The 111,947-nt window shown below is 64.9% G+C and carries 107 protein-coding genes and 1 tRNA gene (1 of these 108 running past the window's edge); 56 read left to right on the top strand and 52 right to left on the bottom strand.

Going from position 1 to position 111,947, the window contains the following annotated elements:
* Positions 1-455 precede the first annotated feature (455 nt).
* Both msrQ and msrP read right to left on the bottom strand, forming a co-directional pair.
* On the bottom strand, positions 456-1,097 hold the full coding sequence (msrQ, locus tag H7F16_RS10565) for a protein-methionine-sulfoxide reductase heme-binding subunit MsrQ (RefSeq protein WP_185797576.1): 642 nt from the start codon (positions 1,095-1,097) through the stop codon (positions 456-458).
* On the bottom strand, positions 1,066-1,974 hold the full coding sequence (gene msrP / locus H7F16_RS10570; RefSeq protein ID WP_185797577.1) for a protein-methionine-sulfoxide reductase catalytic subunit MsrP: 909 nt from the start codon (positions 1,972-1,974) through the stop codon (positions 1,066-1,068). Before msrP ends, msrQ begins: the two co-directional genes overlap by 32 nt.
* 283 nt (positions 1,975-2,257) lie before the next feature.
* On the opposite strand from msrP, the gene H7F16_RS10575 reads away from it, so the two are divergent.
* A complete protein-coding gene (locus tag H7F16_RS10575; protein ID WP_185797578.1) occupies positions 2,258-2,746 on the top strand; it encodes a fasciclin domain-containing protein in 489 nt (162 codons plus the stop codon).
* Between the two features lie 67 nt (positions 2,747-2,813).
* Here H7F16_RS10575 and clpB read toward each other — a convergent pair whose 3' ends face one another.
* The 5 genes from clpB to H7F16_RS10600 form a co-directional block, all read right to left on the bottom strand.
* Positions 2,814-5,426, bottom strand: coding sequence for an ATP-dependent chaperone ClpB (gene clpB, locus H7F16_RS10580; RefSeq protein ID WP_185797579.1), 2,613 nt, complete (start codon positions 5,424-5,426; stop codon positions 2,814-2,816).
* Between the two features lie 174 nt (positions 5,427-5,600).
* Positions 5,601-6,419, bottom strand: a complete 819-nt coding sequence (locus H7F16_RS10585) for a TolB-like translocation protein (RefSeq protein WP_185797580.1) — start codon at positions 6,417-6,419, stop codon at positions 5,601-5,603.
* Entirely contained in the window at positions 6,416-7,189 is a 774-nt protein-coding gene (locus tag H7F16_RS10590) for a hypothetical protein (RefSeq protein WP_185797581.1), read from the bottom strand. Before H7F16_RS10590 ends, H7F16_RS10585 begins: the two co-directional genes overlap by 4 nt.
* A 2-nt stretch (positions 7,190-7,191) precedes the next feature.
* Entirely contained in the window at positions 7,192-7,905 is a 714-nt protein-coding gene (locus tag H7F16_RS10595) for a copper homeostasis protein CutC (RefSeq protein ID WP_185797582.1), read from the bottom strand.
* Positions 7,898-8,788, bottom strand: coding sequence for an ROK family protein (locus H7F16_RS10600; RefSeq protein ID WP_185797583.1), 891 nt, complete (start codon positions 8,786-8,788; stop codon positions 7,898-7,900). Before H7F16_RS10600 ends, H7F16_RS10595 begins: the two co-directional genes overlap by 8 nt.
* A 99-nt stretch (positions 8,789-8,887) precedes the next feature.
* Here H7F16_RS10600 and pyrF point away from each other — a divergent pair, with 99 nt between their 5' ends.
* Complete coding sequence (gene pyrF / locus H7F16_RS10605) at positions 8,888-9,577, top strand: orotidine-5'-phosphate decarboxylase (protein WP_185797584.1); 690 nt, start codon at positions 8,888-8,890, stop codon at positions 9,575-9,577.
* A gap of 28 nt (positions 9,578-9,605) precedes the next feature.
* Here pyrF and H7F16_RS10610 read toward each other — a convergent pair whose 3' ends face one another.
* On the bottom strand, positions 9,606-10,835 hold the full coding sequence (locus H7F16_RS10610) for a UbiH/UbiF/VisC/COQ6 family ubiquinone biosynthesis hydroxylase (RefSeq protein ID WP_185797585.1): 1,230 nt from the start codon (positions 10,833-10,835) through the stop codon (positions 9,606-9,608).
* Positions 10,836-10,915: 80 nt separating this feature from the next.
* Between H7F16_RS10610 and H7F16_RS10615 the strand changes: the two genes are divergently transcribed.
* The 4 genes from H7F16_RS10615 (at position 10,916) to H7F16_RS10630 (ending at position 17,662) form a co-directional block, all read left to right on the top strand.
* Positions 10,916-12,247, top strand: coding sequence for an amidase (locus H7F16_RS10615; RefSeq protein ID WP_185797586.1), 1,332 nt, complete (start codon positions 10,916-10,918; stop codon positions 12,245-12,247).
* A 125-nt stretch (positions 12,248-12,372) separates the two neighbouring features.
* A complete protein-coding gene (locus H7F16_RS10620) occupies positions 12,373-13,551 on the top strand; it encodes an aminotransferase class I/II-fold pyridoxal phosphate-dependent enzyme (protein ID WP_185797587.1) in 1,179 nt (392 codons plus the stop codon).
* A gap of 12 nt (positions 13,552-13,563) precedes the next feature.
* Entirely contained in the window at positions 13,564-16,542 is a 2,979-nt protein-coding gene (locus tag H7F16_RS10625; RefSeq protein ID WP_185797588.1) for a DNA translocase FtsK, read from the top strand.
* Positions 16,543-16,630: 88 nt separating this feature from the next.
* The gene (locus H7F16_RS10630; protein ID WP_185797589.1) at positions 16,631-17,662 is read left to right on the top strand and encodes a lysine-2,3-aminomutase-like protein; all 1,032 of its coding nucleotides are present in this window, start codon (positions 16,631-16,633) and stop codon (positions 17,660-17,662) included.
* 61 nt (positions 17,663-17,723) lie between these two features.
* Here the strand turns inward: H7F16_RS10630 and H7F16_RS10635 are convergent, their stop codons facing one another.
* The 7 genes from H7F16_RS10635 to H7F16_RS10665 all read right to left on the bottom strand — a co-directional run bounded on the left by H7F16_RS10635 (position 17,724) and on the right by H7F16_RS10665 (position 25,095).
* Positions 17,724-17,954 carry a formate dehydrogenase subunit delta gene (locus H7F16_RS10635; RefSeq protein ID WP_185797590.1) on the bottom strand — a complete coding sequence of 77 codons (231 nt, stop codon included), beginning with the start codon at positions 17,952-17,954 and terminating at the stop codon, positions 17,724-17,726.
* The gene (gene fdhD, locus H7F16_RS10640) at positions 17,944-18,747 is read right to left on the bottom strand and encodes a formate dehydrogenase accessory sulfurtransferase FdhD (RefSeq protein ID WP_422121119.1); all 804 of its coding nucleotides are present in this window, start codon (positions 18,745-18,747) and stop codon (positions 17,944-17,946) included. The genes H7F16_RS10635 and fdhD overlap by 11 nt, the downstream gene beginning before the upstream one ends.
* Positions 18,744-21,620 carry a formate dehydrogenase subunit alpha gene (fdhF, locus tag H7F16_RS10645; protein WP_185797592.1) on the bottom strand — a complete coding sequence of 959 codons (2,877 nt, stop codon included), beginning with the start codon at positions 21,618-21,620 and terminating at the stop codon, positions 18,744-18,746. The genes fdhD and fdhF overlap by 4 nt, the downstream gene beginning before the upstream one ends.
* Before the next feature lies 1 nt (position 21,621).
* On the bottom strand, positions 21,622-21,834 hold the full coding sequence (locus H7F16_RS10650; RefSeq protein ID WP_185797593.1) for a DUF4287 domain-containing protein: 213 nt from the start codon (positions 21,832-21,834) through the stop codon (positions 21,622-21,624).
* Positions 21,831-23,348 carry a formate dehydrogenase beta subunit gene (locus tag H7F16_RS10655; RefSeq protein ID WP_185797594.1) on the bottom strand — a complete coding sequence of 506 codons (1,518 nt, stop codon included), beginning with the start codon at positions 23,346-23,348 and terminating at the stop codon, positions 21,831-21,833. The genes H7F16_RS10650 and H7F16_RS10655 overlap by 4 nt, the downstream gene beginning before the upstream one ends.
* Positions 23,345-23,818, bottom strand: a complete 474-nt coding sequence (locus tag H7F16_RS10660; RefSeq protein WP_185797595.1) for a formate dehydrogenase subunit gamma — start codon at positions 23,816-23,818, stop codon at positions 23,345-23,347. Before H7F16_RS10660 ends, H7F16_RS10655 begins: the two co-directional genes overlap by 4 nt.
* Positions 23,819-24,201: 383 nt before the next feature.
* Complete coding sequence (locus H7F16_RS10665) at positions 24,202-25,095, bottom strand: LysR family transcriptional regulator (protein WP_185797596.1); 894 nt, start codon at positions 25,093-25,095, stop codon at positions 24,202-24,204.
* A 61-nt stretch (positions 25,096-25,156) separates the two neighbouring features.
* Here H7F16_RS10665 and H7F16_RS10670 point away from each other — a divergent pair, with 61 nt between their 5' ends.
* The 4 genes from H7F16_RS10670 (at position 25,157) to uvrC (ending at position 29,148) form a co-directional block, all read left to right on the top strand.
* On the top strand, positions 25,157-25,951 hold the full coding sequence (locus H7F16_RS10670; RefSeq protein WP_185797597.1) for a S49 family peptidase: 795 nt from the start codon (positions 25,157-25,159) through the stop codon (positions 25,949-25,951).
* A complete protein-coding gene (locus H7F16_RS10675) occupies positions 25,948-26,130 on the top strand; it encodes a hypothetical protein (RefSeq protein WP_185797598.1) in 183 nt (60 codons plus the stop codon). The genes H7F16_RS10670 and H7F16_RS10675 overlap by 4 nt, the downstream gene beginning before the upstream one ends.
* Positions 26,130-26,906 carry an SDR family oxidoreductase gene (locus H7F16_RS10680; protein WP_185797599.1) on the top strand — a complete coding sequence of 259 codons (777 nt, stop codon included), beginning with the start codon at positions 26,130-26,132 and terminating at the stop codon, positions 26,904-26,906. Before H7F16_RS10675 ends, H7F16_RS10680 begins: the two co-directional genes overlap by 1 nt.
* 397 nt (positions 26,907-27,303) lie before the next feature.
* Positions 27,304-29,148, top strand: a complete 1,845-nt coding sequence (gene uvrC, locus H7F16_RS10685) for an excinuclease ABC subunit UvrC (protein ID WP_185798112.1) — start codon at positions 27,304-27,306, stop codon at positions 29,146-29,148.
* A gap of 149 nt (positions 29,149-29,297) precedes the next feature.
* On the opposite strand, the gene rbfA is transcribed toward uvrC, so the two are convergent.
* Positions 29,298-29,729, bottom strand: a complete 432-nt coding sequence (gene rbfA / locus H7F16_RS10690; RefSeq protein ID WP_185797600.1) for a 30S ribosome-binding factor RbfA — start codon at positions 29,727-29,729, stop codon at positions 29,298-29,300.
* A 94-nt stretch (positions 29,730-29,823) separates the two neighbouring features.
* Between rbfA and dapB the strand changes: the two genes are divergently transcribed.
* Both dapB and H7F16_RS10700 read left to right on the top strand, forming a co-directional pair.
* Positions 29,824-30,630 carry a 4-hydroxy-tetrahydrodipicolinate reductase gene (gene dapB, locus H7F16_RS10695; RefSeq protein WP_185797601.1) on the top strand — a complete coding sequence of 269 codons (807 nt, stop codon included), beginning with the start codon at positions 29,824-29,826 and terminating at the stop codon, positions 30,628-30,630.
* A 75-nt stretch (positions 30,631-30,705) separates the two neighbouring features.
* Entirely contained in the window at positions 30,706-31,062 is a 357-nt protein-coding gene (locus tag H7F16_RS10700) for a dihydrodipicolinate reductase (protein WP_185797602.1), read from the top strand.
* On the opposite strand, the gene H7F16_RS10705 is transcribed toward H7F16_RS10700, so the two are convergent.
* The gene (locus H7F16_RS10705; protein ID WP_185797603.1) at positions 31,059-31,247 is read right to left on the bottom strand and encodes a DUF1674 domain-containing protein; all 189 of its coding nucleotides are present in this window, start codon (positions 31,245-31,247) and stop codon (positions 31,059-31,061) included. The genes H7F16_RS10700 and H7F16_RS10705 overlap by 4 nt on opposite strands.
* 64 nt (positions 31,248-31,311) lie before the next feature.
* Here H7F16_RS10705 and H7F16_RS10710 point away from each other — a divergent pair, with 64 nt between their 5' ends.
* Positions 31,312-32,565, top strand: coding sequence for an RsmB/NOP family class I SAM-dependent RNA methyltransferase (locus H7F16_RS10710; RefSeq protein WP_185797604.1), 1,254 nt, complete (start codon positions 31,312-31,314; stop codon positions 32,563-32,565).
* On the opposite strand, the gene H7F16_RS10715 is transcribed toward H7F16_RS10710, so the two are convergent.
* Together H7F16_RS10715 and H7F16_RS10720 are read right to left on the bottom strand one after the other, a co-directional pair.
* The gene (locus H7F16_RS10715) at positions 32,562-33,512 is read right to left on the bottom strand and encodes a magnesium transporter CorA family protein (protein WP_185797605.1); all 951 of its coding nucleotides are present in this window, start codon (positions 33,510-33,512) and stop codon (positions 32,562-32,564) included. The genes H7F16_RS10710 and H7F16_RS10715 overlap by 4 nt on opposite strands.
* A 56-nt stretch (positions 33,513-33,568) precedes the next feature.
* Positions 33,569-34,183, bottom strand: coding sequence for a TetR/AcrR family transcriptional regulator (locus H7F16_RS10720; RefSeq protein ID WP_185797606.1), 615 nt, complete (start codon positions 34,181-34,183; stop codon positions 33,569-33,571).
* Between the two features lie 112 nt (positions 34,184-34,295).
* On the opposite strand from H7F16_RS10720, the gene H7F16_RS10725 reads away from it, so the two are divergent.
* The 7 genes from H7F16_RS10725 (at position 34,296) to speB (ending at position 39,651) form a co-directional block, all read left to right on the top strand.
* Positions 34,296-35,348 (top strand): polyamine ABC transporter substrate-binding protein, encoded by a 1,053-nt coding sequence (locus tag H7F16_RS10725; protein WP_185797607.1) that lies wholly within the window; start codon positions 34,296-34,298, stop codon positions 35,346-35,348.
* Complete coding sequence (locus H7F16_RS10730; RefSeq protein WP_338401996.1) at positions 35,345-36,199, top strand: ABC transporter permease; 855 nt, start codon at positions 35,345-35,347, stop codon at positions 36,197-36,199. Before H7F16_RS10725 ends, H7F16_RS10730 begins: the two co-directional genes overlap by 4 nt.
* Positions 36,196-36,963: an ABC transporter permease gene (locus tag H7F16_RS10735; protein ID WP_185797608.1), complete on the top strand. Its 768-nt coding sequence runs from the start codon at positions 36,196-36,198 to the stop codon at positions 36,961-36,963. Before H7F16_RS10730 ends, H7F16_RS10735 begins: the two co-directional genes overlap by 4 nt.
* Entirely contained in the window at positions 36,960-37,952 is a 993-nt protein-coding gene (locus H7F16_RS20045) for an ABC transporter ATP-binding protein (RefSeq protein WP_185797609.1), read from the top strand. Before H7F16_RS10735 ends, H7F16_RS20045 begins: the two co-directional genes overlap by 4 nt.
* Positions 37,953-38,120: 168 nt before the next feature.
* Positions 38,121-38,226, top strand: a tRNA-Gln gene (locus tag H7F16_RS10745).
* A 16-nt stretch (positions 38,227-38,242) separates the two neighbouring features.
* Positions 38,243-38,680, top strand: coding sequence for an MBL fold metallo-hydrolase (locus H7F16_RS10750; RefSeq protein WP_185797610.1), 438 nt, complete (start codon positions 38,243-38,245; stop codon positions 38,678-38,680).
* The gene (gene speB / locus H7F16_RS10755; protein ID WP_185797611.1) at positions 38,677-39,651 is read left to right on the top strand and encodes an agmatinase; all 975 of its coding nucleotides are present in this window, start codon (positions 38,677-38,679) and stop codon (positions 39,649-39,651) included. The genes H7F16_RS10750 and speB overlap by 4 nt, the downstream gene beginning before the upstream one ends.
* A 117-nt stretch (positions 39,652-39,768) precedes the next feature.
* On the opposite strand, the gene H7F16_RS10760 is transcribed toward speB, so the two are convergent.
* From H7F16_RS10760 to H7F16_RS10770, 3 genes are read right to left on the bottom strand one after another with little or no spacing between them, the layout of a single operon-like run.
* Complete coding sequence (locus tag H7F16_RS10760; RefSeq protein ID WP_185797612.1) at positions 39,769-43,032, bottom strand: efflux RND transporter permease subunit; 3,264 nt, start codon at positions 43,030-43,032, stop codon at positions 39,769-39,771.
* A 12-nt stretch (positions 43,033-43,044) separates the two neighbouring features.
* Positions 43,045-44,211 (bottom strand): efflux RND transporter periplasmic adaptor subunit, encoded by a 1,167-nt coding sequence (locus tag H7F16_RS10765; RefSeq protein ID WP_185797613.1) that lies wholly within the window; start codon positions 44,209-44,211, stop codon positions 43,045-43,047.
* Between the two features lie 6 nt (positions 44,212-44,217).
* The gene (locus tag H7F16_RS10770) at positions 44,218-44,880 is read right to left on the bottom strand and encodes a TetR/AcrR family transcriptional regulator (RefSeq protein WP_185797614.1); all 663 of its coding nucleotides are present in this window, start codon (positions 44,878-44,880) and stop codon (positions 44,218-44,220) included.
* A gap of 517 nt (positions 44,881-45,397) precedes the next feature.
* Here H7F16_RS10770 and H7F16_RS10775 point away from each other — a divergent pair.
* Positions 45,398-46,012, top strand: a complete 615-nt coding sequence (locus H7F16_RS10775; protein WP_185797615.1) for a hypothetical protein — start codon at positions 45,398-45,400, stop codon at positions 46,010-46,012.
* Between the two features lie 418 nt (positions 46,013-46,430).
* Here H7F16_RS10775 and H7F16_RS10780 read toward each other — a convergent pair whose 3' ends face one another.
* The 3 genes from H7F16_RS10780 to H7F16_RS10790 all read right to left on the bottom strand — a co-directional run bounded on the left by H7F16_RS10780 (position 46,431) and on the right by H7F16_RS10790 (position 49,068).
* Positions 46,431-47,051, bottom strand: a complete 621-nt coding sequence (locus tag H7F16_RS10780) for a transglutaminase-like cysteine peptidase (protein ID WP_241741418.1) — start codon at positions 47,049-47,051, stop codon at positions 46,431-46,433.
* Positions 47,052-47,239: 188 nt separating this feature from the next.
* Positions 47,240-48,601 (bottom strand): phospholipid carrier-dependent glycosyltransferase, encoded by a 1,362-nt coding sequence (locus H7F16_RS10785; RefSeq protein ID WP_185797616.1) that lies wholly within the window; start codon positions 48,599-48,601, stop codon positions 47,240-47,242.
* Positions 48,601-49,068 (bottom strand): GtrA family protein, encoded by a 468-nt coding sequence (locus H7F16_RS10790; RefSeq protein WP_185797617.1) that lies wholly within the window; start codon positions 49,066-49,068, stop codon positions 48,601-48,603. The genes H7F16_RS10785 and H7F16_RS10790 overlap by 1 nt, the downstream gene beginning before the upstream one ends.
* A 90-nt stretch (positions 49,069-49,158) precedes the next feature.
* Here H7F16_RS10790 and H7F16_RS10795 point away from each other — a divergent pair, with 90 nt between their 5' ends.
* A complete protein-coding gene (locus H7F16_RS10795) occupies positions 49,159-50,148 on the top strand; it encodes a glycosyltransferase family 2 protein (protein WP_185797618.1) in 990 nt (329 codons plus the stop codon).
* Here H7F16_RS10795 and H7F16_RS10800 read toward each other — a convergent pair.
* Positions 50,105-51,985 carry a heavy metal translocating P-type ATPase gene (locus H7F16_RS10800; protein WP_185798115.1) on the bottom strand — a complete coding sequence of 627 codons (1,881 nt, stop codon included), beginning with the start codon at positions 51,983-51,985 and terminating at the stop codon, positions 50,105-50,107. The genes H7F16_RS10795 and H7F16_RS10800 overlap by 44 nt on opposite strands.
* 213 nt (positions 51,986-52,198) lie before the next feature.
* On the opposite strand from H7F16_RS10800, the gene H7F16_RS10805 reads away from it, so the two are divergent.
* The 3 genes from H7F16_RS10805 (at position 52,199) to H7F16_RS10815 (ending at position 58,419) form a co-directional block, all read left to right on the top strand.
* Positions 52,199-55,867: a PAS domain S-box protein gene (locus tag H7F16_RS10805; RefSeq protein WP_185797619.1), complete on the top strand. Its 3,669-nt coding sequence runs from the start codon at positions 52,199-52,201 to the stop codon at positions 55,865-55,867.
* A 130-nt stretch (positions 55,868-55,997) separates the two neighbouring features.
* Positions 55,998-56,393 (top strand): response regulator, encoded by a 396-nt coding sequence (locus H7F16_RS10810; RefSeq protein ID WP_185797620.1) that lies wholly within the window; start codon positions 55,998-56,000, stop codon positions 56,391-56,393.
* A gap of 4 nt (positions 56,394-56,397) precedes the next feature.
* Positions 56,398-58,419, top strand: a complete 2,022-nt coding sequence (locus H7F16_RS10815; protein WP_185797621.1) for a PAS domain-containing hybrid sensor histidine kinase/response regulator — start codon at positions 56,398-56,400, stop codon at positions 58,417-58,419.
* Here H7F16_RS10815 and H7F16_RS10820 read toward each other — a convergent pair.
* From H7F16_RS10820 to H7F16_RS10830, 3 genes are all read right to left on the bottom strand, one after another.
* Entirely contained in the window at positions 58,416-58,733 is a 318-nt protein-coding gene (locus tag H7F16_RS10820) for an Hpt domain-containing protein (RefSeq protein WP_185797622.1), read from the bottom strand. The two genes, H7F16_RS10815 and H7F16_RS10820, sit on opposite strands and share 4 nt — an antisense overlap.
* Positions 58,733-59,683 carry a response regulator gene (locus H7F16_RS10825; RefSeq protein ID WP_185797623.1) on the bottom strand — a complete coding sequence of 317 codons (951 nt, stop codon included), beginning with the start codon at positions 59,681-59,683 and terminating at the stop codon, positions 58,733-58,735. The genes H7F16_RS10820 and H7F16_RS10825 overlap by 1 nt, the downstream gene beginning before the upstream one ends.
* 179 nt (positions 59,684-59,862) lie before the next feature.
* Positions 59,863-60,981, bottom strand: coding sequence for a HupE/UreJ family protein (locus H7F16_RS10830; protein WP_185797624.1), 1,119 nt, complete (start codon positions 60,979-60,981; stop codon positions 59,863-59,865).
* A gap of 94 nt (positions 60,982-61,075) precedes the next feature.
* On the opposite strand from H7F16_RS10830, the gene H7F16_RS10835 reads away from it, so the two are divergent.
* Positions 61,076-61,888, top strand: a complete 813-nt coding sequence (locus H7F16_RS10835) for a DUF4198 domain-containing protein (protein WP_185797625.1) — start codon at positions 61,076-61,078, stop codon at positions 61,886-61,888.
* A gap of 38 nt (positions 61,889-61,926) precedes the next feature.
* On the opposite strand, the gene H7F16_RS10840 is transcribed toward H7F16_RS10835, so the two are convergent.
* Positions 61,927-62,175, bottom strand: a complete 249-nt coding sequence (locus H7F16_RS10840; protein WP_185797626.1) for a hypothetical protein — start codon at positions 62,173-62,175, stop codon at positions 61,927-61,929.
* Positions 62,176-62,361: 186 nt separating this feature from the next.
* Here H7F16_RS10840 and H7F16_RS10845 point away from each other — a divergent pair, with 186 nt between their 5' ends.
* On the top strand, positions 62,362-62,946 hold the full coding sequence (locus H7F16_RS10845; RefSeq protein ID WP_185797627.1) for a TRAP transporter small permease subunit: 585 nt from the start codon (positions 62,362-62,364) through the stop codon (positions 62,944-62,946).
* Positions 62,946-64,637: a TRAP transporter large permease gene (locus H7F16_RS10850; RefSeq protein ID WP_185798116.1), complete on the top strand. Its 1,692-nt coding sequence runs from the start codon at positions 62,946-62,948 to the stop codon at positions 64,635-64,637. The genes H7F16_RS10845 and H7F16_RS10850 overlap by 1 nt, the downstream gene beginning before the upstream one ends.
* 207 nt (positions 64,638-64,844) lie before the next feature.
* Here H7F16_RS10850 and H7F16_RS10855 read toward each other — a convergent pair whose 3' ends face one another.
* The 4 genes from H7F16_RS10855 to H7F16_RS10870 form a co-directional block, all read right to left on the bottom strand.
* The gene (locus H7F16_RS10855; protein WP_185797628.1) at positions 64,845-65,942 is read right to left on the bottom strand and encodes a TRAP transporter substrate-binding protein; all 1,098 of its coding nucleotides are present in this window, start codon (positions 65,940-65,942) and stop codon (positions 64,845-64,847) included.
* Between the two features lie 102 nt (positions 65,943-66,044).
* Positions 66,045-67,502 carry a heme biosynthesis protein HemY gene (locus H7F16_RS10860; RefSeq protein ID WP_185798117.1) on the bottom strand — a complete coding sequence of 486 codons (1,458 nt, stop codon included), beginning with the start codon at positions 67,500-67,502 and terminating at the stop codon, positions 66,045-66,047.
* Positions 67,502-68,584, bottom strand: coding sequence for a COG4223 family protein (locus tag H7F16_RS19895; protein ID WP_185797629.1), 1,083 nt, complete (start codon positions 68,582-68,584; stop codon positions 67,502-67,504). Before H7F16_RS19895 ends, H7F16_RS10860 begins: the two co-directional genes overlap by 1 nt.
* A gap of 69 nt (positions 68,585-68,653) precedes the next feature.
* Entirely contained in the window at positions 68,654-69,370 is a 717-nt protein-coding gene (locus tag H7F16_RS10870; protein ID WP_185797630.1) for a uroporphyrinogen-III synthase, read from the bottom strand.
* 42 nt (positions 69,371-69,412) lie between these two features.
* Between H7F16_RS10870 and tsaD the strand changes: the two genes are divergently transcribed.
* The 4 genes from tsaD to H7F16_RS10890 are packed head-to-tail and all read left to right on the top strand — an operon-like array spanning position 69,413 to position 72,131.
* The gene (tsaD, locus tag H7F16_RS10875; protein ID WP_185798118.1) at positions 69,413-70,504 is read left to right on the top strand and encodes a tRNA (adenosine(37)-N6)-threonylcarbamoyltransferase complex transferase subunit TsaD; all 1,092 of its coding nucleotides are present in this window, start codon (positions 69,413-69,415) and stop codon (positions 70,502-70,504) included.
* Complete coding sequence (locus H7F16_RS10880) at positions 70,501-71,445, top strand: NAD(P)H-dependent glycerol-3-phosphate dehydrogenase (RefSeq protein ID WP_185797631.1); 945 nt, start codon at positions 70,501-70,503, stop codon at positions 71,443-71,445. The genes tsaD and H7F16_RS10880 overlap by 4 nt, the downstream gene beginning before the upstream one ends.
* A 3-nt stretch (positions 71,446-71,448) precedes the next feature.
* Positions 71,449-71,718 (top strand): YciI family protein, encoded by a 270-nt coding sequence (locus H7F16_RS10885; RefSeq protein ID WP_185797632.1) that lies wholly within the window; start codon positions 71,449-71,451, stop codon positions 71,716-71,718.
* A complete protein-coding gene (locus H7F16_RS10890; RefSeq protein ID WP_185797633.1) occupies positions 71,718-72,131 on the top strand; it encodes an EVE domain-containing protein in 414 nt (137 codons plus the stop codon). The genes H7F16_RS10885 and H7F16_RS10890 overlap by 1 nt, the downstream gene beginning before the upstream one ends.
* 177 nt (positions 72,132-72,308) lie before the next feature.
* Here H7F16_RS10890 and H7F16_RS10895 read toward each other — a convergent pair whose 3' ends face one another.
* Both H7F16_RS10895 and ahcY read right to left on the bottom strand, forming a co-directional pair.
* On the bottom strand, positions 72,309-72,650 hold the full coding sequence (locus H7F16_RS10895) for a DUF2853 family protein (protein ID WP_185797634.1): 342 nt from the start codon (positions 72,648-72,650) through the stop codon (positions 72,309-72,311).
* Positions 72,651-72,799: 149 nt separating this feature from the next.
* Complete coding sequence (gene ahcY, locus H7F16_RS10900) at positions 72,800-74,188, bottom strand: adenosylhomocysteinase (protein ID WP_185797635.1); 1,389 nt, start codon at positions 74,186-74,188, stop codon at positions 72,800-72,802.
* A gap of 108 nt (positions 74,189-74,296) precedes the next feature.
* Here ahcY and H7F16_RS10905 point away from each other — a divergent pair, with 108 nt between their 5' ends.
* Entirely contained in the window at positions 74,297-74,893 is a 597-nt protein-coding gene (locus tag H7F16_RS10905; RefSeq protein WP_185797636.1) for an HD domain-containing protein, read from the top strand.
* Here the strand turns inward: H7F16_RS10905 and H7F16_RS10910 are convergent.
* From H7F16_RS10910 to H7F16_RS10920, 3 genes are all read right to left on the bottom strand, one after another.
* Positions 74,890-75,207, bottom strand: coding sequence for an H-NS histone family protein (locus H7F16_RS10910; RefSeq protein WP_185797637.1), 318 nt, complete (start codon positions 75,205-75,207; stop codon positions 74,890-74,892). The two genes, H7F16_RS10905 and H7F16_RS10910, sit on opposite strands and share 4 nt — an antisense overlap.
* A gap of 70 nt (positions 75,208-75,277) precedes the next feature.
* Complete coding sequence (locus H7F16_RS10915; RefSeq protein WP_185797638.1) at positions 75,278-75,832, bottom strand: ActR/PrrA/RegA family redox response regulator transcription factor; 555 nt, start codon at positions 75,830-75,832, stop codon at positions 75,278-75,280.
* A 60-nt stretch (positions 75,833-75,892) separates the two neighbouring features.
* Positions 75,893-76,507: an SCO family protein gene (locus tag H7F16_RS10920; RefSeq protein ID WP_185797639.1), complete on the bottom strand. Its 615-nt coding sequence runs from the start codon at positions 76,505-76,507 to the stop codon at positions 75,893-75,895.
* A gap of 90 nt (positions 76,508-76,597) precedes the next feature.
* Here H7F16_RS10920 and regB point away from each other — a divergent pair, with 90 nt between their 5' ends.
* The 9 genes from regB (at position 76,598) to hslV (ending at position 88,623) form a co-directional block, all read left to right on the top strand.
* Positions 76,598-77,986: a sensor histidine kinase RegB gene (gene regB, locus H7F16_RS10925; RefSeq protein ID WP_185797640.1), complete on the top strand. Its 1,389-nt coding sequence runs from the start codon at positions 76,598-76,600 to the stop codon at positions 77,984-77,986.
* Positions 77,987-78,099: 113 nt separating this feature from the next.
* A complete protein-coding gene (locus H7F16_RS10930) occupies positions 78,100-79,233 on the top strand; it encodes a PAS domain-containing protein (RefSeq protein WP_185797641.1) in 1,134 nt (377 codons plus the stop codon).
* A 39-nt stretch (positions 79,234-79,272) separates the two neighbouring features.
* Complete coding sequence (gene tsaE, locus H7F16_RS10935) at positions 79,273-79,725, top strand: tRNA (adenosine(37)-N6)-threonylcarbamoyltransferase complex ATPase subunit type 1 TsaE (protein ID WP_185797642.1); 453 nt, start codon at positions 79,273-79,275, stop codon at positions 79,723-79,725.
* On the top strand, positions 79,725-80,717 hold the full coding sequence (locus tag H7F16_RS10940) for an aminoglycoside phosphotransferase family protein (RefSeq protein ID WP_185797643.1): 993 nt from the start codon (positions 79,725-79,727) through the stop codon (positions 80,715-80,717). The genes tsaE and H7F16_RS10940 overlap by 1 nt, the downstream gene beginning before the upstream one ends.
* Positions 80,696-81,373 (top strand): nucleotidyltransferase family protein, encoded by a 678-nt coding sequence (locus tag H7F16_RS10945; protein ID WP_185797644.1) that lies wholly within the window; start codon positions 80,696-80,698, stop codon positions 81,371-81,373. Before H7F16_RS10940 ends, H7F16_RS10945 begins: the two co-directional genes overlap by 22 nt.
* Entirely contained in the window at positions 81,370-84,264 is a 2,895-nt protein-coding gene (locus H7F16_RS10950) for a PD-(D/E)XK nuclease family protein (RefSeq protein WP_185797645.1), read from the top strand. The genes H7F16_RS10945 and H7F16_RS10950 overlap by 4 nt, the downstream gene beginning before the upstream one ends.
* Positions 84,261-87,569 carry a double-strand break repair helicase AddA gene (gene addA, locus H7F16_RS10955; RefSeq protein ID WP_185797646.1) on the top strand — a complete coding sequence of 1,103 codons (3,309 nt, stop codon included), beginning with the start codon at positions 84,261-84,263 and terminating at the stop codon, positions 87,567-87,569. The genes H7F16_RS10950 and addA overlap by 4 nt, the downstream gene beginning before the upstream one ends.
* Before the next feature lie 58 nt (positions 87,570-87,627).
* On the top strand, positions 87,628-87,954 hold the full coding sequence (gene trxA, locus H7F16_RS10960; RefSeq protein ID WP_185797647.1) for a thioredoxin: 327 nt from the start codon (positions 87,628-87,630) through the stop codon (positions 87,952-87,954).
* 111 nt (positions 87,955-88,065) lie between these two features.
* On the top strand, positions 88,066-88,623 hold the full coding sequence (gene hslV / locus H7F16_RS10965; RefSeq protein WP_185797648.1) for an ATP-dependent protease subunit HslV: 558 nt from the start codon (positions 88,066-88,068) through the stop codon (positions 88,621-88,623).
* 4 nt (positions 88,624-88,627) lie between these two features.
* On the opposite strand, the gene H7F16_RS10970 is transcribed toward hslV, so the two are convergent.
* Positions 88,628-89,230 carry a WYL domain-containing protein gene (locus H7F16_RS10970; RefSeq protein ID WP_185797649.1) on the bottom strand — a complete coding sequence of 201 codons (603 nt, stop codon included), beginning with the start codon at positions 89,228-89,230 and terminating at the stop codon, positions 88,628-88,630.
* Between the two features lie 131 nt (positions 89,231-89,361).
* Here H7F16_RS10970 and hslU point away from each other — a divergent pair, with 131 nt between their 5' ends.
* Genes hslU through H7F16_RS10985 form a run of 3 tightly spaced genes read left to right on the top strand, consistent with a single transcriptional unit; the run spans position 89,362 to position 93,050 of the window.
* The gene (hslU, locus tag H7F16_RS10975) at positions 89,362-90,660 is read left to right on the top strand and encodes an ATP-dependent protease ATPase subunit HslU (protein ID WP_185797650.1); all 1,299 of its coding nucleotides are present in this window, start codon (positions 89,362-89,364) and stop codon (positions 90,658-90,660) included.
* Positions 90,661-90,697: 37 nt separating this feature from the next.
* Complete coding sequence (locus H7F16_RS10980) at positions 90,698-91,795, top strand: alpha/beta hydrolase (protein ID WP_185797651.1); 1,098 nt, start codon at positions 90,698-90,700, stop codon at positions 91,793-91,795.
* Between the two features lie 43 nt (positions 91,796-91,838).
* Positions 91,839-93,050 (top strand): MFS transporter, encoded by a 1,212-nt coding sequence (locus tag H7F16_RS10985; protein WP_185797652.1) that lies wholly within the window; start codon positions 91,839-91,841, stop codon positions 93,048-93,050.
* Here the strand turns inward: H7F16_RS10985 and H7F16_RS10990 are convergent.
* The 3 genes from H7F16_RS10990 to H7F16_RS11000 are packed head-to-tail and all read right to left on the bottom strand — an operon-like array spanning position 93,032 to position 95,290.
* Entirely contained in the window at positions 93,032-93,622 is a 591-nt protein-coding gene (locus H7F16_RS10990; RefSeq protein ID WP_185797653.1) for a Smr/MutS family protein, read from the bottom strand. The two genes, H7F16_RS10985 and H7F16_RS10990, sit on opposite strands and share 19 nt — an antisense overlap.
* A gap of 1 nt (position 93,623) precedes the next feature.
* The gene (gene mltA / locus H7F16_RS10995) at positions 93,624-94,634 is read right to left on the bottom strand and encodes a murein transglycosylase A (RefSeq protein WP_185797654.1); all 1,011 of its coding nucleotides are present in this window, start codon (positions 94,632-94,634) and stop codon (positions 93,624-93,626) included.
* Complete coding sequence (locus H7F16_RS11000; RefSeq protein ID WP_185797655.1) at positions 94,634-95,290, bottom strand: Tim44/TimA family putative adaptor protein; 657 nt, start codon at positions 95,288-95,290, stop codon at positions 94,634-94,636. The genes mltA and H7F16_RS11000 overlap by 1 nt, the downstream gene beginning before the upstream one ends.
* Positions 95,291-95,426: 136 nt before the next feature.
* Between H7F16_RS11000 and H7F16_RS11005 the strand changes: the two genes are divergently transcribed.
* Positions 95,427-95,903 carry an FxsA family protein gene (locus tag H7F16_RS11005; protein WP_185797656.1) on the top strand — a complete coding sequence of 159 codons (477 nt, stop codon included), beginning with the start codon at positions 95,427-95,429 and terminating at the stop codon, positions 95,901-95,903.
* 60 nt (positions 95,904-95,963) lie between these two features.
* Positions 95,964-96,461, top strand: coding sequence for a protein-export chaperone SecB (secB, locus tag H7F16_RS11010; RefSeq protein WP_185797657.1), 498 nt, complete (start codon positions 95,964-95,966; stop codon positions 96,459-96,461).
* Between the two features lie 46 nt (positions 96,462-96,507).
* Here the strand turns inward: secB and dnaQ are convergent, their stop codons facing one another.
* The 4 genes from dnaQ to H7F16_RS11030 are packed head-to-tail and all read right to left on the bottom strand — an operon-like array spanning position 96,508 to position 99,224.
* A complete protein-coding gene (dnaQ, locus tag H7F16_RS11015) occupies positions 96,508-97,206 on the bottom strand; it encodes a DNA polymerase III subunit epsilon (protein WP_185797658.1) in 699 nt (232 codons plus the stop codon).
* Positions 97,199-97,789: a dephospho-CoA kinase gene (gene coaE / locus H7F16_RS11020; RefSeq protein ID WP_185797659.1), complete on the bottom strand. Its 591-nt coding sequence runs from the start codon at positions 97,787-97,789 to the stop codon at positions 97,199-97,201. Before coaE ends, dnaQ begins: the two co-directional genes overlap by 8 nt.
* Entirely contained in the window at positions 97,786-98,625 is an 840-nt protein-coding gene (locus tag H7F16_RS11025) for a shikimate dehydrogenase (RefSeq protein WP_185797660.1), read from the bottom strand. The genes coaE and H7F16_RS11025 overlap by 4 nt, the downstream gene beginning before the upstream one ends.
* Positions 98,622-99,224, bottom strand: coding sequence for a Maf family protein (locus H7F16_RS11030; protein ID WP_185797661.1), 603 nt, complete (start codon positions 99,222-99,224; stop codon positions 98,622-98,624). The genes H7F16_RS11025 and H7F16_RS11030 overlap by 4 nt, the downstream gene beginning before the upstream one ends.
* 439 nt (positions 99,225-99,663) lie before the next feature.
* Between H7F16_RS11030 and H7F16_RS11035 the strand changes: the two genes are divergently transcribed.
* The 7 genes from H7F16_RS11035 (at position 99,664) to H7F16_RS11065 (ending at position 107,026) form a co-directional block, all read left to right on the top strand.
* A complete protein-coding gene (locus H7F16_RS11035; protein ID WP_185797662.1) occupies positions 99,664-100,116 on the top strand; it encodes a CopD family protein in 453 nt (150 codons plus the stop codon).
* A 134-nt stretch (positions 100,117-100,250) separates the two neighbouring features.
* A complete protein-coding gene (gene rho / locus H7F16_RS11040; RefSeq protein WP_185797663.1) occupies positions 100,251-101,528 on the top strand; it encodes a transcription termination factor Rho in 1,278 nt (425 codons plus the stop codon).
* A gap of 22 nt (positions 101,529-101,550) precedes the next feature.
* Positions 101,551-102,825 carry a tRNA uridine-5-carboxymethylaminomethyl(34) synthesis GTPase MnmE gene (gene mnmE / locus H7F16_RS11045; RefSeq protein ID WP_185797664.1) on the top strand — a complete coding sequence of 425 codons (1,275 nt, stop codon included), beginning with the start codon at positions 101,551-101,553 and terminating at the stop codon, positions 102,823-102,825.
* Positions 102,791-104,701 (top strand): tRNA uridine-5-carboxymethylaminomethyl(34) synthesis enzyme MnmG, encoded by a 1,911-nt coding sequence (gene mnmG / locus H7F16_RS11050; protein ID WP_185797665.1) that lies wholly within the window; start codon positions 102,791-102,793, stop codon positions 104,699-104,701. The genes mnmE and mnmG overlap by 35 nt, the downstream gene beginning before the upstream one ends.
* Positions 104,698-105,306, top strand: coding sequence for a 16S rRNA (guanine(527)-N(7))-methyltransferase RsmG (gene rsmG / locus H7F16_RS11055; protein ID WP_185797666.1), 609 nt, complete (start codon positions 104,698-104,700; stop codon positions 105,304-105,306). Before mnmG ends, rsmG begins: the two co-directional genes overlap by 4 nt.
* Positions 105,299-106,117, top strand: a complete 819-nt coding sequence (locus tag H7F16_RS11060; RefSeq protein ID WP_185797667.1) for a ParA family protein — start codon at positions 105,299-105,301, stop codon at positions 106,115-106,117. The genes rsmG and H7F16_RS11060 overlap by 8 nt, the downstream gene beginning before the upstream one ends.
* Positions 106,118-107,026 carry a ParB/RepB/Spo0J family partition protein gene (locus H7F16_RS11065; RefSeq protein WP_185797668.1) on the top strand — a complete coding sequence of 303 codons (909 nt, stop codon included), beginning with the start codon at positions 106,118-106,120 and terminating at the stop codon, positions 107,024-107,026.
* Here the strand turns inward: H7F16_RS11065 and hemW are convergent.
* The 4 genes from hemW to rph are packed head-to-tail and all read right to left on the bottom strand — an operon-like array spanning position 107,023 to position 109,875.
* Positions 107,023-108,177 carry a radical SAM family heme chaperone HemW gene (gene hemW / locus H7F16_RS11070; RefSeq protein WP_185797669.1) on the bottom strand — a complete coding sequence of 385 codons (1,155 nt, stop codon included), beginning with the start codon at positions 108,175-108,177 and terminating at the stop codon, positions 107,023-107,025. The genes H7F16_RS11065 and hemW overlap by 4 nt on opposite strands.
* A gap of 2 nt (positions 108,178-108,179) precedes the next feature.
* On the bottom strand, positions 108,180-108,554 hold the full coding sequence (locus H7F16_RS11075; protein ID WP_185797670.1) for a RidA family protein: 375 nt from the start codon (positions 108,552-108,554) through the stop codon (positions 108,180-108,182).
* Positions 108,551-109,159 carry an RdgB/HAM1 family non-canonical purine NTP pyrophosphatase gene (gene rdgB, locus H7F16_RS11080; protein WP_185798119.1) on the bottom strand — a complete coding sequence of 203 codons (609 nt, stop codon included), beginning with the start codon at positions 109,157-109,159 and terminating at the stop codon, positions 108,551-108,553. Before rdgB ends, H7F16_RS11075 begins: the two co-directional genes overlap by 4 nt.
* Entirely contained in the window at positions 109,159-109,875 is a 717-nt protein-coding gene (gene rph / locus H7F16_RS11085) for a ribonuclease PH (protein ID WP_185797671.1), read from the bottom strand. Before rph ends, rdgB begins: the two co-directional genes overlap by 1 nt.
* Before the next feature lie 136 nt (positions 109,876-110,011).
* Between rph and hrcA the strand changes: the two genes are divergently transcribed.
* Together hrcA and H7F16_RS11095 are read left to right on the top strand one after the other, a co-directional pair.
* A complete protein-coding gene (gene hrcA / locus H7F16_RS11090) occupies positions 110,012-111,076 on the top strand; it encodes a heat-inducible transcriptional repressor HrcA (protein WP_185797672.1) in 1,065 nt (354 codons plus the stop codon).
* 14 nt (positions 111,077-111,090) lie between these two features.
* Positions 111,091-111,627 (top strand): nucleotide exchange factor GrpE, encoded by a 537-nt coding sequence (locus tag H7F16_RS11095; RefSeq protein WP_185797673.1) that lies wholly within the window; start codon positions 111,091-111,093, stop codon positions 111,625-111,627.
* Between the two features lie 82 nt (positions 111,628-111,709).
* Here H7F16_RS11095 and mutS read toward each other — a convergent pair whose 3' ends face one another.
* Positions 111,710-111,947, bottom strand: the end of a protein-coding gene (mutS, locus tag H7F16_RS11100) for a DNA mismatch repair protein MutS (RefSeq protein WP_338401998.1). Its footprint extends 2,405 nt past the window's final position; the window shows 238 of its 2,643 coding nt (coding positions 2,406-2,643); the start codon falls outside the window, past its right edge — the gene reads right to left on this strand; its stop codon occupies positions 111,710-111,712.

Consider the following 111,947-nt stretch of genomic DNA (forward strand, 5'->3'; position numbering starts at 1 on the left):
CAAACCGTGAAGCTGACACTCACATCATCGGAACTCGAAAGCCCCTAGTGAGCCGATATGCTGCGATCAGACGCCGATGCGCCCAAACCGCCCGCATATCCCTTCATCAATTCAATTGTCAAAGAGCCATCCAGAGACAAAATTGACCGAAGCGCTAGTTTCCTAGCGATCCTTGTCCGCCGTATCTTCAGATTTTCCGAACCGTTACGGGCGTTCCGCTTTCGCTTCCGGCGCCGTTTCGTTCCGTCACCGTCACGTCTCCGCTTCGGTGAGGCGGTGTTTACGGAAGGGTGTCGGGAGCCGCAAGAGGGAAAAACGAAGAAAGCGCGACTTTTTTCAGAATGGCGGATTTATCCACAAAATCTTGGGCTTGGCGAAACAATCGGCACCAGAACCACGCGACGCCAGCAAGAAAATGTCATCAACCCGTCATGACCGGCCCCCGCCCGGCCAAATCAGGCCGAGACAGGAAGAAAGCGTGCGCGCGCCTTCCATGCGCGGGCGGCAAGCAGCAGGATCGCCGCGCCAAGATAGAGCAAAGGCTCGACCGGCCATGCCTTGACCAGCACCACATAATGCACCGCCCCTGCGAGAACCGCGACATAGGTCAGCTTGTGCAGCCGTCTCCAGGCGGCGGCCCCGAGCCTTTTGACCGAGGCGTTGTTCGAGGTCACGGCCAGCGGAATCATCGCGGCGAAACCGGCCATGCCGATGATGATGTACCAGCGCTTGACCAGATCGTTGGCCATTTCGCTCCAGCGCAATCCCATGTCGAGAACGACCCAGGCCGACAGGTGCATCGCAATATAGAAAAAGGCGACAAGCCCGACGGCGCGGCGGAATTTCATAAGGTTGAGGCCGAACCAGCGCAAGGGCGTGATGACCAGACCGCCGATCAGGAACTGAAGCCCCAACTCGCCCAAGCGCAGTTCGATGGCCTTGACCGGATCGGCCCCGAGACCGCCTGTCACGGCCAGCCAGACGATCCAGAGGAAAGGCAGCACGCCGGCAAGATAGACAGCCCATGTCGGCAGGCGGCGGAACAGTTGGTTGAGAGACTCCACCTCAGAAATCCTTGGACAGGTCTTGGCCGGCATAGAGCGAGGCCACCTGCTCTTCGTAGCCGTTGAACATCAGCGTATCCTGACGGCCGGCGAAAAGCCCCGCCCCGACGCGGCGTTCCGAGGCCTGCGACCAGCGCGGATGGTCGACCGTGGGGTTCACGTTGGAATAGAAGCCGTATTCGCTGGGCTGCAACATGTTCCAGGTGGTTTGCGGCATGCTGTCGGTCAGGCTGATCTTGACGATGCTCTTGATCGACTTGAACCCGTATTTCCACGGCACGACCAGACGGATCGGCGCGCCGTTCTGCTTGGGCATCTCTTCCCCGTAAAGGCCCGTCGCCAGAATCGTCAGCGGATGCATGGCTTCGTCAAGGCGAAGCCCCTCGCGGTAGGGCCATTCGAGGATGGGGGATTTCTGGCCGAACATCTCTTCGGGGCGGACAAGGGTTTCGAACGCGACATATTTCGCGCCCGGCTGGACGCCCACGCGGTTCAAGAGACCGGAAAGCTGGAAGCCGATCCACGGCACGACCATCGACCAGGCCTCGACGCAGCGGAAACGGTAGATGCGCTCTTCGAGCGGCTGCCCTGACAGCACATCGGCAAGGTCATAGGTGCCGGGCTTGTCGACCATGCCGTCGATGGTGATCGACCACGGGTCGGTGGTCAGCGCGGCGGCGTTGGCGGCAGGATCTTCCTTGCCGGTGCCGAATTCGTAGAAATTGTTGTAGGTGGTGATCTCTTCGAATGTGTTCGGCGTGTCGCTGATCGACAGCGGGCTTTTCGCGGCTTCGATCTTGGCCAGCGCGGGCGAGGCGAATGCGGCGGCCCCCGCCGAGGCGATCAATTGGCGACGGTTGAGCCAGAGCGGCTTGGGCGTCACATCGGACCATGTCAGGCGCTTGGGCATCGTTCGTCCTCCTTTGGGGGTCGCTATGCAGAAAGTGACAGGATTTGCCGGAAAAGCAAAATGCCCGTCCCACTTTGGCAATACGGGTGAACCCTAGGGTTGGTTTCATTCACGCGCGATAAAACATGCTCGCGGTCTTGTGTCTAGAAATTGGCCGGAGGCGCGGCTTAGTGCGCAGGCGGATGCAAGCAACGGCTGTTAACATGAATGTCAGACTCATCCATTGGTTGCCGTGAGGACGTAGCACTTACGCCAATGACGGCATTCATGGGAGTGACACCATATGATCCGCAGAACCTTTCTTGCACTGACCACCGCCACCACGCTGTTCGCCGGGCAAGCCTTTGCCGAAGCGCATTCCAAGGACATCGTCGACACCGCCATCGGTGCAGGCAACTTCACCACGCTGGTTGCCGCTGTGGAAGCGGCCGGTCTGGTCGAAACGCTGAAGGGCGCAGGCCCGTTCACCGTCTTCGCTCCGACCGATGCGGCCTTTGCAGCACTGCCCGCCGGAACGGTGGAAGACCTGCTCAAGCCCGAGAACAAGGACAAGCTGGTTGCGATCCTGACCTATCACGTCGTTCCCGGCAAGGTCATGTCGACCGACCTAACCGAAGGCATGACCGCGGCGACCGTGCAGGGCGCGAACGTCACGATCACGCTGGAAGGCGGGGCCAAAGTGAACGGCGCGCCGATCTCGACCGCCGATATCGAGGCGACGAACGGCGTGATCCATGTGATCGACCAGGTCATCCTGCCGCCGGAAGGCTGATATCCTGATCCGATGACGGAAAAGGCCCCCCGGAGCGATCCGGGGGGCCTTTTTGTCTGTTCGCCCTTCAGTGGACGACCGCCTGCACGGGCCGTTCACGGCGCGAGGCGCTGACGCGGTCGCCGATGATAAGCCCCTCGGGTCCGGCGGTGACGCGGATGGTGGCCCCGTCAAGAACATCGCCCGACAGGATCATCTCGGCCAACTGGTCTTGCAGATGGCGCTGGATCACCCGTTTCAGCGGACGCGCGCCAAAGACCGGATCGTAGCCTTCGTCGGCCAGCCAGTCCTTGGCATCCTTGGTCAGATCGAGCGTGATCTTGCGCGATGCAAGGCGGGCTTCCAGACGTTTCATCTGGATGTCGACGATGGCCCCCATATCCCCGCGCCCCAGACGGTCGAATATGATGGTTTCATCCAGACGGTTCAGGAACTCGGGGCGGAAGTGTCCGCGCACCGCCTCCATCACCTCGCGCTTGGCCTCCGAGGCATCTGCGCCATCGGGCAGTTGCGACAGCGCATAGGCACCGAGGTTCGAGGTCAGGATGATCAGCGTCTGCTTGAAATCGACGGTGCGGCCATGACCGTCGGTCAGGATGCCGTCGTCGAGCACTTGCAAAAGCACGTTGAACACGTCGGGGTGGGCTTTCTCGACCTCGTCGAACAGGATCACCTGATAGGGGCGGCGACGGACGGCTTCGGTCAGCACGCCGCCTTCGTCATAGCCGACATAGCCGGGGGGCGCGCCGATCAGGCGGGCCACGGCGTGTTTCTCCATGAACTCGGACATGTCGATGCGGACCATCGCGTTCTCGTCGTCGAACAGATAGGCCGCGACAGCCTTGGTCAGTTCGGTTTTCCCCACGCCGGTCGGGCCGAGGAACAGGAACGACCCGAGCGGGCGGTTTTCGTCGTTCAGCCCGGCGCGGGCGCGGCGGACGGCGTTGGCCACGGCGGTAACCGCCTGACGCTGGCCGATGACGCGTTTGCCAAGCTCTTCCTCCATGCGCAGCAGCTTGTCCTTTTCACCCTCGAGCATCTTGGTCGTGGGAATGCCTGTCCAGCGTTCCACCACCTCGGCGATCTGTTCGGGGCGCACGGCTTCGGCAACAAGGGCTTCGCCTTCGCGGGCTTCGGCATCGGCAAGCTGCTTTTCCAGCGCCGGAATGCGGCCGTATTGCAGTTCGCCGGCCTTGGCAAAGTCACCCTCGCGCTTGGCCTGCTCAAGCTCGGCGCGGGCGCGGTCGAGCTGTTCTTTCAGGTCGCGCGCCGCTTCAAGGCTATCGCGTTCGGCCTGCCATTTGGCGGTCATTTCGGCCGAGCGTTCCAGAAGTTCGGCAAGCTCTTTCTCAAGCTTTTCCAGCCGGTCCTTCGAGGCCGCGTCATCCTCTTTCTTCAAGGCTTCGGATTCGATCTGGCTTTGCAGGATCTGGCGGTCAAGCGCGTCGAGTTCCTCGGGTTTGCTGTCCACTTCCATCCGCAGGCGGCTGGCCGCTTCGTCGATCAGGTCGATCGCCTTGTCCGGCAGGAAGCGGTCGGTGATGTAGCGGTGCGACAGCGTGGCCGCCGCGACGAGTGCCGAATCCGAGATGCGCACCCCGTGGTGGAGTTCGTATTTCTCCTTGATCCCGCGCAGGATCGAGATCGTATCCTCGACCGTCGGTTCGTTCACCATCACCGGCTGGAAGCGGCGGGCGAGGGCTGCGTCTTTCTCCACATATTTGCGGTATTCGTCGAGTGTGGTGGCACCGACGCAATGCAGTTCGCCCCGTGCAAGCGCGGGTTTGATCAGGTTGGCGGCATCCATCGCCCCTTCAGAGGCGCCCGCACCGACAAGGGTGTGCATCTCGTCGATGAAAAGGATGATCTCGCCATTGGCGCCCGTCACCTCGGACAGGATGGCTTTCAGCCGTTCCTCGAATTCGCCGCGATACTTGGCGCCCGCGATCAGCGAACCCATGTCGAGAGCCATGAGCTTCTTGTTGCGCAGGCTTTCCGGCACATCGCCGTTGACGATGCGCAGGGCCAGACCCTCGGCGATTGCGGTCTTGCCGACGCCGGGTTCGCCGATGAGAACCGGGTTGTTCTTGGTGCGGCGCGACAGGACCTGCATCGTGCGGCGGATTTCGTCGTCACGGCCGATGATGGGGTCGATCTTGCCTTCGGCGGCCGCTTCGGTCAGGTCGCGGGCGTATTTCTTCAGGGCGTCGTAGCCGGCTTCGGCGCTTGCCGTGTCGGCGGTGCGGCCCTTGCGGATGTCGTTGATCGCAGCGTTCAGTTTCTGGGCGGAAACGGCGCCGGCATCGAGCGCGTCCTTGGCCTTGCCGGGAACCATCGCCAGCGCCATGAGGATACGTTCCACCGGAACGAAGCTGTCGCCCGCTTTCTTTGCCAGCTTTTCGGATTCATCCAGAACCTTGACCAGACCGGGGTCCATGAAGGGTTGGGCATCGCCCGTCACCTTGGGCATCTTGCCCAGAGACAGGGCAACCGCCTCGGACACGCGGGCGGGTTCGCCCCCGGCGCGGCGGATCAGGTTGGACGCCAACCCTTGGTCATCATCCATGATGGCTTTGAGCAGATGCTCGGGGGCAAGCCGCTGGTGGCTTTCCCGAACGGCGATGGTTTGCGCGGCTTGCAGGAACCCGCGCGAGCGTTCCGTGAACTTTTCAAGGTTCATCGGCAAATCTCCTTTTCTAAAGCACCGCTTGTGGACGCCCTGAAAAGGCACGCCCGCTTCGGCCTTGAGCCAAAGATGGGGCGGCATCCGGCCCGTTGCAAGACCGCTGGTTTCATACTCGTCCAAATATCCGCGGGGGGGCCGCGCAAGGCGCGGCGGGGGCGGCAGCCCCCTTCACCCGTAGTGGACAAAGGCAAAGGCCGATCCGTCGGGCGCCCAGTTCGGCACGTTCATGGTGCCCTGCCCGCCGGTGAATTCCATGATGCGGCGGCGGTCGGTGCCATCGGGGCGGCACAGGACAAGCGCAACCGGCAAGTCGCGCGGGTGGCCAAGCGTGCCTGCGGGATAGGCAAGGTAGAGTAGGTGTTTGCCACAGGGTGACGGATGGGGGAACCAGTTGACGCAGTCGTCGGCGAAAAGTTTGCGCTGGTCGGTTCCGTCCGCCTTCATCACCCAGATTTGCGCGTGCCCGTCACGGTCGCAGTTGTAATAGATAAGGCTGCCATCGGCGGAATAGTCGGGGCCGTCGCAATGCCCCTCGCCCCGTGTCAGCCGGGTTTCCGCGCCGCCCGCCACGGGGATCGTATAGACATCGATCACGCGGCTGCCGCGCGCGGCGACATAGGCCAGCGTCTTTCCATCGGGCGACCAGCCGTGCCACCAACTTGGCGCGGCCGGAGAGATCAGGCGGGGGGTGCCGCCGCCTGCGGGCATCAGGAAGATTTCCGAGCCGCTCTCGCGGTGGTGCGACAGGGCGATCAGGCTGCCATCGGGGGAAATGCCGTGGTCGTTGTTGCATTTCACGGCAAAACCCGTGTCGACGGGCACCAGCGCGGGCGCGTCGAGCGGGACGCGGAACAGGCGGCCATCGCCGTTGACCAGCAGCGATGCGCCCGACGGGTCCCAGTTCGGTGCCTCGATCAGGCGGTCGGTTTGCAGCACCACGCGGGCGCTGTTCGTGCCGACTGTCCAGATCATCAGCGCCGATGTCACGGGCGCTCCTTTGCTTTCAAAAGCTTGGCGGGGCGCAGGGCTTCGGCCTGTTTCATCAGGCTGAAGGTCTGGTTCACGTAATTCACCACGCCCGAGATCTTTTCCATATAGGCCGTCAGCTCGGGGGTCTTTTCCGCCTCGACCATCTGCACGGGGCGGTCGGGGCCGTCATGTTCGAACTGGCAGTAGAACAGCGGCTCGCCGCGCTTCAGGATCAGGTCGCGGTCGGTGTCGTGCCATTCAAAGGCCCACATCAGCGGGCGCGGCCAAAGCGAGAGCGGAAAGCGCCCGCCAAAGATCGTGCCGGGAAGCGGGTCGCGGCGGTAATGGGCAAAGGTGCCGATCTGCGTCAGCCAGACGGGTTCGTCGGCAATGAAGCAATAGGGCAGCGACAGTTGCACCGTGGGGCGGTCGGGAAAGCGCCATTCCGGTTCCGAGACCAGCGTCAGCACCTCGCCCAGCTTGTTGCCACGGATGGGCGATGCGGTTCCGGCGCGGTTGACCAGCAACGCCTTGCCCTTGTCATCACGGGAAAAGCCGATGTGCAGATCGAAGGGGCATTTCACCACGAAGTAGCGGCTTTCCATCTGGATGACCGCAGGGCAGCGGCTGGCGCTTTTGGCATGGGTGCGGTTGGGCGGGCGCGACACAAGCCGTTCGGGCGGGTCGTAAAGCACCGCGCCCTTGTCCTGCGTCAGGAACCAGCCCACCTGCACGGGGCCAGAGCGGGGGCCGTCTTCGGGGCGGTCGTATGTGATGTTGATCTGCACCGTTACTCCTTGAGCGCCTGTTTCAGCGCCCGCACTTGGTCTGCCGATGTGTCGCGCCGATGCGCGGGGCCGAAGCCGAAGGCGGCGACGGCGGGGTCTTCCTCTGTGGCGAGTGAACAGGAGGCATGGAGTTCGCACAAGCCCGCAGCGGTGAAGAGGGGCGCGTTTTGCGGCATGATGCCGCCGCCCGCAAGAAGGATGATGCGGCCAGCGGCCTGGATGTGCAGGCGTGCGATGAGGGCGATGCCTTGGGGTGCTGTCGCGGCTTGGCCCGAGGTGAGAATGCGCCTGAAGCCCAGCGCGATGGCCTTTTCGAGCGCGGCGAAAGGGTCGGGCGTCAGGTCAAAGCAGCGGTGGAGGGTGGTTTCCATGCCCCGCGCTTCGTCCATGAGCGTGGCAAGGGTGTCGGTGTCGAGCGACCCGTCGGGATTGGATGCGCCAAGGACGACACCCGCAAGGCCCGCGCTGCGGATGGCGGCAATCTCGTGCCGCATGGCGCGGGTTTCGGCGCGGGTCCAGACAAAGCCGCCCGCGCGGGGGCGGATCATGGCAAGGACGGGGCGGGGTGCGCTGCGGGCGGCTTCGATCAGCCCCGCCGAAGGGGTCAGCCCGCCGAGCGCGAGCGCCGCGCACAGCTCGATCCTGTCAGCCCCGCCTTCGATGGCGGCTTGCAGCCCGTCGGGCGTATCGACGCAGACTTCCAGAAGCCTAGCCAAAGGCGGCGGCCCCCGCTTCGGCGGCACCGATCAGGCCGGGTTCGATGCGGCATTGCGCGGGGACGACCAAGGGGCGGTCGGTCTGGCGCAGGATCATGCCGCGCACGGCTGTATCGAGCGTTGCGACCAAAGCCGTGACATTCGACAGACCCCCGCCCACAGGCACGATGGACGCGCCGACCGTATTCAGAACCATCGCAAGCGGCGGGGCGATAAGGGCCGTCCAGACCTTGACGGTTTTGGTCGCCCTCACCTCGCCCGCTTGCCAGTCGGTCAGGATGGCGGGGGCCAAAGCCTCGACCCCGTGCAGGGTGCGGTAAAGTTTCTCGATCCCGCGCGCGCTGCAAACGGCATCGATGCAGCCCGTCAGACCGCAGCCGCAGGGGTATTCGGGCAGGGTGACGCCTTCGACCTGCGTCTTGGCAACGGGGCCGTGGCCCCATTCGCCCGCAAAGCCGCCCGGACCGCTGACGAGCTTGCCGTCGATCACCAGCCCGCCGCCGACCCCTGTGCCGAGGATGACGCCAAAGACATTGCGATGCCCCTGCCCCGCGCCCTGTCTCGCCTCGGCCAGTGCGAAGCAATCGGCATCGTTGAGGATGAGCGTGGGCAAGCCAAGGGCGGCTTCGATTTCGGGGGCGAGGGCGCGGTGATCGGCGCAGGGAATGTTGGCGACGCGGATGCGCTGGCTGTCGGGATCGACGACCCCGGCGATCGAGATCGAAACGGCGCGGTGTCCGGGGGCGCGGTAACTGCGCAGCGCGGCAAGGAAGGCTGCGAAATCGGCGGTGGGGGTGGGCGTGTCGCCCAAAGGTGTCACGGTGCCACCCGTGGCGCTTGCGGCCTTGATCCGGCTTCCGCCGATGTCGAAACAGAGGATCATCTGCACCTATCCCTTTGCCGCGATCCTAGCGGCAGTCTTGTGCTGTTGACAGGGGGGCGATGCCGCCGCACTACGCCTGCGGCTTTTATGGAGACTGACATGTCGGATGACCGCCTGATCGTTGCCCTTGATGTGCCGAACGTGGTGCAGGGGTTGGAACTGGCCCAGCGCATCGGCGATGCGGCAAGCTTTTACAAGATCGGGCTGGGAATGCTGACCGGCGGCGGCCTTGCGCTGGCGAACGAGCTGAAGGGCGAGATGGGAAAGCGCATCTTCCTTGATATGAAATTCTTCGACATCGGGGCCACGGTCGAGGCGGCCGTGCGCGGCGTGGCGCGTTACGACCTCGACTTCCTGACGGTGCATGGCGACCCGCAGGTGGTGCGCGCGGCGGCCGAGGGCAAGGGCGGGACGGGGTTGAAGATTCTGGCGGTGACGGTGCTGACCTCGCTCGACCGTGCGGACCTTGATGCCAATATGATCAAGGCCGGGGATATCCGCGAGATCACGCTCGAGCGGGCGGCACGGGCGCTCGAGGCGGGGGCGGATGGGGTGATTGCCAGCCCGCAAGAGGCCGCGCTGATACGCGCGCTGCCGCAAGCCAAGGGCAAGCTGATCGTGACGCCGGGGGTCCGGCCTGCGGGTGCGGCGCTGGGCGACCAGAAGCGCGTGGCAACGCCGTGGCAGGCGATCACGGACGGGGCAGACCATATCGTCGTGGGCCGTCCGATCTGGCAGGCGGCAGACCCGGCCGCCGCCGCGCGTGCGGTGATTGCCGAACTGCCCTAAGGAAGAATTGGCCTAAGGAAGAACTGGCCTAGATCGGCTTTCCCGCCAGCAGGCGCGGCAGGTCGCCGTTCAGCCCCGCCGCCTGACGGATGAAACCGCGACGCAGGGCAGGGATGCGGTTCACGAGGCCAAGGCCAAGGTCGCGCCCTGCCCGCAGGATCGGGTTGTCGTTCGAGAAGATGCGGTTGACCGTGTCCATGCCCAGCGCAAGTGCCGTGGAATCGAACCGTCGCCAGCGTTGATAGGCATCAAGCGTGGTGGCGGAACCGATATCCTCGCCGCGCCGTGCCGCTTCGATCACGACCTGTGCCAAGGCGCCGACATCGCGCAGGCCAAGGTTCAGCCCCTGCCCTGCAATGGGATGCACGCCGTGGGCGGCATCACCCACCAAGGCCACGCGGGGGGCGATGAAGGTTTCGGCCAGGGACAGCGACAGCGGATAGGTAAAGCGATCTCCGGCAAGTTCGATGGGGCCGAGAAAGTCACCGAAGCGCGGGCGCAGGGCGGCAAGATAGTCGGCATCCGACAGCGCCTGTATGGCCTTGGCGTTCTGTTCCGTCTCGCTCCAGACGATGCTGGAATGGTGGCCGCCCGCAAGCGGCAGAATCGCAAGCGGGCCTTCGGGCATGAAGAACTGGTGCGCGATGCCGTGGTGGTCTTTTTCGTGGCTGATCGCGGTGACAAGTGCTGTCTGCCCGTAGCCCCAGCCGATGCGCTTGATGCCCGCGCGCGTGGCCGTGCCGCTGCCACGGCCGTCGCAGCCGACAAGCAGGCGGCCGCGCAGCGTCTGGCCCGAGTTCAGGGTGATCGTCACGCCCGATGCGTCGACCGATTGGCCGGTTACGGTCTGGCCCGACAGAAGGGTGATTTTCGGATGCGCCTGCATGGCGGACAGGAAGGCTGCGTAAAGGTGCCGGTCTTCGAGCAGGAAGCCCATCGGCCCCTCCTCGATCTCGGCGGCGTCGAAGGTCAGGAAAAAGGGGGCTGGCCCCTGCCCTGCCAGACCGTCGCTTGCCTTGATCTGGTGGATCGGCTGCGCCTTGTCGCCTACCAACGGCCAGATGCCGATTCCTTGCAGAAGGCGCCGCGAGGCGATGGCAAGGGCATAGGCGCGCCCGTCAAAGCCCGCTTCGGCCCGCGCGGGGGCAGGGCGGGCATCGACGACGGTCACCGACAGCCCGCCGTTTGCAAGCGCAAGGGCAAGTGCGGGGCCGTTCAGGCCACCCCCGGCGATCAGGATATCTGCATCTATTGTCATGCGCCCAATATGGCCGCCAAGGCGGGATTGTCCATGCGCCGCTCTGCCGCTACCGTTCGGGAAACCAACGGGGACGACCGATGAGCAGAACCTGGCTGAATATGCGGGCCGCCGAACTGGGGCGCGAGATCGGGGCGGGGCGGATCAACCCCGTGGACCTGACCGAAATGTTCCTCGATTCCATCGCGGCGCATCCCTTGGCCGAGCGGATCTATGCCCGCACCACCCCCGCAAGGGCGCGGGCCGAGGCGATGGCCGCGACCACGCGGGCGCGGCGGGGATGGCGGCACGGGTTGCTCGACGGGGTTCCGATCAGCTGGAAAGACCTGTTCGATACGGCGGATGTGGCGACCGAGGCGGGGTCGGCTCTGCTGCGCAACCGCATTCCCAAGCGCGACGCCGAGGTGTTGGGGGTTGCGACGCAAGGGGGCCTTGTCTGCCTTGGCAAGACGCATATGAGCGAGCTTGCCTTTTCCGGCCTTGGCCTGAACCCCGTCACCGCAACGCCGCCCTGCATCAATGACGAGGATGCGGTTTCGGGGGGGTCGTCTTCGGGGGCTGCGGCATCGGTGGCCTATGGGCTGGCCCCTGCGGCGATCGGGTCGGATACGGGCGGGTCGGTGCGGATACCGGCAGCGTGGAACGATCTGGTCGGGTTGAAGACCAGCGCGGGGCGGCTGTCGCTGCGGGGTGTCGTGCCGTTGTGCGAAACCTTTGACACGGTGGGGCCGTTGGCGAAATCGGTCGAGGATTGCGCGCTGCTCCTCGCCGCGATGGAGGGGAGCAGACCCACCGACCTGAGCGGGGCTACACTGGCCGGAACGCGGATGCTTGTGCTTGAGACCGTGGCGCTGGACGACCTGCGCGAGGGGCCGGAGCGCGGTTTTGACGATGCGGTCAGCCGGTTCAGCGGCGCGGGCGCGCGGATCGAGAGGGCAAAAGCCCCCGAGGTGGCCGAGGCGATGGCCCTGGCCGGGCGTCTTTTCGCGACCGAAGCCTATGGCATATGGCGCGACACCATCGAGGCCGCGCCGGACAAGATGTTTCCCCGCATTCTCGAACGCTTCCGGTCGGGCGAAGAGGTCAGCGCGCCCGACTATGTCGCGGCTTGGCGGCGGCTGGAGCAGTTGCGCCGCATCTGGGCCGAGCGCGTGGCGGGCTATGACGCCGTGCTGGTGCCGACCTCGCCCATCCTGCCGCCCCATGCCGAGCGGTTGATGACGGATCAGGATTATTACGTCACCGAAAACCTTCTGGCGCTGCGCAATACGCGGATCGGCAACCTGATGGGGCTATGCGCGTTGACGCTGCCGACGATCGAGCCAAGCTGCGGCGTGTCCCTCATGGCGGGGTCGATGGCCGAGGAACGGCTGCTGCGGCTGGGTGTGGCGGCCGAAAAGGCGCTGCGCTAGGGGCGCAAAAGCCACAAATCTTGTGCTCAAGCTGCGGTTGATACAGGCTTTTTCTGGACCGCCGCCATTCACTTGGCTATCGTGGCCATCAAACGGGGCGATACGACCCCGGGTATGAGGCATGTATGGCGTTTCCTGAGCGGTTTCAAAGCCTGCCGGATTATGCATTTCCGCGTCTGCGGAAGTTGCTCGACCCGCATAAGCCGGGGGCCGAGCCCATTGCCATGACCATCGGCGAACCGCGCCACCCGATGCCCTCCTTTGTGGCCGAGGTGATGGCGGCGAATATTGCGGGCTTCGCGGTCTATCCGCCCAATGACGGCACGCCGGAACTGCTGGCGGCGATTTCGGGCTGGATCGCGCGGCGTTACGGGGTTGCGCTGGGCGAAGAGCGGCTGATGGTGCTGAACGGGACGCGCGAAGGTCTGTTCAACGCCGCCGTAGCACTGTGCCCCGAAACCAAGAACGGCAAGAAGCCCGTCGTGCTGATGCCGAACCCGTTCTATCAGGTTTACGCGGTGGCCGCTTTGGCGATGGGGGCAGAGCCTGTCTATGTGCCCGCCACGGCAGCGACGGGGTTTCTGCCCGATTACGCCAGCCTTCCGGCCGATGTGCTGGACCGTGTGGCGATTGCCTATCTGTGTTCGCCCGCCAATCCGCAGGGGGCGATTGCTTCGCGCGGTTATCTAGCGGACTTGCTGCGATTGGCTGAAAAGCACGATTTCAGGGTTTTCTCGGACGAATGCTATTCCGAGATCTGGCGTGTCGCGCCGCCCGTGGGTGCGCTTCAGGTCGCTGCCGAGATCGGGGCCGACCCGGAACGTGTCGCGGTGTTCCATTCGCTCTCCAAGCGGTCGAACCTGCCGGGGCTGCGGTCGGGGTTCGTCGCGGGGGGTGTGGAAAGCATCGCCCGCATCCGCAAGCTGCGGTCCTTTGCCGGTGCGCCGCTGCCCCTGCCCGTTCAACGGGTGAGCGAGCGGGCTTGGGCAGACGAGGCGCATGTGGACGAGAACCTTGCGCTTTATCAGGAAAAGTTCCGCATCGCGGACGAGGTGTTTGCCGGCGTGCAGGGGTTCCAGAACCCCGAAGGCGGGTTCTTCCTGTGGCTTCCGGTCGATGACGGCGAGGCCGCGGCCTTGACGCTGTGGAAAGAGACAGGCGTGCGGGTGCTTCCCGGAGCGTATCTGTCACGCGATGCCGGGGGGGATAACCCCGGCAAGGGTTATATCAGGGTCGCCCTTGTGGCGCCCAAAGACGAAATGCAGCGCGGGCTGATCAAGCTCCGCGACTGTCTGTACGGGTAAGGGACGGGCAAGATGGCATCCTATCAGGCACGGCAGCGCGATCCGCTTCTGGACCAGAACATGCAGGCGATGCTGGAACGGCGCGGGCGCGAATTGATCGGCATTGTGCTGGTCGGCGTGGCGCTGCTGTTCGCGCTGATGCTGTGGAGCTATTCGCCGGAGGATCCGGGCTGGATGGTGGCAACGGACGAACCGGCCAAGAACTTGCTTGGACGTTTCGGCGCGGCGCTGGCCTCGACGCTGATTATCATCGGCGGCAAGGGAACCTGGGCGATTCCGGTGATCCTTGGCGCTTGGGGGCTGCGGTTTACGCTGCATCGCGGGGCCGAACGGGCGCTGGGGCGCATCGTATTTGCCGTGATCGCGGTGGCGATGTGTTCGGTCTATGCGGCATCGCTGGTGCCGGGGGCGGATTGGCCGCATTCCTTTGGCCTTGGCGGGCTGTTCGGCGATACGGTGCTGGGCGCGCTGATCGGGATGGTTCCGGGCGGGGCCGGGTTCGGGCTGAAGCTTGTGTCGCTCCTGATGGGTTTCGGCGTGCTGGCGATGATGCTGTTCGTGACCGGATTCGATGCCCGCGAGGTGCGGGTGATCCTGCGGTTCCTGATGGTCGGGTCGGTGATCTGCTACAACGCCGCGCTGAACCTTGCGGGAAGCGGCGCCAAGACCACCGCGCGGGCCGCGCAGACGATGCAGGAACGGCGGCGGGCGGCAGGGACCGATCCGCGCCGTGTGGACGACACGCCGCGCCCGCGCCGCGCCGGAGAGCCGCCGCTGGATGCACGGCGCGACACCGCGCCCGAATGGGGCCGGCCGACGCAACTGCGCGCCGATCCGCGCTATGGCGCAACCCTTGCCGAGGCACCGCATTACGCGCCACCCAAGGAAAAACAGGGGCTTCTGTCGCGCGTGCCCGGCCTGATGCGGCGCACGGTCGAACCCGAACCCGAGCTGGTCGAGCAGGAACCACTGGACTACGGCGATGATTTCCGCCCCGACGAGGATCGTATCAAGGCGCGGATTTCCGACGTCATCAAGTCGCGTATCCGGCATCCGAACGGGCCGGTGAACGTGTCGTCGGCGCAAGGTCGGCGCGAGCCTGCGGTGACCCGCCCGAACCGTCCTGTCACACTGGTGGCAGATACGGCGCGCCGCGTGGCCGAACCGCCGCTGTTTGCGGCGGCGCCGGTCGTGGCCCCCGCTGCCGCTTCTGCCTTTGGGCGGATCGTACCGCCGCCGCCGGAACTGCCAGAGGAACTGGACGGGGAAAACCTGTTCCGCGCCGATCTGGACGAGGATTGGTCGCCCGAAACAGATGAGGCCGACGCGGCCGATTTCCCGCCTGCCCCGATGCCGGTGCCGCGGCTTGGTGCTGCCGAACGGCGGCCCGTGGTGCAGCACGGCATGAAGAAGCCCGTCGCGCCATCGCGTCAGGCGATTGCGGAATCGCAGCCGAAACTGCGCTTCGACGACCCTGCGCCCGCCTATGAACTGCCGCCGCTGTCGCTGCTCTCCTCGCCCGAGGGGATCACGCGGCACACGCTTTCGGACGAGGCGCTGGAAGAGAATGCGCGGATGCTTGAATCGGTGCTGGATGACTATGGGGTCAAGGGCGAGATCGTCTCGGTCCGGCCCGGCCCCGTGGTCACGATGTACGAGCTTGAGCCCGCGCCGGGGTTGAAGGCGAGCCGTGTGATCGGGCTGGCCGATGACATCGCGCGGTCGATGTCGGCGCTGTCGGCGCGGGTGTCGACGGTGCCGGGCCGGACGGTGATCGGGATCGAATTGCCCAATGCCGTAAGGGAAAAAGTGGTGCTGCGCGAGATCCTCTCGGCCCGCGATTTCGGCGATTCAAACATGCGGCTGCCGCTTGCGCTTGGTAAGGACATCGGGGGCGAGCCGATCGTGGCGAACCTTGCCAAGATGCCCCACCTGCTGATTGCGGGGACCACCGGGTCGGGCAAGTCGGTTGCCATCAACACCATGATCCTGAGCCTGCTTTACAAGCTGTCGCCGGAAGAATGCCGCCTGATCATGATTGACCCGAAGATGTTGGAACTGTCGGTCTATGACGGGATTCCGCATCTGCTTTCGCCCGTGGTGACCGATCCGAAGAAGGCCGTCGTGGCCCTGAAATGGGTCGTGGGCGAGATGGAAGAGCGGTATCGCAAGATGTCCAAGATGGGCGTGCGCAACATCGAGGGCTATAACGGGCGGGTGCGCGAGGCGCTGGCCAAGGGCGAGATGTTCAAGCGCACGATCCAGACGGGATTTGACGAGGACACGGGCGAGCCGGTCTTCGAGACGGAAGAATTCGCCCCCGTCGCCCTGCCCTATATCGTTGTGATCGTCGACGAGATGGCCGACCTGATGATGGTGGCGGGCAAGGAAATCGAAGCCTGCATTCAACGGCTTGCGCAGATGGCGCGGGCAAGCGGCATCCACCTGATCATGGCGACGCAGCGGCCTTCGGTCGATGTGATCACCGGCACGATCAAGGCGAACTTCCCGACCCGCATCAGCTTCCAAGTGACGTCCAAGATCGACAGCCGGACGATCCTTGGCGAGCAGGGGGCCGAGCAATTGCTGGGCATGGGGGATATGCTTTACATGGCGGGCGGGGCCAAGATCACCCGTATCCACGGCCCCTTTGTCAGCGACGAAGAGGTCGAGGAAATCGTCAATCACCTCAAGAGCTTCGGGCCGCCCGCCTATATGTCGGGCGTGGTCGAAGGGGTCGAGGACGAGCGGGCCGACGACATCGACATGGTGCTGGGGCTGGGTGTCGGAGAGGGCGGGGACGACGCGCTTTACGATCAGGCGGTTGCCATCGTGGCGCGGGACCGGAAGTGTTCGACCAGCTATATCCAGCGCAAGTTGGGGATCGGCTACAACAAGGCGGCGCGGTTGGTCGAGCAGATGGAAGAACAGCAGGTGGTTACCCGCGCGAACCATGTGGGCAAGCGCGAGATTCTGGTGCCCGAGGCCTGACCGGCAAATTCCTTCGAAGGAATTTGCAGACAAGGCCGCCCTTCGGGCGGCCTTGTTTTTATGGGCTTGGCGCGGTAGTGCGCGGGCCATGAAAGCGGCGGTTTCCCTGAATGATCTGGTGGTGCGCGGGCTGGTCGGAGAGGCCGAGGCCCCTGCCCTGTTGCCTGTGGAGCAGGCGTTCCGCATTCGGGTGACGGGGGCGATGGAGGGGGCGATCGCCAATCGCGCGGACCCCGTGGCGCGGCAATTTCTGCCGGATGTTCAAGAGCTTGAGGTTCGGGACGGCGAATTGTTCGACCCCATCGGGGACGAGGCGCATTCGCCGGTGAAAGGGTTAACGCATCGTTACCCCGACCGTTGCATTTTGCATGTCACCAAGACCTGCGAAGTGTATTGTCGGTTCTGTTTCCGGCGCGAGGCGGTGGGCGACGAGGGGCATCTGACCGAAGCCGAGATCATCGCAGCTTTGGATTACGTTGCGGTTAACCCGCAGATTCGCGAGGTGGTTCTGACCGGCGGCGACCCGTTGGTGCTTTCCACGCGGCGAATCAAGGACTTGGTGGCGCGGATCGGGGCCATTGCCTCGGTCGAGACGCTGCGGGTTCACACGCGAATTCCGGTGGTTGCGCCGGAACGGGTGACAGGGGAATTGGCCGAAACGCTGGGGAAATCGCGGCTTTCGGTAGTGGTCGTCGTGCATACGAACCACGCGCAAGAGATCACGGACGGGGCAAAACTGGCGCTGGGACGGTTGCGGGGCGCGGGAATTATGCTGCTTTCCCAATCGGTTCTGCTGCGCGGGGTGAACGACAGCCTTGATGCGTTGGAAGGGTTGTTCCGCGAGTTGATGCGCAACGGGGTGAAACCCTATTACCTGCATCATTGTGATCTGGCGCGGGGGGTTTCGCATTTCCGGACCACGCTGGCGGATGGCATGGCGCTGATGGCGGGGCTGCGGGGGCGGCTTTCGGGGCCGCTGCTGCCGACCTATGTCATTGATATTCCTGGTGGATTTGGCAAGGTTCCGGTCAATCCGGCCTATGTGGTTCCAGCCGGCGCGCCGAAGGAATGGCGCATCACCGACTGGAAAGGCGGGGTCCACCGATATACGGACTCTTAAACAGAGCGGATGCACAGATGATGCAGACGAACGATTCGTCGCGTTAAGGGCCTGTTGACGCTTAGGCCGCGACGGGGCGGCGGATGTTCGCGGCGGCCTCGAGGACGAGCGGGCGCAGACCCGTGCCGCCCGCATCGACGATTTCGAAGAACTTGCTCCGCATCCGCGGCTCCCAGAAATCGTTGATATGGGACGCGATGCCCGCGACGCCTTCGTCGTGGGGCTTCGATTCGAAGAACTTGGCGATCTGGTTGGCCATGTAGACCAGCTTGGTTGTGGTGTCAGCGGACATGGGCGGCCTTTGTCAGTCGGTCGGAGTGGGTGAAAACCTCGAACCTGTCGGAACGGGCGAGGGCGATGAGGGTGATGCCCGCCTCGTCCGCCAGATCGACGGCGGTGGCGGTGGGGGCCGAGACGGCGATCAGGATCGGCGCGCCGAGGGTGGCGATTTTCTGCACCATGTCGATGGACACGCGCGAGGTGAGGATGACCGCGCCTTGCGGGCGGTTGTTGCGGACGAGGTGGCCGACGAGCTTGTCGAGCGCGTTGTGGCGGCCCACATCCTCGCGCGACCAGAGGATGCCCGAGGGCGTCCAGAAGGCGGCGCAATGGGCGGCGCGCGTGATGTCATGCAGCGGCTGCTGGGCCGTAAGGGCCGAAACCGCGGCGTTCACCTGTTCGGGCGTCATGCGAAAGGTCGAGGGCGGAACATGGGCCACGGGGCGCACGGCCTGTTCGATGCTGTCGAGGCCGCAGAGGCCGCAGCCGACGGGACCGGCCATTGTGCGGCGGCGGGCTTTCAGGCGGTCTTCGGCATCAGCGCGAAGCCAGATCTGCACGTCGATTCCCTTGGGGGTTTCGACGGTCTCGACCGATTCGATCTGGTCGGGGGTGGCGATGCCCTCGGTCAGGGCAAAGCCGTAGGCGAAATCGGCGAGGTCGGCAGGGGTTGCCATCATCACCGCCTGGGTCGAGCCGTTGAAGGAGAGGGCGACCGCCACCTCGGTCGGCAGGGGGCGGGCCCCCTGCGCGATGCCGTCTGCGCCAAAGGTCAGACGGGGAAGGCGGCGGACGCTTTCCATCACTCGGCCGCCAGAACACGCCGCGAATGGGCGGCTTGGGCGTTGTATTCCTCTTGCCACTCGGTCGGGCCGTTGGAGGGGCTGACCTGAACCGCCGTCACCTTGTATTCGGGGCAGTTGGTCGCCCAGTCGGAATAGTCGGTGGTGATGACGTTCGCTTGCGTGTCGGGGTGGTGGAAGGTCGTATAGACCACACCGGGGGACACGCGGTCGGTGATCTTTGCCTTGAGCGAGGTTTCACCCGAGCGGCTGGCCAGTTTCACGAATTGACCATCGCGCACGCCGCGAACCTCGGCGTCGTGCGGGTGGATTTCGAGAACGTCTTCGTCATGCCAGACGACGTTTTCGGTGCGGCGGGTCTGCGCGCCCACGTTGTATTGCGACAGGATCCGCCCCGTGGTGAGCAACAGCGGGAAGCGCGGGCCGGTCTTTTCATCGGTCGCCACATATTCGGTGACGATGAACTTGCCCTTGCCGCGCACAAAACCGTCGATGTGCATCAGCGGCGTGCCTTCGGGGGCCTGTTCGTTGCAGGGCCACTGGATGGAGCCCATCTCTTCGAGGCGTTCGTAGTTCACACCCGCGAAAGAGGGGGTGAGCATGGCGATTTCATCCATGATCTGGGACGGGTGGGTATAGGCCCAGCCCGCGCCCATCGCATTGGCGAACATCTGCGTCACTTCCCAGTCGGCGTAGCCCTGTTTCGGGGCCATCACCTTGCGGACGCGGTTGATGCGGCGTTCGGCGTTGGTGAAGGTGCCGTCCTTTTCAAGGAAGGAGGACCCGGGGAAGAACACGTGGGCGTAGTTTGCGGTCTCGTTCAGGAAGAGGTCATGGACGATGACGCATTCCATCGCCGCAAGGCCCGCCGCCACGTGTTTGGTGTCGGGGTCGGATTGCAGGATGTCTTCGCCCTGGCAGTAAAGGCCCTTGAAGGTGCCTTCGACCGCGGCGTCGAGCATGTTGGGAATGCGCAGGCCGGGTTCGTTGTCGATCTTGACGCCCCAGAGGGATTCGAACACTTCGCGCACGCTATCGTTCTTCACATGGCGGTAGCCCGGCAGTTCATGGGGGAAAGAGCCCATGTCGCAGGAGCCTTGGACGTTGTTCTGGCCGCGCAGGGGGTTCACGCCCACGCCACGGCGGCCGATGTTGCCGGTGAGCATGGCAAGGTTGGCGATGCCGATGACGGTGGTGGACCCCTGGGAATGTTCGGTCACGCCAAGGCCATAGTAGATGGCCCCGTTGCCGCCACGGGCAAAGAGGCGGGCGGCGGCGCGCAGTTCCTCGGCCTTGACGCCGGTGAGGAGCTGGGTCGCCTCGGGCGAGTGGCGGGGATCGGCGACGAAGGCGGCGTAGTCCTGGAATTCGTCCCAGTCGCAGCGGGTGCGGATGAACTCTTCGTCAAAGAGGCCTTCGGTCACGATGGTATGGGCGATGGCGGTGACCACGGCGACGTTGGTGCCGGGGGTCAGTTGCAGGTGGTGCGCGGCCTTGATGTGGGCGCTGTCGACAAGGTCGATGCGGCGCGGGTCGACGACGATGAGCTTGGCCCCGGCGCGCAGGCGCTTTTTCAGGCGGCTGGCAAAGACGGGGTGGCCATCGGTCGGGTTGGCACCGATCAGGATGACGACATCGGTTTCTTCGACCGAGTCGAAGTCCTGCGTGCCGGCAGAGGTGCCGAAGGTCTGGCCCAAGCCGTAGCCGGTGGGCGAATGGCAGACGCGGGCGCAGGTGTCGGTGTTGTTGTTCTGGAACACCGCGCGGGTGAGCTTTTGCACGAGGAAGGTTTCCTCGTTCGTGCAGCGGGACGAGGTGATGACGCCGACGGAATGACGGCCATGTTTCGCGATCAGGCCGTTCATGCGGTTGGCTGCGAATTCCATCGCCTCGGGCCAGGACACCTCTTTCCACGGGTCGTTGATGGAGTCGCGGATCATGGGCGAGAGGATGCGGTCTTTGTGCGACGCGTAGCCATAGGCGAAGCGGCCCTTGACGCAGGAATGGCCGCGGTTGGCCTTGCCGTGTTTGTAGGGGACCATGCGGACGAGTTCGTCGCCGCGCATTTCAGCCTTGAACGAGCAGCCGACGCCGCAATAGGCGCAGGTGGTGATGACCGAGCGTTCGGGGGTGCCGATTTCGATGATCGACTTTTCTTGCAGGGTCGCGGTCGGGCAGGCCTGAACGCAGGCACCGCAAGAGACGCAGTCGGAGGTGATGGCGGTATCGGTTTTGGCGCCGAAGGAAATGCGGCTGTCGAAACCGCGGCCTTCGATCGTCAGCGCGAAGGTGCCCTGCACTTCCTCGCAGGCGCGGACGCAGCGCGAGCAGACGATGCACTTGGCGGGGTCGTAGGAGAAATAGGGGTTGGAGTCGTCTTTCGGCAGGTATTGGGGGTTCGCCTCGCCCGAGGTGTTCTTGGCCTTGAAGTGGGTTTCCACGGCTTCGTAGCGCACATCGCGCAGGCCGACGGCGCCCGCCATGTCTTGCAATTCGCAATCGCCGTTGGCCGAGCAGGTCAGGCAGTCGAGCGGGTGGTCGGAGATGTAAAGCTCCATCACGCCGCGGCGGAGTTGCTTGAGTTTGGCGTTCTGGGTGTGGACCTTGAGCCCCGGTGCGACGGGGGTGGTGCAGGAGGCGGGGGTGCCGGCGCGGCCTTCGATTTCCACCAGACACAGGCGGCAGGAGCCGAAAGCGTCGATGCTGTCGGTGGCGCAGAGTTTCGGAACGGTGATCCCGATTTCGGCGGCGGCGCGCATGATCGAGGTGCCCTCGGGCACGGTGATGTCGAAGCCGTCGATGGTCAGCGTGACCATCGTCTTGGACTTTGCGGCGGGGGTGCCGAAATCGCGGTCGGGGATGATGAAGTCTTTCATCTCAGGCACCTTTTTTCTTGGCAAGCTGGTGGGCCACGATGGCATTGGCATGGCCGTGGCCCATCGCGTGGGCTTCCTTGAGGAAGGAAACGATCTGCATGTGCGAATGGTCCAGCCGATCTGCGATCTGGTCGAACCAGTGCTGCATCGGCTGGCCGTATTTCTTTTCGATCGAGGGGAAGTAGGACGCCGGTCCCTGAACCTTTTCGGTCATTCGGCGGCTTCCTTCATGGGGGCGAAGTCATCGGGGAAGTGGGTCAGGGCGGACATCACCGGATAGGGGGTGAAGCCGCCAAGGGCGCAGAGCGACCCCGATTTCATGGTATTGCAAAGGTCGGTCAGCAGCGGGATGGCGGCGCTGTCACCCTTGGCGATGCGGTCGACGGTTTCGACGCCGCGCACGGCACCGATCCGGCAGGGGGTGCATTTGCCGCAGGATTCGATGGCGCAGAATTCCATCGCGAAACGGGCCTGTTTCAGCATGTCGGCCGAGTCGTCGAAGATGACGAGTCCGGCGTGGCCGATCAGCCCCTCTTTCGCGCCGAATTCCTCATACCCGAAGGGCGTGTCGAAAAGGGCGCGGGGGAAATAGGCGCCCAGCGGGCCGCCGACCTGCACCGCTTTGACGGGGCGGCCCGTCATGGTGCCGCCGCCGATGGCGTCGACGATCTGGCCGAGGGTGAGGCCGAAGGCGCATTCGAACAGGCCGCCATGTTTCACGTTGCCCGCGATTTGCAGCGGGATTGTGCCGCGCGAGCGGCCAAGGCCGAAGTCTTTGTAGAAGGCCGCGCCGCGTTCGAAAATCACCGGAACGGTGGCGAGGGAGATCACGTTGTTGACCACGGTCGGGCGGCCAAGGAAGCCTTGCAGCGCAGGCAGCGGCGGCTTGGCGCGGACGACGCCGCGCTTGCCTTCGAGCGAGTTGAGGAGAGAGGTTTCCTCGCCGCAGACATAGGCGCCTGCGCCGACGCGGATTTCCATGTCGAAGGCATGGGCCGACCCCATGACCGCAGCGCCGAGGACGCCTGCCTTGCGGGCGAGGATCACGGCTTCGGACATCACCTCGATCGCGTCGGGGTATTCGGAGCGGATGTAGACGTAGCCCTTGGTTGCCCCCGTGGCGAGGCCCGCGATGACCATGCCTTCGATCAGGGTGAAGGGGTCGCCCTCCATCAGCATACGGTCGGCGAAGGTGCCGCTGTCGCCTTCGTCGGCGTTGCAGACGATGTATTTCTGGTCGGCCTTGGCCTCGGAGACGGTTTTCCACTTGATGCCCGTGGGGAAGCCCGCGCCGCCACGGCCACGCAGGCCGCTATCGGTGACCTCGGCCACGATGGCGGGGCGGTCCATGCCCAGCGCGCGGCGCAGGCCCGAAAGGCCGCCGTGGGCTTCGTAATCGGACAGCGAGAGCGGGTCGATCAGGCCCACGCGGGCAAAGGTGAGGCGGGTTTGCTGCGCCATCCACGGCAGCGCGTCGGTCGGGCCGAGGGCAAGGGGGCCGCCGTCGAAGATTTGCGCGACATCGGCTGCGGTCATCGGGCCAAAGGCGGTGCGGCCGTTCGGGGTTTCCACCTCGACCAGCGGTTCGAGCCAGACCATGCCGCGCGAGCCGTTGCGGACGATCTGGACGGTGAGGCCGCGCTTTGCGGCTTCGGCCTGAACGGCGGCGGCGACCTCGTCAGAGCCGAGGGCGCGGGCGGCGGCGTCGCGGGGGATGTAGATTTTCATGCGCTGACCCCTGCGAGGATGCTGTCGATTCGGGCTTCGTCCACGCGGCCGACGAGTTTGCCGTCGATCATGGCGGCGGGGGCGCAGGCGCAGAGGCCAAGGCAGAAGATGGGTTCCAGCGTGACCTGACCGTCACGGGTGGTTTCGTGCCATTCGATGCCCAGTTTGTTCTGCGCATGGGCGGCGACGCGGTCTGCGCCCATCGACTGGCACGCCTCGGCGCGGCAGAGTTTCAGGACGTGGCGGCCTGCGGGGTCTTCGCGGAAGTCGTGGTAGAAGGACATGACGCCATGCACTTCGGCGCGGGAGAGGTTCAGGCTTTTCGCGATCACGGGAAGGGCGTCTTGCGGGACGTAACCGAAGCTTTCCTGAATGGCGTGGAGGATGGGAAGAAGCGGACCTTCCAGCCCGTCATGCGCGGCGAGGATATCATCGACGCGGGAAAGGATTTCGGCGGTTTGCAGAGTCATGGCGGGCCCTTTGTTCGTTACAGGGGTGATACGCCGTTTGATAGGGGAATCAATATCGATTTCCCGTTGTTTGATAGATGGCGTCTATTGAGCGGGGATGGGGAACGGTAGGGGCGCGGCCGAACCGGGGGGGCTTGTATACGTGCACCCGCCCCGTGGGGGCGGAAAAGGAAACGCGACCCGCGTTTCCCCGCCCTAGGCGCAGCCTGTCACCCTGGATCCGCTGCCACGAGGAACGACAGAGGCCAGCGCCTGCCCCGGCGGGCGAGAAGCGCCCGCCATGGGCGGGGCGGGCGCTGGCCGGTGGCCTTTGGGCCACCGGCGAATTGCGGACCCCGCAGCGCGTGGCAAAGGCACGCGCCTTTGCCATTTTCAGTCATGGCTTACAGCCCCGACATCTTCCCGAACCGCTCGGCTTCCGCGATCAGCGCGGCGAGGACGGGGGTCAGCGGGTCGCGGCGGGCGGCGATAAGGCCGACGGTATGCTCGACCTCGGGTTCCACGATGGGAATGGCGCGCAGCTGGCCGCCGCCCGCGAACATCAGTGCCAGTTCGCGCGGCACGACCGAGGCCCAGCGCCCTGTCATCACATGGGCGGTCAGTGCGATGGTCGAGTTGCTTTCGACCTGCGCCGTGACGCGCGCCCCGGCCTCGGCCAGATGCTGGTTGATGATGCGGCGGTTCTGCATGTCGCCCGTAAGCAGGCAAAGCGGCTGTTCGGCCACCTCGGCCCATGACACGCTTTCGCGGTCGGCGAGGGGGGAGGAGGCGGCGCAGAGCAGGCGGTAGAATTCGGCGTAAAGCGGGATCTGCGCCACGCGGCCAAGGGGTTCGTTGTCGAGGTAGGTGATGCCTGCATCGAGGTCGAGGGATTCGATGCCCGACAGGATCTCGGCGCTGGTGCGCGACAGGATCGAGACGCGGACATTGGGGTGGCGGGCGATGAAAGGCGCGGTCAGGCCCGCGATCATCGGCAAGGCGGTGGGAATGACTCCGATGCGGACGTTGCCCGACAGGCCCGCGCGGACGGTGCGCATTTCATCCTTGAGCGCGCGCATGTCGCCCACGATGCGGCGGCCCCAGTCGAGGACGCGCTGGCCTTCGGGGGTCAGCCCCTGAAAGCGCGATCCGCGAAAGACGAGTTGCACACCAAGCTGGTCTTCGAGCTGGCGGATGGCAGAGGAAAGGGTGGGCTGGGTCACGCCGCACACCTCGGCCGCGCGGCCGAAGTGGCGCTCGTTTGCGAGGGCGATGAACATTTCCAGCTTGTCGATCATGTGACGAGCCTGACCCCATTCGCCGCTTGTCCGCAAGGGGCGGGGGGCTTACGTCTTGGGGATGAAACATCTTATCCCATTCATTCCGAAGCCCGCCTATGTGCCTGTGATCCGCCTTTCGGGCGCGATCGGCGGGGGAGCGCGCGGTTTGTCGGATGCCGGCCTTGCGCCGTTGATCGAGCGGGCCTTTGCGCGGGGCAAGCCTGCGGCGGTGGCCTTTGTCGTCAATTCGCCCGGAGGGTCGGCGGTGCAGTCGTCGTTGATCGCGGCGCGCATCCGGCGACTGGCTGACGAGAAGCAGGTTCCGGTCCACGCCTTTGTCGAGGATGTGGCGGCGAGCGGGGGCTATTGGCTGGCCTGTGCCGCCGATGACATCTGGGTCGATCCGGCAAGCATCGTCGGGTCGATCGGGGTCATCTTCGCGTCGTTCGGATTTCCCGAGCTGATGGCGCGGCAGGGGGTCGAGCGGCGGGTGGTGACGGCGGGGCGGTCGAAAAGTTTCGCCGACCCGTTCCTGCCGCAGAAGCCCGAGGATGTGGAGCGTTTGCGCGCCTTGCAGGAGCCGATCCATCAGGCGTTCATCGACCATGTGAAGGCGCGGCGCGGGGTGCGGCTGGACGCGGGGGCGGACCTGTTCAACGCCGATGTCTGGGTGGGACAGCAGGCGGTGGCGCTGGGGCTGGTCGACGGGCTGGGCCATGCGGTGCCGAAGCTGAAGGCGCTGTACGGCGAGAAGGTGCGGCTGGTGCCGTTCGGGCAAAGGCGCAGCCTGCTCCAGCGTCTGGGCATGGCGGCGACCGACGGGCTTTTGCAGGGTGTCGAGGAACGCGCCCTTTGGGCGCGGTACGGGCTATGATCAAGGGCGCGATCTTCTTTCTGCTGGTCATGGTCGCCATCGGCATGATCGGAAACGCCATTGCGCCCAGTGCGATGCGGCGCATCATCCGGCGGCAGTTGCCGAAAGCCTCTACCTGTCCGCGCTGCGGGCGCTATCTGGTCGGCAAGGGCGGGTGCGACTGCAAGAAGAGGGCGTGATGCGGGCTTTGGTGACGGGTGCGGGTAAGCGGCTGGGGCGGGCGATGGCGCTTTATCTGGCAGGTCGCGGATATGACGTGGCAGTCCATTACGCCCGCAGCCGCGACGAGGCCGAGGCCGTGGTTGCCGAAATCCGGGCGATGGGGCGGCAGGCGGTGGCGCTGCGGGCCGATCTGCTGGTGGAAGCCGAGACGGCGACGCTGGTCGCCCGCGCGGCCGAGGGGTTGGGCGGGGCGTTGACGGTGCTGGTGAACAACGCAAGCATTTTCGAGCATGACGATCTGCGCAGTTCGACCCGCGAGGGGTGGGACCGGCATATGGAATCGAACCTGCGCGCGCCCTATCTGCTGACACAGGGATTCGCGGCGCAGGCCCTGCCCGCCGAGACCGACGGGAACGGCGAACCTCGGGCGCGGGGGCTGGTGGTCAACATGCTTGACCAGCGGGTGCTGAAGCCGACGCCGGAGTTTTCGACCTATACCATCGCCAAGATGGGGCTTTGGGCGCTGACACGCACGGCGGCGCAAGGGCTGGCGCCGGATGTGCGGGTGAACGGCATCGGGCCGGGGCCGACATTGCGGGGCGGGCGGCAGAGCGCGGAGCAATTTGCGAGGCAGCGGGCGGCGACGGTTCTGGGCCGTGGCGCGAACGAGGCCGATATCTGCGCGGCGCTGGGCTTTCTGCTCGATTCCCCTGCCGTTACGGGGCAGATGATCGCCGTGGATGGCGGGCAGCATCTGGGCTGGCAAACGCCCGATGCGCTGGATGTGGAGTAACTGTAAGGGGATGGCGACACTGAGTTGTCCACTTTGGGCAGACAGGATGACGAGCTGTCACGAATTCGTTAAGTTTATCAAAGATTTGCCGGGCGATCAAAATTCTTTCCCATGAAATCAATACGTTACAAATTCGCCTAAAAATTAGGCAGCGTAGCGAACAGGGCCAAAAACAAGGAGAATCCGGCGATCCGGAAAACTTGCCCACGAAGTTATCCACAGAAAGCGTGGACAGCTTTGCTCTTGCCCTTTGCCGCGAGGTCAGTGCAGCCGTGGGTAGAATCGATGACTCGGTGATATAGGTGTAAGGACCGTGACCGAAGACGTGCAGAACAACGGGGCCGAGACGCCCGAAGGTGCCACCGGGACGCCTGCCAAGACGGGCGCGGAGGCGCGCGTGCCGACGGGGCATGCGGTGATTCACGGCTATTTGCGGTCGCTCGACGGATCGCCCGGGGTTTACCGGATGCTGAACGCCAAGGCCGAGGTGCTTTATGTCGGCAAGGCGCGGAACCTGAAGGCGCGGGTTACGAATTATTCCCGCCCGTCGAACCAGCATTCGGGGCGGATCGCGCGGATGATCTCGGAAACCGCGTCGATGATGTTCCTGACCACGCGGACCGAGACCGAGGCGCTGCTGCTTGAACAGAACCTGATCAAGCAGCTCAAGCCGCGCTACAACGTGCTGCTGCGCGACGACAAGAGCTTTCCGAATATCCTGATCGGCAAGGAGCATGGTTTCCCGCAGATCAAGAAGCACCGCGGCAAGCGGAGCGAGAAAGGCAGCTACTTTGGCCCCTTTGCCAGTGCGGGGGCGGTGAACCGGACGCTGAACCAGTTGCAGCGGGTGTTTCTGCTGCGGACATGCAGCGACCCGATGTTCGAGAGCCGGACGCGGCCCTGCCTGCTGTTCCAGATCAAACGCTGTTCGGCGCCTTGTGTGGGCAAGGTGACCGAGGCGGAATATGCGGCACAGGTTTCGGATGCCGAGCAGTTCCTGTCGGGCAAGTCGACGCAGATACAGGCCGAGCTTGCCACGGCGATGGCGGCGGCATCGGAAGCGATGGAATTCGAGCGGGCCGCCGCCCTGCGCGACCGTATCCGCGCGCTGACCAATGTGCAGCAGGCGCAGGGGATCAACCCCAAGGGCGTGGCCGAGGCGGATGTGATCGCGCTGCACCTCGAGGGCGGGCAGGCCTGTGTGCAGGTCTTTTTCATCCGCGCCAACCAGAGTTGGGGGAACCGCGATTTCTACCCGCGCACCGGGGCGGGGGCCGAGGAGGCCGAAATTCTGGAAGCCTTTGTCACGCAGTTCTATGACGACAAGGAGCCGCCGAGGCTGGTGCTGCTGTCGCATGCCGTCGAGAACCCCGATCTGGTGGCCGAGATGCTGGCCGAACGGGCGGGGCGCAAGGTGGAGCTGGCCGTGCCGCTGCGGGGCGAAAAGGCCGAGCTGGTCGAGAACGCGGCGCGCAACGCGAGGGAATCGCTGGCGCGGCGGATGGCCGAGGGGGCGGCACAAACCAAGCTGTTGCAGGGTTTGGCGGATGCCTTCGATCTGGACGCGCCGCCGAGACGGATCGAGATTTACGACAACGCGCATATCCAGGGGTCGGACGCCGTGGGCGGCATGGTCGTTGCCGGAGCCGAAGGATTCATCAAGGGCCAGTATCGCAAGTTCAACATCAAGTCGAAGGCGGGCGCGCTGGGCGATGATTTCGGCATGATGAAAGAGGTGCTGACGCGGCGCTTCGAGCGGTTGCTGAAAGAGGACCCCGACCGCAAGACCGACGCCTGGCCCGACCTCTTGCTGATCGACGGGGGTGCGGGGCAGGTTTCGGCGGTGGGCGAGATCATGGCCGAGCTGGGGGTGGACGACATTCCCTTTATCGGGGTGGCCAAGGGGATCGACCGCGACGCGGGAAAGGAAGAGTTCTATCGGCCGGGCGAGCCTGCCTTTGCGTTGCAGCGGAACGACCCGGTCCTGTATTTCGTGCAGCGTTTGCGCGACGAGGCGCACCGCTGGGCCAATGGCGCGCATCGGGCGAAACGGTCCAAGGCGATCAGCGTGACGCCGCTTGACGATGTGCCGGGGGTCGGGGCGACACGGAAGCGCGCGCTTCTGGCGCATTTCGGCAGCGCCAAGGCCGTGGCGCGGGCGGGCGTGTCGGACCTGATGGCGGTGGACGGGATTTCAGAGGCGATGGCGCAGGTGATCCACGATTTCTTTCACGATCGCTGAGGATGCCGCCGACGGCAGGGCAAGCGCGCAACCCGTGTTGCACGCTTCTGGCTGACGGTGGGGACAGCGACGCCCGTGCGTCTGGCGCAGGGGCCGCACCCGCCCTGCGGGGGGCGGGCATGACCCGTGCCTGAAATGTCGGGATGGCGTCAGGCCCCGTCCCCGTCCCCGTCCTCGTCCTCGTCCTTGGCGGCGATGTCGCGCTGCACGACCTTGTCCGCGAAAAGGCGGCGGGTTTCGTCAAGGCGGTCGAAGGTGAGGTCGGGCAGGAAGCGCAGTTCGGGCGCGTATTTCAGTGTCATTTCCTTGCCCAGACGGCGGCGCAGTTCATAGGCGTTGCGCGCGAGGGCGGCCACGGCCTCTTCCACCGATGCCGTGCCCATCAGCGGCATGACGTAGATCGTCGCCACCTTGAGGTCGGTCGAGCAGGACACCTCGCCGATGGTGATGGACATGCGGTTCAGGTCGGGATCGTGGATCTCGGCCCTGTTGAGCATGTCAGAAAGCGTGCGGCGGATGAGTTCGCCGACGCGCAACTGGCGCTGCTTGGAGCTTTGGGATTGGGCGGGACGTTTTGACATGGCGCTCACATAGGGGTTTTGGGGCTGCGGCGCAACGGCAGGGTTTATCGCAGGGCGGGTTCGGGCTAAAGCGGGGCAAAGCATGGGGGTTGGCATGGATCTGCCGGGTATCGTGATTACGGGCGCTTCGGGGCGCATGGGGCAGATGCTGGTCAAGGGCGTCATGGCCCATGACAGGGCGCGGCTGGTGGCCTGTGTCGAACGGGCGGGCCATGCGTGGGTGGGGCGCGATGTGGGCGAATGCATGGGCGGGGCGGCGCTGGGTGTAACCGTGACGGACGACCCGCTTGAGGCCTTTGCCAAGGCGCAGGCGGTGATCGACTTTACCGCCCCTGCCGCGACGGTCGAGTTTGCGGCGCTGGCCGCGCAGGCGCGGGCGGTGCATGTGATCGGCACGACGGGGCTTGAGGCATCGCATCTGGCCAGGATCGACGCGGCCTCGCGCCATGCGGTGATCGTGCGGGCGGGGAATATGTCGCTGGGCGTGAACCTGCTGGTGAAGCTGACGCAAAAGGTGGCCGCGGCGCTGGATGCCGATTGGGATATCGAGGTGATCGAGGCGCATCACCGCATGAAGGTCGACGCGCCAAGCGGCACGGCGCTGATGCTGGGGCAGGCCGCCGCCGAGGGGCGGGGCGTCAGCCTTGACGATGCCCGCGTGTCGGGGCGCGACGGGATCACGGGCACGCGGGAGCGGGGGACCATCGGGTTCAGCGCCATTCGCGGCGGGGATATCGTGGGCGAGCATGACGTGCTGTTCGCCGCCGATGGCGAACGGATCGTGCTGCGGCATGTGGCGACGGACCGGACCATCTTTGCCCGAGGGGCGATCCGCGCGGCGCTGTGGGGGCAGGGGCAGAAACCCGGCCAATATGATATGATGGATGTGCTGGGGCTGTGAGTCGGCCCCCGCCCGGCGGCGGATTGATCCATTCGCCGGAGTGATGCGTAGAAATCCCGTTGATCGGGGGTTCAGATGCGTTTCGGACTTATCCTTGTGGCCCTGCTGCTGCCCGCCATCGCGCGGGCGGACGGCTATGCGCGTATCAGCGAGCGCGACCAGTTCCTGAACACGGTGGCGGGGAAAGAGCTGCGGATGCGGCTTTTGGGCATTTCGCTGATCGTCGAGCCGGATGGCGCGATCAAGGGCAATGCGCTGGGCTGGGATGTGACCGGAACGTGGGAATGGCGGGACGGCTATTTCTGCCGCGAGATGGACTGGTCGGGCTATCCCATCCCGCTGAATTGCCAGCTGGTCGAGGCGGGGGATGGCGCGGTGCGGTTTACCGTCGACAAGGGCGCGGGGGAATCGGCCGCCTTCAGCATCCGCTAGAAGTCGATCGCGAGACCTTTCTTCTCCCAATCGCCGTAGCGCACGGGTTCGGGGCCGTCGCGGCCACCCAGTTCGGGGGGGAGGTCTGCCGGTTTGGCAGCCTTGCGCCGTTCTTCGGCCTCGGCCAAGGCGCGGAGAGCTGCGGGGGGAAGGGCTGCGGGGGGAAGGGCTTTTTCGTCGGACATGGCGGGTTCCTGTTTCTGCCGTGTTGATATACGTCGTTGGGCCAAGGCAACAAGGGTGCGGGTCATGGCGGCAGAGGGATTGGCGGCGCGGGCGGCAGCGGTTGGCCTATTGGGCGCGGTGCTGGCCGAGGGGCAGTTGATGGCGCAGGCCGTGGCCGACGGTCAGGGACCGCTGGCGGGGCTGACCCCGTCGGACCGGGCGCGGGCGCAGCGGCTGGCACTGGCGACGCTGCGCCATGTGGAGCAGGCCGACAAGGTTCTGGAAAAGCACATGCGCAAGGCGCCGCCGCGCGTGGTGCAAAATGCCTTGCGGCTGGCGGTCACCGAACTGGCGATGGGCGGGGCCGCGCATGGCGTGGTGAATGCGGCGGTCGAGATTGTCCGGCGCGGCAAGCGCACGGGGCATATGGCGGGGCTGGTCAACGCCGTGTTGCGGCAGGTGCCGGAAAATCCGTTCGACGGTTTGGCGGTGCAGAAGATGCCGCGCTGGCTGCGCCAGCCGCTGGTTCACGCATGGGGCCGCGAGGTCGTGGCCGCGATCGAGGCCGTGCAAGCCGCCGTGCCGCCGCTTGACCTGACGCTGCGGGCGGGGGGAGAGGCGCCGGAGGGCGAAGTTTTGCCCACCGGCAGCCTGCGGCTGGCCGATGCGGGGCAGGTTTCGGCGCTGGCAGGATTTGCGACGGGCGGTTGGTGGGTGCAGGATGCCGCCGCCGCGCTGGCGGTAAAGCTGCTGGCCCCGCAAAAGGGCGAGCGGGTGCTGGACCTTTGCGCCGCACCGGGGGGCAAGACGATGCAGCTTGCCGATGCGGGGGCTTTGGTCACGGCGCTTGATATCTCGGGCCCGCGGATGGAGCGGGTGAGGGAGAACCTTGCGCGGACGGGGTTGCGTGCCGAGCTGGTCGTGGCCGATGCGCTGCAATGGCAGCCCGAAGGGCTGTTCGATGCGGTGCTGCTGGATGCGCCCTGTTCGGCCACGGGGACGATACGGCGGCATCCTGACCTGCCCTTCGTCAAGGACGGGTCGGAACTGGCGGAACTGGTGACGTTGCAGGCGGCGATGCTGGATCGGGCGCTGGCGCTGGTCAGGGACGGGGGACGCGTGGTGTTCTGCACCTGTTCGGTCTTGCAGGACGAGGGCGAGGCGCAGTTGGCGGCCGCGCTGGTGCGGCACCCTGCCCTTCGGGTCGAGCGGGTCGAGATCGCGGGGGTGCAGCCCGAGTGGTGGACGCCCTCGGACGGGCTGCGGTTGCGGCCCGATTACTGGGCCGAGCGCGGCGGTATGGACGGGTTTTTCATGGCGCGGCTGGTGAAGGGTTAAAGCCAGTTCTTCCAGCGGAAATAGGCCCAAGCCACGGCCGAGGATGCGACCATGCCAAGCAGCGCCGCCGGATAGCCCCAAGGCTGGGGCAGTTCGGGCATATGGGCAAAGTTCATCCCGTAGATGCTGGCCACCAGCATGGGCGGCGAGAACAGCACCGCCACGACCGAGACGATGCGGACCGTCGAGTTCTGCGCGAGGTTGATCATGCCGAGCGTGAGATCGGTCGCCTGCGCGATGCGGGCCGAGAGGAAATCTGTGTGAACCTCGAGGGCGTTCACGTCGCGGCGCAGGGCCTTGACGGTGTTGTCCTGCGCCGGGTCGCGGTCGTTCTGGGCGTAGAAGCCAAGCGCGCGGTCAAGCGTGAGAAGCGCGAGGCGGAGGATGCCGATCAGGTGGCCTTCGCGGCCAAGCTGGCGCAGGGCCACTTCGAGCCGTTCCTGTGCGCGGCTGCGGCGCGGGGTGTCGTGGATGGCGTTGCCGAGCGTGTCGAGGCTGCGGCCCGCGGATTCGAGCAGATCGGCAAGGCGGCCGGTGATTTCCTCGACCAAGGACAGGAAAACCGCGTGGCTGCGGGTGCAGCCGAGGGCGAATTTGTCGGCGCGGGTGGGGTAGGTTTCAAACGGACGCGAGGCGTGGTGGCGCACGGTCACCAGCCGGTCGGGGCCGAGGATGAAGCTGACGGGGCCTGAAATGGGCGTGTTGGTCTGGGAATGGCCGGTCAGGACCACGGTCATGCAATCGACAGCGCCTTCGCGGTAGAGGCGGTTCGAAATCTCGATTTCTTCCATGTCGGCAAGGGTCGGAACGTCGAGGCCAAGGGCTGCGACGGCGGCGGCCTCGTCCGGGGTGGGTTGGAACAGGTCGATCCAGACGGCGCGCGACAGGGGTTCGCCTGCGGGGAGCGGGACGAGGCGGCCTGCGGAGGGAAGAAAGGCGGATAGCATCGCGCACCCCTATGGTTCAGGGCGCAGCTAATCGCGGAACGGGTGCGGCGTAAAGCCTAGCACGAGATCAACGCGGCAAGCGGCGCGTTCTGGCGCGCCACGCAGTCGTTGAGCTGCGGCAGGGTCATCGCGTCGTCCTTGACGAATTCGATGAACATGGCGTTGAGGTTGTTGAACACCACCTCGCCCAGCGCGCGGGTGTCGATATCGGGACGGACCACCGCGCGGCGCTGGAGTTCGGCCAGAAGGGCGCAGACCTGATCGGTCAGCATGCGGTCAAGGTCGGTGAAGCGGGTGGAAAAGCGGGTGGCGGGGGCTTCGATGGTGATCGCCATCGCGGTGCGCCACATCTCTTTCGACAGGTAGACAAGCGAGTGGTCGTAATAGCCGCCGATCAGCCGCGCGAGGGCGCGGGCCACATCGGCGGGCGGGTCGGCGAGAAGGGTCTTGCCGAAATCATGGACCTCCTCGACCTCCATCGAGACGATGGCGAGGAGAAGATCACCCTTTGTCTCGAAGTAGTTGTAGAAGGTGCCGACCGAGATTTCGGCCGCGCGCGCGATGTCGTCGATGCGCACCGCGCCATAGCCGACCTGACGGAAAAGCTGCGACGACGTTTCAAGGATACGCCGCGTTCTGTGGGCTTTCTGTCTTTCGCGCAGGCCGGTCATGGGTGCCTATGAGTTTATTGCTGTTTTGACATTGACTTCAAAAATGAACGAACTCAATTATTTTCTGAGAGCGCCGCAGAAGCGCGGATTAACCCCGACATGGAGAGATTTGATGGTTCTGACGTCCCGCCTGCCGTTGACCGCCGTTGCCTTGCTGGCGCTTGCCAGCCCGTCCTTTGGTCAGGAACTGAACGCCCTTGTGTGGTGCGACCACACCGACCCGTCGCTGGTGGCGCCCTTCGAGGAGAAGTTCGGGGTCAAGGTGAACCTGAAGGAATACGAGGGCACGGCGGCGGGGATGGCGATCCTTGACCAGAGCCAGCCGGGGGATTGGGATGTGCTGGTGATCGACGCGGTCGATGTGGGCCGTGCGGTCGAAGCCGGAAAGCTGGCCGAGATTCCCGCCGACCAGTTGCCGACGGCGGATTTCTTTCCCGAGCTGGTCATGCCCGCGAACAACACCGTGGACGGCAAGACCTATGCCGTGACCGAGAAGTTCGGCTACAACACCATTTCCTACGACAAGACCAAGGTAGACCCCGCCGACATGCAGGACATGGCCGCGCTGACGGGCGGCAAGTATGACGGGCGGATCGGGATTTACGACTATTACCTGCCGGTTCTGGGGCTTGTCGCGCTGGGTCAGGGGGTGAACACCGCCGACATCAACGCCGAAACCCTGCCCGCGCTGAAGGAGCCGCTGATGAAGCTGCGCGCCGCGTCCAAGCAGGTGTCGGATGTGGTGAGCGCGCAGACGGCGCTGGCCACGGGCGAGGTGGATATCGTCGTGGGCGGGGGCGAATGGCTGACGGCGGTGCTGGCGGCGGACAATCCGAACCTCGACTGGACGATCCCCAAGCAGGGCGGTTTGCGCTGGGCGCAGTCGATCGGCGTGGTGGCGGGGACGACCCAGCCGGATCTGGCGCTGGAGTTCGTGAAATACATCGTCTCGCCCGAGGGGCAGGCGCGGCTGGCGACGGCGTCGTGCTACTGGGGGATGCCCGCCAACGCCAAGGCCGGCGATGCGCTGACGCCCGAGCAAAAGACGGTGCTGCGCTGGGATGAGCAGCCCGAGTTCCTGAAGCGGGCGCAGCTTTACCCGATTCCGGATGCCGCGACCGATACCGCGATGCAGGACATGTGGACCGAGATGCTGAACCAGTGACGTTGGAAGCCAAAGAACGGCGTCTGGGCTGGGGTCTGGTGGCCCCGGCCCTTGTCTGGACGGGGGCGTTCTTCGTGTTGCCCTTTGTCGCGATGCTGGCGCTTTCCTTCGCCCATATGGAGGGGCGGACGGTCGTGCATGGCTTTGGCGCCGGAAACTATGTGCGGGCGTTCACCGACTGGACGATGGTCAAGGCGCTGGTCAACAGCCTTGAGATCACGGTGCTGGTGACCGTGGTCTCGGTGGTGCTGGCCTATCCGTTGGCGGCGATCATCGCCTTTCGGGTGCCTGCGCGGTGGCAGCGGCTGGCGTTGCTTATGGCGGTCTTGCCGTTCTGGACGTCATACGTGGTGCGGTCTTATTCGTGGCTGCTGGTGCTGGGACAGAACGGGGTGGTGAACAAGACGCTGCTGGGGCTGGGCCTGATTGCCGAGCCGCTCGAGATCGCGTCGACCCGCACGGCGACGGTAATCGGCTTTGTGCATTTCTTCGTCATGCTGCTGACGCTGACCATTTACGCGAACCTGATCCAGCTATCGCCCAATTACATGCGGGCGGCGCAGGACCTTGGCGCGGGGCGGTGGCAGACATTCCGGCATGTGGTGCTGCCCCTGACCTTGCCGGGGGTGGTGACGGGGGCGTTCCTGACATTCGTGCTGTGCATCGGGGATTACATCACGCCGCAGATTCTGGGCGGGAATGCCGAGCTGACCTTGCCGCAGCTGATCATGCTGCAAATGGGCAGGAGCGGGAATTTCCCGCTGGCGAGTGCCTTGTCGGTCGTGCTGATGGGGGTGGTGACGCTGGCCTATTTCCTGTCGGCGCGGTGGCTGAGGCTGGACCGGCTATGAGGGTGCTTGGCTGGATCTACATGGCCTTGGCCTATGTCTTCGTTTTCCTGCCCGTGGCGGTGCTGGTGGCGTTTTCCTTTCAGGACGGGCGTTTGCCCGTGCCGCCCTTTCAGGGCTTTTCGCTGCGCTGGTACGAGAAGGTGCTGGGCAACGATGATCTGATGGCAGCCTTGGGCAATTCGTTTCTGGTTGCGGTGGTGTCGTCGGCCATTGCGCTTGTCCTCGGATTTCTGGCGGCGCATGCGCTGGCGCGGGTGCGGTTGCCGGGGTCTGTGCTGATGCGGGGGGTGCTGATCGCGCCGATGACGGTCAGCTATCTGATCATCGCGCTTGGCCTGCTGACGATGTTCGGCGCGGCGGGGGTGAAGCTGTCGCTTTGGACGGTGGGCGCGGGGCATGTGGTGATCAACCTGCCGCTGTGTTTTGCCATCTGCTTTGCGGCGATGGGCGACCAGCAGCGCAGCGCGGAACGGGCGGCGCGTGATCTGGGGGCGGCAGAGTGGCAGGTGCTGTGGCACATCTCGGCCCCGATGCTGGCGGCACCGCTGGCGGCGGCGTTCTTCCTGTCGGTCACGTTCAGTTGGGACGAGTTCATCATCGCGTTCCTGCTGACGCGCTTTGATGTGACCTTGCCCGTGGAAATCTGGTCGATGCTGCGGTCGGGGTTGTCTCCGGCCACGAATGCGGTCGGGTCGCTGGTGTTTCTGGTTTCGGTCACGCTGGTTGTGGCGTTGGAATTGCTGGTTTTCAGGAGGGCGAAATGACCGCTGGGGTTTCGGTGCGCGGGGTTTCGCAACGCTATGGTGGCGCGCTGGCGCTGGATGACGTGTCGCTTGAAATCATGGCGGGAGAGTTCGTGGTGCTGCTTGGCCCGTCGGGCTGCGGCAAGACGACCTTGCTGAACCTGATCGGGGGATTTGCCGAGCCGACGCGCGGGCAGGTGCTGATCGGCGGGAAGGATATGGCGGGGGTCGCGCCCAAGGAGCGGCCCACGACGACCGTGTTTCAGGACTACGCGCTGTTCCCGCATATGAGCCTTGCCGAGAACGTGGGCTTCGGCTTGCGGATGCGCGGCGTGGCCAAGGCCGAGCGGATGGCGCGGGCCGAGGAGATGCTGGCGCTGGTGGGTCTTGACGGGCGGGGCGACCGGCGGCCGCACGAGCTGAGCGGGGGCCAGCGGCAGCGGGTGGCGCTGGCGCGGGCCTTGGCGGTTTCGCCCGACGTGCTGCTGCTGGACGAGCCGCTGGGGGCGCTTGACCTGAAGCTGCGGCGCGCCATGCAGGACGAGTTGAAGGCGATCCAGCGGCGGGTGGGGACGACCTTTGTGCATGTGACGCATGACCAGGAAGAGGCGATGGGAATCGCCGACCGGATCGTGGTGATGAATGGCGGCAAGATCGAGGATCAGGGGCCGCCGCGCGAGGTTTACATGCGCCCGAAGTCGCTGTTCGCGGCGGGGTTCATGGGGGAAGTGAACCGGATCAAGGTAAAGGGCGGGGTGTCGGCGCTTGGGATGATGGCGGTGCCGGACGGGGTGCTGTGCATAAGGCCCGAGGCGATTTCGACGGCGGGCGCGCTGCGGCTGGGGCCGTGCCGCGTGCGGGATGCAGCGTTCTTCGGCGGCTATGTGCGGGCGCATGTGGTGCCCGTGGCGGCACCGGATATGGTGCTGGTCGTGCATCTGCCGCAGGGGGCCGAGGTGGCCGAGGGGCAGGTGCTTGACCTTGGCGCAAGCGCGCATGTGGTGTTGTGATGGAACGGATCGGACCAAGGGACTGGTGGCGCGTGCGGTCGGTCGGGGACGGGGTGACCTGGATCGACGAGCCGCATATCCGCGCCTTTTACCGCTGCAATGTCTGGCATGTGCGGGGCCGTGATGGCGACATGCTGGTAGACAGCGGGATGGGGGTCGTGTCGTTGCGCGACTGGGTGCCGCTGGTGACGGAGCGCCCTTTGGAGGCGGTGGCGTCGCACACGCATTTCGACCATATCGGCTGCCACCACGAATTTCCCTGCCGGTCGTACCACGGGGCCGAGGCAGAGATGATGCGGAACCCGACGCGGGTGAACACGCTGGCCGAGCCCTATGTGACGGACGAGATTTTCACGGGTCTGCCCCCTGCCCCGTACCAGTCGGCGCTTTATGCGGTGAAGGCGGCACCGGCGACGCGGCTGCTGTGGGACGGGGATGTGGTGGACCTCGGGGACCGGCATTTCGAGGTGATCCATACGCCAGGCCATTCGCCCGGCGGGATCGCGCTTTGGGAGGCGGCGACGGGTGTGCTGTTTTCGGGCGATATCGTCTATGATGGCGAGTTGATCGAGGACACCTACCACTCCAACGCGGCGGACTATTACCGCAGCATGGTGCGGCTGTATGATCTGCCCGTGCGGGTGGTGCATGGCGGGCATTTCGAAAGCTACGGGCGCGAGCGGCACCGCGAGATCATCGGGAACTGGCTGAAGGAAAAAGAGCAATGAGCGCGTTCAACCAACCTTTGGGCGGCAATGACATGCCCCGCTTCGGCGGGCCTGCGACGATGATGCGCCTGCCCGGCGCAGAGACGGCGGCGGGGCTGGATGTGGCCTTCATCGGGGTGCCGATGGATCACGGCACGTCGAACCGTTCCGGCACGCGGCTGGGGCCGCGCCAGATCCGCGACGAAAGCCGGATGCTGCGGCCGTTCAACATGGCGACGGGCGCCGCGCCCTTCGAGCATTTGCAGGTGGCGGATATCGGGGATGTGCCGGTCAACACCTTCGATCTGAAAAAGACGGTCGATATCATCACCGCGCATTATCGGGGCGTTCTGGCGCATGGGGCCAAGCCCCTGACGCTGGGGGGCGACCATACGCTGACTTGGCCGATCCTGCGGGCGATGAAGGAAAAGCACGGGCCGGTGGCGCTGATCCATATCGACGCGCATGCCGATATCAACGACACGATGTTCGGCGAGACGGTGGCGCATGGTTGCCCGTTCCGCCGCGCGTGGGAGGACGGGTGTCTGCAAAACGACAAGGTGTTCCAGATCGGGCTGCGCGGGACGGGCTATAGCCCCGACGATTTCGACTGGGCGCGGGGCAAGGGCTGGACCGTGGTGCAGGCCGAGGAGTGCTGGGGCAAGTCGCTGGTCGGGCTGATGGCGCAGGTGCGGGCCAAGATCGGGGATGCGCCGGTCTACATTACCTATGACATCGACAGCCTTGACCCTGCCTTTGCGCCGGGGACGGGGACGGTCGAGGTGGGCGGGCTGACCACGTGGCAGGCGCTCGAGATCATTCGCGGCTGCGCGGGGCTGAACATCGTGGGGGGTGATTTGGTCGAGGTGTCGCCGCCCTATGACACGAGCGGCAACACGGCGCTGATCGGGGCGAACCTGCTTTACGAGATGCTGTGCGTGATGCCCGGCGTGCCGCAGAAACCGTCGCGGTTTTCGGGGCTGACGTTCTAGGCAAGGGGGCCTTCTGCCCCCTCGGGGCGCGCGGGCGCGCCCCTCACCCCCGAGGATATTTGCGCGAGTATGAAAACGCGTATGAACGGGCAGGCGGGTAAAGCGCCTGCCCGTTTCCTATTCGGCCACGTGCAGCGACGGGCGCTTGCCGGACAGGGCATCGACGCGGGTCGAGAGATCCTCGATCCGTTCGGCGAGGATATGGGCTGCGGGTTCTTCGGGTTCATCCTCTTTCGGGCCGATCACGCGGCTGAAGATGCGGCCGACGATGCGCGACAGGTCATCCATGATGAGGAAGAAGGCCGGAACGATCACCAGCGACAGCACGGTCGAGACGATGATGCCGCCGATCACGGCCGTTGCCATCGGGGCGCGGAACGACCCGCCCTCGCCCACGCCCAGCGCCGAGGGGAGCATGCCTGCCGACATGGCGATGGAGGTCATGACGATGGGACGGGCGCGCTTGTGGCCCGCCTCGATCACGGACTGGAAGCGGTCCATGCCCTGACGGCGCATCTCGATGGCGAAATCGATCAGCAGGATGGCGTTCTTGGTCACGATGCCCATCAGCATCAGGATGCCGATCAGCACCGGCATCGACAGGGCGCTGCTGGTCAGGATCAGCGCCGCCGCCACGCCGCCGATGGCAAGGGGCAGCGAGAAGAGGATTGTGAAGGGCTGGATGACCGATTTGAACAGCAGGATCAGCACGGTCAGCACCAGCATCAGGCCCATGATCATGGCATTGCCGAAGCTGGTCATCAGTTCGGCCTGAACCTCGGCATCGCCGGATTCCTGGATTCGGGCGGTGGGCGGCATTTCGACCGAAGCGGCGAGTTCCTTGAAACGGTCGCTTGCGGTGCCGAGCGCCACACCCACGGGAAGGTTCGCGCCGATGGTGGCGCGGCGTTCGCGGTTGAGGCGGTCGACCATCGACGGGCCTTCGGCGATCTTGATGTCGGCCACGGTGGAGAGCGGCACCGATCCGGTTGCCGTGGGCACGCGCAGGGCGGCGATGCGGGCGAGGTCTTCGCGGCTGGCATCGTTCAGGCGGACGCGCACCGGGATCAGCCGGTTGTCGATGGAGAGTTTGGCCAAGGCGGCGTCGACATCGCCGATGGTGGCGACACGGACGGTCTGGGCGATGGCCTGCGTGGTGACGCCAAGGCGGGCGGCTTCGGTCGCGCGGGGGGTGATCTGCACCTCGGGGCGGGGAAGGGCGCCTTCGGAGGCGACGTTGGCAAGAAGCGGGTCGCCGGACAGCGCGGCTTCGAGACGGGCCACGGCGAGGTTCAGGTCGGCTTCGTTCTCGGCAAGGATCGAGAAGGAAAGATCACGCTCGCCACGGTCGTTCAGCTTGAAGGCGCGGATATCGGGGATGGCGTGGAGTTTCTCGAAGATCTGCGCCTCGATCACGTTTTGCGGGGTGGCGCGGCCGTGGTTTTCGGCATCGGGGACGATCAGGCCCAGAAGCGGGATCTTGTTGGCCACCTGCGAGAGTTTCAGCACCAGAGAATGGTCGAGACGGTCGAGCAGCACCGTCACCGAGGCGCGCCGGATGTCGCGGTCTCCGGTGGGAGAGGAGCCGCCGATCACCATGACCTTGTCGACGCCGTCGATGGCCTGAATGGTTTTCACCATGTCTTCGGTGGTGCGGTCGGTTTCGGCCAAGGTCGCGCCGGGGGGCAGTTCGACCGAGATCGGGATGCGGCTGACATCTTCGGGCGGCAGGAAGCTGCCCGGAACCTTGAGCATGAAGAAGATCGACACGGCCAGCACGCCGAACGCGCCGAGCAGCGTGAGGTAGCGGGCGGGAATGATCCACAGATGCCCCGAGGTGGTGGTTTTGACCAGCCGCAGATAGCCGCGCATGAAGGGGCCGTCGCCGTGGCTGTCGTCATGCGCGTCTTTCGACCGCATGAGGTAGGCGGCCATCATCGGCGTGATGAGGCGCGCGACGAGCAGCGAGAACAGCACGGCGATGGCCACCGTCAGGCCGAACTGGCGGAAATACTGGCCCGGAATGCCGGGCATGAAAGAGACCGGCACGAAAACCGCGACGATGGTGAAGGTGGTGGCAATGACGGCAAGGCCGATTTCGTCGGCCGCGTCGATCGAGGCGCGGTAGGGGGTTTTGCCCATGCGGATGTGCCGCGAGATGTTCTCGATTTCAACGATCGCATCATCGACTAGGATGCCTGTGGCCAGCGTGATGGCAAGGAAGCTGACAAGGTTCAGCGAAAAGCCGAGCAGGTCCATGATGTAGAAGGTCGGCACCGCCGAGAGCGGCAGGGCCACCGCCGAGATCAGCGTGGCGCGCCAGTTCTTGAGGAAGGCCAGCACCACGAGAACGGCCAGAAGCGCGCCCTCGAGCAGGGTGTGCAGGGCGGATTCGTAGTTGCCGTAGGTGTAGAACACCGTTTCGTCGACCAGCGTGATGGTGACGTTGGGGTTCTTCTGGCGCAGCAGGTCGAGCTGGGCGTTGACGGTTTCGGCCACCGACACCTCGGACGCGCCCTTGGCGCGGAACACGGCGAAGGTGACGACCTGTTCGCCGTTCACCTTGGCGAAGGAGCGAAGCTCTTCGTAGGTGTCGATGATCTGGCCAAGGTCGGAGAGGCGGACATGGCGGCCCGACGGCAGGGCGATGGTGGTGTTGGTCAGCTTTTCGACGGTGGCGGCATCGCCCAGCGTGCGGATTGCCTGTTCGCCCGCGCCGAGTTCGGACCTTCCCGCGCCGAGGTTGGTGTTGGTGGCGCGCAGTTGCGCGTTCACGGCGGCGGCGGTGATGCCGTAGCTGTCGAGCTTGACCGGGTCGAGCAGGACGCGGATTTCACGGTCGGCCCCGCCGTAGCGGTCGACGCGGCCGATGCCGGGGCGGCCCTGAAGGGCGCGGACGATGATGTCATCGACGAACCAGGATACCTCTTCCATCGTCATGTCGGGGGCGCTGACCGCAAAGGTCATGATCGCCTGCCCCTCGACATCGACGCGGCTGACGATGGGGGCCTCGATATCGCCGGGAAGGTCGCCGCGGACGCGGTCGATGGCGTCCTTGGTGTCTTGCACGGCCTTGTCGGTGGGAACCTCCATGCGGAATTCGACGGCGGTGGTCGAGACGCCATCGGTCACGGTGGAGTTGATGTTCTTGACGCCGGTGATGCCGGCGACCGCGTCCTCGATCTTTTTGGTGACCTGCGTTTCCATTTCCGCCGGAGCGGCGCCCGACTGGGCAACGGTGATGGCGACGACGGGGACGTCGATGTTGGGGAAGCGGGTGATGGGCAGGGTGTTGAAGCTTTGCCAGCCGAGGACAAGCATCATGAAGAAGAAGAGCAGCGGCGCTACGGGGTTTCGGATCGACCAGGCGGAGAAGTTCATCGTTTGCCCCCCTCAGTTCGCGTCGGACGGGACGGGGTTGATCTTGTCGCCATCGCGGACGAAGGCGCCTGCCTTGGTCACGATGGTGTCGCCCTCTTGCACGCCCGAGAGGATTTCGACCCAGCCACGGTCGCGGATGCCGGTCTGGACCTGCACGCGCGACACGATGCCATCTTTGACCAGCATGACCGAGGCACCCTCGGCCGAGGCGCCGACGGCGGTGACGGGGACAGAGACGGCATCGCGTTCGGCCACGAGGATTTCGGCGTCGAGGAACATGCCCTGACGGATCTGTTCGGGCTGGTCGATGCTGATGCGGGCGCGGCCGAGGCGGGTGGTCTGGTCGATGCTGGGTTCGACGAGGCGGACGGTGCCTGACAGCGGTTCGGTGCTGCCGACGCCGACCATGCTGACCTTTTGGCCCACGGCGAGGCGGGTGAGGTCGATTTCCGAGACATCGGCGTTGAGTTCCAGCGCGCCGTCGCGGATCAGCGTGAACATCGGCTGGGAAGCGCCCGAGGCGATGGCCCCGACAACGGCGTTGCGCTGGGTGATGGTGCCTGCGACGGGGGCTTTCACCTCGGAGCGTTCGAGGCTGAGTTCGAGGTTGGCGAGTTGCGCCTGCACCAGATCGACCTGCGCGCGGGCGGCTTCGAGCGATTGGGTGGCGACCGTCACGCGGGCGGTGGCTGCGATGGCGTTGGACGAGGCCTGATCGGCGGCAGCCTGACTGGCGGCGCCCTGTTTCACCAGAGCGGCGGTGCGTTCGTTGACGCGCTGGGCTTCATCGGCGCTGGCGCGGGCCTCGAGCATCTGGGCTTCGGCCTGCGCGATGGTGGCACGGGCCGAGGCGAGCGAGGCGGTGAACTGGCTGCGTTGCAACTCGAGCGTGCTTTTCGACAGGGTGGCGAGGGTCTGGCCCGCCTGAACCTGATCGCCCACATCGGCAAGGAGGGTTTCGATGGGCTGCCCCTCGATCAGCGGGGCGACGCGGATTTCCTCGACCGGGCCGACGAGGCCCGAGACGATCACCCTGTCACGCAAGGGACGCGAGGCGACAGTCGAGACGGTGATCGCGGGCAGGACGACCGTCGCTGCGGCGGGCTGCGTTTCGGCTGCGGCAAAGGCCGGAGCGGCGAGCGCGGAGATGAGGGCGGGAAGGATCAAAAGGGAACGCATCTAAAATCAGCCTTTCAAATCGTCATTGGCGACATCGTCGATCGTGCGGGCGACGGTGTGCAATAAAAGGTCGGTCAGGCGCTGCTGCGCGCGGGGGTTTTCGGCGGGGTGCATGGCACTGGCTTTCACCAGCATGACCAGAAGCATGGCCTGCGGATAATAACGTTCGCGCGCGTCAGCTTCGGTGAGGTTCTTTGCCTTGGCAAAGATAGATGTGAGATAGCCGATTATTTCATGCTCCATATGCGTGGTGATGGCGCTGATTTCGGCTTTGCGCAAAGCGGCGGCGGTGATCTCGGCCCAGAGCTGGCCTTCGCCTTCGCAGTCGCCCTGCATGATGCGGGCGTTGATGGTGGCGCGCAGGCCCGAAAGCGGATCGGGCGAGCGCAGGATTTCGCGGAAGGTCGCCTCCATCTCGGCCAGATCACGCAGGATCAGGGCGGCGACGATGGCGGCTTTCGAGGGGAAGTAGCGGTAGAAGTTGCCGACGCTCATGCCGCAGGAACGGGCGAGGTCTTGCATGGAGGCGCCGTCGAATCCCTTTTCCGCAAAGGCGCGGCGCACGCCTTCGAGGATTTCGGCGCTGCGCTGGTCCATGCTTTGCGCATGGGTGAGGTGCAGGGGAGGGGCGGCTGTCATCGGTTCTTCGGTCTGCGAATGAATGTTCATTCACTCAGATACTCCTGACAGGGCAGAAAGCAAGGATTTTGTTAACGACCTCCGAATCACTGCGCGTGATTCGTGGCTGAGTTGTGTCCAACTGTTTTCGCATGGGAAACACCCCGCAACCTAAGATTGTAATTTGGTTTCGAATTTGGCGCAAAAACGGAAAAGGGGGCCGATTGAGGGTTAATCGTGGCCTGAATGTGGCAGGAATTTGACCGACTCGTTAACGAATGTTAATGAGAGTTAATGCCGCTTTTCTCGGCGTTTTCTTCCTTTAGGAGCCACACATGGGACGCAAGTTCGGTTATTTGCCCTACCGCTCGACCGTAGTTAAAGCATTTTGCGTTGCTTCGGTCGCGGCCGCCACGCTGTTCGTGCTGCCCGAGAGCGGCAAGGCGCAGGTCCGCAAAGTCAAAATTCCCCAGGAACTGTGCGTTTATTCGCCGCTCGGCAAGAAGCTGATCGCGGTGATCAAGGCACGTCCCGATTACGCACGCATCCTTGAGTATCTGAGCAACGAGTGCCCCGAAGTGGCGCTGCTGTTCGTAGACGAGCCGACCGCGACGATCCCGGACGAGCCGGGTGGCGGTGGCACCCCGACCGATGGCGGTGGCACCCCGACGCCGACGCCGACCCCCACTCCGACCCCGTCGCCGACGGCTACCCCGACCCCGACGCCGACTGCTTCGCCGTCGCCGGAAACGACTCCGACCCCGACCCCGACCCCGACCGCTTCGCCGTCGCCGGAAACGACTCCGACCCCGACCCCGACGGCTACCCCGACGCCGGAACCGACCCCGACCCCGTCGCCGACAGCTACCCCGACGCCGGAACCGACCCCGACCCCGACCCCGACGGCTACCCCGACGCCGGAACCGACACCGACACCGACGCCGACGGCAACTCCGACGCCGGAACCGACACCGACACCGACGCCGACGGCAACTCCGACGCCGGAACCGACCCCGACCCCGTCGCCGACGGCAACCCCGACCCCGCCGCCGCCGCCGCCGACTCCGACTCCGGAGCCGACCCCGTCGCCGTCGCCTTCCGCTTCGCCCTCGCCGTCGCCCTCGTCGACGCCCGCTCCTTCGCCGACGCCGAAAGGCAACAACGGCAATGGGAATGGCGATGAAGGTGAATGCAGCGGCGCCGATTGCACCGACCCGTCCAACCCCGGCAACGGTGGCACCGGCGGTAATGGTGGCAACGGTGGTAATGGTGGCAACGGTGGTAATGGTGGCACCGGCGGCACGGGTGCTGTCGCTCCGACCGACACCACGACGACTGATACCGGCAACGGTAACGGCGGTGGCAACGGCAACGGCGGTGGCAACGGTAACGGTGGTGGCAACGGTAACGGTGGAAACACCGACCCCGCCCCTGCCGAGACGGCTCCGTCTGATACGGCACCCTCGGAGACCGCCCCGTCGGATACTGCTCCGTCGGATACCGCTCCGACCGAGTGATCGGACCTGAAGAAACGAGAAATGGCCGCCCTTGGCGGCCATTTTTCATTTGGGGGGGCGGATGCCCTGCCCCGCGCGCGCGGCTTAGCTGATGCGGTCCATAACGCCGCCTGCGAACACGGCGACCCAGCGGCTGGGTTGGCGGGGGTCTTGCAGACGCAGGAAGGTGTATCCGGTTTCACGCCACGGCTTGATGCGGCCGGTCATGTTGTCGAGCACGAGATCTTGCGCGCCGGTGCGCAGAACCAGCACGGCATGCGAACGGTTCTGCCGGTCAAGCACGGTGGCGATGAGCAGTTGATCGGGCGAGAAGCCTGCCTCGATCAGGCGTAGCTTCTTGTAGAGGACGTAATCCTCGCAATCACCGCCACGGCTGGTCGGCAGGCTCCAGCGTTCGGCGACGGACCATTGGCGCTGGTCCGAGATCGGGCGGACGGTGCGGTTGGCGCTTTGGTTCACCTGCTGGACGGTTTTCAACGCCTCGATATCAAGGCGCTGGACGCGGCCGGTGCGGGCGCAGGCCCATTCATAGGTGCGGCACAGATTGGTCGCGCCCGGAGGGGCGGAGACCGTTGCTTTCACGGGAATAAGGTCACGGTGCATCTTGCGCGCGTCGATCGCGTGAGCGGGCATTACAAAAGACATCAGCACGGCTACGGGCAGCAAGCTGCGCAGCACCGCGCTGAGGTGTAGGATTTGGCGCATGACATCCCCCCTCGGGCAGAACCTCGGATGGAGGTAATTGACCGTGGGACCGCGACCTTGGTTCGACCGAAGCAAGGCAATTTCGCGCTGAGAGACTAAACCTTAGGGCGAGTTTTAGCTTTTGAAAATCAGGGCGTTAGCGCGAAGGCCAAGCCAAGCGCGGCAGGATTTGGGCAGGTAAAGCGCCCTTAAGGCCATGTTTTGAAGAGCATGCGCGATTCGTAGGCGGCCGGAGTGAGCGGTTCGCCATAGGTGAAGGGCTTGAGGAAAAGAAAGAAGCCCGCAAGCGCCACAACCCAGACGAATCCTGTCACGCGCGACAGGCCGAGGCGCGTGGCAAGGACCGCGGTGGCAGCGACGGCAAAGGTCAGGCTGGGCATGTAGTGATACAGGAACATGGGCCGGTCGATCAGCGCATAGGGCAGGAAAAAGGCGCTGTAGGTGATGGCCATCCATGCGGGGGCGCATTCCTCGCCGGTCTTCCACAGGGTCAGCGGGCGGCGTGTCCAGAGGAAGAGCTGGTCGAGCAAGAGCTTGGCCATGAAAAGCGTGGTGGTCCACAGGAGGACGAGGTTGGGCAAGAGGTAGATGCGCGACAGGTTCGGTTCGAGGCTGTCGGTCCAGTAGTAAACGCCGCGTATGCCGAGCGGCCAAGTATACCAGCGCGAGGCATAGGGGTGGTCCCCCACGTTGCCGGCGACCGTGGCCATCGTGCGGTTGAGTTCGGCTATGGCGGCAAACAGGCCGAGCGGCACCGTGCCATCGGTCGCGGCGGGGTGGCCGTGCAGGCGGGCGTTGAAAGAGGGGATCATGAAATCCGCGCCCGAACCGGTATTGGGCAGAAGCAGCAGATGGGCGGCGAAGCCCGCGACATACCAGACGCCGATGACGGCAAAGATCGTCAGGGCCGCGACGACCGAGCGGCGGAACTGGCCGGCCAGCGCCTCGCGCCCCAGGATCAGGAACACGGGGACGAGGAAGGCGAGCGCGGTCCATTTGATCGAGACGGCACAGGCAAGGAAGAAGGCGGTGCCCAGCAGCGTGCCAAGACTGCGGCTGCGCAGCCATTCGCCCAGAAAGACTCCGGCGGCGAGGCCGCAGAAGATGAGCGGGCCATCGGGCAGGACAAGGCGGCTTTCGGCAATGCGCAGGTTGTCGAAAACCAGCGCCCAGCCCGCGACCATGCCCCAGAAACGGCTTGCCCCCATCAGGATCGCCATGCGCGCCATCAGAAGCGGGCAGGCGGCCGCAAGCCCGCAGAGGAAGCCGCGCTGAACGACGAAATAGGCGCCGTCATAGGCTTGCTGGAAATCGGGCATCCCCTGTCCGTGATAGCCGCCAAGCCATGCGAGTGCCGCGAAGAGAAGGCGCAGGTGCGGGGGGTGGATGTCGATGTAGAACTCGCCCGTGAAATAGGCGGCCCAGAAGGTGCCGTAGCTTTCGTCGAACACCACCGAAGCCGGAGAGCCGAGGCCGCGGAAGGCCGTGGCAAAGGACACGGCGGCGAGGGCGATCCACAGAAGGCGGTCGGTCTGGGTCGTGCTTTGCATCAGTGGGCTTTCCATGTGTGCCGCTTGGACAGGCGGTAGTTCCAGACGGTGCCCGCCGCAATGCCGACAAGGGTGGCAAGCGGCCAGAAGGGCGCGAGGCGGATGGTGATATAGGCTGCCGCCACGTTGATCAGCGCGCCGAGGCTGCTGATGAGGCAAAAGCGCAAAAGCCCCGCAGCAAAGGCGCGGCCATGCAGGCGGTGGCCGGGGAAGGTGAAGCGGTTGTTGAGGACGAAGTTCAGCACCATGACCGCAAAGGTCACTGCCGTATGCGACGGCAGGAAGGGCAGGCCGAGGCCGTTGAGCAGGACCGCGAGCAGCGAAAAATGCACCGCAGCACCAAGGGCGCCGACACAGCCGTAAAGCAGGAAATCGAGGGGAAGAGAGGTCGCGCGCGACAGGCCTTGCAGCGCCGCCATCAGGCTGGCGGGCAGTTCGGACCGGATCGGTTCGTTTGGCAATGTCACACCCGACGGCTTCGTTTTGCGATAGAAGTAGCCCAAGCCGGTGGCATCATGTTAATTAAATTTAATAGCATGGGCCAACAGAGGTGCAGGATGGCGATTTCGGGTGACACCCTCACCTTGATTGTGCCGGTCTTCAACGAGGAAGAGGCTGTCCCGCGCTTTCTCGAGGAAATCAGCGCCAAGCTGGCGGGGCTGGATGCCGCGCTGGAGATCCTGTTCATCGACGACGGGTCGAAGGACCGCACCTTCGAGGTGATCCGCGAGGCGGCGGCCAAGGATGCGCGGGTGCGATACATCAAGCTGTCGCGGAATTTCGGCAAGGAAATCGCCCTGACGGCGGGGCTGGAACTGGCGCGGGGCGATGCGGTCGTGCCGATGGACGTGGACCTGCAGGACCCGCCCGAGCTGATACTCGAGTTCGTGCGGCTGTGGCGGCAGGGATACAAGACGGTCTATGGCGCGCGCCGCCGCCGCGATACCGACAGTTTCATGAAGCGGATGACGGCGGGCGGCTTTTACCGCGTGTTCAATGCCGTGGCGGATATGCGGATACCCGAGGATGCGGGCGACTTCCGCCTGATCGACCGCGAGGTGGTCGAGGTGATCCGGCAATTGCCCGAACGGACGCGCTTCATGAAGGGGTTGTTCAGCTGGGCCGGGTTTTCCACCATCGGCGTGCCCTATGACCGCCCCGCGCGCGAGGTGGGGACGACGAGCTTCAACTATCGCAAGCTGTTCAGGTTCGCGATGGACGGGATCACCAGTTTCTCGACCCTGCCGCTGCGGGTCTGGTCGGCCTTTGGCGCGGTGATGGCGCTGGCGAGCCTTGGTTACATGCTGATCGTCGTGGTGCGGACGCTGGTGTTCGGGGTCGACTGGCCCGGCTATGCGTCGCTGATGTCGGCGGTGCTGTTCTTCGGATCGGTGCAACTGATCTCGGTCGGGGTGCTGGGAGAGTATATCGGGCGGATCTATTTCGAGACGAAGCGGCGCCCGCTTTACGTGGTCGAGACCAGCAACATCGGGGCGAGCGCGATCAGGGCCGCCGATCCGAGCGGATCGGGTCGAACAGCAGCCTGAGGCCGTTGAGGACGACAAGCACGGTCCCGCCTTCGTGGCCCAGAACGGCAAGGGGAAGCGGCAGGTCGAAGAACAGGCCGCCGACAACCAGCACGCCCATGGCGCCCAGCGCAAAGATCAGGTTCTGGCGGATGATCGCGGCGGTGCGGCGCGCAAGGCGGTGCGCGGCGGCGAGGCGGTCCATGTTCTCGGACAGAAGGGCCACTTCGGCGGCCTGAAGCGCGACCTCGGAGCCTGCCGCGCCCATTGCAATGCCGACATCGGCGCGGGCAAGGGCGGCGGCATCGTTCACGCCGTCACCGACAAAGGCGACGCGGCCCCTTGCCGCAAGGTCGCTGACTAGACGGACCTTGTCGGCGGGCAGAAGATCGGCGTGGATTTCCTGCGGCGAGAGGCCCAGCGCCTGACCGATGCGCAGCGCGACGGGGCGGCGGTCGCCTGTCATCATCACGATGGTCTTGATGCCTGCGTGGCGCAGGGCGGCCAACCCCTCGCGCGAGGTGGCGCGGGGCTGGTCGGCTACGGCGACCGCGCCAAGAAGCACGTCGCCGCGCCCGAGGTAGACCACGGTTTCGCTGCCGTCTTGCAGGATGGCGAGGGCGGGATGGGTGAGATCGGCCCCCATGCGGGCGGCCATGCGGGGGTTGCCGGCCCAGATCGGGCCGGATGCGTGGGTTCCGGTGATCCCCTCGGACGGGTGGGCGGTGACGTCGGTGACGGTTTCGGGGGTAAGGCCCCGCAGTTCGACCGCGCGGCGCAGGGCATCGGCAATGGGGTGTTCCGAGTGGGATTCGATGCCCGACATCAGGGCAAGCAGGGTGGTTTCATCGATGTCGAGGGGAAGGAGGCGCGTCACCTCGGCCCGTCCGGTTGTCAGCGTGCCGGTCTTGTCGAAGGCGAAGGTCTGCACGGTGGCAAGGGTTTCGAGCGCGGCTCCGCCCTTGAACAGCACCCCGCCACGGGCGGCGGCCGACAGGGCAGACAGGATCGCGGCGGGGACCGAGATGACCACCGCGCAGGGGCTGGCGGCGACAAGGATGGTCGCGGCGCGGTAGAGCGCTTCGTCAAAGGGTTGGCCGAGATAGAGGAAGAGGCCGAAAAGCAGGATGGAGCCTGCCAGAACCGCGACGGTGTAGCGCTGGCCGAACCATGCCGAAAAGCGTTCGGAGGGGGCCTTTTGCGCCTGCGCCTCGGTCACCATCGCGATCATGCGGGCGACGGTGGATTCGGCGATGGGGCGCAGCACCTCGACCGTCAGGATGGCGTGGAGGTTCACGGTGGCTTCGTGGACGCGGTCGCCGGGCGATTTGACGACGGGGATGGATTCGCCGGTGATGGTGGATTCGTCGAGACTGCCCTGGCCGACGGTGATGCGGCCATCGACCGGCACGCGCGCGCCGGGGCGCAGGACGACAAGATCGCCGGGGTTCAGCGATTCGACGGCGACTTCGGTCACGATGCCGTCGGGACCAAGACGGAAGGCGGTTTCGGGGCGCAGGGCCATGAGCGCCTCGACCGCGCGGCGGGCTTTGCCCATCGCGCGGTGTTCGAGCATGTTGGACAGGCGGAACAGCGTCAGCAGGACCGCGCCTTCTAGGGCCGCGCCGACAGATGCCGCGGCAAGGGCGGCCACGACCATGAGCAGATCGACATCGAGAACGCGTTCGCGGAACAGCTCGCGCAGGGCGGTGAAGGCGGCGGGGGCGCCGCCGGCCAGAAAGACGGCAAGAAGGGCGATGTCGGTCTGCGGCAGCGGGGTGAGGAAACGGTTGGCCAGCGCATAGGCCATGCCCGCAAGGGTGACCACCGTCAGCGCGAGGTCGAGCCCTTCGGGCATTTCGGATGCGTGGGAATGTTCGTGCGCCACCGGATCGCCCCCATGTGTTGCTGCGCGCCAGTTTGAACACCGTTTGGCGCGTGCCGCAACGCGGCATGGTGACGGGTCATCGCGGTTGTGCCCGGATTTTGCCACAACTCTGGGGGTTGGGGGCGCGGCTTGGCCCGCAAAGCGCCCCAATCGCATGTTTCGGCTTGCAGACGGAGGCCGCCGATGAACATTCGCACGAATGATCTTGTTAAAAGGTCGGAAAGAACGCCGGAGGCTGCGGTGTCGGACATCTCGCTGGTGCGCCTGTTGAACGAATTGGTGCGGACCCCGCTCGCGGGTCTGGATGCGATGGTTTCATCGGTGATCGGGCGGCTGGCCGAGGGGGCCGGGGCGGGCTGGGCCTGTCTTTACCGGCTGGAAGGTTCCGGCCTGACCCTGACGCATGGATGGGTGGCGGCAGGGCGCGCGCCCGTGGAATGCGATCCGGTCAAGGTGCTTTCGCCGGTGATGGGGCGGCTGCTGGCGAATGAAACCGCGGCGCTGCATGACGGGTTACAGGGGCGAAGCGCGCTGGCGCTGCCCATCAACGACGGGACGAGGCTGACGGGCGTGCTGGGCTTTGTGTTCGACGCAGACCTGCCTGCGCTGCCCGAGGCCGAGATCGAGCGGCTGAAAGCTGCCGCCGAGGTGATCGAGACGGTTCTGGCGCGGCATGGCGAGGCCGCAAGGCACCGAGATACGGCGCGGCGGCTTGAAGCGACGCTGGCGGCCCTGCCGGACCTGTTGTTCGAGGTTGGCGCCGATGGCATCTTTGCCGGCTTCAGCGCGGGGCCGCCCGAATTGATGGCCGCGCCGCCTGACCGGCTGGCGGGGATGCATCTGTCCGAGGCGCTGCCGCCCGATGCCTGCGCCGTGGCCCTGCGCGGGCTTGAGATGACGTTGCGCGACGGGCGGGTGACGGGGCTGCGCTATCCCCTGGCGGTGAATGGCAAGGACCACTGGTTCGAACTGGCGGGCGCGCGGAAACCTGCGGCCGTGCCGGGGGCGGAGCCTTCGGTCATTTTCCTTGTGCGGGATGTGACCGACGACATGCAGATGCGCGATCAGGTGTCGCGGCTTGGCAAGATCGTCGAGACGATGTCGAACCTTGTCGCGATCCTCGATCTGGACGAGCGGGTGGTCTGGGTCAACGCCGCCTTCGAGACGCAGACGGGTTGGCGGCTGGACGAAATCAGGGGCAAGCCGCTGACCGACCTTGTGCGCTGCGATGCGGATGTGGCGGGCAATGCCGGACATGTGGCCGATGCGATGAAAAAGCGTCTGGGCTATGCGGGGCAGACGATCAACCAGGACCGCTGGGGGCGGCGCTACTGGATCGATTTCCATGTGGTGCCGCTGCATGACGGTGCGGGGCAGGTGAACGGCTTTGTCACCATCGAAACCGTGGTGACGAAGTCGAAAGAGCAGGAAGCGGCGATGGCCGAGCTTGCCCGCAGTGCGACGGTGGCGCGCGAGCAGATGGAGAATGCACTGCGCGCGCTGCCCGATGCCGTGGCGGTGCTGGATGCCGAGGACCGTCTGGTTGTGGCGAACGAGGCCTATTTCGCCATGTTTCCCGAGCTGGCCGGGGTGGCGGTTGTCGGCGCGACGACCGAGGAGATCTTGCGCGAGGGTGTCGCGCGGGGGATATTCGGGCCGGGGCGCGGGGCGGATGCCGCCGCGCGCGAGGCATGGGTGCAGGACCGCTTGCAGACCTATCGCGCCGCGCGGGACGTGGACGAGGTGCAACTGCCCGACGGACGCTGGATGCGCCGGATGCATATGCGCACCGCCGATGGCGGCTGCATCGCCGCGTCGATCGACATCACCGCACGGCAGAACCAGATTGCGGCACTGGATGCCGCGAACCGCGACCTGAGCGCCGCGCTGGAAGAACGCGACCGCGCCGAGCGGCATTTGCTGGGGATCATCGACGGGGCCGAGGTGGGCACCTTCGAGCTGGATCTGGTGACCAACGAATTGCGCGTTGGCGGGCATTGGGCCGAAATGCTGGGGCGCGACCCCGAGGCGGACAACGTCTTTGAATTCATCGATTTCCACGAACTCGTCCATCCCGAGGACCGGCCACGGATTCCGCTGCCGGCGTCGGGTTTACCCGATCCGGGCGACGGGTTCATCGAGCTTGAATTCCGGATGCTGCACGACGACGGGCATTGGGTGTGGATCCTGTCGCGCAGCCGGGTGACGGCGCGGGATGCGGCGGGCAACCCGCTGGCCGTGGCGGGGGTGCATCTGGACATTTCCGACCGCAAGAGGCTGGAGCAGGAAATCCGTGCGAGCCGCGCCTACCTTTCGGAGGTGATGGACACCTCGATCGCCGCGCTGGCCGTGCTGGATGAGGCCGGGCGGATCACCTATGCCAACCTCGAGGCCGAGCGGATTCTGGGGCTGAGCCGGTCGGAGATGCGCGGCAAAGCCTATAACGACCCGTCCTGGCGGCTTGAGCGGGTCGAAGGCGGGCCTTTGCCGGATGGCGATTTGCCGTTCCGCCGCGCGCTGGAAGAACAGGGCACCGTGCGCAACATGCGCTTTGCGCTGCATTGGCCCGATGGCGAGCGGCGGGTGCTTTCGGCCAATGCCGTGCCGCTTGCCCATGTGGATGGCAACCGGCAGGTCGTGGTGTCCTTTTCCGACATCACCGAGGAAATCGCCGCGACCGCGCGGCTTGAGGAAGCGCGGGCGCGGGCCGAGGGGATGAGCCGCGCCAAGTCGGTGTTCCTTGCCAATATGAGCCACGAGATCCGGACCCCGCTGAACGGGGTGCTGGGCATGGCCGAGGTGCTGGATTCGGTGGTGACCCCGCCGGAGCAGAAACAGATGGTCGCCACCATCCGCCGGTCGGGCGAGACGCTGCTGACGGTTCTGAACTCGATCCTCGACATGTCGAAGATCGAGGCGGGGAAGATGGAACTGGAAACCGTGCCGCTGCGCGTTTCCGAGATCGTCGCGCAGGCCGAAGCGGTGTTTTCGGTTCAGGCCGAGGAAAAGGGGCTGGAATTCGAGGTCATGTCCCATGCCGGCGCCGACCGCGCCAGATTGGGCGACCCGCACCGCATTGCGCAGGTGCTGAACAACCTGCTGTCGAACGCGATCAAATTCACCGAAAGCGGCGGGGTCGAGCTTAAAGTCTCGAGCAAGCCCGGAAAGCCGGTGACCTTCGAGGTGAGCGACAGCGGTGTCGGCATGACGCCGGAACAGGTGGAGCGGGTGTTCGACAGTTTCGAGCAGGCCGACGGGTCGACGACGCGGCGCTTCGGGGGGACGGGGCTTGGCCTGTCCATCGTGCGCGAACTGGTCGAGTTGATGGGCGGCACGGTCGAGATGTCAAGCGCGCAGGGGCGGGGCACGCGGGTCAAGGTGACCTTGCCCTTGGCCGAGGCGCCCGAGGGGCCGCACGCACCCGAACTTGTCGAGCAGGTGCCGGACATGACGGTGCTTGAGGGGCGCAACGTGCTGGTTGCGGATGACAATCTGACCAACCGCATCGTGTTGAGCGAAATGCTGACCCAGACGGGCGTGCAGATCACGATGGTCGAGAACGGGCAGGACGCCATCGCGGCGTGGAAGAAGGCCGGAGGCGCGGGGCGGGGCTTCGACCTGCTGCTGCTCGACATCACCATGCCGGTGCTGGACGGGATGAGCGCGCTGTCCGAGATCCGCAGGGCCGAATGCGCGACCGGCGCGCCGCCGGTTCCCGCGATTGCGGTGACGGCCAACGCCATGCCCAATCAGGTCGCAGATTACATCATGGGCGGTTTTGACACCCATCTGGCAAAGCCGTTCAAGCGCAAGGACCTTTTGCATGCTATAAGGTCTTTGTTGCGCGGCTGAGTCGAATTCTAATTTCTTTTTCCACTGTATTAATGTTTGTTTAGATGCTGACACTTTATACCACAATATCGCCCTTAAGCTGTGCTGTACTGGCATGGCGGGCGAGGGTGTCTCGACGGGGTATTGCACGATGAGCGATCAGTCTTCCGATCAGAAGTTCCGCATCCTTCTGGCCGAGGATGACGAGGTGAACCAAGAGGTCATCAAGGCCTTTCTGGCCGGCCAGTCGCATATCGACCTGACGGTGGTGGGTGACGGGCGGTCGGCGCTGGAAGCGGCGCTGGGAACGCGGTTCGACCTGATGCTGTTCGACCACAACATGCCGCATATCACGGGGGATCGGGTGATCCGCTATCTGCGGTCGGGCAATTCCAACAACTCGCGCACGCCGGTGGTGCGGTTCACGGCCGAGGCCGACCACGCCACCATCCGCGAGACCGAAGGGCTGATCGAAGCCGTCCTGCCCAAACCGCTGCGGGCCGAAACCTTCCTGACCACCATCGACACGATCCTGCGCAAGGGCTGAGGGCATGACCTTTGAAGGCCGTGGCAAACCCGTCGAGGACGATGCCGTAACACCCGCCGCGCTGATCCGTGGCGAAGAGCGGCTGCGCGATGTGATCGAGGGCGCGCAGGTCGGCACCTGGACATGGGATTTCGATACGGTCACCCAGCTTGTCAACGACGTCTGGGCGCGGATGCTGGGCTATGACATGGTCGAACTGTCGCCCGTGACCTATGACACGTGGAGCCGGATCGTGCATCCCGACGACCGCGAGGTCGTGGAAGCGATGATCGACCGTTGCCTGACCGGGGCCGCCAACGGCTACGAGGCCGAATACCGCATGCAGCACCGGGACGGGCACTGGATGTGGGTGCTTGACCGCGGGCGGGTGGTGCGCCGGAAGCCGGACGGATCGCCCAAGATCATGGCGGGAATCCAGATCGAGATTTCCGAGCAGAAATCGCGCGAGGCCGCGCTGATAAAGGCCAAGGCCGAGCTGGAAAGCGCGTTGGCCGAGCGGGCGAGTGCCGAGCAACGCTTCATAGATATCGCGGCGGTCAGCGACGGCTGGTTCTGGGAGCAGGACGCGGACCTGCGCTTTTCTTTCCTGTCGCAGCCGGAGTATTTCGAGAAGATCGGCGTGCCGCCCGTGAACATCATGGGCAAGACGCGGGAAGAATGGCTTGAACATTATCCCGACGTCCGGGCGAGTGCGGATTGGGAGCTGGTGCTTTCGGCGCTTCGTGACCGGCGGCCTTTCCGCGATTTCGTCTATCGCGCGCCGGATTCGCCTGATGGCGAGGAGCGGTGGTTCCGGATTTCGGGTGCGCCGGTCTTTGACGCGGCGGCGAATTTCCTTGGCTATCGCGGCGTCGGATCGGATGTGACGCAGTTGTATCTGGCCAAGGCGCGGGCGGAAGAGGCGAGCCGGACCAAATCGATGTTCCTTGCCAATATGAGCCATGAAATCCGCACGCCGCTGAATGGTGTGCTGGGCATGGCCGAAGTGCTGGATTCGTCGCTGACCAACCCTGAACACAAGCGGATGATCGGCACGATCCGGCGTTCGGGCGAGACGCTGCTGAACATTCTGAACGACATCCTCGACATGTCGAAGATCGAGGCGGGAAAGCTGGAGCTTGAATCGGTGCCCTTCAGCCCGATGGAATTGGCCGAGCGGGTCGAGGACCTGCACAACCTGCGGGCCGAGGAAAAGGGGCTGGATTTCGAGGTGCTGGTCAGCTCGGGGGCCGAGGCGGCGCGCATCGGCGATCCGTTCCGCGTGCAGCAGATCATGCACAACCTTGTGTCGAATGCGATCAAGTTCACCGACAAGGGGTCGGTGACGGTCAAGCTTTCGGGGCGGCGCGGGCAACCGCTGGTCGTCGAGGTGCGCGACACGGGCATCGGGATGACGCCCGACCAGATGGCGCGGCTGCACGACGAATTCACCCAAGCCGACAGTTCGGTGACGCGGCGTTTCGGCGGCACGGGGCTGGGCATGGCGATCACGCGCAATCTGGTGCTGAAGATGGGGGGCGAGGTTTCGGTGCAATCGGAACCCGGCGAGGGGACGGTGATCCGCGTATCGCTGCCGCTGGCCGAAAGCGATGTGCAGCCGACCGCGGGCCGTGCGGCCCCGATGGCCCCGGCCGAGGGGCGGCTGGACGGGTTGCGGATTCTGGTGGCCGATGACAACGGAACGAACCGCTCGGTTCTTGAGCTGATGCTGACGCGCTGCGGGGCCGAGGTCACGATGGTATCGGACGGGTTGCAGGCCGTTCAGTCATGGGAGCCGGGTCGCTATGACGCGATCCTGCTGGATATCGCCATGCCGGTGATGGACGGGAAAGCCGCGCTGCATGAAATCCGCCAGAAGGAAGCCGCGCTGAACGTGCCGCGCGTGCCGATCGTGGCCGTGACGGCGAATGCCATGTCGCACCAGATTGTCGAATATCTGATCTGGGGCTTTGACAGCTGCGTGTCGAAGCCGATCACCATGTCGGATGTGACCAAGGTGATAAGGTCGCTGCTGCGGCGGGCCTAGGGGCGGGGCAAAGCCTCGAGCGCCTCCATGAGCGGATCAAGGACGGGCATGATCTCGGGTCCGGTGGCGCCTATGGCTACGAGGCGCTCGACCTCGGCCGCGATGCGACCGATATCGGCATGGCCAAGGGTCGCGGCCGTTCCGGCGATTTTATGGGCGATGCCGCCGATTTCGGCCAGCGCCTCGAACGGGGCGCGGCCTTCGCTGTAGCGCAGGCGCGCATCCTCGAGCGCGTCGAGCCGCTCGGCCGCGAGGCGGCAGAACAGGCGTTCGGCGGCTGCGAGGGGCGATTCGACGGCTGCGGGGGCGTTCATCAGGCCACCATTGTCGGCTTGCTGCGCTTGTCGGGCGGGGTCGAGGCGGACAGGATCGCACGCTCGAGGATGCGGGTGGGCTTTGTCGGCGACAGGAAGGACGAGCGCGCGACCTCGCCCACGCGGACCTGCGGGACGGGGATGCGGTCGGTGGCGTAGATCGATTCGAAATCCATCAGGCCGATGTTGATGAGGATTTCGAGATCATCGGTCGCGGCGCCCAGATCGCGTTCGGACATGCAGACAAAGTTGCCGCTGCCGGCATAGGCGATCTTGGCATCCTCGGTCTTGAGTGAGTCGACGATCTGCGCGGCGACGTCGCCAAGCATCTGCATGTAGACCGCGCCCGATGCCTTGTTGAAGATCATGCTGGCATTCTTGATGTGGATGCCAAAGGCGCTGGTCGAATACATGCGCTTGACGCCAAGGGTGAGGAGATAGTTTTCCATCGCCAGAAACTCGATCCCGCGGTCGAAGCCGGGGATCAGGATCGGGGTGTCGAAATCGGCGTTGATCTCGACCTGGGCGGCGCGCTGGCCGACGAGGCGGGCAAATTCGGCAAGGCGGTGACGTTCCGACAGCAGGCGGGCGACCATGCCGATGCGGGCCTTGAGTTCGATCATGTCGAGGGGCTTGGTGATGTAGTCGGTCGCGCCTGCGGTGAAGGCTTCGTCGACAAAGTTCTTTCCGGCGAGGGCGGTGATCATAAGGATCGGCGTCTGGCGATAGGCCGTGCGCAAGCGGATGGCCGTGGTCAGCGCGGTGCCATCGAGACCGGGCATCTGCATGTCGGACAGGATGCAGTCATAGACGTGATTCGACGTATCGACTTCGTGCAACGCCTGTTCGGCGGTGCCGACGGTGGTGACATGGCCGTAGCCGATGGCCTTGAGCATCCCCGCAAGGAGTTCGAGGAAAACCGGATCATCATCGACAGCGAGAATACGCATTGTTTGGCCCTATCTTTCCCCGGTGCTGCACGCGCGCCGGGGCCGTTTCGTTACGCTTGCCCTGTGGTGCAATCTGGAGGCGAAACGCGGCGAGATTTGGGCCTGTTAACAGTTATTAAGGGGCAGTTTTCGGACGGTTCCGGACGAGGCCCGCCCTTGGGCCGCAGGATCAGGCAGGGTCAGCCCATGATCCGTTCAACGAACCACCACGCGCCGACCAGTGCGATGGCCCCCGAAGCGGGAACGCTGATGCGGGCGCGATACCACGGTTTCTTGCGGAACCAGAGGCCGACCAGCAGGAAAGCGGCCGTAATGACGGCGAGTTGGCCCAGTTCGACGCCGACGTTGAAACCGATGAGGGCGGGGAAGAAATTCCCCTCGGGCAGTCCGATTTCGCCAAGGACCGACGCAAAGCCCAAGCCGTGCAGAAGCCCGAAGCAAAAGACCACGACTGGGCGCCAGCGCGAGAGGCCCTGCGTCAGGATGTTCTCGACCGCGACGAAAACGATGGAGGCGGCGATGACCGGTTCGACGATGGAGGCCGGAACCGCGACATAGCCCAGCGCGCCAAGGCCAAGGGTGACGGTATGGGCAATCGTGAAGGCGGAAACCTGCCAGAGCAACGGGCGCAACTGCGTGGAGAGGAAGAACAGGCCAAGGACGAAAAGGATATGGTCCAGCCCCTTGGGCACGATGTGGTCGAAGCCGATGGGGATGTAGGAGGCAAAGGCCTGCGCCGGCGACATGGCATCGCCGCCGCCCAGAGCGATGGGGTCCGACATGGCCCCGGCTTCGAGATAGCCGTCATAGGGTTTGTCGACACCGTTCTGGCGGATGACGAGCGCGCCGAAGGGGGCGGCCCATCCGACCTGCACGGTCTTGGCGCCGGCAGGAACGGGGGCGGTGAAGCTGATGGTCGAGGCGCGGGGCAGGTTGACATCGCCCACCTCGGGCACCGAAACGCCAAGCAGGGTCAGCGGTTGGTCGACCCCGTCGATGCGGACGAAAACGCGCGGGGCCATGCGGGGCCAGAAAGACCGGAAGCGGGATTCGAGCGCGGCGGGCGGCAGGGCGCGCAGGCTGTCGTAGCTTGCGGCTTCGGGGGCGGCGTTGGTGTCGGCGGTCAGGGTGAGGTCGATGCCCGCGACGAAGCCTTCGAGATTGGTGCGGATATCGAATGCGAGCGTGTCGCCATCTTGCTGGAAATCACCGATGGAGGGCAAAACCTCGTGCGCGGCAAGGGGTTGGGCCAGCGCCAGAAGCAGGCCGAGCGCAAGGCGGCGCAAATGTGCGAACATGTTTTTCTTGACCTTTCGCTTGCCGAAGCGTGCCGTCGGACAATCTATGGCGTGGGGACCGAAATGAAACGTCACGAATGAAGGAAGACGGAAAATGTTCATCTCAAGGTCCGTTGTGCTGGTTGCAGCGCTGGCGGCATTGCCCGCAGCGGCGCATGAATTCTGGATTTCGCCCCAAGACTACCGCGCCGAAGTCGGGCAGGTGGTGAAGGCCGAGCTGCTGGTCGGTTCGGATATGGCGGGGCAGGCCTTTCCGTGGCTGAAGCGGAACACGGCCGAGGCGCGGATGATTTCGGACAACTGGAAGATCGATATCACCGGACGCGAGGGGGATTTGCCCGCGCTGAGCTTCACCCCGCAGGAGGAAGGGCTGCACCGCGTGATCTTTCACGCGCAGCCGTCCTTTGTGATCTTCGACAAGCCCGAGACCTTTCCGCATTATCTGGAATACGAGGGGCTGGACTGGGTTTTGGCGGCGCACAAGGCGCGCGGCCTGCCCGAGGTGGATTTCGGCGAGATGTATACCCGCAACGCGCGGGCGCTGGTGCAGGTTGGCCCTGCGACGCCGGATCAGCTGGACGCCCCGACGGGAATGCCCTTCGAGCTGGTCGCCCTGCAAAACCCCTATGTCGAGGGGACCGAAGCGATCGACGTGCGGTTGACGTGGAACGAGGAACCGCAACCCGACGAGCAGGTGGCGATCTTCGTCAAGGCGCCGGGTGGCACGGCACCCAAGGATGTGACGCGAAAGCTGGTGAAAACCGGTGCCGACGGGGTGGCGCATATCGTGCTGGATGCGGCCGGGGAATACATGCTGTCGTCGGTGCATATGGAACCCCTTGAAGGCAATGTGGCGGCGGTCTGGCAAAGCCACTGGGCGACGCTGAACTTTCGGGTCGGCGAATAGGGAAAAGGCCCCGGCGACAGGCCGGGGCCTTTGCCGCTTTACTGGTGGTTGCCCAGTTTTGCGCGCGCCAGTTCGCTTTTGTCACGCGTGCCGTTCTGCGCTTCGATCTTTGCGTCGCGGGTGCCGTAAGAGCCGTCGGCGTTCGGGCGCTGGCCGTCGGCAACGGCGCCGGGCGGCAGCGAGCCTGCGAGCATCGCTCCGAAGCCCTGGTCATGGCCCTTGGCAAAGGCCATCGGGGCGGTAAGCGCGGCGAGGGTCAGGGCAAGAGCCGTGGTTTTGACGAACATTCTGTAGCCTCTCTCTGTTGGTTGAGTGGCCAAGCTACGGGCGCGGACGGGCAGAAGTTTCGGCGCGGCCCGTCTATTTTGCCTGACGCGGCGTCAGGCGCGGCGCGGGGGCGGGGAACTCGCGCCAAAGTTGACGGGTCGCGGGGCGGGGGCCTAGGCTTGGCGGGTCAACAGCGGGGGAACGGGATGCGGGCATTGCTGGCACTGGCTGCGGGAATCGACAGGATCAACGAAAGGGTCGGGCGCGCGACGGCATGGCTTATTCTGGTCGCGGTGCTGGTGAGCGCCGCGAATGCGGTGGTGCGCAAGGTGTTTTCGGTATCGTCCAACGCCTGGCTGGAGATGCAGTGGTATCTGTTCGGCGCGGCCTTTCTGCTGGCGGCGGCCTATACGCTGAAACAGAACGAGCATATCCGCATCGACATCGTCTACGGGCTGTTCTCGCGCAGGGTGCAGCACTGGATCGACCTGTTCGGGCATGTGGTGTTCCTGATGCCCTTTGTGCTGCTGATGGTGTGGTATCTGGTGCCCTATGTCGCGCAGTCGTTCCGCAATGGCGAGGTGTCGACCAATTCGGGCGGTCTGGTGATCTGGCCTGCCAAGGGGTTGCTGCTGGCGGGGTTCGTGTTGCTGGCGGCGCAGGGGATTTCCGAGATCATCAAGAAGATCGGCGTGATGCGGGGGCTGATACCGGACCCCACACCCTTTGTTTCGGCGCATGAGGCGGCCGAGAAGGAAGGGGCAGCACTGGCGCAGGAGATCGGCAAATGATGCTTGAATTCATTGCGCTGAATATGGCGCCGATCATGTTCGCCAGCCTCGTGATCTTTCTGCTTCTGGGCTATCCGGTCGCCTTTGCGCTGGCGGCCAACGGGCTGATGTTCTTTTTCATCGGCGTCGAACTTGCGCCCCTGTCGGGGGGGTCGATCTCGTTGGACTGGCCGTTGCTGAACACCTTGCCCAACCGGTTCTGGGGGGTGATGTCGAACGAGACGTTGCTGGCGATACCCTTCTTTACCTTTATGGGGATCGTGCTGGAGCGGTCGGGGATGGCCGAGGATCTGCTGGATACCATCGGGCAGTTGTTCGGGCCGATCCGCGGGGGGCTGGCCTATGCGGTGATCTTTGTGGGTGCGTTGCTGGCGGCAACGACGGGGGTGGTGGCGGCAAGTGTCATCGCGATGGGGTTGATAAGCCTGCCGATCATGCTGCGCTACGGCTATGACCGGCGCATCGCATCGGGCGTGATCGCGGCAAGCGGGACGCTGGCGCAGATCATCCCGCCGAGCCTTGTGCTGATCGTTCTGGCGGACCAGTTGGGGCGGTCGGTCGGGGATATGTACACGGCGGCGATGATACCGGGTTTGGTGCTGACAGGGCTTTATTGCCTGTATGTCTTTGCCATGTCGATGCTGCGGCCCGCATCGATGCCCGCGCTGCCGCCGGAAGCGCGCACGCTGGGAAGCGGCGTCACCTCGCTTTTCGTGGCCCTTCTGGCTTGCGTCCTGATCGGCTATGGCGCGCATCGCTGGCTTTATGCGACCCACGGGGCGAATGCCGATGTGCTGGGGGCCACGGTGGGGGTGATTGCGATCTATGCCGTGGCCGTGGCCGACAAGGGCCTGAAGCTGGGGTTGATGTCGCGGTTGGCGCAACAGGTCATCATCGTGCTGATCCCGCCCTTGGCGCTGATCTTCCTTGTGCTTGGCACGATCTTTCTGGGCATCGCCACGCCGACCGAAGGCGGGGCGATGGGGGCTGTGGGGGCGATGCTTCTGGCGGCGGGGAAGCGGCGGCTGAGCTATGGGGTGGTCAGTCAGGCGCTGACGTCGACGGTGCGGCTTTCGGCCTTTGTCATGTTCATCCTGCTGGGCGCGCGGGTGTTTTCGCTGACCTTTTACGGGGTGAACGGCCATGTCTGGGTAGAGCATCTGCTGACCGGCCTGCCGGGGGGAGAGACAGGGTTCCTGATCGCGGTGTCGGTGCTGATCTTCCTTTTGGCCTTCTTCCTCGACTTCTTCGAGCTGGCGTTCATCATCGTGCCGCTGCTGGTGCCTGCGGCCAACGCGCTGGGAATCGATCTGGTGTGGCTGGGGATCATTCTGGGCGTGAACATGCAGACGAGTTTCATGCACCCGCCCTTTGGCTTTGCGCTGTTCTATCTGCGGTCGGTTGCACCCAAGGCGGCCTATGTGGACAAGGTGACGGGGGTGCGGACGGACGGGGTGACGACAGGGCAGATCTATCGGGGTGCGGTGCCCTTCGTCGTGATCCAGGTGGTGATGGTGGGGGTGGTGATCGCGTTCCCGCAGATGGTGATGCATTACAAGGGCGCGGCGGTGGACCCTGCGACGATCGAGATGAAGATGCCCGAGTTGCAGCCGCTGGGCGGGTTGGGCGGCGGGTTGGGGACGAACAATGCGCTCGGCGGCGGGTTGGGGGCGCCGAAGATCACGCCGTGAGGGCGGCGGGGGTGCGCAGCGAGTGCGCACCCTACCCATGAACCAACGCAACGGTCGGGTTTGACCGTGGCCCAAAGCCACGGTCCGCGCGCAGCCCGCCCCCTCGGGCTGCGCGCCAAGGCGCACAACCCGGCGGTCAGCGCGCGAACCTAACGGCGGCGCAACGAAACGCTCCACCGGAGCCTTTCGATGCGCCTTTTGCCTGGACTACAGCTTTCCCGCGTTCTGCTGGAGCATCATGAAGGTGTCGTAGTTGTATTCGGCCACCTGCGACCATGTGTAATGCTCGGACCGGAAGGCCTTGATCGAACCCCAGATCTTGGCGAAGGCGGGGTTCGAGGCTTCCATTTCGGCATAAACCTCGTTGGCGGCGGTGAAGCAGGCCTGAAGGATTTCGGGCGAGAAGGGGCGAAGCTGCGCGCCCTGACCGACCAGGGTCTTGATGGCCGTGGGGTTCTTGTAATCGTAGTTCTGAAGCATGTTCGCATCGGTCGCCTGACAGGCGGTGCGGAGCAGCGCCTTGTAGGCGGGGGGAAGTTCTTCGTATTTCGCCTTGTTGAACATGAAGTGGACGGTCGGGCCACCCTCCCACCAGCCGGGGTAGTAGTAGTAGGGCGCGACTTTGACGAAGCCGAGTTTTTCATCGTCATAGGGGCCGACCCATTCGGCGGCGTCGATCGTGCCTTTTTCCAGCGCGGGATAGATGTCGCCGCCCGCGATTTGCTGCGGGACCACGCCCAGTTTTTCCAGCACCTTGCCCGCGAAACCGCCCACCCGCATCTTGAGACCGGAAAGATCGGCTACGGTCTTGATCTCTTTGCGATACCAGCCGCCCATCTGGACGCCCGTGTTGCCGCCGGGGAAGGCCACGATGTTCTGCGCGGCGAGGAATTCGTTATACAGGTCGATCCCGCCGCCGTGGTAGTGCCATGCGTTGATGCCACGGGCGGAGAGCGAGAAGGGGACGGCTGCGGCCAAGGCCCAGGTCGGATCCTTGCCCCAGTAGTAGTAACCCACGGTGTGACAGGCTTCGATATTGCCGGCTGTCACCTCGTCGGCCGCTTGCAGGCCGGGGACGAGTTCGCCGGCCGCGAAAACCTGCAACTGGAAATTGCCGTCGGTGGCTTCGGACAGGTGCTTGGAAAGAACCTCGGCCCCGCCATAGATGGTGTCGAGCGATTTCGGGAAAGACGAGGTCAGACGCCACGTCACCTTGGGTGCCGCCTGCGCAAGAGCGGGGGCGGCGAGGGTTACGGCACCTGCCCCGCCGATGGCGGCTTTGGTCAGGAAAGAACGGCGATCCATGAAACTTCCTCCCGTATTCTTGATGATTTGGTCGGGCAAGTTTCTGCAACCCTGCGGTGAATGCAAGCCTTTCAAATGGAACGCGGGCGGAATGACGCTGCGTCAGCCGCCACGGCGGACGATGGCTTCGACGTCGATCACTTCGGGTTCGGGCGCGGCGGGCGCCGGTTCGACCACGGGCTTCGGGGGCGAGACCATCAGCGGCAGGCTTTCGGCCCCTGTCGCGCTTGGCCCGGTCTTTTCGGGCGGTTCGCGCCACGAGAGCGTGTCGAAGCCGCCGCAATTGTCGCAGATCGGATCCCAGCTTGCGTGGACGGCCTGACACTTGTCGCAGCACCATTGCGGGCCGCGCGGGGCGGTCATCGCCTTGGCCATCCAGCCGCGCACCACGGCATCGTCGCTGCCCGACCCGCGTTCGATGGCGGCCATGATGGCAAGGGCGCGGCGGGTCGGATGGGTTTCGACAATGCTGCCCAAGGCGCGGCGGGCTTCGGGGTAATCTTCGGCCGCGATGTTGAGTTCGGCCATGAGAAGGCGCGTCTCTTCATGGTCAGGATGGTTGGCGACAAGGGTCTTGAACCGCTTGAGCCGCGCCTGGGGCGTTTCGGCGGGTTCGATATCGGCGAAGGCGGCGGCAAGGTCGGGGTGGGGTTTTGCGTCCCACGCCTTTTTCAGCACACGGGTGGCGGTTTTCCTGTCGCCCTTGTCGATCAGGGCGCGGGCGGCCATCGAGGCGGCGGGGATCAGGTCGGGTGATTGCTTGTTCGCCTCGATCGCGGCTTCGCGGGCTTCGGCGCTGGCGCCTTCGTCAAGCACGCCCTGGGCCTGTTGCAGGGCAAGCACGGCATCGCGGCGACGGTAGACATCTTTCGGCAGCGCGCCCGCCTTGAGCTTGGCGCCAAGGGTGGCGCGCGCGCCCTTCCAGTCGCGGCTTTCGGCCTGAAGCTTCAAAAGGATATCGTGGGTTTCAAGGTGCTTGGGTTTCAGCTCATGCGCCTTTTGCGCCAGTTTCAGGGCGGTTTCGGTATCGCCCTCGGCCAGCTTCTGGTTCAGGAGGCCACGGATGGCGACAAAGCGCGTCGTGTCCGAGGACAGCAGTTCCTTATACGCCTCGGTCGCGCGGCGGGTGTCTCCGGCGGCTTCGGCAGCCTGTGCCACGAGCAGGGTCGTCAGGTGCGGTTCGGCCAGATACTTCTCGGCCTTGATGGCACGGTTGAGGGCAAGGCGGCCTTCGCCTGCGGCAAGGGCCAACATGCCTTCGGTCAGGGCCTGAAACCCCTTGCGTTCGCGGTTGCGGTCGAAATAGCGCGAGATCGCGGTTTCATCCCCGTTGAGAAAGCGCAGGATGGCGACGAGAAGGCCCGCCAGTTTCATCACGAGCCAGAGGGCCGCGAACATGGCGGCCAGAAGGATCAGCGCCTGTAGCGGGCCAAGGGTGAATTCGTAGCCCGCCGCCTGAATATGCAGACCGCCACCCGTATCGAGCAGCACCCCCGCGCCAAGGGTGAGGGCGGCGACGATGAGAATGAAGAGCAGGACCTTGGCGAGCGTCCAGAGCATCATGCGCCTTTCTTGAGCGAAGCCAGCGCCGCTTCGGCATCGAGCCGGAGTTGGGCCTGGGCGATCCAGTCGGCAAGCGCGGGCTTGGCGGCTTCGGGCAGGGCGGCGAGTTCGGTCAGGGCCGTGGCGACATCGCCTGCGGAAAGGGCGGCTTCGGCGCGGGACAGGACGGCATCGGGGTCATCCCCTTCGCGCGGGGAGAGCGAGCGCAGGCCCGTCTGGCTGCGCAGGAAGGACGAGACGCGGTCTGTCCAGCTTTCGCCCATGTTGGCACGCAACGCGGCGGCAAGCGCATCACGCGCGGCGGCAGGGAACGCATCGCGCAGGGCGGCGACAGAAGGCAGGCCCGTGGCGGCATGGTCGGCCAAGGCGGGGGGCAGGTCGGGAAGGTCTGCCAAGGTGGCGGCAAAGGGCGCGCCCGAATCCATCGCGGCGGCGACCCTGTCGAGTGCGGCATCGCGGCGGGTCGCTTGCGCGGCGGCTTCGGCCTGCGCGGCAAGGGCGTTTGCCTTTTCCTCGGCCTGTTTCAGGCGGGCTTCGGCGGCTTCGACGGCGGCGGTGATGTCGGCGGGAACGGCGGCACCGTTGGAAAGGGTGGCGACTTGCTCCTGAAGGGCGGTCACCTGCGCGGCAAGGGCGGGGTCGGCGGCGCCTGCGGGGCGGGATTCGACGGCGGCCACGCGATCGGAGAGTTGCGTCAGGGCCGATTCGAGCGCGGCGAGGCGGTCGGCCAAACCGGCATCGGGGGCGGGAAGGGCCGCGATCTGGTCTTTCAGGGCCTGAAGCTCGGCGCTGCTGTCGGCCTGCGGGGGGGTGATGGCAAGAAGTCCGGGCTGAAGGCGGGCAAGGGCAAACCCTGCGCCCGCCGCAACCGCACCGCCCAGAACGAGCGCGAGGAAGGTCGCAGGGGCCGCGTTGCGCGGTGTCGCAGCCTTGGGCGCGGGTGCTTGCACTGGGGTGGCGGCAGGTTCGGCGGTGATTTCCGGCGCGGGCGCGGGGTGGGGCGTGTCGGGATCGGTGGCTTCGACGGTTGCCATAAGGTCGGCATCGGGTTGGGGGGTTTCGCTTTTGCCGCGTGCCATTGCCGTTCCTTTCGCCTCCCCGTCAGGCGGGGCTGTTGCGGCCACCCTAAACCCTTGCGGGCAAAGGGTTCAAGCGGCGGGGCCGTTCACAAAGATTGACACGGCGGTTAGCAGCGCGTCGGCGTCGGGTGCATCTGCCGTGGCAAGGCGGGCAGGGTGGAGCCGGGCAGCGGCTGACGCCACGGCGGGAGAGAGGGCCGCAACCAGAAGCGGGGCGCGGAACGGGCCGAGGCTGGCCAAGATTTCGGCGGTGCGCGGAGAGAAAAGCGGCAGCAGAACAGGCGTTTCGCCGTTCAGAAGCGCGGCGGCTTCGGGGCTGAGCGGTTGCGGGCGCTGGTCGTAGGTGACGGCTTGGCGCGTGGGAATGCCCGCAGCCGTCAGGATGGCTGCGATATCGCCCCGCGTGTCGGCGCCGCGCAGGTGAAGAAGGGGGCCGCTTTCCCCCGACCCGCGGATCAGGGCGATCAGGGCCGCGGCATCGCCCTTGGCCGATACGGCGGCAAAGCCGGCAGCGGCGGCGGCGGCGGCGGTTCGGTCACCCACGCAATAGGCCCGGCGCGGAAGGCCGGGAAAGCGGGCCGAGGTGACAGCGGTTTCCGAGGTGAAAACCAGCGCCGAGAAGGCAAGCGCCGGGATCTCGGGCACAAGGTAGGCGGGTGCGATAACGGGCGAGGTGGTGACCGCGATGCGGTTACCGAAGCGGTCGGCCAGTTGCGCGGCGAAACGGTCGCCCTGTGCTTGCGGGCGGGTCAGAAGCACGGAGAGGGGGCGGGATTGCGGGGTCATGCTTGCGGTGTTACCCCGATGGAAACCCTGCGGGCAATGGATATGGCACGGCTGACCTTTCTTGGCATCGAATCGAGCTGCGACGATTCCGCGGCTGCGGTGGTGCGGCTGGGCGAGGGGGGGGCAGAAATCCTGTCATCCATCGTCGAGGGGCAGGTGGCGCTGCATGCCGATTTCGGCGGTGTGGTGCCGGAGATCGCGGCGCGGGCGCATGCCGAGCGGCTGGATGGCTGCGTGGAGCGGGCCTTGGCCGAAGCGGGGCTGACGCTGGCCGAGGTGGACGGCATCGCGGTCACAAGCGGGCCGGGGCTGATTGGCGGGGTGCTGTCGGGCGTGATGCTGGCAAAGGGGCTGGCGGCAGGATCGGGCAAGCCGCTGGTCGGGGTGAACCATCTGGCAGGGCATGCGCTGACGCCACGGCTGACGGACGGGTTGGCGTTTCCCTATCTTATGCTGCTGGTGTCGGGCGGGCATTGCCAGTTTCTGATCGCGCATGATGTGGACAGGTTCGAGCGGCTGGGCGGCACGATCGACGATGCGCCGGGCGAGGCGTTCGACAAGACGGCGAAGCTGCTGGGGCTGGCGCAACCCGGTGGTCCGGTGGTGGAGCGCGAGGCGGCACTTGGAGATGCGGGGCGGTTCCGCTTTCCGCGCCCGCTTCTGGACCGCGAAGGCTGCGATATGAGCTTTTCGGGCCTGAAAACCGCGCTGCTGCGGGCGCGGGATGCGCTGGTGGCGGAAAAGGGCGGGATCACCGTGCAGGACCGCCGCGACCTGTGCGCGGGGTTTCAGGCGGCGGTGGCGGCGGTGCTGGCCGAAAAGACGCGGCGGGCTTTGGCGGTCTATCTCGACCATTCTCCGGCAGAACCCGCTTTGGCCGTGGCGGGGGGTGTGGCCGCGAACGGGGCCATTCGGGCAGGGTTAGAGACTGTTTGCGCGGCTGCGGGGGTGCGGTTTCTGGCGCCGCCCCTGCGGCTTTGCACCGACAATGCGGCGATGATCGCCTGGGCCGGGATCGAGCGGTATCGGGCGGGGATCGGGGACGAGGGCGATCTGGTCGCCCGTCCGCGTTGGCCGCTGGATGCTTTGGCCGCGCCCATGATCGGGTCAGGCAAAAAGGGGGCCAAGGCGTGATCGGGGTCGTCGGAGCGGGCGCTTTCGGCACGGCTTTGGCGGTTGCGCTGGCGCGGGACGGGCGCGCGGTGCGGCTGTGGGGGCGGGACGTCACGGCGCTGGCGGCGCGGCGGGAGTCGGCGCGTCTGGCGGGGGTGAGGCTGCCCGAAAACGTCACTATCACCGCTGAAATCGCAGATTTGCGCGGGGCCGAGGCGGTGCTTCTGTCGCTGCCGATGCAAGCCTTGGGCGGGTTTCTGGCCCATGCCGGATTGCAGGCGGAAAGGCTGGTGGCCTGTTGCAAGGGGGTGGACCTGCGCACCCTGACGGGGCCTGCGGCGGTGATCGCGGCGGCCTGCCCCGATGCAACGGTGGCGCTGCTGACGGGGCCGAGTTTTGCTGCCGATATCGCGCGGGGGCTGCCCACGGCCCTGACGCTGGCCTGTGCCGACGAGGCCGAGGGCGAGCGGTTGCAGCATCTGCTGGCGACGCCCGTGTTGCGGCTTTACCGGACGGCCGATGTGGCGGGGGCCGAGCTGGGCGGGGCGTTGAAGAACGTAGTCGCCATCGCGGCGGGCGTGGTGATCGGCGCGGGGCTGGGAGATTCGGCGCGGGCGGCGCTTATGACGCGCGGCTATGCCGAGATGGTGCGGCTTGCCCTGTCGCTTGGCGCGCGGGCCGAGACGCTGGCTGGGTTGTCGGGGTTTGGTGACCTTGTGCTGACCTGCACTTCGGAGCAGTCGCGCAACTTTCGCTTTGGCCGTGCGCTGGGCGCGGGGGCCGGGTTCGACCCGACCGTGACGGTCGAGGGGGCGGCCACGGCGCGGGCGGTGGCGCGGCTGGCGGCGGAGCGGGGGATGGATATGCCCGTGACGGCGATGGTGGCCGCGCTGGTCGATGGCGGGATTGACCTTTCGGCGGCAATCCAGTCCCTTTTGAGCCGACCTTTGAAAGCGGAGTGAACCATGCGCGTGGCGCTGATCTGTATCGACAAGCCTGACCACCTGCATGTGCGGCAGGAAAACCGCGCGGCGCATCTGGCCTATATCGAGGCGACCGGAGTGGTCGAGATGGCGGGGCCGTTTCTGGACGGTGACAGCATGTGCGGATCGCTTGTGGTGCTTGAGGTCGAGAACCTCGACGCCGCGAAGGCCTGGGCGGCGGAGGATCCCTATGCCAAGGCGGGGCTTTTCGCCTCGGTCGATATCCGTGCGTGGAAGAAGGTGATCGGCTGATGGCCTTTTGGCTGCTGAAATCCGAGCCCGATGTTTTCGGCTGGCCGCATCTGGTGGCCAAAGGAGAGGCGGGCGAGGAATGGAGCGGCGTGCGGAACTATCAGGCGCGCAACAATATGCGGGCGATGCAGGTCGGGGAGCTAGCGTTCTTTTACCATTCCAACATCGGCAAAGAGATTGTCGGGGTGATGGAGGTGATCCGCACATCTGCCCCCGACAGCACGACGGACGATCCGCGTTGGGATTGCGTGATGCTGCGGGCCAAGCAGGCCTTCAAGCGCGGTGTCGGGCTGGACGAGATCAAGGCCACGCCGGGGCTGGAAGGGATGGTTCTGGTGAAGAACTCGCGCCTTTCGGTGCAGCCTGTGACGGCGGATGAATGGGCGCTGATTTGCCGGATGGGCGGGCTGTAAAACGGAGGGCCCCGCACCCCTACGGGACCCTCCATCCACCCCACGCGCTCCCCATAGCACCACGCGTGACTGTAAATCGGGTCCCGGGCATCCTGCCCTGTTCGTGAAATCTGCCGCAATGCGGGCGATTCCGCAAAGCGGAACTGCCCGGCATTTTAGGCGAATTGGCGGGAAGGATCAGGCGTAGACGGCCTCTTTGCCGAAATGCTTGACCAGCATGTAATAGATCACGGCGCGGTATTTGTTCCGCTCGGATTTGCCGTAGGTGTCGATCACGGCGGCAATGGCTTCGGCAAGTTTGGGGCTGTCGGGCAGACCCAGTTTCTTGATGAGGAAGTTCTTTTTCAGGGTTTCAAGCTCGGACGGGTCCGATGCGGCGACGGTTTCGCTGTCGGCGCTGTAGATCGCGGGGCCGCAACCTATGGTGACCTTTTCCAGAAGGGCGAGGTCGGGGTTGATCTTGCATTTCGTTTTCAGGTCTTCGGCGTATTTGGCGACGAGTTCGGTGCGTTTGCTCATGACGAAGCGTCCCTGTTGACTGCGGCTACACCCGCAGAGCGAATGGTAAACGCAACCTGAAACGGAACAAGCGGGAAGTGCGCTGCGGGTTTCATGCAAAAAGGCCCGGGGCGCGTGCGCCCGGGCCTTTCGCCAGCCTTGCGGCAGGATCAGTAGCGGTAATGTTCCGACTTGAACGGGCCTTCGGGTTTGACGCCGATATAGGCGGCCTGTTCGGCGCGCAGTTCGGTAAGTTTGACGCCGATCTTCTTGAGGTGCAGACGCGCGACCTTTTCATCGAGGTGCTTGGGCAGGATGTAGACGCCGGGGGCGTAATCCTGACCTTTGGTCCAAAGCTCGATCTGGGCCAGCACCTGATTGGTGAAAGAGGCCGACATCACGAAGGACGGGTGACCCGTGGCGTTGCCGAGGTTGAGCAGACGACCTTCGGAGAGAAGGATGATGCGGTTGCCCGAGGGCATCTCGATCATGTCCACCTGTTCCTTGATGTTCGTCCACTTGTGGTTGCGCAGGGCGGCGACCTGGATTTCGTTGTCGAAGTGGCCGATGTTGCCGACGATCGCCATATCCTTCATCTCGCGGATATGTTCGATGCGGATGACGTCGCGGTTGCCGGTGGTGGTGATGAAGATGTCGGCGGTTTTCACCTCGTCTTCCAGCAGGGTCACTTCGAAGCCGTCCATCGCGGCTTGCAGCGCGCAGATCGGGTCAACCTCGGTCACCTTCACGCGGGCGCCTGCGCCGCGCAGCGAGGCGGCGGAGCCTTTGCCCACATCGCCGTAACCGCAGACCACGGCGACCTTGCCGGCCATCATGGTGTCGGTGGCGCGGCGGATGCCGTCGACCAGCGATTCCTTGCAGCCGTATTTGTTGTCGAACTTCGATTTCGTGACCGAGTCGTTCACGTTGATCGTCGGGAAGGGCAGTTGGCCGTTCTTGTGCAGTTCGTACAGGCGGTGGACGCCCGTGGTGGTTTCTTCCGAGACGCCCTTGATCGCGGCCTTGGTCTTGGTGAAGAAACCGGGGGTTTCCTTCATGCGCTTGAGGATCTGCTTCTTGATCACCTCTTCCTCTTCCGAGGCGGGGACGGGAATGATCTCTTCACCCGCTTCGGCGCGGGCGCCGAGGAGGACGTAAAGCGTGGCGTCGCCGCCGTCGTCGAGGATCATGTTCGCGCCCTCGGGGAACATGAAGGATTTGTCGAGGTAATCCCAATGCTCGGTCAGGGTTTGGCCTTTGACGGCAAAGACCGGAATGCCCGCGGCGGCGATGGCGGCGGCGGCGTGGTCCTGGGTCGAGAAGATGTTGCACGATGCCCAGCGCACATCGGCGCCAAGGAATTTCAGCGTTTCGATCAGGACGGCGGTCTGGATCGTCATGTGCAGCGAACCGACGATGCGGGCGCCTTTCAGCGGCTGGGACGCGCCGAACTCTTCACGGCAAGCCATCAGACCGGGCATCTCGGTTTCGGCGATGACCAGTTCCTTGCGGCCGAACTCGGCCAGTGCGATGTCCTTGACTATGTAATCGGTCGGCATGTGCCTCTCCTTGAACCCTTGATTTTGCAGGGGCAGATAGCACGGACCGTGCCACTCGACAATCCGACGCGGGCTTGGGTAGGGTTTGGCATCGACAGGGAGACGGGAATGCGACAGCCGCGCGCGTGGCAAAGGATGCTTTCGGGGCGCAGGCTTGACCTGCTGGACCCGACTCCGGTCGATATCGAGGTGGAGGATATCGCGCACGGGCTGGCCTTTGTCGCGCGGTGGAACGGGCAGACGCGGGGGGATTGGCCCTATTCCGTGGCCGAGCATTCCCTGCTGGTCGAGGCGATCTTTGCGCGGGCCAATCCGGGGGTGGGCGCGCGCTGGCAACTGGCGGCCCTGCTGCATGACGCGCCGGAATATGTGATCGGCGATATGATCAGCCCCGTAAAGGCCGCCATCGGGCCGGACTACGGCGTGCTGGACGAACGCCTGACGGCGGCGGTGCATCTGCGCTTTGGCCTGCCCAGCGCGCTACCCGTTCCGATCAAGAAGGCGATCAAGGCGGCGGACAAGGTTTCGGCCTGGCTCGAGGCGGTGCAGATTGCCGGTTTCGCCGTGGCCGAGGCGGACCAGCTGTTCGGCAAGCCCGATGCATTGGTGGTGCGCGGGCTGGAAATAAGATTAAGGCCGCCGGCAGAGGTGCGGGCGGCCTTTGTTTTGCGGCACGGTGAATTACTGGCGGCCTGCGCGGCTTAAAGCGCCATATCTTCCGGACGTTTACCCGATTTCAGTGCGGCATCGAACCAGCGCGGTTTGCGCCCGCGACCCGACCATGTTTCGGCGGTATTGGCGGGATTGGCATATTTTGCGGTGGCGGGCGCACGCTTGCGGGGAACCGAGTTTCCGGTCAATTCGGCAAGGGAAAAGCCCATTTGGCGGGCCTTTTCTTCCAGTTCGGCCAAAGCCAGTTTCTTTTTGCGATCCTCGAACGAGGCAATGGCGCGCGCCACTTGCGATTGCAGGTCCTTGAGTTCCTTCAAGGACATTTCATTGAGATTAATGTCAGCCATGATCTACTTCCCCAAATGATCAATTAGGGGCGTTTTAAGCGCGGAATCAAATTATGGCAAACGAATTGATTTAGCGGGGGCTGCGCTTTGCCAGAATGCGCTGAAGCGTGCGGCGGTGCATGGAAAGGCGGCGCGCGGTTTCCGATACGTTGCGGTCGCACATTTCATAGACGCGCTGGATATGTTCCCAACGCACGCGATCGGCGGACATGGGGTTTTCCGGCGGGGCGGGAAGGGATTCTGCCTTGGACAGCAGGGCGTTGGTGATGTCGTTGGCATCGGCGGGTTTCGACAGGTAGTCGGTCGCGCCGATCTTGACGGCAGCAACGGCGGTGGCGATCGCGCCATATCCGGTCAGCACCACGATGCGGCAATCGGGGCGGCGTTCGCGCAAAACCTCGACCACGTCGAGGCCATTGCCATCTTCGAGACGCAGGTCGACCACGGCATAGGCGGGCGGGCGGGCTAGGGCGATGGCGCGGCCTGCGGCAACGCTTTCGGCGGTTTCGGGAATGAAACCGCGCTTTTCCATCGCCTTGGCAAGCCGTTTTACAAAGGGTTCGTCGTCATCGACCAAAAGCAGGCTGCGGTCCGGCCCCAATTCGGCAAGCAGATCATCGGCCATGTCTTTTCCCCTTCAGGCAATGCGGAAAAAGACTAGGCGCTTCTCCGGTTGCGGTCAATTTCACTTGGACAGGTAGCAGGCGGTGCGTTCGGCAATCTGGTCGGCGGTATCATCGCGGCGAAAGAAATCGACAAAACCGACCTTGGGCAGAACGAGATAGGTAAAGGTCGAATGGTCCATCAGGTAATATTGCGGGTCATCGCCTTCCTGTTTCTTGAAATAGGTGCGGTATGCTTTGGACGCCTGCTGCACCTGTTCGGCTGAACCGGTCAACGCGATCATCCGGTCATCTATGTTGGAGGTGAACTCCTTCAAGGCCTCGGGGGTGTCGCGTTCAGGGTCGATGGAAATGAAAACCGGCTGAACATCGAACCCCTGCTCGGTCAGGATATCGACCGCTTCGGCATTGCGGGCGGTGTCGAGGGGGCAGACATCGGGGCAGAAGGTATAGCCGAAATAGATCAGGCTGGGTTTGGTAAGGACCTCGGCGCTGGTGACGGTTTTGCCGTCCTGATTGACCAAGGTAAAATCGCCGCCGATGTCGCCGCCACCCACCGAGCTGGTGCGGCAATCGGCATAGGGGTCATCGGAGGCCGCATAGCGGGTGTAGGCATAGGTTCCGCCCAGACCGGCAACGACGACGGCCACCGCTAGTCCCGCCAAATACCTGTCCATTCCGTCGCCCCCGCTGCTTTCCGCGTTGCATTGATCCGTTATAGGCTGCGGCTTAACAATGCGAAACTTCGTCATGCAAGGCCTTGTCCCATGTCCAGCACCGGTTTCGGCCTTTTGTCGCAGACGACGCGCAGCGACTGGGTGCGGTTGCGGACGCTTATATTGTTGCGCTGGCTTGCCATCGGCGGACAGTTGGCGGCGATCACCGTGGCGGATCAATTCTACGGGATCGTGCTGCCGCTGGGGCTTTGCTACATGGCGGTCGGTGCGTCGGTCATTGCCAACCTGATCTCGATTTTCGTCTATCCGGAAAACAAGCGGCTGAGCGAACTCGAGGCGATGCTGACGCTGCTGTTCGATTTGTCGCAGCTTTCCTTTCTGCTTTACCTGACGGGCGGGCTGACCAACCCCTTTGCGTTGCTGATCCTTGCCCCCGTGACGATTTCGGCCTCGGCGCTGGAATTGCGGACGACGCTGGTGCTGGGGGCGCTTGCGATCCTGTTCACCACGATCATCACGCTGGTCAACGTGCCGCTGCGGCTGGCGAATGGCGTGGCGCTGCGGGTGCCTGTGGTGTTCGAATTCGGCTTCTGGCTGGCGATCGTGATCGGGATCGTCTTTCTGGGTGTCTATTCGCGGCGGGTGTCGACCGAGATCAGGTCGATGTCGGACGCGCTTTTGGCAACGCAGATGGCGCTCGCCCGCGAGCAGAAGCTGACCGATCTTGGCGGGGTGGTGGCGGCGGCGGCGCATGAGCTGGGCACGCCGCTTGCGACCATCAAGCTGGTGAGCGCCGAGATGATGGAAGAGCTGGCCGACAATCCGCAGATGTTCGAGGATGCCAAGCTGATCCGCGATCAGGCCGACCGCTGCCGCGACATTCTGCGCGGGATGGGGCGGGCGGGGAAAGACGACCTGCATCTGAGGAATGCCCCGCTGGAATCGGTGCTGCGCGAGGCGGCGGAACCGCATCTCGGGCGGGGAAAGACGCTGCACTTCACCGTCTATCCCGGTCCGGGCGGATCTGAGCGGCAACCTGTCATTCTGCGACGACCCGAGGTTATTCACGGGTTGCGGAACCTGATCCAGAACGCCGTGGATTTCGCGGCGGGCAATGTCTGGGTTGACGGGGAATGGACCGAAAGGCTGGTGACCGTGCGGATCGTCGATGACGGGGCGGGCTATCCGGCGCAGGTGATCGGGCGGATCGGTGACCCCTTTGTGCGGTCGCGGCGGTCGGCGCAGGACCTTGAGAAACGGCCGGAATACGAGGGGATGGGTCTGGGCCTGTTCATCGCCAAGACGCTTTTGGAGCGGACAGGGGCGGAGCTTTCCTTTGCCAACGCCTCGGACCCTTTCCTGCAACCGGACGAACGGCCCGAACGCTGCGGCGCCATCGTCGAACTGGTCTGGCAGGCGGCCGAGATCATCGCGCCCGAGGGGGGTGTGACGGGCAGCAACCGGCCCATCGAGATCTGAGCGGAAAATAATGTTCGATTTCGTATGAAAATGGCCGCTTCGCCGTTTTAGGTTAATTAAACCTTTACGATTTCTCCCCGAGGTTGAGCCCGTGGTCTTCGGGATGGAATGTGATGGATGTCTGGTTTCTTGTGCAATCCGGCGCTGCGCTGGCGGTTGGCTTTGCCCTGATCGCGCTGGTTCTGGCGGGGCGACACGGGGCAAAGCACGGGGCGGCGGGGGGCGGGCTTGATCCGGATGCCTTGGCGATTCCGGTCTGGTCGGTCGATGTGACGGGGTTGGTGACGGCGCGGAATGCGGCCTGCCGGACGCTGGGCGAAGCGCTGCCCGCCGCTGCGGGACGGGTCGAGATCGCGTCGCATTGGTACGAGGTGATGGCCCAGCAATCCGGCGGGGGGCGGATGTTTGCCGCCGTGCCGATGGATGCGGCGGTGCGGGCGGAATCCGCGCTGCGCGACTTTCGCAACACGATGGGGGATACGTTCGCCCAATTGGCGCTTGGGCTTGGCCTGTTCGATGCGGCGGGGCGGTTGCAGATGTTCAATCCGGCTTTCGGTGAATTGGCGGGGGTGCCGGTCGATTTTCTGTTGCGGCGCCCGCATCTGGGCGCGCTGCTCGACGCGCTGCGCGACCGTGGCATGTTGCCCGAGCCGAAGGATTGGCGCGGATGGCGGCAGATGATGCTGGAATTGCCGTCGGGCAGCACGACCTATGAGGAGGTTTGGGGACTGGCCGGGGGCGTGACCTATCGGGCGACGTTGCGACCACAGGCCAAGGGAGCCTTTGCGCTGCTGCTTGAGGACATATCGACCGAGATGTCGCGGTCGCAACGCTATCGGGCCGATATGGAGCTTTCACAAGCGGTGATCGACACGCTGGACGAGGCGATTGCCGTCTTTGCCGGCACGGGGCAGCTGGTGCTGAGCAATGCCGCCTATGCCGAATTGTGGGGCCATGACCCCGGCGCGATGATCGGCGAGGGGAGCATAAGGCGGATCGCGGCGCATTGGCGCGAGGTTTCGGCCCCGACGCCGCTGTGGTCCGAGATCGAGGAGTTCATCGGCACGACCGGCCTGCGGGATGGCTGGCGGGCCGAGGCGCGGTTGCGTGACGGGCGGCTGATCGCCTGCCGCATCGCGCCGATCCGCGAGGGGGCGACTTTGGCGGCCTTTCGCCCCGTGTTGCCCGATGGCGCGCTGCCCGAGCGGGCGGCGGTGCTGCGGTATCAGGACATCCGCGCTGGCTGACGTCTTGCGGACAGGGCGGGGCGCGGTAAGACTGCGGGGATGATCCTGACGATTGCCCTGCCTGACGAGGAAGCCACCGCCCGCCTGGGCGTCTGGCTTGCCGGACATTTGCAGGGGGGCGAGACGCTGCTGCTGGAAGGGCCGATCGGGGCGGGAAAATCGCATCTGGCGCGGGCGCTGATACGGGCGCGGCTGGGGCGGTGGGAGGATGTGCCCTCGCCCACGTTCACGCTGGTGCAGGTGTATCAGGCCGATGTCGAGATCTGGCATGCCGACCTGTATCGGCTGACGCATCCGGACGAGGTGTTGGAACTGGGGCTGGAAGATGCCTTTGGCCATGCGATCTGTCTTGTGGAATGGCCTGACCGGCTGGGATCGGCCCTGCCGGAACAGGCGGTGCGCATTGCCTTGCGGGCCGAGGGCGAGGGGCGTTTGGCGCTGGTCACGGGCGATGCGCCGTGGATGGCCGATCTGGCGCAGGAGTTTGCCTGATGGACCGCAGGGCGCTTTCCGAGGCTTTCGTGGCAAAGGCCGGTTGGGGCGATGCCGGGCGGCGGTTTCTGGCGGGCGATGCCTCGGACCGGAGCTATGACCGTTTGGTGCGGGGCGGCGCTTCGGCGGTGCTGATGGATGCGCCGCCGGGCAAGGGGGACGATCCGGCGGTCTTTGCGGCGATGGCCGCGCATCTGGCAGGCTTGGGGCTATCGCCTCCGCGCGTGCTGGCTGCGGATTACGAAAACGGGTTCCTGCTGCTGGAAGATCTGGGCGACGGGCTTTATGCGCGGCTTTTGCAGCGCGAGCCGGAGCGGGAGGCAGAGCTTTACGCGGCGGCGGTGGATGTGCTGGTGGCGGTGCAGGCGGCGCCCGCGCCGAAGGGCTTGCCGGATCTGGCGGCCGGAGACTGGGCCACGGCGGCCGAATTCGCCTTTGGCTGGTACAAGCGGGCGGTCACGGGGGACGGGTCGGGCGACCTGTCGGTTCTGGCGCGGCTGATGCGCGAGCATGCAGACGGACCGCGTGTGTTGATCCTGCGCGATTACCACGCGGAGAACCTGCTGTGGTTGCCCGATCGGCAGGGCGTGGCGCGGGTGGGGTTGCTGGATTTCCAGCTCGGCCAGATGGGGCAGGCGGGCTATGATCTTGTATCGCTGTTGCAGGACGCGCGGCGGGATGTGTCAGAGGCGACCGAGGCCGCGATGATCGCGCGGTTCGTGGCAGCGACGGGGGCGCGCGGGTTCGATGCGGCCTATGCCGTGCTTGGGGCACAACGGGCGCTGCGGATATTGGGCATCTTTGCGCGGCTGTGTCTGGTCGCCGGAAAAGCCGGATATGTCGATCTGATCCCGCGGGTCTGGGGGCAGTTGCACCGCAATCTGGCGCATCCGGCGCTAGCGCCGTTGCGGGCTAGCTGCGCGCTGTTGCCAGAGCCGACGCCAAGGAATTTGCAAAGGATACGCGCGCAATGCGGCACGATTTCCCCCTGATGCTGTTCGCGGCGGGGTTTGGCACGCGGATGGGCGCACTGACCGCCGACCGCCCCAAACCGCTGATCGAAGTGGCAGGCAAGCCGCTGATCGACCATGCCTTGGCGCAGGCCGAAGGGGTGGGCCGGATCGTGGCCAATGTGCATTACAGGCCCGAGGCGCTGGCGCGGCATCTGGAGGCGCGCGGGGTGGCCGTATCGCGCGAGGACCCGATCCTTGAAACCGGCGGGGGGTTGCGGACGGCGCTGCCCCTGCTGGGCGAGGGGCCGGTGATGACGCTGAACACCGATGCGGTCTGGACCGGAGAAAACCCGCTTTCGCAACTGCAAGAGGCATGGGACCCCGCGCGGATGGACGGGTTGCTTTTGCTGCTGCCGGACCATGCGGTCGGCAAGGGTGCCGGTGATTTCGTGATGGATGCCGAGGGCCGGTTGAACAGGGCCAAGGGCGCGCGGGGGGCGGTTTACCTTGGCGCGCAGATTCTGCGGCCCGAGGGTCTTTTGGCCATAACAGAGACTGTTTTTTCGGTGAACCTGCTGTGGGACCGGATGATCGCCAAGGGGCGGCTGTTCGGTGTGCGGCATCGGGGTCAGTGGTGCGATGTAGGGCATCCGGCAGGGATTGCGGATGCCGAGAAAATGCTGGGTTACACATGAGCAAGGTTTTCGGGCTGGCGGCTGGCATCGACTTTCCGGCCATTCTGGTGGCGGGGCTGCGGGCACGGATGGCGGGGCAGGCGCCCGAGGCGATGGCGGGGGTGACGCTTTATCTGAACACCCAGCGCATGCGGCGGCGGGTGACCGAGATTTTCGCGGCAAGCGGGGCCGCCTATCTGCCGCGCCTGCGGCTTGTGACGGACCTTGGGCAGGATATGCTGATGGCGGGGGTTCCGGCGGCGGTGTCGGGGCTGCGGCGACGGCTTGAGTTGACGCAGCTTGTGGCAGGGTTGCTGGCCAAAGAGCCGGACCTTGCGCCACGGGCGGCGCTGTATGATCTGGCCGACAGCCTTGCCACCCTGATGGACGAGATGCAGGGCGAAGGGGTGACACCCGACCGTGTGGCGGCGGTCGATGTCTCGGAACATTCGGCGCATTGGGCGCGCACCAAGGCATTTCTGCGGATCGTGACGCCGTTCTTTCAGGACGGCGCACCCGACGCGCAGGCGCGGCAGCGGATGGTCGTCGAGCGTCTGGTTGCGCGCTGGGCGGCGAACCCGCCGCAGGAGCCGGTGATCGTGGCAGGCTCGACCGGGTCGCGCGGGACAACGGCGCTGCTGATGCAGGCTGTCGCGTCTTTGCCGCAGGGCGCGCTTGTGCTGCCCGGTTTCGATTTCGACATGCCGCCCGATGTATGGGACCGGATGGGCGACGCGATGACGGCCGAGGACCATCCGCAGTTCCGCTACAAGCGGCTGATGGATGCGCTGGACATCGGGCCTGCGGATGTGCGGGTCTGGCACGATGCGGCGGTGCCGGACGCGGGGCGCAACAAGCTTGTGTCGCTGTCGCTTCGGCCTGCGCCGGTGACTGACCAGTGGCTGACCGAGGGCGAGGGATTGCCCGACCTGCTTGCGGCCACTTCGGGACTGACCCTGATCGAGGCGCAGACGCCGAGGGCCGAGGCCTTGGCGATTGCGCTGATGTTGCGCGAGGCGGCAGAGAACGGGGTGCGGGCGGCGCTGGTTTCACCCGACCGGATGCTGACGCGGCAGGTGACGGCGGCGCTGGACCGCTGGGGCATCATGCCCGACGATTCGGCGGGGCGGCCCTTGGCGCTGTCGCCTCCGGGGCGGTTCTTGCGGCATGTCGCAGGCCTGATGGGGCGCAAGCTGACATCGGACGCGCTGCTGGCCTTGCTGAAGCATCCGTTGACGATGTCGGGGGGCGGGCGCGGGCTGCATTTGAAGCTGACGCGGGAATTGGAGCTGGAGGTGCGGCGCAAGGGGCCGGCCTTTCCGACGGGCGCGCATCTGCGCAACTGGGCCAAGGGGCGCAAGGACGAGGGGGCCGCGGACTGGGGCGAAGCGATCGCTGCGGCGCTGGAAGATCTGGCAGGGGCAGGCGTGGCCGATCTGGCCGACCATATCGCGCTGCATCGCCATGTGGCCGAACGGCTTGGCGGGGTGGAATTGTGGGAGAAGGAGGCGGGGCAGAAGGCGCTGGAGCTTGTCGAGGAGTTGCAGGCCGAGGCCGATGCGGGAGGCGTTCTGGAGGTGCCGGATTACCGCGACCTGTTCGAGGCGATTCTGGCGCGGGGCGAGGTGCGCGAAAGCGTGACACCCCACCCGGATATCATGATCTGGGGCACTCTCGAGGCGCGGGTGGCGGGGGCGGAGCTGGTGATCCTTGGCGGATTGAACGACGGTATCTGGCCGAAGCTGCCCGAACCCGACCCCTGGCTGAACCGCAAGATGCGCAAGGATGCGGGGCTGCTTTTGCCCGAGCGGCAGATCGGTCTTTCGGCGCATGACTACCAGCAGGCGATTGCAGCCCCCCGCGTGGTGCTGACGCGGGCCACGCGAAATGCCGAGGCGGAAACCGTGCCGTCGCGCTGGTTGAACCGCTTGATGAACCTGATGGAGGGTTTGCCCGCGAAAAACGGAAAGCGCGCGCTCGGGGCGATGCGCGAGCGCGGGCGGGTCTGGACGCGGCGGGCGGTGGTGCTGGAAGCGCCCGTTGCACCGGTTGCGCCGGCGCACCGCCCGTCGCCTCGCCCGCCGGTCGGGGTGCGGCCGCGGCGGTTGGCGGTGACGAAGATTGCCACGCTGATCCGCGACCCCTATGCGATCTACGCGCGCTATATCCTGCGGCTTTTCCCACTCGACCCGCTGCGGCCCGAGGCGGATGCCGCGCTGCGCGGGCAGGTGTTGCACAAGATTCTGGAAGAGTTCGCCAAGGGGCGGTTGGCGGAAGAAACGCGGGAAGCGGCCAAGGCCCGGCTGATGGCCGTCGCCGAGGCGGTCTTGCTGGAATACACGCCCTGGCCTGCGGCGCGGGCGCTGTGGCTGGCGCGGTTGATGCGGGCCGCGGATTTCTTCCTGAGCTTCGACGCCCAGCGCGGCGGGGTGCCTGTGACACTGGAGGAAAAGGGCAGGGTTGCGCTTGCGGGGGTGGATTTCACGCTGGAAGGCACGCCCGACAGGATCGACCGTTTGCCGGACGGGTCGCTTCACATCATCGACTACAAGACCGGAACGCCGCCGACCGAGGCGCAGCAGAAGGCTTTTGACAAACAGCTTTTGCTGGCGGCGGCGATGGTCGCGCGTGACGGTTTCAAGGGGCTTGAGGGGTCAGAGGTTTCGCTGATCAGCTATGTCGGTCTGGGCAGCAACCCGAAGGCCGAGGAAACGCCCATTACCGAGGCGGTGACGGACGAGGTTTGGGAAGGCTTGTGCAAGCTGGTCGCGCATTACATGACCGAAGGGGCGGGCTATACCGCGCGGCGGGCCGTGATGAAGGAACGCTTTGCCGGCGACTATGACCACCTGTCACGCTATGGCGAATGGGAAACGACCGATGATCCGGTTGCCGAGGAGGTGGGCAGATGAGCGTTCCGGCCTTTGAACGGCAGGTGCAGGCCTCGATGCCCGACGCCTCGACCTGGCTTTCGGCGAATGCGGGGTCGGGCAAGACGCGGGTGCTGACCGACCGCGTGGCACGGCTGCTGCTGAAGGGGGTAGAGCCGCAGCATATCCTGTGCCTGACCTATACCAAGGCGGCGGCGACCGAGATGCAGAACCGCCTGTTCAAGCGGTTGGGCGAATGGGCGATGCTGCCCGATGCCGATCTGCGCAAGTCGCTGGCCGCGCTGGGCGAGGCGGGGCGGCTGGACGCGGAATTGCTGTTGCAGGCGCGGCGGCTGTTCGCGCGGGCCATCGAAACGCCGGGGGGATTGCGGATTCAGACGATCCATTCCTTTTGCGCCACCTTGTTGCGGCGGTTTCCGCTGGAAGCGCAGGTTTCACCGCAGTTCAGGGAATTGGACGACCGCACCGCCAAGATGATGCGAAACGAGATCGTCGAGGAATTGGCCGAAGCGGGGCACCCTTCGGTGGCCGAGGTGGCGCGGGCCTGGACGGGCGAGGATTTCGGAACGCTGATCGGGCAGATCGTGGGGCAGCGCGCGAAATTCGCGCAAGAGATGACCCAAGCCGAGGCGCGGCTGCTGTTCGGCGTGAAGCAGGGCGAGACGTTCGAGACCTTGCTGGGGGATGTGTTCCTTGGGGACGAGGGTGTCTGGATGCCTGCGGTGGTGGCCGCGATGGCAAAGGGGTCGGCGACCGATGTGAAGGGGGCCGAAAGGCTGGCAGCGCTGGATTTCGCGGCGCCGACGATGGCCACGCTTTTGGCCTGCGAGGAGCAATTCCTGTTCAAGACGGGCGAGAAGGCGAACACGGCCAAGATCGGCGGCTATCCCACCAAGGACACGCGCAAGGCGCTTGGCGCCGGGATGGACAGGCTTGAACAGCTTATGGGTCGTGTGGAAGCCGCCCGCGTCGCGCGCTGCGGGTTGATGGCGATGGAGCGGGCCATGACGCTGCATCGTTTCGCACAGGCGTTCCTGCCGCTTTACGAGGACCGCAAGGCACGGGGCGGGTGGCTGGATTTCGATGACCTGATCACGCGGGCGCGGATGGTTCTGACCGATCCGGGGGTGGCGGCCTGGGTGCTGTTCCGGCTGGACGGGGGAATTGACCATATCCTTGTGGACGAGGCGCAGGATACCAGCCCCGAACAGTGGCGGGTGATCGAAAGTCTTGCGGCCGAGTTCACCGCCGGACGGTCGGCGCGGGATGTGGAGCGGACGCTTTTTGTCGTGGGCGACAAGAAACAGTCGATCTATTCGTTCCAGGGTGCGGATGTGGCGGCGTTCGATGCCAAGCACGGGACGTTCGAGCAGCAGTTCCGCGCCGTCGGGCGGATGTTCCAGAACCTCGAGCTGGAATACTCCTTCCGCTCGTCGCCTGCGATCTTGCGGGTGGTGGATGAAACCCTGAAGGACCGCTTCCCCCATGCGCTGGGCGACAAGGTGCAGCATATCGCCTTTCGCGGCGAGATGGCGGGGCGGGTCGATCTTTGGCCGCTGATCGAGAAGGCCGAGCAGACGCCCGACGACGACTGGAAAAACCCCGTCGATCTGGTGACCGAAGAACACCATTTCGCGCGGCTTGCAGGGCAGATCGCCGACGAGATCAAGGCGATGATCGATGCCGGCACCTCGATTCCGCTGGCCGAGGGGGGGTCGCGGCCGGTGCATGCGGGGGATTTCCTGATCCTTGTGCAGCGGCGGTCGGACCTGTTTCAAGAGATCATCCGCGCGTGCAAGGCGCGGGGTCTGGCGATTGCGGGCGCGGACCGGCTGAAGCTGGGGGCAGAGCTGGCGGTCAGGGACATCGCGGCGTTGCTGGCCTTTCTGGCAACGCCCGAGGACGATCTTTCGCTTGCCGCGGTGCTGCGGTCGCCGTTGTGCGGGTGGAGCGAGGCGCAGCTTTTCGCGCTGGCACAGCCGAGAAAGGGCTATCTGTGGCAAGAGATGCGGCAGCGCGCCGAAGAATTTGCGGAAACCTTTGCGATGCTGTCGGACCTGCTTGATGAGGCCGATTTCCTGCGGCCTTTCGATCTGATCGAGCGGGCGCTGACACGCCATGACGGACGCCGCCGGTTGCTGGCGCGGCTGGGGGCCGAGGCCGAGGACGGGATCGACGAGTTGCTGTCGCAGGCGCTGCAATACGAGCAGACCGAGGTGCCGAGCCTGACGGGATTTCTGACCTGGCTTTCGACCGACGAGGTCGAAGTGAAGCGGCAGATGGACAGCGAGGGGCAGCGCATCCGCGTGATGACGGTGCATGGCGCAAAGGGCCTCGAGGCGCCGATCGTCATTCTTCCCGACACGGGCGACCGCAAGATTCAGGACCGGGACGAAGTGGTCGAGGTTTCGGGGCGGCCGGTCTGGCGCACCCCTGCCGAAACCAGCCCGCCTGCGATCACGGCGGCGCAGGCCGAGCGGAGGGCGCGCGTTCAGGCCGAAAACCTGCGGCTGCTCTATGTGGCGCTGACGCGGGCGCGGGTCTGGCTGATCGTCTGCGGTGCGGGCGAGGTGAAGACCGAGGGCGCGTGGTGGAAGCTGGTCGAGCAGGGGATGAAGCACGCGGGGGGCGAGGAAATCGGGGGCGGGCGGCTGCGCCATGCCTTTGGCGACTGGCCTGATCCGGCGGCGCGGGTCGAGGTGGTCGAAGCGGCGGTCGCGCTGCCGGATTGGGCGGGGCATTCGGCGGCCGAGCCTGCACGCGCGGCGCGGCTGCTTTCGCCTTCGGACCTTGGCGGGGCGAAGGCCATCGCGGGCGACGGGTTGGATGAAGATGCCGCCAAGGCGCGCGGAACGGCGCTGCATCTGTTGCTGGAACATTTGCCCGATGCGGATGATCCGGCAGGGGTGACCGCGGCTTTGGTGCCCGATGCCACGTTGCGGGCGGACCTGCTGGCCGAGGCGCAGGGCGTGATCGCCGCACATCCGGCGCTGTTCGATGCGGATCCGGCAGGGGTGGCGCTGGCCGAGGTGGTGGTGACGGCGGATTTGCCGCAGGGGCGGATGCTGGGCACGATCGACCGGCTGCTGATCGGGCCGGACCGTGTTCTGGCGGTGGATTACAAATCGAACCGCGTGGTGCCGAAGCGGGCCGAGGACGTTCCCGAGGGCATTTTGCGGCAAATGGGCGCCTATGCCGAGGCGTTGCGGCAGTTGCACCCCGAAAAGCGCGTCGAGGTGGCGGTTTTGTGGACCCGCGATGCCAGCCTTATGCCGTTGGACCCCGAAATGCTGCGGGCGGCCTTGCTGCGGTCTACCATCACTTGACGTTCTGTCGCCGCATCCCTAGGTTTCTTGCCCGATAGCCGCATTTGGAGAGATGAAGATGGGCAACGCTACCGTCGCCGTGACCGATGCCACCTTCGACGCCGAGGTCCGCCAGTCGGACGTTCCGGTCGTGGTGGACTTTTGGGCCGAATGGTGCGGCCCTTGCCGCCAGATCGGTCCGGCGCTTGAAGAACTCGCCACGCAATACGCGGGCAAGGTGAAGATCGTCAAAGTGAACGTCGACGAAAACCCCGACAGCCCCGCCCAACTGGGTGTGCGCGGGATTCCGGCGCTGTTCCTGTTCAAGGACGGTCAGGTGGTTTCCAACAAGGTCGGCGCGGCCCCCAAGGCAGCGCTGGAAAACTGGATCCAGTCGGCGATCTGACCGCCTGCGCGTTTGCGTGAATTTCGGGGCGGTCCTGACGGGCCGCCCTTTTGTTTCGGTCGGGCATGGTGCGCAATGAATGCGCACCCTACGGGATTTCGGAGGCATTCGATGAGCGATGACAGGTTTCCCGGTTGGCACGGAACCACGATCCTTGCGGTGCGCCGCGGGGGCGAGGTGGTCGTGGCGGGTGACGGGCAAGTCAGCCTTGGCCAGACGGTGATCAAGGGATCGGCGCGCAAGGTGCGGCGGCTGTCGCCCGGCGGGCGCGATGTGGTCGCGGGTTTTGCCGGATCGACCGCGGATGCCTTTACGCTGCTTGAGCGGCTGGAGAAGAAGCTCGAGGCGGCGCCGGGGCAATTGGCGCGGGCTTGTGTCGATCTGGCCAAGGATTGGCGGATGGACAAGTATCTGCGCAACCTCGAGGCTATGCTGATCGTGACGGACGGGCGCGATCTTTACGTCATCACCGGCGCGGGCGATGTGCTGGAGCCCGAGCATGACATCGCGGCCATCGGGTCGGGCGGGAATTATGCGCTGGCCGCCGCGCGGGCGCTGATGCTTACCGACATGGCGGCCGAGGATGTGGCCCGCAAGGCGATGGCGATTGCCGCCGACATCTGCGTTTACACCAACGGCAACCTGACGGTCGAGACGATCCGGGCCTGACCGGTCAGGCCCGCTGTTTTTCGACCAGACCTTGCAGCAGGGTCAGCCGGTCGGCGGAAAAATCGCCGTCGCACAGGCTGATGCCGTCCATCGCGCGGACGAAGAACTGGCGATAGCCCTGACGGAGCGCACACCACGCCATGAGTTTTACCCCCTGTGGCGGATGGACAAGCGCGAGGGGCAGAACCTGACGCTGCGAGGGTTCGTCATTCTGGTCGGTGTAGGAAAAGACGACCGGACGGGCGCGGGTGATCGCGCCGTGCAGAAGATCAAGCGCCTCGATCCGCGCGGGGGGCAGGTCGGGGCGGTAGTATCCGGCGGGGCGAACGTCGAGGGCGGCGTAAAGCCGGGCGAGAAGCGCGCCCTCGGGATCGGTTTCGGCAAGGCGGGCAATGGCTTCGCGGGCGGCGCGGGCTGCCACGGGGTCGCCGCGATAGCCGGCAAGGGCTAGGCCGCGCAGCGCGGCATCGCGCAGGGCGGGATCGACGGCCAAAGCTGCGGGCTGCGCGGCGGCGACAGGTTTCGCAAGACCCAATGATGCGGCGCCCGAGGCCAGCACTTGCGCGAAAGCGCGGCGGGTGAGTTTGGAGAAGGGCGCTTGGGACATTGGAATACTCGTCAACAACAGATGCGCAGGGGTATATGCAATCAGAGGGTGAATCAAGCTTTTCGCCAAGCCGCCCTTGGCCTGACCTTTAACAGGGGTTACATCGGGACGGGCGTTGAAAGGATACCCTCATGACCAACCTGACCCCGCGCGAAATCGTGTCCGAGCTGGACCGTTTCATCATCGGGCAGCGCGATGCCAAGCGGGCGGTGGCGGTGGCGCTGCGCAACCGCTGGCGGCGCAAATTGCTGGGCGACGATCTGCGGGACGAGGTTTACCCCAAGAATATCCTGATGATCGGGCCGACTGGCGTGGGCAAGACCGAGATCAGCCGCCGTCTGGCAAAGCTGGCGAAGGCGCCTTTCCTGAAGGTCGAGGCGACGAAGTTTACCGAAGTGGGCTATGTGGGCCGCGATGTGGACAGCATCATCCGCGATCTGGTCGATGCGGCGATGGTCGAGACGCGGGCGCGGATGCGCGACGATGTGAAGGCCAAGGCGCAGAAGGCGGCGGAAGAGCGGGTCATCGAGGCATTGGCGGGCAAGGACGCGCGCGAGCAGACGCGCGAGATGTTCAGGGCCAAGCTGAAGCGCGGTGAGCTGGACCAGACGGTGATCGAGCTTGACGTGCCGGACGCCGCGATGCCTGCGGGCATGTTTCCCGGCGGAAACGGGATGGAATTGCAGATGCAGGGCTTGCAGGACCTGTTCAAGGCGTTCGGCGGGCGCACCAGCCGCAAGCGGATGACGGTGGCCGACAGCTATGACATTCTGATCGGGCAGGAAGCCGACAAGCTGCTGGACGACGAGGCGGTGAAGGCCACGGCCCTTGAGGCGGTGCAGGAAAACGGGATCGTCTTTCTTGACGAGATCGACAAGATCTGTGCGCGGGCCGATGCGCGCGGCGCCGATGTGAGCCGCGAGGGGGTGCAGCGCGATTTGCTGCCGCTGATCGAGGGAACCACGGTTTCGACGAAATACGGGCCGGTCAAGACGGACCACATCTTGTTCATCGCAAGCGGGGCGTTCCACATCGCCAAGCCTTCGGACCTGTTGCCGGAATTGCAGGGGCGCTTGCCCATTCGCGTGGAACTGACGGCCCTGACCGAGGACGACTTTGTCCGTATCCTGACCGAAACGGAAAACGCGCTGACCTTGCAATATTCCGCGATGATGGCGACCGAGGAGGTTACCGTATCGTTTACCACCGACGGCATCGCCGCGATTGCCCGCATTGCCGCCGAGGTGAACCGCAGTGTCGAGAATATCGGGGCGCGGCGGCTGTATACGGTGATCGAACGGGTGTTCGAGGAGCTTTCTTTCAGCGCACCGGACCGGTCGGGGGAAACCGTAACCGTGGATGCGGCGTTTGTCGAAGCGAACATCGGCGCGCTGTCACGGTCAGCCGATCTTTCCCGTTACGTGCTGTAAGTTTCCGACAGCAGGATTCTTCAAAAGGGCCTTTGCGATGCGCGCCATGCTGCTTGTCTGCCTGATGCTGGTTTCGGCCTGCGCGCCACGGGGAACGATGTATATCGTCTCGCCCGAGCTGGCACAGGGAACGGTGCAGTCGGTTTTCGTCGGCACAACGCGGGCCTTGGGGCCGAATGGCATCTATGGCAGCGGGCGGTCGGAGGTGATGCAGTTCGCGCGCTATGACGTGGCGATCCCGCCGGACCGTGTGGCGGGCGAGATCAAGTATCCCAAGCGCAAGAAGCTTGACGCGCGGACCGATTTTCTGACCACGGCACAGGTGCATTACCCCGCCGACCCCGCCTTTCGCGCCGATCTGGGCAAGGCGCTGCGGGCGAACGGGCGGGAAGCGGTGATCTTCGTTCACGGGTTCAACAACACCTTTACCGAAGGGCTGTATCGCATCGCGCAGCTGCACAACGACCTGAAATTGCCGGGCGTGGCGGTGCATTATTCATGGGCTTCGGCGGCAGAGCCGCTGGGCTATGTCTATGACCGCGACAGCATGCTTTTCGCACGCGACGGTCTGGAAGACCTGATCCGCGAAGTGACGGCGGCGGGCGCCACGCGGGTGACGCTGGTTGCGCATTCGATGGGCGGGTTCCTGACGATGGAGACGCTGCGCGACATCGCGATGCGCGACGGGCGCATCATGCCGCAGATATCGGGCGTGGTGCTGTTTTCGCCCGATATCGACGTGGATGTGTTCCGCATGCAGGCGCATTCGATCGGGCAGTTGCCGCAGCCCTTCCTGATCTTTGGATCGGGGCGTGACCGCGTCTTGCGGTTGTCGGGGCTGATTACGGGGCAAAGCGGGCGGCTCGGGTCGATGACCGATGTGACGCCGCTCTCGGACCTTGAGGTGACCTATTACGACGTGGGCGCCTTTTCGACCGGAGGCGGGCATTTCGTGGCGGGCACCTCTCCGGCGCTGATCGCGCTGATGGGGAATATCGCGCAGGTCGAGCAAGCCTTTGGCGGCGACGTGTCGGGGCGGACGGGCCTGCTGCCCGGGGTCGTGCTGACCGTGCGCAGCGCCACGCGGATCATCCTGCGGCCGGTGGGCGATTTGACGGGGCAGCAGCTGAACTGATTGGGGGTTTCGCTGGCGGGCGAAGGGTGGAATGACTGTGCCCATGTCATTCACGGCCTTTCTGCGGGCGAACGCGCCCTATCTGCTGGCGGGGTTCCTGCTGTCGTTCCTGTCGGGGTTCGGGCAGACCTATTTCATCTCGACCTTTGCGGCGGAGTTGCGCGGCCTGAACGGGCTGAGCCACGGGGAATGGGGGGCGCTTTACGCCTCGTGTACGATGGCATCGGCGGTGGTCATGCTGTGGTCGGGGGCGCTGACCGACAGGTTCCGTGTGCGGCATCTGGGAACGGTGGTTCTGGTCGCGCTGGCGCTGGCCTGTCTGGCGATGGCGCTGGGGCCGAGGGGCTGGGCGCTGCCTGCGGTGATCTTTGCGTTGCGGCTGTTCGGGCAGGGGATGGTGGTGCAGACGGCCGGTGTCGCCATGTCGCGCTGGTATGTGGCGCAGCGCGGGCGGGCGATGGCGGTGGCGGCGCTGGGCTTTTCGGTGGGCGAGGTGGTGATGCCGCTGGGCTTTGTCGGGCTGAAACAGGTGTTGCCGTGGCAAAGCCTGTGGGTGGTGGCGGCAGGGGTGATCGCGCTTTGCCTGCCGGTGATCTGGCGGTTGCTGCGGCTAGAGCGCACGCCGGCGGCGGTTTCGGCGGCGAATGACGTCGCAGGAATGGGCGGGCGGCACTGGACGCGGGGCGAGATGTTGCGCCATCCGCTGTTCTGGTGCGTGCTTCCCGCGCTTGTCGGGCCGCCCTGCTTTATTACGGCATTCTTCTTCCAGCAGGTGCATCTGGCCGAGGTGAAGGGGTGGAGCCATCTGGGACTTGTCGCGACCTTTCCCGCCTATACGGCGGCATCGGTGGTCGCGATGTTCACCGGGGGCTGGGCGGTCGACCGTTGGGGATCGGGGCCGTTGATGCCGCTATATATCCTGCCGCTGGCGGTGTTCTTTGCCGTGTTCCCGATGGTGGACCATTTGCCGATGGTGGCTGCGGCGCTGGCGGTCATGGGGTTGACGGCGGGGTCGCAACTGACGGTTCCGATGGCATTCTGGGCCGAGTTCTACGGCACAAGGCATCTTGGCGCGGTGCGGGCGACGGTGGGGTCGGCGATGGTGTTCGGCACGGCGGCAGGGCCGGCGCTGTCGGGCTATATGATCGACAGGGGTGTGGAATTGCCCGCGCAGATGCCGCTATGGTCGGCGTATTTCGTGGCGGCCTCGGCGCTTGTCGGGCTTGGCGTCTGGCGTCAGCGGCGGCGCAGGTAGACGTAATAGGCGCCCGATCCGCCGTGCTTGAGATGCGCTTCGGCCACTTGCAGCACGGCAGGGCCAAGCGGGGCCATGCGCAGCCATTGCGGCACCTGATGGCGCAAGGCGCCCATGCGCTGCGGGATCGGGCCTGTATCGTCGCGGCGCTTGCCCTTGCCCGTGATCACCAGCACAAGGCGCAGGCCGTCGGACTGGGCGTTCAGGATGAAACGGATCAGTTCGGGATGGGCCTCGGCCAGGGTCATGCCGTGAAGGTCGATGCGCGCTTCGGGGGCGAGTTTGCCGCGTGTCATCTTGCCGAAGGCTTTGGCATCCATCTGCACGGGCGCTTGCGACAGGCTTTCCGCGATGGAGGGTGCAAGATTGTGACCGGTGCGCGGCTTGGCCTTTTCGCCAAGGCGGAAAGGCTCGAACATCGGGGTATGGTGTTTGGGCGGTTCGGGCGCGGGCGGGGCGGGCTGGGTTTCGATGCGCCGCTGCATCGTGGGGGCGTGCATCGGCTTGGCGGTGCGGGCCACGGCGTGCCAGAGGTCTTCCTCGTCCGGGCGGAGGTGGCGGCGGCGGGCCATGTTACAGCCCGTCGATGGCGGCATAGGCGCGGTCGATGGGAAGCAGAACCACCATGCGGCCTGAATCCTTGACGGTGCCTGCCGCATCGCCCGCTGCGGGGCCGGTGCCGAAATAGATGTCCGCGCGCTGCGGACCCTTGATCGCGCCACCCGTGTCCTGTGCGACCATCAGGCTGCGGATCGGGGCGGGGCCGTCCTTTTCGATCCAGACGGGCGCGCCGAGGGGGGTAAAAGCCGGGTCGATGGCCACGCTGCGGAACGGCGTGATCGAGCGGGTCATCGCGCCGATGGGGCCAAGTTCGGGTGCGAGGTCGAGTTTGCGGAAGAACACGTAGGACGGGTTGATCGAAAGAAGATCGCTTGCGCCTGCGCGGACGTAGCGGGCGATTTCCTGTGCCGAAACCTCGTCAGGGCGATGGGTGCCACGGCGGACCATTTCTTGCCCGACCGAGCGGTATTCGAAACCGTTGCGACCCGCATAGCCGACGCGAAGGACCGAACCGTCGGGCATCTTGATGCGACCCGAGCCTTGCACTTGCAGGAAATAGACATCGACCGGATCGTCGAGCCATGCGAGTTCCAGCCCGCGCCCGCGCAGCGCCCCGCCGTCGATGGCGGCGCGGCTCAGGAATTGCTCGCCATCGCGCAATTCGGGGGGGCGGGCGTAAAGCGGGTAGGCAAAGCGCGGGGTGCGGGTGGGAGAGCCGGAAAATTCGGGTTCGTAATAGCCGGTGAACAGCGCGGGCGGATCACCGATCAGGACCGGACGGAAGAAAAGCTCGAAGAACTGGCGCGCGGTCCGGTCGCTGGCGGCGGCATCGGGGGCCAGATTGCACAAGGGGCGCCAATCGGCGCCTTCGATCAGGTCGCAGGTTTGCAGGAAACTTTGCAGCGCCGCGCGGTGGTCATCGGTTTCCCAACCGGCGAGGTCGGAAAAACGCAGCTCTTGGGCCTGTGCGGAAGCCCCGGTCATGGCGACCGCACAAGCAAGGGCTGCGAGGGCGGCACGCATCAGTCCCCGGTTGCGACAAGTTGCCAGTTGGGGTCGTTGGCCCCCATCTTGCGGGCAAAGGTCCAGACGTCGCGCTGACGTTTGATTTCGGTGGGCTTTCCTTCGACGATCTCGCCTGCGGCGTTCTTCACGACGCTGGTGATTTCGCCCACGAAGCGGACCGAGATTTCAGCCTCGCGCGTGGTGGCGTTGAAGGTCGCATCGTGCAGGGCTAGTTCGCGCATTCCGACGAATTTCGACTCGATCGTCAGGCCCTGTTCGCGGCGGGCCTCGATGGCTTCGCCGAAGCTGTGTTCGACATCGGCACCGATAAAGGGGCGGATGCTGTCAAGATCGCCCTTGTCGAAGGCCATCAGGATCATCTCGTAGGCGCTGCGGGCGCCGGACAGGAAGGTGCTGACCGAAAAACCGGGTTCGGCACCCTTCATCGCGGCGAGGGCTGCGGCGGCGGGCGACCCTTCGGTCACGTGGTCGGTGATGTCGCGGTCGGCGCCGCCTTCGATCACCTCGAAGTCGCGACGGGGGCGCGGGGTGACATCGAGCGGAACCGGAGGCTTTTCAAAGCCTTCGCGGGTGCCGAGGACGGCACGCAATTTGATGACGAGAAAAATGGCGATCCCTGCCAGAACGAGTAGCTGGATCAGCGAATTGGTCATTAGGAACCTCGGCGTGCGATGCCCGAAAGGGCAGGGCGTGGGGGTTGGTAAGTTCGGTTTCGACCTCTTATGTAGGGGTGAGGGATGGCTGTGTCTATGGCAGCACCCGCTGAAATGCCCGTGAGGAGCCAAAGGGATGCCCGTTTTCGCGTTGTTTCTGATCTGGCCTTTGGTCGAGATCGCGCTTTTCGTCACGCTGGGGTCGGCGCTTGGCCTGTGGCTGACGCTGCTGGTGGTGCTGGGGACGGGGGCGCTGGGGGTGGCGATCTTGCGCGGGCAGGGTTTGCAATCGGCGGACCGGTTGCGGCAGCGGATGGCGGATTTGCGCAACCCGCTGGCGGTGGCCGGATCGGACGCGCTGCGGATGCTGGCGGGCGTGCTGCTGATCTTGCCGGGGTTCCTGACCGATGCGCTGGGGCTTTTGCTGCTGGTGCCCTTGGTGCGGCTGCTGATCGTGGCCTGGCTTGCGCGGCGGTTTTCGGTGGCGTCGATGCAGTCGGACCAACCGGCACGCCGCAGCGACGGGATCGTGATCGACGGGGAATTCACCGAAATCGACAGCGGACGCGCGGACGGAGGGCCAAGGCCCCCATCGGGGTGGACGCGGCATTGAGAAGGCCGGGGCGGTCTGATAGGAAGCGGCGAACCGGTTTTGTCGACAGGGAGTGAAGCGATGGCCGAGGAAAACAACGGCGCGAACGGCGCCGCCGAACAGGCCCCCGCGCCGCAAGTGAAGATGCAGGTTCTTGCACAATTCGTGCGGGATATGTCCTTCGAGAACATGGTGGCGCGCAAGGGCATCACCAGCGGCGACGTGCAGCCGGATATTCAGGTGGGTGTCAGCCTTGATGCGCGCAAGCGCGGGGTGGACCACCAGTATGATGTCATCTCGAAATACAAGGTGACGTCGAAGAACAAGACCAATGGCGAGGCGCTGTTCATCCTCGAGGTCGAATACGGCGGGATCTTCCATATCGAGGGCGTGCCGGACGAGCAGCTGCATCCCTTTCTGCTGATCGAATGCCCGCGTTTGCTGTTTCCCTTTGTCCGCCGGATCATTTCGGATGTGACGCGGGACGGTGGCTTCCCGCCGCTGAACATCGACACGGTCGATTTTCTGGCCCTTTACCGTCAGGAAATCCAGCGCCGGGTCCAGACGCCCGCAAACTGAGGCGCGGACCGAAGCGACAGGGGGGCGGGGAAATCCCCGACCTTTTTCATTGCCGTTTCAGCCAGATCGCGGCGTCGCCCAGTTTTGCGACAAAGGCGGCATGGGCTGCGGATTCGTCAGCGGTCAGGCGCGGGGGCAAGGGTTCTGGGCGCGGACGGGGGCGCCAGTCGGCCTGTATTTGCGCGGCGGACCCGGGGGTCATGTCGACGCTGGCGGCAAGACCGAAATCGGGTTGGCGGCCGCCGACGAGTTCAAGATAGACCTCGGCCAGAATTTCGGAATCGAGCAATGCCCCGTGCTTTTCGCGCGACGAGTTGTCGACCCCGAAGCGGCGGCAGAGCGCGTCGAGCGAGGCGGGCGAGCCCGGAAACTTTGTGCGGGCGATCATCAGCGTATCAATGGCGCGGTCGTAGGGAAGGGTCGGATAACCCGCCCGTTCCAGTTCGGCATTCAGAAACTTCATGTCGAAGGCTGCGTTGTGGATCACCAGTTTCGCATCGCCGATGAAGTCGAGGAAGGCTTGGGCGATGGCCTTGAAAACCGGTTTGTCGCGCAGGAAGTCGTCGCCCAGACCATGCACCTCGAATGCAGCGGTGGGCATGAGGCGTTCGGGGTTGATGTATTGGTGATAGGTGCGGCCGGTGGGCAGGTGGTTGAACAGCTCTACCGCGCCGATTTCGACGATGCGATCGCCCTGCGAGGGCTCGAACCCTGTGGTTTCGGTGTCGAGGACGATTTCACGCATGGGGCACCCGCCGGATGTAATCGATCAGGGCATGCACGAAGGCGCGCGTGCTGTCGAGGGTGAGGGTTTCGACGATATGGGTCGCACGGGCGCGCTTTTCGACATCGGGCATCTGGCGGGCATGGATCAGGTCGAATTGGGCGGCGGTCATGCCGGGACGCGCAAGGACACGGGCGCGTTGCAAGGCCGGCGGGGCGGTGACGAGGAGCGTGGCGTCGAATTCACCCTCGGACCTATTTTCGAAGAGAAGCGGGATGTCGAGAACGACGATGTCGGCCGTGGTTGACGCAAGGAACGCCGCGCGGTCGGCCGCGACGAGCGGGTGGACGATGGCCTCGATACGGCCAAGGGCCGAGGGGTCGGCGGCGATGAGCGATTTCAGGGCGGCGCGGTCGATGCCTTGGGCCGTGACTGCGGCCGGGTGCAAAGCGGCGAGAGGTGCCACGGCAGCCCCGCCGGTGGCGTAAAGGCGGTGGACGGCTGCGTCGGCATCCCAGACGGGAATGCCCGCGTCGCGGAAGAATTGGGCCGTGGTGGATTTTCCCATGCCGATCGACCCTGTCAGGCCAAGGCGGAAGGTCATGCCGAAAGCACCGCGGCGCGTGTCGCCTCGTCCACCTCGGGGCGGTGGCCGAACCAGCGTTCGAAGCCGGGGGCGGCCTGATGCAACAACATGCCAAGACCGTCGACGATGGTGGCGCCGCGGGCCTCGGCCTCGATCAGGAACTGGGTTTTGAGCGGGGTGTAGACGAGATCTGTCACCAGCGTTCCGGCGGCGAGCGTGCCGAGGGGAAGGACAAGATCGGGTTTGCCGGTCATGCCGAGGGCGGTGGTGTTGACCACGGTGGCCGCGCCGTCGATCATGTCTTCGGCCTGCACCCATTCATGCACGCGGACCTTGGCCCCGAAATCGCTGCGCAGCGCATCGGCGCGGGCGCGGGTGCGGTTGGCGAGGCGGATTTCGGGCACGCCCACCTCGATCAGGGCGGCGATCACGGCGCGGGCGGCACCGCCGGCACCGAAAACGGCGGCGGGGCCGGATGCGGGTTGCCACTGCGGGGCATGCTGGCGCAGGTTGGCGATAAAGCCGGAACCGTCGGTGTTGTCGGCCTGTATTTTCCCGTCCTTGCGGAAAATCAACGTGTTGGCGGCACCGATCAGGGCGGCGCGGTCGGTGATGACATCGGCGATTTGGAGGACCGCTTCCTTGTGCGGGATCGTCACGTTGCATCCGACAAAGCCCATGCGGGGCATCATGCGCAGGGCTTCGGCCAGATCGGACTGGGCGATATCGAGAGGAATGTAATGACCCTTGATGCCGTAGCGTTTCAGCCAATAGCCATGCAGCGCCGGAGAGCGGCTGTGGGCGATGGGCGAGCCTATGACGCCCGCAAGGGGAATGCGCGGATGGTTGGTCATGCGGCGATGAAACCCCGTTGGGACAGATAGTTCAAGAGCGGCAGAAGCGGCAGGCCGAGAACGGTGAAGTAGTCGCCCTGGATTGCGGTGAAGAGGCGGACGCCTTCCTCTTCGAGTTTGTAGCTGCCGACGGCGTGGCGGATGCTGTCCCAGTGGCGGGCGACATAGTCGGACAGATAGGCGTCGGAGGCGTTGCGCATGGTCAGGCGCACTTCGCCCACATGGCGCCAGACGGGTTCGCCACGGTCATACAGCACGGCGGCGGAGAGAAGTTTGTGGGTCTGGCCGCGAAAGGACTGAAGCTGCGACAGCGCCTCGGCCGGGGTTTCGGGCTTGGACCAAATGGCATGGCGGAATTCCAGCACCTGATCGCAGCCGAGGACGAGGGCCTCGGGGTGCTTTTCGGACAGTTTGCGGGCCTTCATCTCGGCCAGGGCATCGGCGATGTCGCGGGGGGTGGCAGCTTCGGATTGCAGGCTGGCACGGATTGCCGCTTCGTCGATGCGGGCCGGCAGGGCCTGCACGGTCAGGCCCGAGTTGCGCAGAAGCGTGGCGCGGATTTCGGATGCCGAGGCAAGAAGAAGGGGGCGGTCGGTCATGTGCGTCGTTTGCGAAGCCTTGGGGCGGGTCTGTGGATAGTCCGGTTTTGTTCTTGCGAGGGGAGCGGGGGCGAAACCGGCGCTTTTGCCGAGGAGGGGCCGCAGGGGCCGGTTTGTCAAGGGACGGGTCCGGCTTGTCCACCTGTTGACGGGCGTTCCGGCCGGCTGGGGATGGTGCGTTGCGGCGCTGTCTGGGGAAGGATTGGATGTGGATGGAACTGGCTTGCCTACATGTCATTAACACATTGTTTAATAATGGTTTTATGTATCTAGATCAGGATCGCATCCGGCACGGGGGCGCTGTTTTCCACAGGGTTCAGGCTGTGGATTAAGGACGGGAGAAACAGGCGCATCCCGTTGTCCACAGGGCCTACATCCTCTATCAAGTAAGAATCTTCTTTCTTTTAGAAGAAGAGGTAGCAGGGAGCGTTTGGAGCCGATGGTGGGCGATTTTCTGGCCGAGTGGTATGTCTGGACCAAGGCGCTTCATGTGATTTCGGTGATCGCCTGGATGGCGGGCCTGTTCTATCTGCCGCGGCTTTTCGTGTACCATGTCGAGGTCGTCGAGGCGGGAAGCCCGACGGATGCGATGTTCCAGACGATGGAGCGGCGCTTGCTGCGGGCGATCATGAATCCGGCGATGATGGGGGTTTGGATCTTCGGCCTGGCGCTTGTCTTCACGCCCGGCATCGTGAGCTGGGACGAGGTTTGGCCCTGGACCAAGGCGGCATCGGTTTTGGGGATGACGTGGTTTCACCATTGGCTTGGCCTGCGGCGCAAGGATTTCATCGCGGGGACCAACAGGGTATCGGGACGGCATTACCGGATGATGAACGAGGTTCCGACGCTTTTGATGGTGGTGATCGTCGTTTCGGTCATCGTGAAGTTCTGAGGGCCGAAACCCGCGCCGGATTGACTTTGCGGGGTCGGTTGCGTATGTGCGGCTTTGCTGGGCCGTCCGGTCCGATGCTTTTCCCTTTCCCATTCTGCCTGCCAGCCCCATTCGGGCGGCTATAGGACTTGCGTATGACCGAGACCGTCGAACGTCTGAATCTGTCTGATCTGAAAGCCAAAACTCCGGCGGACCTGCTGGCGATGGCCGAGGAATGGGAGATCGAGAACGCCCCTTCGATGCGCAAGGGCGAGATGATGTTCCAGATCTTGAAGGAACATGCCGAGGACGGGTTCGAAATCGGCGGGGATGGCGTTCTGGAAGTGTTGCAGGACGGGTTCGGGTTTCTGCGCTCGCCCGAGGCGAACTATCTGCCGGGTCCGGATGACATTTACGTCAGCCCCGAGATGATCCGCCAGTTTTCGCTGCGGACGGGGGACACGATCGAAGGGGTCATTCAGGCGCCGCGCGAGACCGAACGGTATTTCAGCCTTGTGAAGGCGACGAAGATCAATTTCGACGATCCGGAACGGGCGCGGCACAAGGTGCATTTCGACAACCTGACGCCGCTTTACCCCGATGAGCGGTTGAAGATGGAAATCGAAGACCCGACGATCCGGGACCGGTCGGCGCGGATCATCGACCTTGTTTGCCCCATCGGGAAGGGTCAGCGCGCGCTGATCGTGGCACCGCCGCGGACCGGTAAGACGGTTCTGTTGCAGAACATCGCGCATTCGGTGGCGACCAATCACCCCGAATGCTACCTGATCGTGCTGCTGATCGACGAACGCCCCGAGGAAGTGACCGACATGCAGCGCTCGGTTCGCGGCGAGGTTGTTTCGTCGACCTTTGACGAACCGGCGACGCGGCACGTTGCAGTTGCCGAGATGGTGATCGAAAAGGCGAAGCGTCTGGTCGAGCACAAGCGGGATGTCGTGATCCTGCTCGATTCGATCACGCGTCTGGGTCGGGCGTTCAACACTGTGGTGCCGTCGTCGGGCAAGGTTCTGACCGGTGGTGTCGATGCGAACGCCTTGCAGCGGCCGAAGCGGTTTTTCGGGGCGGCGCGGAATATCGAAGAGGGCGGGTCGCTGACCATCATCGCCACGGCGTTGATCGATACCGGCAGCCGGATGGACGAGGTGATCTTTGAAGAATTCAAGGGCACCGGCAACAGCGAGATCGTGCTGGACCGCAAGGTTGCGGACAAGCGTGTGTTCCCTGCGATTGACATCCTTAAATCCGGCACGCGGAAAGAGGACCTGCTGGTCGACAAGGTCGATCTGCAAAAGACCTATGTGCTGCGGCGTATTCTGAACCCGATGGGCACGACGGATGCGATTGAATTCCTGATTGGCAAGCTGAAGCAGACCAAGACCAACGGCGAATTCTTCGAATCTATGAATAGCTGATCCTTTTCAAAGGGTTAATCAGGTGGATACGATCTACGCCCTCGCCAGCGCACGCGGCAAGGCCGGAGTTGCGGTATTGCGCATCTCGGGGCCTGAGGCGCATAGGGTGGTGGAGATCCTGTGTGGATCGGTGCCGCCGCCGCGTCGCGCGGCGTTGCGGCAGCTTGTCTGGGACGGGCGGGTTCTGGATGAGGCGCTGGTTCTGGTGTTCGATGCGGGGGCCAGTTTTACCGGCGAGGCCGTCGCAGAGTTGCAGGTGCATGGGTCGGTTGCGGTTGTTCAGGCCGTGATGCGGGCGTTGGGTGCGCAAGCGGGTTTGCGTTTGGCCGAGGCCGGAGAGTTTACGCGGCGGGCTTTGGAGAATGGCTGTCTGGACCTTGCGCAAGTTGAGGGTCTGGCGGACCTGATCGATTCCGAGACAGAGGCGCAGCGGCGGCAAGCCCTGCGCGTGTTGTCGGGTGCAATCGGGCAGCGGGCCGAGCTGTGGCGGGCCAAGCTGGTACGGGCCGCGGCCTTGATCGAGGCGACCATCGACTTTGCGGATGAGGATGTTCCGGTTGATGTGACGCCGGAAGTCCTTGGTTTGATTGCCGAAGTCGAGGCGGATTTGCGCCTCGAGCGGGCCGGATCGGCAGCGGCCGAGCGGATCAGGGACGGGTTCGAAGTGGCTATCGTCGGCCCGCCCAATGCCGGAAAATCGACGTTGCTGAACAGCCTTGCGGGGCGGGAGGCGGCGATCACCTCGGAAATCGCGGGGACGACGCGGGACGTTATCGAGGTGCGGATGGAGATCGCCGGTCTGGCCGTGACGCTGCTGGATACGGCCGGATTGCGCGAAACCGAAGACAAGGTCGAGCGGATCGGGATCGAACGGGCGATAGCGCGTGCGCAGGCGGCGGATTTGCGCGTGTTCCTTATGGGGGATGGCGAGGTTGTCGGGCTGTCTCCGGCGGGGGATGATATTGTCGTTCAGGGCAAGTCGGATCTGGGTGGTGCGGGGGTTTCCGGAAAGACGGGGCAGGGGATAGCCGAGTTGATTGCGTTGATCGGCGCGCGATTGTCATCGGTGACGCAGGGTGCCGGCGTGATTACGCGCGAGCGGCACAGGTTGGCGGTAGAGCGGTCGATCGGGGCTATGGAATCGGCGCTGCATGAGATAGAAAATGGTCCGCAGCGGGCCGAGTTCGCGGCCGAGGCGTTGCGCCGTGCCGTGCGGGGGCTGGAATCCCTGGTCGGGCGCGTGGATGTCGAGAATTTGCTGGATGAAATCTTCTCCAGCTTCTGTATCGGGAAGTAGGGTGTTTCACGTGAAACAGTTTGACGTCATCGTCATCGGCGGCGGACATGCCGGATCGGAAGCGGCTGCGGCATCGGCGCGCAAGGGTGCGGCGACGGCGCTGATTACGTTGCGTGCGGATGCGATCGGCGTGATGTCGTGCAATCCGGCAATCGGTGGTCTGGGCAAGGGCCATCTTGTGCGCGAAATCGATGCGCTGGATGGCGTTATGGGTTTGGCGGCAGACCGCGCGGGCATCCAGTACCGGTTGCTGAACCGGCGTAAGGGGCCGGCCGTGCAAGGCCCGCGCACGCAAGCAGACAGGAAGTTGTACCGGCTGGCGATGCAGAGCCTTTTGGCAGCGCAGCCGAATCTGACCGTGGTTGAAGGCGAGGTCGTCGATCTGGTGCAGGACGGCCCGCGCGTGGTCGGGGTTGTGTTGAAAGATGGATCGAAAATCGCCGCGCGTTCGGTCGTTTTGACGGCTGGCACCTTCCTTAACGGTTTGATCCATATCGGAAACGTCAAGCGGCCCGGCGGCCGGATGGGGGATGCGCCATCGCTTCCCTTGGCGGAGCGTCTGGCGGCGCTGGAACTGGGGCGGGGGCGATTGAAGACCGGCACGCCGCCGCGTCTGGACGGCAAGACGATTGACTGGAGCAGGCTTGAAACGCAGGACGCCGATGACGAGCCTGTGGTTTTTTCCTTTCTGAACAAAGGCCCGCAGGTGCGGCAGATCGCCTGCGGCATCACGCACACCAATGAGCGCACCCATGATATCGTGCGCGCGAACCTTGGTCTGTCGGCCATGTATGGTGGACATATCGAGGGCGTCGGCCCGCGGTATTGCCCGTCGATCGAGGACAAGATTGTCCGGTTTGCCGACAAAACGAGTCATCAGGTCTTTCTCGAGCCGGAAGGCCTCGACGACGACACCGTCTATCCGAATGGAATTTCGACTTCGCTGCCTGCGGAAGTGCAGGAGGAATACGTCCGGTCCATTGCGGGGCTTGAGAATGTCAGGATTTTGCAGCCCGGCTATGCGATTGAATACGACTATTTCGACCCCCGGGGATTGACTGCGGGGCTTGAGGTCAAGGCGGCACCGGGCCTGTTCTTTGCCGGGCAGATCAACGGAACCACGGGCTACGAAGAGGCCGCCGCGCAGGGGTTGATTGCGGGTTTGAACGCGGCCGCCAATGCGCTGCAACAAGATGTGGTTAGGTTCAGCCGAAGCGATAGCTATATGGGCGTTATGGTTGATGATCTGATCACGCGGGGTGTCACCGAGCCCTACCGCATGTTCACCTCGCGCGCCGAGTTCCGACTGGCGCTGCGGGCGGATAATGCCGACCAGCGATTGACAGCAAAGGGTGCAGAGATCGGGTGTGTCGGGCCGGAACGGCTGCGCGTTTTCTCTGAAAAGATGGATCGGCTGGCAGTGGCGCGCGACATATTGGAGTCGGCGCGGTTTTCTTCGCGCGATCTGTTGGAGAGCGGCCTGCGGATCAGCAATGACGGTGCGCGGCGCAGCGGGTTCGAGTTGCTTGCGTTTGGCGAGGGCGCCCAAGACGCAGTCGAAGCCCTTTTGCCAGAGTTTTCGGCGCTCGATCCGGAAACCAAGACACAGATCGCCACCGATGCGCTATACGCGCAATATCTCCACCGCCAGCAGGGCGATGCAGATCTTTTGCGCCGCGAGGAAGAGGCGATCATTCCGCGCGACTTTGACTATGATGCGATGTCGGGCCTTTCGAATGAGCTTACCGCCAAACTGAAGCGCATCTTGCCGGAGAACCTCGCGCAGGCTGGACGGATCGAAGGGATGACCCCCGCGGCGCTGACGTTGATCCTTGCCCATTTGCGGAAGGCCAAGCGTGCGCGGATCTCCGCATGACAGAGTTGCTTGCCGGTCTCGATGTTTCACGTGAAACAATCGAGAAACTGAAATCGCTCGAGTCGCTGCTCGCCAAATGGAATCCCGCGATCAATCTGGTTGCGCGCAGCACGGTCGATGCGGCGTGGAGCCGACATATTCTTGATTCTGCGCAGCTTTTCCAGATCGCCCCCTTCCGCGTCTGGGCTGATCTTGGCAGTGGCGGGGGCTTTCCCGGGCTTGTCATTGCCGTTCTGGCAGAGGGGCGCGGGTCTGACGCCAGGGTGGTTCTTGTCGAGGCCGACCAGCGCAAGGCAACCTTTCTGCGTGAGGCTGCGCGTGGTTTGGGGGTGAGGGTTCAGGTTGAAGCGCAGCGGATCGAGTCCGTCGACCCGCTGGCCGCCGATATCCTGTCAGCCCGCGCCCTTGCGCCACTTTCGGCCCTGTGCGGTTTTGCCGCCCGCCACCTTGCGCCGGCTGGGACGGCGATTTTCCCGAAAGGGCAGAACTGGGAGGCCGAAGTTGCCGAAGCGCGCAAAAGCTGGAAGTTTGACCTTGATGTCCGGCCGAGTCTGGTTGAAGCCGGTTCCGTTGTTCTTGTGATGAAGGCCATTGTTCATGTCTGATCCGACCCGCCCGCGCCAACCCCGCATCATTGCGATCGCCAACCAGAAGGGGGGGGTCGGCAAGACAACGACGGCCATCAACCTGGCGGCCGGATTGGCGGAATTGGGCGCCAGGATCCTGCTGGTCGACCTCGACCCGCAAGGAAACGCCTCGACCGGATTGGGAATCGAGGCCGAGAACCGCAAGCTCACGACCTATGATCTGCTGATCGACGATGCCGCGCTGTCTGATGTGATCCAGGAAACCGATGTGCCCGGCTTGCTGATCTGCCCCGCGAATGCCGACCTATCCTCGGCGGATATGGAGCTTTTCTCGAACGAAAAGCGCAGCTTCCTGTTGCATGACGCCCTGCGCCAACCGGCGATGGATGCCTTTGCGCTGGATTTCATCCTGATCGATTGCCCGCCCTCGCTCAGCCTTTTGACGGTGAACGCAATGGTGGCTTGCCATTCGGTTCTGGTGCCGTTGCAGTCCGAATTCTTCGCCCTCGAAGGTCTGTCCCAGCTCATGCTGACGGTCCGCGAGGTTCGTCAGACCGCGAACCCGTCTTTGCGTATCGAAGGTGTTGTGTTGACCATGTACGACGGCCGCAACAGGTTGAGCCAGCAGGTCGAAACTGACGCGCGGCAGAACCTCGGGGATCTGGTCTTCCAGACGATCATTCCGCGCAACGTGCGCGTCTCCGAGGCGCCGTCCTTCTCGCTTCCCGTCCTCAGCTACGATTCCGCCTCCAAGGGAAGCGAGGCCTATCGCGCCCTTGCCGCCGAGTTGCTGGCGCGTCATCCCATCGCCCATACGGAGACCGTTTGAATGGAAAAGAAAAACGAACGCCGTGGTCTGGGGCGCGGGTTGTCTGCGTTGATGGCGGATGTCAGCGTCGAGGTCGATCCGCAAACCCCCGACCGCGCGCGGCGTCCCGATCTACTGGTTCCGGTGGAGCGGCTGGTTCCCAACCCCAACCAGCCGCGGCGCGATTTCCAGCCAGAGGCCCTGCAGGAATTGGCCGATTCGATCCGGCTGAAAGGCGTCATTCAGCCCCTGATCGTCCGGCTGATCGCCGAGGACCGCTACGAGATCGTCGCGGGTGAACGGCGCTGGCGGGCTGCGCAACTGGCGCAGGTCCATGAACTGCCCGTGATTTTGCGCGACTTCAGCGATTCCGAGGTGATCGAGGTCGCGATCATCGAAAACATCCAGCGCGCTGACCTGAACGCGGTGGAAGAGGCTTTGGCCTACAAGCAGTTGATGGAACGCTTTGGTCATACACAAGAGAAGGTAGCAGAGGCGCTTTCGAAAAGCCGCAGCCATATCGCCAACCTGCTGCGCCTGCTGACCTTGCCCGAGGACGTTCAGGCCTATGTACGTCAGGGAAAGCTGTCTGCGGGCCATGCGCGGGCGCTGATTACCTCGCCTCGCGCGTCGGAACTGGCGCGGCAGGTGATCGAGCGGAACCTTTCCGTCCGCGAGACCGAGGCGCTGGCCAAGCACCCCGAGCAAAAGGGGGCCGGCAAATCGTCGGGGCCGCGACCCAAGGGCGAGAAAGACGCGGATACGCGCGCGTTGGAGGGGGATCTTTCCGCCAGTCTGGGTATGCGCGTGGTGATCGACCACAGTGCGGGCGGCGAGGGGGGCAGCCTGACGGTGCATTACCGCACGCTGGACGATCTCGACATGCTTTGCGCGGCGCTGTCGGTCGCGCGGCGGGATCTGGCGATCTAGGCGCGCAATTCGCGCAGCACGCCGTTCAGAACGGTTCGGCCCTCGGGCGTGGCGATCAGTTGGTCATTTTCGACCTGAACAAGGCCCAGATCGGCCAATCCGGCGATGCGGTCACCTTCGAGCGGCGCGCCGTTCAGGCGTTCGAAGCGGCCGAGGTTCATGCCCTCGGCAAGCCGCAGCGACATCAGCAGATATTCGGTGGCCTGATCGGGCAGGTCCACGGTCTCGCGTGCGAGTTCTCCGGCCTGACCCGCTTCGACACGGTTTAACCACTCTTTGGGCGCGCGGGGCGCTTCGGTTGCCCAGCGGGTGCCGTTCAACGTCAACCGCCCATGCGCGCCGGGGCCTATGCCGATATAGTCGCCCATGCGCCAGTAAATCAGGTTGTGCCGGCTTTCCGATCCGCGCGCGGCGTGGTTCGAAACCTCATAGGCCGGCATGCCGTGAGCTGCGCAAACCTCTTGCGTCAGGGCATACATATCGGCCTGAACATCATCGTCAGGCAGCCCCTTCAGCCCGCCGCGGGCAAAGCGGTCGCCGAATGCGGTGCCGTCTTCGATGGTGAGTTGATACATCGACAGGTGGTCCACGGCCATCGACAGCGCTTCGGTCAGCTCTTTGCGCCAATCGGCAAGGGTCTGGTCTTGGCGTGCATAGATCAGGTCAAAGCTGACACGATCAAAGCATTTTCTAGCGATATCAAATGCTTGCCTTGCCTCGGCCAACGAATGCAGCCGCCCGAGGCGGCGCAGGTCCGCGTCGTTCAGCGCCTGAACGCCCATCGAGACCCGCGTCACCCCGGCCTCGCGGTAGCCCTGAAAGCGGCCCGCCTCGACCGATCCGGGATTCGCCTCGAGCGTGATTTCGGGGTCATTCACCATCGGCCATGTCGCGCGAACGGCGTCGAGGATGGCGTGGACCACATCGGGTTGCATCAGCGAAGGGGTGCCACCGCCGAAGAACACGGTTTGCAACACGCGGCCACGGGTTTCAGCACCCACTCTTGCGATCTCGCGCAGATAGGCATCGCGCCAGCGGGTCTGGTCGATGCTGGCGGCGACATGGCTGTTGAAATCGCAATAGGGGCATTTCGACTGGCAAAACGGCCAGTGCAGATAAAGCCCGAAGCCGCCTGCCTGCCAGTCTTCCATCGTCAGCCCCTGAAGGCCGTGACTTCGATTTCGATCTTCATTTCCGGTTTGATCAATCCGGCGATCACCATCGTTGCGGCAGGGCGGATGTCGCCCAGGGCCGCGCCCAAGGCGGGGATCAGCGCGTCTACCAGCGCCACATCGGTGACCGTGTACTGGACGCGGACGATATCCTCCATCGTAAAGCCCGCCTGCGCCAGAACCGAGGCGATGGTTGCAAAGCAGTTGCGCGCCTGGTCGGCGACATCGTCAGGAATGGTCATCGTGGCGTAATCATAGCCCGTGACGCCCGACACAAAGCACCACCCGCCTTTGACGATCGCGCGGCTGTAGCCCATCGTCGCCTCAAAGGGCGATCCGGTCGAGATGCGTTTCATGTGAAGCAGCCTTTCACCAGTTTGCGGAATGCGTCGGCGCGGTGACTGATCTCGTTCTTCTTCCAGCGGTCCATCTCGCCGAAGGTGATGTCGAAACCGTCGGGTTGGAAGATCGGGTCATACCCGTGCCCCTGATCGCCGCGCATCGGCCAGACAACCTGACCGGGCATTACGCCCTCGAACACTTCGTCATGCCCGTCGGGCCAAGCCAGAACGAGGGTGCAGCGGAATTGCGCCCTGCGGGGGTAGGGGGCGTCTGCCGCTTCCAGCGCTTGCCATGTGCGTGTCATGGCAAGGATGAAATCGCGCCCCTGCGGTGTTTCGGCCCAATCGGCGGTATAGACCCCCGGCGCGCCGTTCAGGCCATCGACCGAAATGCCGGAATCGTCGGCCAATGCGGGCAGGTTCGCGGCCTTGGCTGCGAAGTGGGCCTTGATGCGCGCGTTGCCGACAAAGGTGGATTCGGTCTCGGCCGGTTCGGGCAGGCCAAGGTCGCCCGCCGAGACGACATTCACCGAAAACGGCTCTAACAAGGCTGAAATCTCTTCCAGTTTGCCCTTGTTATGCGTGGCGACCACAAGCCGGTTTTCGGTGAATTTCCGCATCACTTGCCCAGCGCCGCCTTTTGCGCCGCGACAAGCGCCGCGCAGCCTGCTTCGGCCAGATCGAGCAATTTGCCCATTTCGTCGCGCGAGAAGGTCGCGCCTTCGGCAGACATCTGCACTTCGATCAACCGGCCACGGCCCGTCATGATAAAGTTGCCGTCGGTGCCTGCGGTCGAATCCTCGGCGTAGTCGAGATCGCAGACCGCCTGACCCGCATAGATGCCGCAGGAAATGGCGGCCACGTGGTCGATGATCGGGTCGCTGACGATGGCGCCGGATTTGAGCAGTTTGGCCACGGCCAGTTGCAGCGCGACCCAGCCGCCCGTGATCGAGGCGCAGCGGGTGCCGCCATCGGCCTGGATCACATCGCAGTCGATGACGATCTGGCGTTCGCCAAGGGCCGAGCGGTCAACGCCCGCGCGCAGGGCGCGGCCGATGAGGCGCTGGATTTCCTGCGTGCGGCCCGACTGTTTGCCAGCCGCCGCCTCGCGACGGGTGCGCGAATTGGTGGCGCGGGGCAGCATGCCGTATTCGGCGGTGACCCAGCCGAGGCCCGTGTTCTTCAGAAAGGGCGGGGCCTTGTCCTCGATCGTGGCCGAGCAAAGCACATGGGTTTCGCCCATCTTGATCAGGCACGAACCCTCGGCGTGCTTCATCACATTCGGTTCGATGGAAACCGACCGCAATTCGTTCAATTTTCTGCCGGAAGGGCGCATCATTTGATCCTTGTATCACTTGGGGCCAGATAGGCCGTCAGACCCGTGCTATGCAAGTGTGATCAATGCGGCGATCCCGCCGATTGACGGGCCGCAGCCCCGCGATAAACTTCATCGCTGCTATTGGAAACGAACGATGACAGACGGTTCGAAAATCCTGTCCGACATGAACGACCGCTCGCGCGAGGTGTTCCGCCGCGTGGTCGAAGGTTATCTTGAATCGGGTGATCCGGTGGGGTCGCGGACCCTGACGCGCAGCATGACCGAAAAGCTGTCAGCGGCGACGATCCGCAACGTGATGCAGGATCTGGAGTTTCTGGGGCTTCTCGACAGCCCGCATGTTTCGGCCGGGCGGATACCGACCCAGCTTGGCCTGCGGATGTTCGTGGACAGCCTGCTTGAAGTGGGCAGCGTGGCCGAAGCCGACCGCGAGCGGATCGATGCCACCACGGGATCGAACGATCAGGATGTGGCTTCGTTGCTTGACCATGTCGGCGCGGCGCTGTCGGGCATCACCCGTGGGGCGAGCCTTGTGCTGGCGCCCAAGGTCGAGGCGCCGATCCGGCATATCGAATTCGTCTCGCTGTCGCAGGAGCGGGCCCTTGTGGTGCTGGTGCTTGCCAACGGTCAGGTCGAGAACCGCATCTTCACCCCGCCGCCGGGCCAGACGCCAAGCTCGATGCGCGAGGCCGCAAATTTCCTGAATGCGCTGGCCGAAGGGAAAACCCTGACCGACCTGCGCCGCACCATCGGGGCCGAAATCGCCAAGCGTCGGCAAGAGATTGATTCGCTGGCCGGAGATCTGGTGCAATCGGGCCTTGCTGTGTGGGAAAACCCCGGGGAAACCTCGGAGCGGCTGATCGTGCGGGGGCGCGCCAACCTGATCGAAGGCGGCGATGCGCAGGATGTAGAGCGCATCCGCAGCCTGTTCGACGATCTGGAGAGGAAGCGCGACATCGCCGAATTCCTCGAATTGGCGGAATCGGGCGAGGGGGTGCGCATTTTTATCGGGTCCGAGAACAAACTCTTCTCACTTTCGGGTTCAAGTCTGGTCGTTTCTCCCTATATGAACGCGGATCGGAAAATCATCGGCGCGGTGGGCGTGATCGGTCCGACCCGGCTGAACTATGGCCGGATCGTTCCCATCGTGGATTACACCGCGCAACTCGTCGGGCGGTTGGTGTCTGAACGGGGCAAGTGAGAAGGCTGTAGGAAATGGCAGACGACAAGACGGTATCGGAAGACTTCGCAATCGAAGAGGGCCTGAACGAATTCGCGGAAGCGGACGAGATCGAGGCGCTGCGGGCCGAGCGCGATGACATGCGCGACCGTTTCATGCGTGCGCTCGCCGATGCGGAAAATGCCCGCAAACGTGGCGAACGTGACCGGCGCGAGGCCGAGCAATATGGCGGATCGAAGCTCGCCCGCGATCTGCTGCCGGTTTACGACAACCTGAACCGTGCGTTGCAGGCCGCGACCGACGAGCAAAAGGCCGCAGCCGCCGCGCTGTTCGAGGGTGTGCAACTGACGCTGCGCGAATTGACGAATGTGATGACCAAGCACGGCATGAAGCCGATTTCGCCCGTGGTGGGCGATATGTTCGACCCGCAGAACCACGAGGCGATGTTCGAGGCGCCCTTGCCGGGGACGAAGGTCGGGCAGATCATTCAGGTCATGACCCAGGGTTTCATGCTGCATGATCGCCTGCTGCGTCCGGCGCAGGTCGGCGTGTCGTCGAACACGGCCGGTTGACCCGAGCGGGGCGGGGGGCTTTCCGCCCCCCACGGCGCGTTCCGCGCCTCCCCCCGAGGATATTTGGGGCAAGAGGAAGCGGTCAGTCCTTGGCCGCTTCTTTCAATTCGTAGATCAGCCGCAGCGCCTCTTTCGGCGTCAGTTCGTCGGGGTGGATGTCTTTGAGCATCGCGTTGACCGCCGAGGTTTTTGCCACAGGCTTCGGGGGCGGGGCCGCTGGGGCGATGCTGAACAGCGGCAGGTCGTCGATCAGCGCCTTGGGCCTTGCGCCGCCCTGGCGTTCGCCGCTTTCAAGGGCTTCCAGCACCACCTTGGCGCGG

Source organism: Paragemmobacter straminiformis, from assembly GCF_014243445.1.
Taxonomy (GTDB): domain Bacteria; phylum Pseudomonadota; class Alphaproteobacteria; order Rhodobacterales; family Rhodobacteraceae; genus Paragemmobacter; species Paragemmobacter straminiformis.

Coding starts and splice junctions, on each gene's coding strand:
- msrQ (WP_185797576.1), bottom strand. CDS start 1,097: ATGCCGGCCAAGACCTGTCCAAGGATTTCTGAGGTGGAGTCTCTCAAC.
- msrP (WP_185797577.1), bottom strand. CDS start 1,974: ATGCCCAAGCGCCTGACATGGTCCGATGTGACGCCCAAGCCGCTCTGG.
- H7F16_RS10575 (WP_185797578.1), top strand. CDS start 2,258: ATGATCCGCAGAACCTTTCTTGCACTGACCACCGCCACCACGCTGTTC.
- clpB (WP_185797579.1), bottom strand. CDS start 5,426: ATGAACCTTGAAAAGTTCACGGAACGCTCGCGCGGGTTCCTGCAAGCC.
- H7F16_RS10600 (WP_185797583.1), bottom strand. CDS start 8,788: ATGATCCTCTGTTTCGACATCGGCGGAAGCCGGATCAAGGCCGCAAGC.
- pyrF (WP_185797584.1), top strand. CDS start 8,888: ATGTCGGATGACCGCCTGATCGTTGCCCTTGATGTGCCGAACGTGGTG.
- H7F16_RS10610 (WP_185797585.1), bottom strand. CDS start 10,835: ATGACAATAGATGCAGATATCCTGATCGCCGGGGGTGGCCTGAACGGC.
- H7F16_RS10615 (WP_185797586.1), top strand. CDS start 10,916: ATGAGCAGAACCTGGCTGAATATGCGGGCCGCCGAACTGGGGCGCGAG.
- H7F16_RS10620 (WP_185797587.1), top strand. CDS start 12,373: ATGGCGTTTCCTGAGCGGTTTCAAAGCCTGCCGGATTATGCATTTCCG.
- H7F16_RS10625 (WP_185797588.1), top strand. CDS start 13,564: ATGGCATCCTATCAGGCACGGCAGCGCGATCCGCTTCTGGACCAGAAC.
- H7F16_RS10630 (WP_185797589.1), top strand. CDS start 16,631: ATGAAAGCGGCGGTTTCCCTGAATGATCTGGTGGTGCGCGGGCTGGTC.
- H7F16_RS10635 (WP_185797590.1), bottom strand. CDS start 17,954: ATGTCCGCTGACACCACAACCAAGCTGGTCTACATGGCCAACCAGATC.
- fdhF (WP_185797592.1), bottom strand. CDS start 21,620: ATGAAAGACTTCATCATCCCCGACCGCGATTTCGGCACCCCCGCCGCA.
- H7F16_RS10650 (WP_185797593.1), bottom strand. CDS start 21,834: ATGACCGAAAAGGTTCAGGGACCGGCGTCCTACTTCCCCTCGATCGAA.
- H7F16_RS10655 (WP_185797594.1), bottom strand. CDS start 23,348: ATGAAAATCTACATCCCCCGCGACGCCGCCGCCCGCGCCCTCGGCTCT.
- H7F16_RS10660 (WP_185797595.1), bottom strand. CDS start 23,818: ATGACTCTGCAAACCGCCGAAATCCTTTCCCGCGTCGATGATATCCTC.
- H7F16_RS10665 (WP_185797596.1), bottom strand. CDS start 25,095: ATGATCGACAAGCTGGAAATGTTCATCGCCCTCGCAAACGAGCGCCAC.
- H7F16_RS10670 (WP_185797597.1), top strand. CDS start 25,157: ATGAAACATCTTATCCCATTCATTCCGAAGCCCGCCTATGTGCCTGTG.
- H7F16_RS10675 (WP_185797598.1), top strand. CDS start 25,948: ATGATCAAGGGCGCGATCTTCTTTCTGCTGGTCATGGTCGCCATCGGC.
- H7F16_RS10680 (WP_185797599.1), top strand. CDS start 26,130: ATGCGGGCTTTGGTGACGGGTGCGGGTAAGCGGCTGGGGCGGGCGATG.
- rbfA (WP_185797600.1), bottom strand. CDS start 29,729: ATGTCAAAACGTCCCGCCCAATCCCAAAGCTCCAAGCAGCGCCAGTTG.
- dapB (WP_185797601.1), top strand. CDS start 29,824: ATGGATCTGCCGGGTATCGTGATTACGGGCGCTTCGGGGCGCATGGGG.
- H7F16_RS10700 (WP_185797602.1), top strand. CDS start 30,706: ATGCGTTTCGGACTTATCCTTGTGGCCCTGCTGCTGCCCGCCATCGCG.
- H7F16_RS10705 (WP_185797603.1), bottom strand. CDS start 31,247: ATGTCCGACGAAAAAGCCCTTCCCCCCGCAGCCCTTCCCCCCGCAGCT.
- H7F16_RS10710 (WP_185797604.1), top strand. CDS start 31,312: ATGGCGGCAGAGGGATTGGCGGCGCGGGCGGCAGCGGTTGGCCTATTG.
- H7F16_RS10715 (WP_185797605.1), bottom strand. CDS start 33,512: ATGCTATCCGCCTTTCTTCCCTCCGCAGGCCGCCTCGTCCCGCTCCCC.
- H7F16_RS10720 (WP_185797606.1), bottom strand. CDS start 34,183: ATGACCGGCCTGCGCGAAAGACAGAAAGCCCACAGAACGCGGCGTATC.
- H7F16_RS10725 (WP_185797607.1), top strand. CDS start 34,296: ATGGTTCTGACGTCCCGCCTGCCGTTGACCGCCGTTGCCTTGCTGGCG.
- H7F16_RS10735 (WP_185797608.1), top strand. CDS start 36,196: ATGAGGGTGCTTGGCTGGATCTACATGGCCTTGGCCTATGTCTTCGTT.
- H7F16_RS20045 (WP_185797609.1), top strand. CDS start 36,960: ATGACCGCTGGGGTTTCGGTGCGCGGGGTTTCGCAACGCTATGGTGGC.
- H7F16_RS10750 (WP_185797610.1), top strand. CDS start 38,243: ATGATGCGGAACCCGACGCGGGTGAACACGCTGGCCGAGCCCTATGTG.
- speB (WP_185797611.1), top strand. CDS start 38,677: ATGAGCGCGTTCAACCAACCTTTGGGCGGCAATGACATGCCCCGCTTC.
- H7F16_RS10760 (WP_185797612.1), bottom strand. CDS start 43,032: ATGAACTTCTCCGCCTGGTCGATCCGAAACCCCGTAGCGCCGCTGCTC.
- H7F16_RS10765 (WP_185797613.1), bottom strand. CDS start 44,211: ATGCGTTCCCTTTTGATCCTTCCCGCCCTCATCTCCGCGCTCGCCGCT.
- H7F16_RS10770 (WP_185797614.1), bottom strand. CDS start 44,880: ATGAACATTCATTCGCAGACCGAAGAACCGATGACAGCCGCCCCTCCC.
- H7F16_RS10780 (WP_241741418.1), bottom strand. CDS start 47,051: ATGCGCCAAATCCTACACCTCAGCGCGGTGCTGCGCAGCTTGCTGCCC.
- H7F16_RS10785 (WP_185797616.1), bottom strand. CDS start 48,601: ATGCAAAGCACGACCCAGACCGACCGCCTTCTGTGGATCGCCCTCGCC.
- H7F16_RS10795 (WP_185797618.1), top strand. CDS start 49,159: ATGGCGATTTCGGGTGACACCCTCACCTTGATTGTGCCGGTCTTCAAC.
- H7F16_RS10800 (WP_185798115.1), bottom strand. CDS start 51,985: ATGCCCGAAGGGCTCGACCTCGCGCTGACGGTGGTCACCCTTGCGGGC.
- H7F16_RS10805 (WP_185797619.1), top strand. CDS start 52,199: ATGAACATTCGCACGAATGATCTTGTTAAAAGGTCGGAAAGAACGCCG.
- H7F16_RS10810 (WP_185797620.1), top strand. CDS start 55,998: ATGAGCGATCAGTCTTCCGATCAGAAGTTCCGCATCCTTCTGGCCGAG.
- H7F16_RS10815 (WP_185797621.1), top strand. CDS start 56,398: ATGACCTTTGAAGGCCGTGGCAAACCCGTCGAGGACGATGCCGTAACA.
- H7F16_RS10820 (WP_185797622.1), bottom strand. CDS start 58,733: ATGAACGCCCCCGCAGCCGTCGAATCGCCCCTCGCAGCCGCCGAACGC.
- H7F16_RS10825 (WP_185797623.1), bottom strand. CDS start 59,683: ATGCGTATTCTCGCTGTCGATGATGATCCGGTTTTCCTCGAACTCCTT.
- H7F16_RS10830 (WP_185797624.1), bottom strand. CDS start 60,981: ATGTTCGCACATTTGCGCCGCCTTGCGCTCGGCCTGCTTCTGGCGCTG.
- H7F16_RS10835 (WP_185797625.1), top strand. CDS start 61,076: ATGTTCATCTCAAGGTCCGTTGTGCTGGTTGCAGCGCTGGCGGCATTG.
- H7F16_RS10840 (WP_185797626.1), bottom strand. CDS start 62,175: ATGTTCGTCAAAACCACGGCTCTTGCCCTGACCCTCGCCGCGCTTACC.
- H7F16_RS10845 (WP_185797627.1), top strand. CDS start 62,362: ATGCGGGCATTGCTGGCACTGGCTGCGGGAATCGACAGGATCAACGAA.
- H7F16_RS10850 (WP_185798116.1), top strand. CDS start 62,946: ATGCTTGAATTCATTGCGCTGAATATGGCGCCGATCATGTTCGCCAGC.
- H7F16_RS10855 (WP_185797628.1), bottom strand. CDS start 65,942: ATGGATCGCCGTTCTTTCCTGACCAAAGCCGCCATCGGCGGGGCAGGT.
- H7F16_RS10860 (WP_185798117.1), bottom strand. CDS start 67,502: ATGCTCTGGACGCTCGCCAAGGTCCTGCTCTTCATTCTCATCGTCGCC.
- H7F16_RS19895 (WP_185797629.1), bottom strand. CDS start 68,584: ATGGCACGCGGCAAAAGCGAAACCCCCCAACCCGATGCCGACCTTATG.
- H7F16_RS10870 (WP_185797630.1), bottom strand. CDS start 69,370: ATGACCCCGCAATCCCGCCCCCTCTCCGTGCTTCTGACCCGCCCGCAA.
- tsaD (WP_185798118.1), top strand. CDS start 69,413: ATGGCACGGCTGACCTTTCTTGGCATCGAATCGAGCTGCGACGATTCC.
- H7F16_RS10885 (WP_185797632.1), top strand. CDS start 71,449: ATGCGCGTGGCGCTGATCTGTATCGACAAGCCTGACCACCTGCATGTG.
- H7F16_RS10890 (WP_185797633.1), top strand. CDS start 71,718: ATGGCCTTTTGGCTGCTGAAATCCGAGCCCGATGTTTTCGGCTGGCCG.
- H7F16_RS10895 (WP_185797634.1), bottom strand. CDS start 72,650: ATGAGCAAACGCACCGAACTCGTCGCCAAATACGCCGAAGACCTGAAA.
- ahcY (WP_185797635.1), bottom strand. CDS start 74,188: ATGCCGACCGATTACATAGTCAAGGACATCGCACTGGCCGAGTTCGGC.
- H7F16_RS10905 (WP_185797636.1), top strand. CDS start 74,297: ATGCGACAGCCGCGCGCGTGGCAAAGGATGCTTTCGGGGCGCAGGCTT.
- H7F16_RS10910 (WP_185797637.1), bottom strand. CDS start 75,207: ATGGCTGACATTAATCTCAATGAAATGTCCTTGAAGGAACTCAAGGAC.
- H7F16_RS10915 (WP_185797638.1), bottom strand. CDS start 75,832: ATGGCCGATGATCTGCTTGCCGAATTGGGGCCGGACCGCAGCCTGCTT.
- H7F16_RS10920 (WP_185797639.1), bottom strand. CDS start 76,507: ATGGACAGGTATTTGGCGGGACTAGCGGTGGCCGTCGTCGTTGCCGGT.
- regB (WP_185797640.1), top strand. CDS start 76,598: ATGTCCAGCACCGGTTTCGGCCTTTTGTCGCAGACGACGCGCAGCGAC.
- H7F16_RS10930 (WP_185797641.1), top strand. CDS start 78,100: ATGGATGTCTGGTTTCTTGTGCAATCCGGCGCTGCGCTGGCGGTTGGC.
- tsaE (WP_185797642.1), top strand. CDS start 79,273: ATGATCCTGACGATTGCCCTGCCTGACGAGGAAGCCACCGCCCGCCTG.
- H7F16_RS10940 (WP_185797643.1), top strand. CDS start 79,725: ATGGACCGCAGGGCGCTTTCCGAGGCTTTCGTGGCAAAGGCCGGTTGG.
- H7F16_RS10945 (WP_185797644.1), top strand. CDS start 80,696: ATGCGGCACGATTTCCCCCTGATGCTGTTCGCGGCGGGGTTTGGCACG.
- H7F16_RS10950 (WP_185797645.1), top strand. CDS start 81,370: ATGAGCAAGGTTTTCGGGCTGGCGGCTGGCATCGACTTTCCGGCCATT.
- addA (WP_185797646.1), top strand. CDS start 84,261: ATGAGCGTTCCGGCCTTTGAACGGCAGGTGCAGGCCTCGATGCCCGAC.
- trxA (WP_185797647.1), top strand. CDS start 87,628: ATGGGCAACGCTACCGTCGCCGTGACCGATGCCACCTTCGACGCCGAG.
- hslV (WP_185797648.1), top strand. CDS start 88,066: ATGAGCGATGACAGGTTTCCCGGTTGGCACGGAACCACGATCCTTGCG.
- H7F16_RS10970 (WP_185797649.1), bottom strand. CDS start 89,230: ATGTCCCAAGCGCCCTTCTCCAAACTCACCCGCCGCGCTTTCGCGCAA.
- hslU (WP_185797650.1), top strand. CDS start 89,362: ATGACCAACCTGACCCCGCGCGAAATCGTGTCCGAGCTGGACCGTTTC.
- H7F16_RS10980 (WP_185797651.1), top strand. CDS start 90,698: ATGCGCGCCATGCTGCTTGTCTGCCTGATGCTGGTTTCGGCCTGCGCG.
- H7F16_RS10985 (WP_185797652.1), top strand. CDS start 91,839: ATGTCATTCACGGCCTTTCTGCGGGCGAACGCGCCCTATCTGCTGGCG.
- H7F16_RS10990 (WP_185797653.1), bottom strand. CDS start 93,622: ATGGCCCGCCGCCGCCACCTCCGCCCGGACGAGGAAGACCTCTGGCAC.
- mltA (WP_185797654.1), bottom strand. CDS start 94,634: ATGCGTGCCGCCCTCGCAGCCCTTGCTTGTGCGGTCGCCATGACCGGG.
- H7F16_RS11000 (WP_185797655.1), bottom strand. CDS start 95,290: ATGACCAATTCGCTGATCCAGCTACTCGTTCTGGCAGGGATCGCCATT.
- H7F16_RS11005 (WP_185797656.1), top strand. CDS start 95,427: ATGCCCGTTTTCGCGTTGTTTCTGATCTGGCCTTTGGTCGAGATCGCG.
- secB (WP_185797657.1), top strand. CDS start 95,964: ATGGCCGAGGAAAACAACGGCGCGAACGGCGCCGCCGAACAGGCCCCC.
- dnaQ (WP_185797658.1), bottom strand. CDS start 97,206: ATGCGTGAAATCGTCCTCGACACCGAAACCACAGGGTTCGAGCCCTCG.
- coaE (WP_185797659.1), bottom strand. CDS start 97,789: ATGACCTTCCGCCTTGGCCTGACAGGGTCGATCGGCATGGGAAAATCC.
- H7F16_RS11025 (WP_185797660.1), bottom strand. CDS start 98,625: ATGACCAACCATCCGCGCATTCCCCTTGCGGGCGTCATAGGCTCGCCC.
- H7F16_RS11030 (WP_185797661.1), bottom strand. CDS start 99,224: ATGACCGACCGCCCCCTTCTTCTTGCCTCGGCATCCGAAATCCGCGCC.
- H7F16_RS11035 (WP_185797662.1), top strand. CDS start 99,664: ATGGTGGGCGATTTTCTGGCCGAGTGGTATGTCTGGACCAAGGCGCTT.
- rho (WP_185797663.1), top strand. CDS start 100,251: ATGACCGAGACCGTCGAACGTCTGAATCTGTCTGATCTGAAAGCCAAA.
- mnmG (WP_185797665.1), top strand. CDS start 102,791: ATGAAATCTTCTCCAGCTTCTGTATCGGGAAGTAGGGTGTTTCACGTG.
- rsmG (WP_185797666.1), top strand. CDS start 104,698: ATGACAGAGTTGCTTGCCGGTCTCGATGTTTCACGTGAAACAATCGAG.
- H7F16_RS11060 (WP_185797667.1), top strand. CDS start 105,299: ATGTCTGATCCGACCCGCCCGCGCCAACCCCGCATCATTGCGATCGCC.
- H7F16_RS11065 (WP_185797668.1), top strand. CDS start 106,118: ATGGAAAAGAAAAACGAACGCCGTGGTCTGGGGCGCGGGTTGTCTGCG.
- hemW (WP_185797669.1), bottom strand. CDS start 108,177: ATGGAAGACTGGCAGGCAGGCGGCTTCGGGCTTTATCTGCACTGGCCG.
- H7F16_RS11075 (WP_185797670.1), bottom strand. CDS start 108,554: ATGAAACGCATCTCGACCGGATCGCCCTTTGAGGCGACGATGGGCTAC.
- rdgB (WP_185798119.1), bottom strand. CDS start 109,159: ATGCGGAAATTCACCGAAAACCGGCTTGTGGTCGCCACGCATAACAAG.
- rph (WP_185797671.1), bottom strand. CDS start 109,875: ATGCGCCCTTCCGGCAGAAAATTGAACGAATTGCGGTCGGTTTCCATC.
- hrcA (WP_185797672.1), top strand. CDS start 110,012: ATGACAGACGGTTCGAAAATCCTGTCCGACATGAACGACCGCTCGCGC.
- H7F16_RS11095 (WP_185797673.1), top strand. CDS start 111,091: ATGGCAGACGACAAGACGGTATCGGAAGACTTCGCAATCGAAGAGGGC.